Consider the following 90,541-nt stretch of genomic DNA (forward strand, 5'->3'; position numbering starts at 1 on the left):
ATCCCCGTGTGCCTGATACTCATGAGGCATGCGCGCAGTCGTGTGTCGAGCCGGTGAGCTGACCGTCCAAGACGTCCCCATGCCCGTACCGGAGACCGGACAGGTGCTCCTGCGGGTCCTGCGGGCGGGGATCTGCGGGTCTGACCTCCATGCCCGCGTGCACTGCGACGCGACCGCGGACGTGTCCGACGAGGTCGGCTATGACGCGTTCATGCGCTCGGACCAGTCGGTGGTGTTGGGCCACGAGTTCGCCGGCGAGGTGGTGTCCTACGGGCCCGGATGCCGCAAGCGGTGGGCGCCGGGGACGCCGGTGGTGTCGGTGCCGATGATCCGGCACGGCGACGAGGCGCATCTGACCGGGCTGACGGCGTCGGCTCCGGGCGCCTATGCGCAGTTCGTGCTGGTGTCCGAGGACATGACCTTCGAGATTCCCCACGGCCTGTCGGTCGAACACGCGGCCCTCACCGAACCTCTGGCCGTCGCCCATCACGCGGTCCGCCGGGGCGAGGTCGGCCGGCGCGACGTGGCAGTGGTGATCGGCTGCGGACCCATCGGGCTCGCGGTCGTCGCGATGCTCAAGGCGTCGGGCGTGCGCACCGTGATCGCGAGCGATCTGTCCGCGGGGCGCCGGGCCCTGGCCGGGCGCGTCGGCGCCGACATCGTCGTCGATCCGGCCGTGGAGTCACCGTTCGATCGGTGTGCGCGCGAGGGCAGGTACGTCACCGCGGCGCAGGACCTGCTCGGCACCGCGTTCGATGCGATGCACACTCTGCGTCGAATCCCGTTGGCGCCGTGGGACTCCCTGTTCCGAATCGCCGATCGGCTCGGCGCGACGCCGAAGGGGCCGGTGATCTTCGAATGCGTGGGTACTCCGGGCATGATCGAGCACGTCGTGTCGAATGCCCCGTTCCGCTCACGTGTCGTCGTGGTCGGTGTGTGCATGGAACCGGACACGTTCCGCCCGGCGATGGCGCTCAACAAGGAGATCGAGCTGCGGTTCGTGTTCGTCTACGATCCGGCCGAATTCCACGAGACCCTGCAGATGATCGCCGAGGGGAAGGTCGACGTCGGGCCGATGATCACCGCGACCGTCGGGCTCGAGGGGGTGGCGCCCGCGTTCGACGCGCTCGGCGCGGCCGCTCACCACGCGAAGGTGCTGATCGACCCGATGAGTGAGATCGACTCGCTCTGAGGAGGTTTCAGAGGGTGAGGTCGAGCGCGGCGCGGACGATCGAGTCGGTGTCGATGCCGTGGAGGCGGTACACGTCCTCGAGCGAGCCGACCTGACCGAATCGGCTGACGCCGAGTGCCGCGCCCGGCACGTTGTTGACACCCGTCAGGAAGGCGAGCGTGTGCGGGTGCCCGTCGAGGACGGTGACCATCGGCGCCGCGCGGCCGGCCGGGAACACCTGGTCGAGAATCCACGACGGTCCGTCGGCGAGTCCGCGGCGGGCCTGCAGTGCCTCGAAGATCAGTCCGGGACTCGTCACGCACACGACGTCGGCGGCCACACCCTGTTCACCCAGTCGGTCGGCGGCGGCGAGGGTCTCGGTGATCACCGCCCCCATCCCGACCAGTGTGACCTGTGGGGATTCGCTGCGGCGCAACAGGTATCCGCCGGCGACCACCTGGCGTCGACGACGTTCGCGGGCCGCCGCGTCGGTGGGGACCGCGGCGAGTCGCTGATCGACCGGACGGGTGGACAGGCGCAGATACGACGAGGTCCCGTCCGGACGTCCGAGCTTTCCGATGCACGACAACAGCGTCCATTCGACGTCGACCGCGAAGGCGGGTTCGTAGCTGACGCAGCCGGGTTGCTCCAGGCCGATCGATGGCGTCGTGATCGATTGGTGCGCTCCGCCTTCCGCGGCCAGGGTGACGCCGGACGGCGTGCCCACCAGGATCGACTGCCCGCCGGCGTAGATCCCGTACGACCAGGGCTCGAGGGTGCGTTCCACGAACGGGTCGTAGAGCACGCCGATCGGGAACAGCGGTTCGCCCCAACGACTCCAGGTGGCGCCGAGCTCGCCGATCAGGCCCGCCAGATTCGTCTCGGCGATACCGAGTTCCATGTGCTGGCCGGTCGGGCGTTCCCGCCAGTGCATGATCGTCTCCGCGTCGTCGGCGAACCAGTCGCGCCGCTCGTCGGGCGACCACACCCCGACCTTGTTCAACCAGCCGGCCAGGTTGGTCGTCGAGCTGACGTCGGGGCTCACCGTGACGACCCGGGCCGACGCCTCGGGAGCCTCCCGGGACAGGGCCAACAGCGTACGGCCCAGTGCCGCTTGCGTCGTCGACGTTCCCGACGGTGTCTTGCCGGTGTCGACCGGAACGGCGGGCGGTGTGGTGAGCGGAACGGGCTGGCGCCGGAGTCGCTCGGCGACCTGTGCGCACAACCGGGCCTCGTCGGTGCCCTCGTCGAACCGGCCCCACGGGTGCGCCGGATCCAGACCCAGCGATGCCGCCAGCTCGTCGTACTGTTCGACGGTGAGCAGTGAGGAATGGTTCTGCGGGTGGCCTTCGATCGGGAGGCCGTTGCCCTTGATGGTGTAGGCGAGGATGACCGTCGGACGGGTGTCGTCGATCTGAGCGTAGGCGCCCATCAGGGCATCGAGGTCGTGTCCGCCGAGATTGCGGATCGCCTTCAGGAGCGTCTCGTCGTCGACGTCGGCGATCAGCGTCGCGACGGCATTCGCGTCGGGACCCGACCCGGGCAGACGTACACGGACCTCGTCGGCGTCGCATCGCAACAGCCGCTGATACTCCGGATTAGGCATGTCGAGGATGCGTGAGCGCAGCGCCGTCCCACCCGGGGGGTCGAACAGTTCCTCCAGCAGCCGACCGAATTTCACCATGATCACCTGCCAACCGGCGGCGGCGAACATGGCCTCGAGTCGCCCGGCGGCGATGTTGGGGACCACCCGGTCCAGCGACTGGCGGTTGAGGTCGACGATCCAGACGATCTCGCCGAGCTCGGCCACCGAGGGGTCGAGGATCGCCTCCCAGACCGCACCCTCGTCGAGTTCGGCATCACCGACGAGCGAGTACTGCCGGGCGAGCACGGTGGGTGAACGGCGGTCGGCGGCAACCGCATCGGGGCCACCGATCGTCGTGTCGAGATAGCGGCGGGCCACTGCGCCCCAGATCGGTGCGGTCGCACCGATTCCCACCGATCCGGTCGAATAGTCCACCGCATCGGGATCTTTGGTTCGGCTCGGATACGACTGCAGTCCACCGAACTCCCGCAGCGTCGTCAGGTACGACTCGTCGAGCCCGCCGAGCAGATAGTTGATGCCGTGCAGGACCGGTGACGCATGCGGTTTGACCGAGACCCGGTCGCCCGGTCGCAACTGGGAGAACCACAGCGACGTCATGATCGACACCATCGAGGCGCACGACGCCTGGTGGCCACCGACCTTGAGTCCCGACGGATTCGGCCGAACCCGGTTGGCGTGGTGGATCATCGACGTCGCGAGCCACAACACGCGCTGCTCGATCGTGCGGAGCGTGTCGGGTGTCCCGGTCTCGGCTGTGCTGCTACGGAGATCGGTCAGGGTCTCGTCGGTCATGGGTGGGTCCTCTCCGGGATGGGGGTCTCTCCGGGTGCGGTCACCGGCGCCGCGACGAGGCTCGGTCAGCGGTGTCGGAGCAACCGTGCGGCGGCCGCGGCACCGCCACCGGCGGCTCCCAGCACGATGGCGGTACCGGCACCGTACTTCGCCGCCTTGCGTGCTGTCCGGAAGTCGTACATCTCCCATCCGCGGACCTTGGCGACGTCGCGCAGGTCGGTGTCGGGGTTGATGGCGACGGCCTTGCCCACCAGCGACAGCATCGGGACGTCGTTGTGTGAATCCGAGTAAGCGGTACAGCGTTTGAGGTTCAGGCCCTCGCGGATGGCCAGTGCGCGCACCGCGTGGGCCTTGCCGGGCCCGTGCAGGATGTCGCCGACGAGGCGTCCGGTGAACACGCCGTCGACGCTCTCGGCGACCGTGCCCAGCGCACCGGTGAGGCCGAGCCGGCCGGCGATGGTCTGCGCGAGCTCGACGGGTGTCGCGGTGACCAGCCACACCTGCTGGCCGGCGTCGAGATGGCGCTGTGCGAGAGCGCGTGTGCCGGGCCAGATCTTGTCGGCGATGTAGTCGTCGAAGATCTCCTCGCCGAGTTCGACGAGCTCGGAGGTCTGTCGGCCGGCGATGAACGACAGCGCCTTCTCCCGGCCCTCGGCGACGTCGCGGGCGTTCTCCTTGCCGGTGATCCGGAACTTCGCCTGGGTCCACGCGAATTCCATGATGTCGCTGTACGTGAAGTACTTCCGTGCGGCGAGACCGCGGGCGAAGTGCACGATCGACGCGCCTTGGACGAGGGTGTTGTCGACGTCGAAGAAGGCGGCCGCGGTCAGGTCCCGCGGGGTCTCGGTGGGCTCGACGTCGGACGGTTCGCGCAGCCGGAGCGAATCGACGGCGGCCTTCGCGCTCGCCTCGCCGGCGAGGGTCTGGCGGAGCTCGTGCGCGGTCTGGCGGAATCGGCCGGTGGCCGCGCTGGCACGCTGCGAGATCCACGTGGTGACCCGGTTGGACTCGTCGTCGGTGAGGTCGTGGAGTTCGGCGTCCTCGTCGAAGTCGTCGTCGAAATCGATGCGCGCGGCCTGCGACTCCCAGTCGTCACCGGTGTCGAGCGGGGTGGCGGCGAAGCTCTCGTCACCCGGGGCGTCCGGTCCGGTGGGGTCGTGCGCAGGACCATCTGGTGTGTTGTCGGGTTGCTCGTCTTCCGGGCTCGGGGTCTTGCCCACTGCCCACCTCCCACGCTTGGCGCCAGCACTGCCTGCGCGGACCAGCCTAGCCGGACCGCCCCTCGTCGCCGGTGGGTGACCGGGCCGCATCGTCGGCGATAGGCAGCGCTGGGAGAATGGTCGGCATGACCGTCGAACTGCTGACCCGTGAGGGATGCCAGATGTGTGCGACTGCTCGTCGCGATCTGACGCGGATCTGTGGCGAGCTCGGAGTGGAGTTCACCGAGGTCGACGTCGACCGCGCCGCGGCCGACGGCCGCCCCGAGATCCGTGCGGAATTCGGGGACCGGCTGCCGGTGGTGTTGCTCGACGGCGACGAGCACAGCTACTGGGAGGTCGACGAGCCCCGACTACGCGCCGACCTCACCCGTCAGGGCTGAACCGGCCGGTCCGGCGACGATCCGCCATCGCGTAGAAACGATGATGTCTAACACAGCCCGGCGAATCATGAGGGTCCATGTGAAGAGTTTCACAGGGGGTTGTATCCTCGATGGGTCGTGGTGTGTGAAGGGGAGTGGAGGTGAGCGTGGGCGCCGATCGTCAGAAGCCGGGCGACGCCGAGCCTCCCGCGTCCGCACTGCCACCGCCGGCCCCGGAGGTCGCAACGGACATTCCGGCGCCCACAGTGGCCCGGCTGGCCACCTATCTGCACGTCCTGCGCTCGTTCAGTCAGCGCGGCATCCTGGTGGCCTCCAGCGGGGAACTGGCCACCGCGGCCGGCGTGAACCCGGCCATCCTCCGCAAGGACCTCTCCTACGTCGCCGCGAACGGTGTGCGCGGCGTCGGATATGACGTCGGTCGTCTCACCGCACGGATCTCGATGACCTTGCACACGGACAGCATCCACACGGTCGCCCTCGCCGGTGCGGGGCAGCTCGGACGTGCCCTGCTCGCCCACACCGGCTTCGGTCGTGGGTTCCGCGTGGCGGCGATGTTCGACGCCGATCCGGCCCTCGCGGGCACATCGTTCGAGGTCGGCGGGCCGCGGATCGCCCCGCTCACCGAGATCGCGTCGGTCTGCGCCGAGGTCGAGCCCGCGGTGGAGATCGGTGTCGTGGCCACCGCCGACGAGGACGCCCGAAGTGCCTTCGATGCCTTCGTCGGCGCCGGGATCCGGCAGGTGCTCAACGTCACCCCGGTGGCCCTGACGACGGAGGCGGATGTCGTCGTCAGACAAGTTGATCTAGCCTTGGAACTACAGGTGTTGGCGTTCCAGGCATCCCGTGGCACGACACAGGCCCCACGGAACGACCTCAAGATCTCCTCACGCAGCGACGTCGGTGCGCCTCGCGAGGTGAAGGCGGCCGATGGGCGCCGCGGAAACGCAATGGGTGAAGAAACGGTGACAGCGTGAGTGTTCTGTTGTTCGGGGTGTCGCACCGCAGTGCGCCGGTCGAGGTGCTCGAGCGGTTGGCGGTCTCCGACCACGACCGTCCGAAGCTGGTCGACGAGCTGCTCTCGTCACGGGCGATCTCCGAGGCCATGGTCGTGTCGACGTGCAACCGCGTCGAGATCTACGCGGTCGTCGACGCGTTCCACCCGGCTCTCGAGGCGGTCGGCGAGGTCCTCGGCGACCACTCGGGCATGACCGTCAACGACATGACCCGGCACGCCTACGTGCGTTACTCCGAGGCCGCTGTCGAGCACCTCTTCACGGTGGCTGCGGGCCTGGACTCGCTCGTCGTCGGCGAGCAGCAGATCCTCGGCCAGATCCGCAACGCCTACCTGAGCGCGGACGCCAACGACTCGGCCGGACGTGTCCTGCACGAACTGGCCCAGCAGGCGCTGCGGGTGGGCAAGCGGGTGCACACCGAGACCGGCATCGACCGTGCCGGCGCGTCGGTGGTGTCGGTGGCCCTGCATCGCGCCAAGTCGCTGCTGACCGATCCCGCGACCGGGGCGCACCGCCTGCGCACCGCGGTGGTCGTCGGTGCGGGCGCCATGGGTGGTCTCGCGACCGCCCAGCTGGCCCGTGAGGGCGTCACCGAGATGTCCGTGGTGAACCGCACGGTCGAGAATGCGCGCCACCTGGCCGACAACATCGCCGCCAACCACGGCATCACCGTGCACGGCGTGGGCCTCGACCAGTTGCCGGCCGCCATGGCCGCCGCCGACGTCGTGGTGAGCTGTACCGGTTCGGTCGGCTCCGTGGTCAGTGTGGGTGCCGTGCATTCGGCTCTCGCCGAGCGAAACCTCCGCGGGGATACCACGCCGATGGTGATCTGCGACCTCGGGCTGCCACGCAACGTCGATCCGGCCGCGGCCCGCCTGCCCGGTGTGCACGTCGTCGACATCGAGGGTCTGCGCGGCGACTCGGAGACCCAGGCCGCCGAGAACGACACGCTCGCGGCCCGGTCGATCGTCGCCGCCGAGCTCGCCGACTACCTGACCCATCAGCGTCAGGCCGAGGTCACGCCGACCGTCGCAGCGCTCCGTCAGCGCGCCGCCGACGTCGTCGAGGCCGAGATCCTGCGTCTCGAGACCCGGCTCCCGAACCTCGAGAACAATCAGCGCGACGAGGTCGCCAAGACCGTCCGACGCGTCGTCGACAAGCTCCTGCACGCACCGACGGTGCGTGTGAAGCAGCTGGCGTCGACTCCCAACGGTGACCACTACGCGGAGGCGCTGCGCGAATTGTTCGAGCTCAAACCAGGTGCTGCAGAGTCGGTCTCGGCGCCCGATCGGCTGGGGACCACGGACTCGGCCGGCGAGCAGGGTGACCGATGAGCGAAACTCGAACCGCGCCGATCCGGGTCGGTACGCGGGGTTCCCTGCTGGCCACCACCCAGGCCCAGACCATCGCCGACGGGCTGACCGACGCCGGGCACCCGGCCGAGCTGGTGATCATCAAGACCGCCGGTGACGCGTCGGCCGCACCGGTCGCCGAGATCGGCGTCGGGGTCTTCACCACCGCCATCCGCGTCGCACTCCGCAACGACGAGGTCGACGTCGCGGTGCACTCCTACAAGGACCTCCCGACCGCTCCCGAGGACGACCTCACGATCGCGGCCGTCCCGACCCGCGTGGACCCGCGAGATGCGCTGGTCAGCCGGGACGGGCTGGTGCTCGGGGAGCTACCGCCGGGGTCGGTGGTCGGCACCTCGGCGCCCCGCCGGGCGGCACAGCTTAAAGCATTGGGTCTCGGTTTGGAAATCCGCCCCCTAAGAGGCAACCTAGATTCTCGGTTGGGCAAAGTCGCCAGCGGCGAACTCGACGCAGTCGTGGTCGCCCGCGCCGGCCTCGTGCGGATCGGACGGACCGAAGTGGTCTCCGAAGCGCTCGATCCGGTCGTCATGCTGCCGGCTCCGGCGCAGGGTGCTCTCGCTGTGGAGTGCCGCTCAGACGATGCCGAACTGGTGAGAATACTCGCCGAGTTGGACGACCCGTCCACCCGGGCGGCCATCGAGGCCGAACGGTCGGTGCTCGCGGCTCTCGAAGCCGGATGTACCGCACCGGTCGGAGCGATCGCCGAGGTGGTCGAGTCGATCGACGAGGACGGGCGCATCTTCGCCGAACTGTCGCTGCGTGCGGCGGTGGCGGCCGAGGACGGATCCGATGTGATCCGCGCTTCGGTGGTGGGCCCGGTCGATCGGGCCGTCCAACTGGGTAATGATCTCGCCGCCGAACTGCTGGAGCTGGGAGCGGGCGAACTCGTCAACTCTCCCTAGCAGAGAACGAACTGCAGCCCTCCACGCGAGGGCAGGAGAGTGCGAACCCATGAGCCGTACGAAGAAGGCAAATCCCGGACGGATCCTGTTCGTGGGGTCGGGTCCAGGTGATCCCGATCTGCTCACCGTGCGGGCGCGCACCGTGATCATCAATGCGACCACGGCCTACATCGATCCCGATGTGCCGGCTGCCGTGGTGTCGCTGATCGGCAGCGCACACCGCGAAGAACCCGCACCGAACACCCGCCGGTCGGCCAAGAAGGCAGACAAGGCGGACGAGAAAGCCGATACCGACGCCGCCGGCACCGCGTCGTCCGACGGCACCACCGCCGCGGCCGCACCCGAGGCCGGCCAGTCCGACGAGGAGTCGGTGGTTCGTCCGGCGCTGGGCGACCCGACCGAGGTCGCCAAGACCCTCGTGGCCGCCGCTCGCAACGGTGACGACGTGGTCCGCGTCGTCGCCGGCGATCCGCTGACCACCGATTCGGTGCTCGCCGAGGTCAACGCCGTGGCCCGGCACTCGGTCACCTTCGAGGTGCTGCCCGGCCTGCCCGCCGCCTCGGTCGTCCCGAGCTACGCCGGCATGCCGCTGGGTTCGACCCACACCGAGGCCGACGTGCGCGGCGAGGTCGACTGGGCCGCCCTGGCCGCCGCCCCGGGCCCGCTGGTCCTGCACGCCACCTCCGGCCACCTGGCCGAGACGGCGAGCGCGCTGACCGAGCACGGGATGGCGCCGCAGACCCCTGCGGCCATCACCATCAACGGCACCACCTGCGCTCAGCGCACCATCGAGGCCACCCTCGCCACCCTCAACGAGCAGGGCAACGCACTGACCGGACCGCTGGTCGTGACCGTCGGCAAGGTCGTCGGTTCGCGTGGCAAGCTCTCGTGGTGGGAGTCGCGTTCCCTCTACGGCTGGACCGTGTTGGTGCCGCGCACCAAGGATCAGGCCGGTGACATGAGCGACCGCCTCGTCAGCCACGGCGCCATGCCCAAGGAAGTGCCCACGATCGCAGTCGAGCCGCCGCGCAGTCCCGCGCAGATGGAGCGCGCGGTCAAGGGACTCGTCGACGGTCGCTACCAGTGGGTGGTGTTCACCTCCACCAACTCGGTCCGCGCCGTGTGGGAGAAGTTCGCCGAGTTCGGACTCGACGCCCGTGCGTTCTCCGGTGTGAAGATCGCCTGCGTCGGCGAGGCCACCGCGGACAAGGTGCGTTCCTTCGGTATCAACCCCGAACTCGTGCCGTCGGGTGAGCAGAGCTCGCTGGGCCTGCTCGAAGAGTTCCCGCCCTACGACGACGTGTTCGATCCGGTCAACCGAATCCTGTTGCCGCGCGCCGACATCGCCACCGAGACCCTCTCCGAGGGGCTGCGCGACCGCGGCTGGGAGATCGACGACGTGACCGCGTACCGCACCGTGCGCGCCGCACCGCCGCCCGCCGAGACCCGCGAGATGATCAAGACTGGCGGCTTCGACGCGGTCTGCTTCACCTCGAGCTCGACGGTCCGCAACCTCGTCGGCATCGCCGGAAAGCCGCACGCGCGCACCATCGTTGCGTGCATCGGCCCCAAGACCGCCGAGACCGCAACGGAATTCGGTCTGCGCGTGGACGTCCAGCCGGAGAACGCCTCGGTCCTCGAACTGGTCGACGCGCTCGCCGAGCACGCCGCCCGGCTCCGTGCCGAGGGCGCACTGCCCCCGCCGCGCAAGAAGTCCCGTCGATCGCGTTCGTGACCGCCCTGCTCCCTGAGGTGTGAGGAGCGATAGCCGCCGGGCTGAGTGAGCGACGAAGGAGTGAATCGAAGTCGACGAGCCTCGAAGGGCCCGGGAGACGAAGGAGACGACATGCCGCCCGTGATCCGTCCCCGCCGGTTGCGCACCACGCCGGCGATGCGTCGGCTGGTCGCCGAGACCACCCTCGCGCCAAGGCAACTCGTATTGCCGATGTTCGTCGCCGACGGCATCGACGAGCCGAAGCCGATCTCGTCGATGCCCGGCGTCGTGCAGCACACGTTGGACTCGCTGCGCGCCGCCGCGGCGGAGGCGGTCGAGGCCGGCGTCGGCGGTCTGATGCTGTTCGGCGTGCCCCGTCCGGAGGACAAGGACGCGGCCGGCTCGTGTGCCGACGCCGAGGACGGAGTCCTCAACCGGGCACTGCGCGCGCTGACCGACGACCTCGGTGACTCGACGGTCCTCATGGCCGACACCTGCCTCGACGAGTTCACCGACCACGGGCACTGCGGCGTGCTCGACGGCCGTGGACGCGTCGACAACGACGTGACCCTCGACCGCTACGTGTCGATGTCGCTGGCGCAGGCCCGCGCCGGGGCCCAGCTCCTCGGGCCGAGCGGGATGATGGACGGCCAGGTCGCCACCATCCGCGACGCACTCGACGCCGAGGGCTTCACCGACACCGGGATCCTGGCCTATTCCGCCAAGTACGCGTCGGCCTTCTACGGGCCGTTCCGGGAGGCGGTCGGCTCGTCGTTGCAGGGCGACCGACGCACCTATCAGCAGGACGCGGCCAATCGGATCGAGTCGCTGCGGGAGGTGCGCCTCGATCTCGAGGAGGGCGCCGACATGGTGATGGTCAAGCCCGCGATGAGCTATCTCGACATCGTGCTCGATGTCGCCGAGATGAGCGACGTCCCCGTCGCCGCCTATCAGATCAGCGGTGAGTACGCGATGATCACGGCCGCCGCGGAGCGGGGCTGGATCGACCGCGACGCCGCGATCCTGGAGTCGCTGACCTCGATCCGCCGTGCCGGAGCGTCGGTCATCCTGACCTACTGGGCCACCGAGGTCGCGAACCGGCTGTCCTGACCCTTCCGCACGGGACCTCGCCGGACGTGTGCGCGGGCCGGTGACGCGTCCCACTAGGCTGGTGCCATGTCCGCACCGTTCGACCCGATGCGCGCCTCGTCAGAGTCCGACGCGGAGCTGCGCCCGAGGATCCCGGATTCGATCTCGATCGCCGTCGAACTGTGGGCGGTGGTCGTCGTCGGACAGGTCGTCGCGCTGTTCGCGCAGACGGGCACCTTCGTCGACCTCGTCCGTGATCAGGTCCGCGACAACCCGCCGAACGGCGTCTCCGAGGACCAGCTGCAGTTCATGACGTCGTCGGGTTTCGTCATCGGGATCCTCGTCGCGATGTCGGTGTTCCTGACCGCGATCACCGCGCTGGTCGTGTGGTTCACGCGCAAGGGTTACAACTGGGCCCGCATCGTGCTGGGTGCGATGGGTGTCTACATCGTCGTCAACCTGGTCTTCTCCCTGTTCGGCGACACCGACCCGGCGTGGGCGATGGTGCCCCTGGTCATCAGCGGCGTCGCCGCACTCGGCGCGACCGTGCTGTTGATGCGCGCCGACTCCGAGAAGTACTGCCGGCGCATGGCGGAAGAGCGCAAGCCCCGGCCGGTGCCGCCGCCCGCACCGCCGTATCCGTACGGCCAGAACCCCTACGGCCAGAACCCGTACGGCCAGTACCCCTACGGCCAGAACCCGTACGGCCAGAACCCGTCACAGCCGGGGACGCAGCCCGGTGACACACCGTATGGTGACAGTTCACCCGAGGCCGCCGCCCGCGGCGGGTCATCCGAGGCCGGCGGCGCCGGAACACCCGACCTCCGCAAGCCCGAGAGCCCAAACCCCGAGAACACCGACTCCGACAGCGAAGGACCGAAGAAGCAGTGACAAGTCCCGACCCGGCGAAGCGTCCGAAACTCGTCGTCTGGGCCTACCGGTGCTGGGTGGTGTCGGGAGCGCTCCTGGCCCTTCTCGGTGTCCTCGTCGTGGTGCTGTCCGCGGTCGACGACTCCGGGTCGATGGCCTCGGCGATGCTCGGCATACTCGTCCTGCTCGTCGGTGTCGCCTACATCCTGCTCGGCAGCAAGGCGTTCACCGGTGATGCTCGGTGGCGGTCGTCCCTGTCGGCGCTGACGCTCGTCGTCGTTGCCATGCTGCTGTTCCTCAGCGTCGGCCTCGGATCGCCGGTGTTCGCCCTGGCACTGCTGGCCGCCATCATCGGTCTCTTCGGGTCGCTGCTGGCCTACCGGCCGGACTCGGAGACCTGGTACACGGGCAAGGCGCCCGAACCCAAGAAGCAGCGCACACAGCGCAAGAAGAAGCCGTGACCGACGAGGCGCCAGACCCGGTCGACGGAACCGAACCCGGCGAATCCGATCCGGGAACGGATCCGGGTGAGGTCCTGTTCTACGAACCCGGCGGGAGCAGGTGGGTGGTCCTCATCGGTCCCGCGCTCGTCCTCGCGGTCCTCGTCATGGAGATCGTCGGACCTGGACAGGTGCACTGGCCGGTCCTGATCATCTTCCTCGTGATCCTGTTCGGTTTCTCGCTCGTCCAGGTGACCGCGGCGCGACGACACGTCAGCGTCGAACTCACGGAGACGACGCTGCGTCAGGGCGCGGTGACGACCCCGCTCGCCGACATCGAGGAGATCTACCCGCCCAACAACTCGCCGACGCCCGAGGACTGGGAGAGTGCTCCGGCGCTCGGTGAACTCCACGGTGTGCCGCGACGCCGGAAAGGTGTGGGGGTGCGGCTGACCTCCGGGAAACTCGCGCAGGCCTGGGCCCGGGACGTCGAGGTGTTCCGCAGTGAACTCGCGCAGGCCCACGCCGCCGTGCGGATGGGGCTACCGCCCTCTGGCCGGAAAGCGGACGCCGGCGAGCCCGAGTCCGGAAGATCCGAGGAGAAGGATCAGGACACCACCGAGTGACGTCCCTTCCGGCTGTCGCGGTAGGCGCGTCGACGCAGGTCACCCAGCCATGACGGCGCGAACTCGACCCCGTCGGGACGGTGGAGGATCGGATCGAAGTCGATGTCGAGCCCGGTCAGCACGTGGTCGAGTTCGATCCGGGCCAGGGGAACGAATCGCCTGCACCCGGCTTCGAGGATGATCACGACCGGCCGCTTGGTGCGCAGGCACGCGGCGAGATTCTCGACATCCAGACCGGACGGCCCGGTCGGCTCGATGATGCGGGCACGAATCCAGTACAGCTCGCCGTCGTATCGGTAGGGCGTGAGGCTCGAGACGGCGGTCGGGGCCCAGTGCGTGGCCGGGAGCGGGACGGGGAGGCGGCCGGACAGCGGTGCCGGTCCGGCCAGCAACAGGTCCCATGCGCCGGACGCGGCGTGGCCGGTGCCCTTCGCCGGCGTCGGGGCGTCGGCCGGGACGTTCGTCGGGGCCGAGGCGGGGAACCGCACGGCCACGCCGACGATGTCGGGCAGGCCGCCCGGGGTGCCGATTCCCTTCGACAGACGGACCGTGACCGGCCCGGAGCGGAAGGGCAGCGGGTGGTCCCCGGAGACCGACGCCTGGCCCCCGCACAGCAGACCGTCGGGATGGAACACCCGCGCGTGCCGCAGCGCACCGAGCCAGCGGAACGGCGTCGTGATGAGGTCGGGCAGGTCGGTCATGGCACCTCCGTAGATCGGGCGACACCGCCGTCGGCACGGCAGGCCGCGAACGCTCGGGGAGTCCGCGGGCTGCCGCACCGGCGACGGGTCTCTATCCGGTCGGATCGGGATCGACGACGTCCTTGATCTTGCCCATGACACCCTTCTCAGTGCCGAACTTCGGCTTCTGCGGGGTCCCCATGGCGCCATCGTAGGTCGCATAGAGCTTCGGATCCGGCGGCGGGCCGGATTGGCGGTCGCCGAGGGGCTGCGGATCGGCGAGGAACTTGAACTCGTGCTTCCCGTCAGGGGTGGGACCGCTCGCCCAGCCGCCCTTGTCCGAGTCCGCACCGTCCGACTGATGCCACAGCGTGCTCGCGTGCTCGCTGAACTCCTCGTCGAACAGGTCGTCGGGGGCGATGGTGCCCTCGAGGCCGTCCGCCTTGAGTTCCTCGATGGCCTTCAGCCACAGGTTCTGGTGATAGGTGTCGCGGGCCAGGTTGAACCGCAGCATGTCCTTCACGCCCGGGTCGTCGGTCATGTGCCACAGTCGCGCGGTCTGGACGCGACCCTGCGCCTCGGCCGTGACGTTCGCGTGGAAGTCGGCGAGCAGGTTGCCGCTGTGCACGATGTAGCCCGCGTTCCACGGCACGCCGTTGCTGTCGGCGAGGCGCGGGCCGCCACCGGAGAAGACGGCCTGGGTGGGATCGCTGCCGCCGAGGACCGCGGCGACCACAGGATCGCCGAGGGCGTTGGCGGTGGAGTCGGTCACCGGAGCGCCCTCGAGGAGGCGGGCGACCATCGTGGCGATCATCTCCACGTGACCGATCTCCTCGGTCGCGATGTCCATGATCAGGTCTTTGTACTTGCCCTTCATGCGGCAGTTCCAGCCCTGCATGAGGTACTGCATCGTCACGGTCATCTCGCCGAAGGCGCCGCCGAGCAGCTCCTGCAGCTTGCGCGCGTAAACGGGGTCGGGCTTCTCGGGTTTGACGTCGAACTGCATGTAATCGGTGTGGCGGAACATGATTCCCCTGACAGTCGTGTTGGGTGGGCGGCGAGCCAGCGAGAGGCGTCGACGACGACGGGCTTTCTGCGGGCAGTGTTGATCGCAGTGGCCGCGCGAAGCAGCGAACCCCTGTCGGCGACGAGTGTGCTCTGTTCCCAGGACGATTCGCGTCCACGTCCTGGGCCGAGTCGACCCAGCGGCGCAGTGCGAGACCGTCCGGGTCACGTCGCGGCGGGTGTTTTCACAGCGGCGTCGGGAGCAGTGTGCCCGGGTTGTGACAATTCAAACCCGAACATCGAAGAAACCGCGCCCGGCCTGTGCGGGTACAGGCCGGACGCGGTGGGGTCGGATCGATGCAGGGTCGCGCAGGTGGTCGGGTCAGCCGTTCTCGAGCATCGGCGCACGCAGCAGTTCCTCGGGAACGCCGAACGCGTCGACCAGCGAACGTGCGTGCGGGCGCAGTTCCTGACACAGCTCGTTCACGCCGCGCCGGACCGCCTTGGCCCGCTCCACCGAGATGTGCCGGTGCATCATGAACCAGGCCAGGTCGGCTTCGAGCGCGGAGTACACGAACAGGTCGCACACCTTGCCCAACAGTTCTGCAGCAGAACGGGAATCACAGTTCTCGATCGCCTCGACGAACGCTTCGAGCACTACCCGCTCGATGTGCGCGTGCCCGACCTTCAGCAGGTGGTCCTGCGCGTTGTTGAAGACGTCGAAGGCGTCGTTCTCGTCGTCGAGCGCACGTCGCAACCGCTGTGCACACGTGCGCACCAGGTGGTCCTCGCGGTTGCGGAACAACCGGATCTGCGTGCTCCGGTCGGTGAGCGCCGACTTCTCGGTGTCCTCGTCGGAGCTGTCGAGCAGCGTCTGCACCACCTGGCGGACGGCGGTCTTCTCGGCGACCACGTCGCGCGCCATCCCGGCGATGAAACGGACCCATCCGCCCGCCGAAAGGCCCTGCACGTCATCGGAATACGACGACAGCAGTTCCTTGGCGATGAGCTGCATCATGATCGTGTTGTCACCCTCGAAGGTGGTGAACACGTCGATGTCGCCGCGGATGATCGAAAGCTGGTTCTCGTCCAGGTATCCTGCGCCGCCGCAGGCCTCGCGGCTGACGTTGATCGAATGTGAGGCGTGCCAGGTCGCGTAGGCCTTGAGGCCTGCGGCCTGTCCTTCCAACTGGCGTTGCCGGCCGGCGTCGGAATCGTCCGGCGCCACCGACTGGACCTCGTGCAGTTCGGCCACGATCTCGTTCTGGGTGAATGCGATGGCGTACGACTTCGCGATGAGCGGCAACAGCTTTCGCTGGTGGCCCAGGTAGTCCAGAACGGTGATCTCGTCGGTGGCGTCGGGCGCCTCGAACTGCTTGCGGATCAGGCCGTAACGGGTGGCGAGGGTCAATGCCTTGCGGCCCGCGGCACCCGCGGTTGCGGCCACGCTCACGCGCCCACGGATGAGGGTGCCGAGCATCGTGAAGAAGCGACGGTTGGTGTTATCGATCGGCGAGCTGTAGCTGCCGTCCTCGGCCACGTCGGCGTAGCGGTTGAGCAGGTTCTCCGCCGGGACCCGCACGTTGTCGAACATGATGCGGCCGTTGTCGACACCGTCGAGACCGCCCTTGTGGCCGCAGTCGCTGGTGGTGATGCCGGGCAGATCGTTGCCGTCCTCGTCGCGGATCGGCACGACGAAGCAGTGCACGCCCCGTCCCTCGGGCTCCTCGTCGGGACCGCCGGTGATCAACTGGGCGAAGACCGCGGCGAAGCGGGCGTGTTCGGCCGCCCCACCGATGTAGTCCTTGCGCGACGACGGGGTGGGGGAGTGGATGACGAATTCGCGGGTGTCGCGGTCGTAGGTGGCCGTGGTCTCGATGGCCTGCACGTTGGAGCCGTGACCGGTCTCGGTCATCGCGAAGCAGCCCAGGACGTCCATGTTGATGATGCCCGGGACGTACTTGTCGTGGTGGCGCTTGGTGCCCAGGTTCTCCACGGCACCGCCGAACAGCCCCCACTGCACGCCGGCCTTCACCATCAGCGACAGGTCGGCATATCCGAGCATCTCGATGGCGGTGATCGAGGCGCCGATGTCGCCGGTGCCGCCGTGGTCGGACGCGAAGCCGGCCGCAGCAAAGCCCTGCGACGCGAGTTCGCGCATCACCTCGAGGGTGTGGGCACGCGATTCGCCGAGGGTGCGGGAGGAGTCGGGCAGCAGATCGGCTCGGTTGGAGTTCTCGCGGACCGTTTCCCTGGTGGCACGCCAGCGTCCGTCGAGGACGAACCGGAGGTTGTCGACGAGCAACGCCCGTTCGTCGGCCGACAGTTCGTCGTCGGCGGAGACTTCGGCCGGGGCGACCGGATCATCGACGGTTGGTTCCTTGGCGATCGGAGTGGGTCGCGACGGGGTGAGACTCTCAGTGGGAGTTGCCATGGATCCACCGTACGTAGTGCGCAGGGCTCCGTCCCATATTTTGTGGTGCCCGCTACGGGCCCGGTGCGTGCACCAATCCGGTCACGGTGTCGGGCTCGAACCCCATCTTCGGAGGGTGCAGGCGTTTCGATGTGATCAGTACCCTAGATCGCCGTCGCACGTATGGGCCGTCACAACCTCGGGCCCGGTCACACGGTCGCGAGAAAACGGAGGAACGATGTCGGTCTCCACGCCCGATGCATTTGCGACGGGCGCTGGCCCGTCGACCACGGAATGGGGCGGGGCCAACCGCTCCGAACTGAGCCCGCTGCGCTTCCTGGAACGTTCGGCGGCGGTCTTCCCCGACCGCGCGGCGATCCTCTACGGGCAGCGTCGACTCACCTACGCCGAGTTCGCCGACCACGTGCAGCGCCTCGCTCGCGTCCTCGCCACGAAGATCCACTCGGGGGACCGCGTGGCCTACCTGGCCCCCAACATCCCCGAGATGCTGATCGCGCACTACGCGGTGCCGCTCGCCGGGGGCGTCCTCGTCGCACTCAACTCGCGGCTCGCCGGACCCGAGCTGGTCTACATCCTCCAGCACTCCGGGGCCAAGGCCCTCTACTTCGACGCGGAGTTCCGCGACACCGTCTCCGCGATCATCGGTCAGGTGCCCGAGGTCGAGACGGTCGTCGAGATCGCCGACCCCGAGTTCGGTGTGACCCCCGGTCCCGTCGTCGACGCCGGCATCGACGGCCTCGTCTCCTACGACGACCACCTGACCGCCGCCGACGACCTCGATCCGGCGCCGATCGCCTGGACGGTCGACGATGAAAACGCGATCATCTCGATCAACTACACGTCGGGAACCACCGGTAAACCCAAGGGCGTCATGTACACCCACCGGGGTGCCTACCTGAACTCCTTCGGGGAGACCTTCCACAACCAGTTCACCGGGTCGTCGCGCTACCTGTGGACGTTGCCGATGTTCCACTGCAACGGCTGGTGCACGCCGTGGGCGGTGACCCACGCCGGTGCCACCCACGTCTGTCTGCGCGCGGTGCGGGCGGACGCCATCTGGGATGCCATCGACGACCTCGGCGTCACGCACATGTGCGGTGCGCCGACGGTCTGCACCACCATCGTCGGCTCGCCGCGTGCCCACCGTCTGGACCGTCCGCTGCACATCACCACCGCCGGTGCGCCACCGTCGCCGACCGTGATCGGCGCCCTCGAGGCGATCGGCGTGACCGTGGTCCACGTGTACGGCCTCACCGAGGTGTACGGCCCGTACACCATCTGTGAGTACCAAGATTCCTGGAGCGCACTGGAACCCGGCGATCGAGCGGCCAAACTCTCCCGTCAGGGCGTGGGCATGGTGCAGGCCGAGACCGCGCGTGTGGTGGTCGCCGACCAGGTGCCGCTGGTCGACGTCCCCGCCGACGGCGAGACCATGGGTGAGATCGTCCTGCGCGGCAACAACGTGATGGCCGGATACTTCCGCGACGCGGACGAGACCCGAAAGGCCTTCGCGGGCGGCTGGTTCCACACCGGCGACCTCGGCGTGATGCATCCCGACGGGTACATCCAGCTGCGCGACCGCGCCAAGGACATCATCATCTCCGGCGGGGAGAACATCTCGACCATCGAGGTCGAGCAGGCGCTGGTGAGTCACGACGCCGTCGTCGACGTCGCGGTGATCGGTGTACCGGACGAGAAGTGGGGAGAGCGGCCGCGTGCCTACGTCCTGTTGCAGCCGGGTGCGACGCTGACCGGCGAGGAGCTCATCGAGCACGGTCGTCGACTGCTCGCCGGCTACAAGGTGCCGCGCGACATCGTCTTCGCGAACGAACTGCCGCGCACTCCCACCGGCAAGGTCCTGAAGGGCGAGCTACGTGCACAAGCCCGCGCCGAGTGACCCCGCGCCCGTGTGGGCGCTCATGTGGTGATACTTGACCCATGTCAGTTGCCGATGTGGACAGCGCGGGCTTCCGCATGCTCGTCGTCGCCGAGTCGATCCGGCTGTTCAGCGAACACGGCTACGAGTCGACGACGGTCGAGCAGATCGCGTCGGCCGCCGGGATGTCCCGTCGCACCTTCTTCCGGCAGTTCGGGTCCAAGGAGGACGTGATCTTCGCCGACCACGAGTCCCTGCTGGGTCAGGTCGACGACACCCTGGCGGGCTACGACGGCGACCCGTGGTCGGCGGTGTGCGCCGCCGCCGAGGTCGTCTTCAGCCACTTCCGCCGCGACCGCGACCTGGCCGTCCGCCGAGCCCAGGTGGTGCAGGAGGTCCCGGCGCTGCGTGACCGCGAGCTCGTCACCACCTACCGCTACCAGGGCGCCTTCGAGGAGTTCCTGCGTCGTCGTCTGCCCGACGAGCCGCCGGTGCGCATCGTCGCCTACGTCGCGGCGATCACCGGCACGCACAACTACCTGCTCCGGCAGATGATCCGCGGGGACGCCGACGCGACGCTCGACCGTCTGCGGCGTGAGCTCGCCCGGGTCGCGGTGGCACTCGGTGCCGATGTAGACCGGCCTGACCCCCCGTCCGGAGACGACGGGTCGCATCAGGTCACCGTGGTGACCTATCCGGCGGGCACGGCGCCCGACGAAGTGGCTCGTCGCGTGGCCGCTGAACTGCGGAAATCCTGACCCGCTCAGGCAGGCTCGGGACAACGCCGGACGCGTCGAGGACAATTGGTGACGTGAGTCGCATTTCGCTCGTGCCGTGGCGCGTTGACATGGCACTGAGTGCCGTGTTGCACTGGTAACTAATCATCAAATTGGCACCCCGTGCCGTGAGGAGTTGTCATGGGTTTCGGAAATCCCGACTTCGACGTCTTCCAGCTTCCGGAAGAGCACGTCGCCCTGCGTGAGGCCATCCGCGCGCTCTCCGAGAAGGAGATCGAGCCGCACGCGGCCGACGTCGACGAGAACTCGCGTTTCCCACAGGAAGCCCTCGACGCGCTCGTGGCGTCGGGCTTCAACGCCATCCACGTCCCCGACGAGTTCGGCGGCCAGGGCGGCGACTCGATCGCGGCCTGCATCGTCATCGAAGAGGTCGCCCGCGTGTGCGCCTCGTCGTCGCTGATCCCCGCCGTCAACAAGCTCGGCACCATGGGCCTGATCCTCAAGGGCTCGGACGAGCTGAAGCAGCAGGTGCTGCCCGGCATCGCCTCCGGCGAGGCCATGGCCTCGTACGCGCTGAGTGAGCGCGAGGCCGGTTCCGACGCCGCCGGCATGAAGACCCGCGCCCGCAAGGACGGCAACAACTGGGTCATCAACGGCTCCAAGTGCTGGATCACCAACGGCGGCAAGTCCACCTGGTACACCGTCATGGCCGTCACCGACCCCGAGAAGGGTGCCAACGGCATCTCGGCGTTCATGGTCCACAAGGACGATCCCGGCTTCACCGTCGGCCCGCTGGAGAAGAAGCTCGGCATCAAGGGTTCGCCCACCGCCGAGCTCTACTTCGAGGACTGCACCATCCCGCTCGACCGCATCATCGGCGACGAGGGCACCGGCTTCAAGACCGCGCTGCAGACCCTCGACCACACCCGTCCGACCATCGGCGCACAGGCCGTCGGCATCGCGCAGGGTGCGCTCGACAAGGCCATCGAATACGTCAAGGATCGCAAGCAGTTCGGCAAGCCGATCAGCTCGTTCCAGGGTGTCGAGTTCATGATCGCCGACATGGCGATGAAGGTCGAGGCCGCGCGCCTCATGGTCTACACCTCGGCCGCTCGCGCCGAGCGCGACGAGAAGAACCTCGGTTTCATCAGCGCCGCGTCGAAGTGCTTCGCCTCCGACGTCGCCATGGAGGTCACCACCGACGCCGTCCAGCTCTTCGGCGGCGCCGGCTACACCCGCGACTTCCCGGTCGAGCGCATGATGCGCGACGCCAAGATCACCCAGATCTACGAGGGCACCAACCAGATCCAGCGCGTCGTCATGAGCCGCGCGCTGCTGCGCTGATCGCCCACGCCGCTGGTTGAGCCGGTGACGAGCGCAGCGAGGGCTGCGTCGAAACCAACGAGATTCGCCCCGCCGGTTCTGCCGGCGGGGCGAATGTCATCGTGGCGCTCGGCACCGTTGCCACTCGCCGAACTTTGGCCGCAACCACGGCCATTGCTGTGGTGGATCGACACCGTCGGCTACTGGATACCCGCGGTGATCACGCCACCCACTACTCCGCCTCGTCCGGAAGTTCCTCGATCTCAGCGATTTCGAACTGAGTAGAGTCCTCCGCTGCGCCGTGGCCTACATCTCGCGGCACAGCCTTACCCATCGCATTCTCCACGAGGTCGCACAATCGGCGGCGGCGCTCGACGAAATAGTTGTCGAAGTCATCGGCACGCAGCGACTCGGCCGGTATTAAGTGGGCCTCCACCAGCCCATCAAGCCTCACCCCGTCGATCTGCGCCTTCTTTTCAATCTGCGCGAGATAGACCGAGGGCGCCGCGCCGCCAATCGTGCGGTTGGTCACTGCGGAGATCGCTGTCTTGTTCACGATGCTCTCTCGCCGCTCGTCGTCGATCTTGTGGTTCTCACACCACTTCTTCGGGAAGATGTGGTGAACGTCGACTGCCAGGTTCGCGTATTGCACCTTGTCGAGCGCCTTGTCTTCCATCCAGTCGCGGGCCTCGTTGCCGAGCAGTAGAGCGTAGATACCTTTGTACGCTGCGGCATTTCGCGTCCGCAGCGAATGGAGTCGGGACTCAACAAACGTCGCGTCGTTCACGGTGTTGGGCGTCGCAGCACCGGCATCGCCACGAGCCCAGTCCGGCACCTGCTCGAGATCACGCACGAATCGCGTTTCGATTGCCCCTCCGTACAACTCACCGAGAATTCCGCACCAGAACCACCTGACCAACTTCTCGCGGGGACCGAGAAGCTCGGCGTCGTGACCCATCGCGACTCGAATGGCAGCGAGCGGTACCAACTGCTTGGGATACGGCAGGAACTTGGTGTCAAAAACGTGGCGGTCCGCCAGAAAGTCCGACGCCCAGATGAACGCTTCACGGAGCGGACCCACCCACTCCAGATAGTCGTCGAGCGTCAGTTTCAGAACATCTTCGCGCTTCGCTGATATGGCGGGCGGACGCGGGCCCGAGTAGGCGAGATTTCGTTTAAGGGTGGTCAGGAGGGTGACGGCCTGCAGAAAGTCGGTGTTCTCCAAACCGGCGAGCACGGGATACGCAGCGAACTTCGCCTGTGTTTCCTTCCAGTCATCATTGAGGCGAAAGTCCGTGCCGTGCGATTCGTAGTACAAGGGGTCGCCGGCGAACGTTGCTGTCAACAACTCGAACACGTTGAGCGGGAGCCCGCCGACGTTGACCTTCTCGAACACCGTCGCCACCGCACCCTTACTGGTGTTCTTGTCCAGTTCGATCGCCGGGATGTTATAGGTACCCGTCGGTTTGATGACGTCGTTGTTGAACGCCTTCGCGAGGTCGCGGTCGTCCAAGTCGAACAGCCACGACATGGCGTCGCCGAAGATCAGATTCACCGGAAACATACCCGCGGCCCGCTGTTTCTCAGGTGTAGAAACGTCACGAACAACGTCTTTTCCAAAGTTGGTGCGTTCGATCCCGTCACCAGGCAGCGACAGCACTGCTTCGTCGATGCGGTCCTCGCCCTGGACAGCGAGGTGCATGTCGATGAAGTACCGCCGATCCATGCGTTTGCCCCGGCTGTCCATGGTGTGCACGACGCCATCGGTGGTCAGTGCCTGAGTGAGGGAGGTCAGTCGCTGTTGCCCGTCCAGCAACAGCGACTCTGCCTGCGTACCAAGAGGCACGTTGGTTCCCTCAATTAGGCGAGGCTTGAAGCGGATCTGATCGTTTCCCGTGTTGAGCAGCATCACTACTCCCAGGGGGTGACCACGCAGGACGGTAACGAGAAGCTGGCGAATTCGCTCGTCCTCCCACTTGTAACCGCGTTGGAAATCGGGCAGTTGAATCTTCCCCGACTCCGCCCACTTCAGATACTCACTGAGCTCATAGAGCGGTGTTTGGAACCCCATCAGGATGCCTCCTCCTCGTTGAAGTCAGCTGCCGTTGTGCCGATCTCACGGTGCGTGCTCCACTCGCAACCGACGGTAGATCGCCGGAACCAACTCCGACACCAGCTTGTCCCGGATCACCGAATTGTTCAGGATCTGCGCGGACAGATCTGAGTGGGCATCCATGGCCTCGATCACTGCGCCGTTGAACTCGATGTCGATGTCCGGACTGGCCTCGAACTGCGCCTGAGAGTTGTTGCGAGCCTGGGTCTTCAGATTCTCACTCTCTTCCAACTTGTCCCGCAGATGGGTAACGACGCTGCGGACATCAGCGTCGGAATGGTCACCCTCGAACAGGTCGTTGATCGTGGCAATGACTTCGTCGAGCTCGACAAGCTCGGGGTCGTGGACAGAGCCACTACCTCCACCCTCACCGGCCGGCGGAAGCTCTGCGCCCCCTTCGAGCCGGCCGCTGGTTGTGCTCTGCTTGTTCTGTCGTAGGTACTCGAAGTCCACCCCGGACAAGTCGATGGCATGCTGGACGTTCTCGCGCCGGATGACCGGGGCGAGGTAGCGCAGGTAGATGGACAGTTTCTCCAGGTCGGGGTCTTCGTAGTCGAACAATTGGGACAAGAAGTCGTACTGGCGGTTGAAGGTCCCCACATCCTTGCGGAACATGTCCAACCCGTCCAAGGCCGCCGTGTCACCCTTGTTGTTGGCCTCGCGCTCGCGGTCCCGGAATCGGTGTTGGGCAGGTGTCACCCACTTGGTCAACGCGTTATTTCCCTTGTTGGCAACGAAATCCGCAGCGCAACCGTTGACCTCGGCCCACTGATAGATGCCAGTCGCGTCGAGCTTCGCCATGGTGGCGTGCACGATGTTCGGGTCGGTGACATCGGCCAGCGTGGTGGCCTTGAAGTACGGCTCGAACGCGTCGACGACGTCCTCGGCGGCGTTGGCGAAGTCGATCACAAACGTCTGATCTTTGCCGGGGGCGGTGCGGTTGAGACGCGACAGCGTTTGTACCGCCTGCACCCCCGAGAGCCGCTTGTCCACATACATCGCCACCAGCAGCGGCTGATCGAAACCGGTCTGGAACTTGTTGGCCACCAACATGACCTGATACTCATCGGTCGCGAACGCATCCCGGAGGTCGCGTCCCTTCAGCCCCGGGTTCATGGTGGTTTCGGTGACCTTGTCCAGGCCGTGGACGTCATCGGTGATGTCGCCGGAGAACGCCACCAATGCCGCGACATCGGTGTAGCCCTTATTGGCAACATAGCTGTCGAAAGCCAACTTGTAGCGCACCGCCGCCATGCGTGAGCTCGTCACCACCATCGCCTTGGCCTTACCATCGAGCCGCCATCCGACATTGGCCCGGAAGTGTTCGACGATGATCTGCACCTTCTGCGCAATGTTCGTCGGATGCAGCCGCACCCAATTCATCACCGACTTGATGGCATCGCGCTTGTCCACCAGTTGCGAATCCGCACCCGGGTCAGCGTCGACGACGACCGTCCCGCCGGCATCGGTGTCCTCGGTTGAGTAGCTGCGCCCGTTGTGCGACAACCGAAACGCTGTCTTGTACGGGGTGTAGTTGCGCAGCACATCCAGGATGAAACCCTCCTCGATGGCCTGCTGCATCGAGTACAGGTGAAACGGCTCCGGTGGAACATCCGCCGACGGCCGACGCCCGAACAGTTCCAGCGTCTTGGCCTTCGGCGTCGCCGTGAACGCGAAGAACGAGATGTTCGTCGCCACCGCGCGTGCGGTCATCTCTGCAGCCAGTACATCTTCGGTGTCGACGCTCCCGCCGTCCTCGATGTCCTCAAGCTCGGTCGCCGTCAGTACTTTCTTCAATTGCTTCGACGCATCACCGGCCTGTGAGGAGTGCGCCTCATCAGCGATCACCGCGAACGAGCGTCCCTCCAGTCCCTCTCCGGTCCGAATGATGTCCAACGCATACGGGAAGGTCTGGATGGTGACGATGATGATCTTCGTCCCTGACTCCAATGCTTGAGCCAACTTGCCCGACTTCGACCCACTCAACGCATCGATGTGGGCCACCATCCCCGAGGTGTCATCGATTTGCCGGATCGCTTCCTGCAACTGGGAATCGAGCACCGTCCGGTCGGTGATCACCAGCACCGCATCGAACACTGGTCTGTTCGCATCGTCATGCAACACCGACAGCCGATGGGTCAACCAGGAGATCGAGTTCGTCTTACCCGACCCCGCAGAATGCTGAATCAGATACTTGTTGCCCGGACCCTCCGCCTTGGCGGCTGCGATCAACTTGGTGACCGCATCCCACTGGTGGAAGCGAGGAAACAGCATCGTCTCCTTACGCCGCTTCCGATTGGTCGCCGGGTCGATCTTCTCCTCGATGTGCAGATGCATGAACCGCCCGAGGATATCCAGCCAGGTGTTCCGCTCCCAGATCTGCTCCCACAAATACGACGCCGGTGAACCATCCGGGTTGAGCGGATTGCCGGCATGTCCGTCATTGCCTCGGTTGAACGGCAGGAAGACCGTATCGTCACCGGCCAGCTTGGTGGTCATCTGCACCTCGCTGTTGGATACCGCGAAATGCACCACCGTCCGCCGGCCGAACTCCAGCAAGGGCTCGCCCTTCGGCAGCCGATCCTTCTTGTACTGACGTACCGCATCAGTAATGCTCTGCGTGAAGTCGGTCTTCAGCTCGACGGTTGCCACCGGAATCCCGTTCACGAACAACATCAGATCGATCGCATTAGTGTTCCGCGACGAGTAGTGCACCTGCCGCATCACCCGAAGCCGCACCGCGGCATAGCGTTTCGCGGTCGTCTCATTCAATGTCGTGTTCGGCTTGAACTGACACATCAGAAACTTGGCGTTGAGATCTTTGAATCCGCCACGCAACACGTTCAACGTGCCACCACCGGCCTTCAAATCCGCACCCAGCCGTTTGGTCAACGTCGCCAGCACCTTGGACTCGGCATCTGCGCGTGCCTTGCCCGTCAGTTCCGGCTTGACCCGCTTCGCCAACTCCTCAGGTTGGGTGTCGGCCAACCAACCGAACACATCCTCCGGGAACAAGGCCAGCGACTTGTCGTAACCCGCATCGTTCGGCGAGTACAACCAGCCTTGATTGGCCAAGTACTCACAGATCTCATTTTCTAGGGTGACCTCGTGATGCTGCGGCATGTCAAACCATCTCCCGCACATCGATCTTTCCAGTTACGGCGTCGGTGATCAGTGCAGAACGGTACTCGCAAAGTCGGTCGATCACGTTAGTCGCCTGCTCCGACAGCAAACTGATCTGAACATCACGCTCCGTTAGGAAGTCAACGATTGCGCGCTGTTCGTCTACCGGCGGACGCGGGTACTCCATGGCGCCCAGTTTCTCGGCAGTGAAGTGAGGGATGGTGGCCTTGCCACACAGGAGGGAAACGTACCCGGAAGCTGTCGCGGCCTCAAGAACGTATGCAAGAAACTCGGGCAAGTCTCGATAACGCGGCCTCACACGGTTCAAGGACTTCTGGAACCCCCAACCCGGAAGATCCTGATCGAGTACGACGCATCGGCCTATTGAACCGCCTTCGACTACGAGGACATCTCCTCGGCGAAGATTCAACTCAACCACCTCGGCAGGCGAAAACCAACAGAACATCGGATCTTCCATCATGAGGCCGTTAGATGTCAGGTTGCCAGCTTTGAGGTGGGGGAGAAACGCGTCGCCCTGGCGCATCTGTTCACCCTGATACATCTTGCCCAGCACGACGTCGAAGTAGTACTTGACCTTGCCGACGACCCAGTGGGGGGGAACCTCACCTGGCCATGATTCGCCTACTGCCGCAACCGAGGCGTTCATTCCTCGTGTAACCGCGAGGGTGATGGTGGCGATGCGGTCTTCCTGCAAGGTTGCGATCAACTGCTTTTGCTTGGCGATCAACGCATCGATCTTTGCCGTTTCGCGGTCAAGGAAGTCCGCTATCGAAGTTGCGTCGCGAAGGGGCCATGGGATGGCGATTGAAAAGTCAGCCAAACTCTCGCCAGAGAGTTCCGCGAACGTCGTACCCTGGCCAAGTGCAATAAGGTCCTCAGTAGCGACGCTCAGTTGATACGCAACGAATCGGGGATCGACCCTGTCTCCAACAAGCGCTTTGCATCCCTGATTCGTTGCCGCGTCAGTCGACGTAACCGCGACGTAACCAATCGGCGCACGACAGGAAACCAATACAGATCCAGCTGGCAACAGCTCAGCGGAGCACGAAGCGAGTCCCTCAGGAGTGATCTGTCTCGCCGATGTCTCTACCGTAAGGTTACTTGCGCGACTCAAATCAGCTGGCGTAAACCACGGCACTGAACCAGAGTCCCAGTAAGCAGCTTGGTCAGAGCGAGGTGTCGCACCGCCAACGACCCTGAATAGTCGCCGGATGCTTATGCCACTCCAGCCTGCCGGAAGGTCCGCGCCAAGGCGGCGGGCACTCACGCACCCACCTCCTTCAACATCTCTTGGATCTCGCCGACGAGTTGGCGGAGGTCCTTCTGGATGTCTTCGAGGGGGCGAGGCGGGATGTAGCGGTAGAAGTGGCGAGTGAAGGGGATTTCGTAGCCGGTCTTTGTCTTATCGTGATCGATCCAGGCGTCGGGGACGTGTGGGAGGACTTCGCGTTCGAAGTAGTCGTCGATGTCTTCGGTGAGTGGGACGTTCTCGGTGTCGCGGAGGGAGGGGTCGGGTTCGGGGTTGCCGTGGCGGTCGGTGATGACGTCGGCGGCGTCGGAGTGTTCGCCGATCGTGGACCAGATCGCTTTGAGGATGGGGGCTCCGGGTTTGACGAAGCCGTTGTCGTGCAGTGCTTCTTTGAGGTCGGTGGCGAAGGCATCGCGGTTGGTCCATTCCCAATCCGAGAGATACGCGAGCGCCTTCCGGATGGCTTCCTTCTCGTCGGTGCCGAGTTTCGTGATCGCTTTGACCGCGAGGACGGCGTCGATCTTCGCGTCGTCGATACCGAAGCCGAGCTGCAGTGGTCGTTCGACGGTGATGGTCCGATAGCCGAAGTCGTCGTTGGCGAACACCTTCGACAGCGACGCAGTCTCGTCGGAACCCGGGTCGTCAACATGATCGGAGTAGAGTCGGACGATCCGCTGGATGTCGTTCTCGCGCAGGAACTTGCGTTTGGAGCCCAGCGATTTGCGCATCTTGCCGAACATGTCTACGGCGTTGACGAGTTGGACAGTTCCTTGGCGTTCGGCGGGTTTGTTGTTGTCGAGGATCCAGATGTAGGTGGAGATGCCGGTGTTGTAGAACATGTCGGTTGGCAGGGCGATGATCGTGTCGAGCAGGTCGTTTTCGATGATCCACTGGCGGATGTTCGACTCGCCTGATCCGGCGCCGCCGGTGAACAGGGGCGAGCCGTTGAGGACGATCGCCAGGCGGGAGCCGCCGTCGCCCTTCTGGTTGACCGGTTCCATCTTGGAGATCAGGTGCATCAGGAACAGCAGGGACCCGTCGGAGACGCGCGGGAGGCCGGGCCCGAAGCGGCCGGCGAAGCCGCGGACGCGGTGCTCCTCGTCGACGGCGCGCTGTTGGGTTTTCCAGTCCACGCCGAACGGCGGGTTGGACAGCAGGTAGTCGAAGTGGCGGCCGCGGAAGTTGTCGTCGGTGAGGGTGTCGCCCAGGTAGATGTTGTCGACGTCCTGGCCCTTGATGATCATGTCGGATTTACACATGGCGTAGGAGCGGGAGTTGATCTCTTGCCCGAAAAGGACGGGGCGGGCCTTGTGGTTCATCTCCAACAGGTGGTCATACGCGGTGGACAGCATGCCACCGGTGCCTGCGGCGGGGTCGTAGATAGTGCGTACGGTGCCCGGTTTGGTCAGGGCGTCGTCGGCGGTGGCGAACAGCAGGTCGACCATGAGGGCGATCACCTCGCGCGGGGTGAAGTGGTCACCGGCGGCGGCGTTGTTGGATTCGGCGAACTTGCGGATGAGTTCTTCGAAGATCAAGCCCATCTCGTAGCCGCTGACCACCTTGGGGTGCAGGTCGACGCCCGCGAACTCCTTGACGATCAGGTAGAGGCGGTCGGACTTGCTGAGACGTTCGATGAGGTCTTCCATGCCGAAGCCCTCGAACACGTCGCTGATGTTCGGGGAGAAGTGATTGATGTAGTCGGCCAGGTTGTCGGCGATGCCCTCAGCATCCGAGGTCAGCGCCCGGAAGTCCCAGCGGGACGTGTTGTAGAACGGCAGCTTGAACTTGGATTTCAGCACGATATCCGGGTCGACCTTCGACTTCGCCAGCTTCTTGTGCTCAGCCAACACCTCATCCTTGGTCGGCTCGAGGATGCAGTCCAACCTGCGGAGAATGGTGAATGGCAGGATCACGTCGCCGTACTGGTTCGGTTGGAACGGTCCTCGCAGCAGCTCAGCGATCTTCCAGATCAGGTTGGCATTCGTCGTCGCCATCGTCTCCCACGTTCTCTCGTCAACACCGTGCACATCAACCTATCCACCCGTCGGGTAGCGCGCTGATCCCTATCAGATAAACTCCGACATAACTTCCGGGACCCCCGGCCGATGGCCACGAGAGCCGTGTCACACCCACCCGGCATGATGGCCCCATGCCCACCGTGATGGACCGACTGGCGGCAGCGGTCTCCGATGCCAAGGCCGGCTCACCGCTGCAGCGGGTGACCGTCATCGTTCCGAACCACGGATCGGGTCGTGACGTCCTGCATCACCTGGCCCGGACCGGGGCGGTGGCCAACACAGACGTCCTCACGCTCCCGGAAGCCGTGGCCAAGCTGTCCGCACCCGCTCTCGCACCCCGGCAGCCGCTCCCGTACCCGCTGCTCGAAGCCTCGATCCAGCGAGTTCTCGCGGACGCACCGGGGGTCTTCGCCGACGTCGCCGACAAACCCATCACCGCACAAGCTCTCGCGAGCGCAGCCTGGGAACTCACCGGTGTTGCCGAGCCGTCCATGGAATCGCCGACGCCGCTCGTCGCCGACCTGTTGCGCATCCACCGTGCTGCCATCGAAGGCCTCACCAGCACCTATTGCCTACAGCATGAGGCGCACACGACCGCCGCCGAGAGGCTTGACGAGCTCGGGGCGGTGATCGTCCATCAGCCGGCCGCTCACACGCCCGCCGAGCAAGCCCTTCTCCGTGAGCTCCAGCGCCGCGGCGAGACCATCGACGCGGACACCCACGTCTCACCCACCCAGGTCATCCACACCTCCGACGCCGACGACGAGATCCGCGCTGTCGTCCGGTTGGTCCGCAAGCACCTCGCCAGCGGGGTCCCCGGTCACCGCATCGGCATCTTCTACGGCACCGACGACCCCTACCTGCCGCTGCTCCACGAGCACCTCACCGCCGGCCACATCGCGTTCACCGGACCCGAATGCCACACCCTCGTCGACCGACCCACCGGTCGCGCTTTGCTCGGGTTGCTGGCACTCGACCACGACGTCATGCCTCGCCGGGAACTGTTCACCCTCCTCGCCGAAGGCGCACTCCGACGCCCCGAACTCGATGACACGCCGATCTCGCAGCCCCAACTCGAACGCCTCACGCGCGTCGACGAACCTATCGTCGGCGGCGTCGACTGGGAGCGCCTCACCCGCGTCGGTGCGCACGAGAAACACCACGCCAGGGCCGCGGCCGTCCACTCCTTCGTCCGTCGGCTGCAGGCCGACCTGCGCGCTCTCGTCGACGCGCCGGACTGGGCGACCGTCGCCGAACATCTGGACACCCTGCTCGACACCTACTTTCGCACGCCGAAACGCGACACCGCGGCCGCAGACCTCGCCGCGATCCGTGCCGACTGCGCGGGAATCGCTCTGATGGACGGCATCGCACCGCAACCCACCGCGGCTCGGGTGTTCGACACGGTCTCGATCCGGCTGAACGCGCACCGAGGCATGCACGGCACATCGGGTGCAGGAGTGACGGTCGCACCGATCTCCTCGGGCGTCGGTCGCGACCTCGACGTCTGCGTCGTCGTCGGTGCTGCCGAAGGCACCGTTCCCACACCCCGCCGCGACGACCCGCTTCTCCCGCCGGAACTGATCGGCATCACCGCCCGCGATCACATGGAACGCCAACGTCTCGCCTTCGCCGGTGCGGTGAGTGCCGGCCGCGCGGAACGGGTCGTCACCTTCCCGCGCGGCAGCCTGCGCGGCGGCGCCGAGAAGGTGCCGTCCCGCTGGCTGCTGCCGGCGCTGGCCGACCTCGCCGGGTGTGACGTCGACGTTGTCAACTGGCAACGCGCGACCGAGAATTCGCCGCAGATCGTCGCAGTCGACTCCTTCGACGTCGCCGCCCAACGCGCCGACGAGCGCATCGGCGCCTCCGCGGCCTCCGACACCGAGTGGCGTCTCCGCGAACTTGCCGCCGTCCCCGCGGACAATCGTCGCGGCGCGCTCGACGATCCGATCATCAACCGTGGCATGCACATGCGCAGCGACCGCCTCAACGGCCGCTTCACCCGGTTCAACGGCAACCTGTCGTCGGTCAGCGAACTCATCACCACCTTCGATCAGCCGGTGTCGCCGACCGGCCTCGAACTGTGGGTGCAGAGCCCCTATCAGTACTTCCTCGAACACATCCTGCGCCTGCGTGCCCTCGACGACCCCGACGAGATCGCCCAGATCGACGCATTGACGCGGGGGACCCTGATCCACACCATCCTCGAGCGGTACGTCCGCGAGACGATGGACGGCGCGCAGCTCGACCTCGCCCGCCTACGGATCGTCGCCGCAGAAGTTCTCGACGAGGCGCAGGCCAACAGTCCGGGCTGGCTCGAACAGCTGTGGGCCAAGGACCGCGGCACCATCATGCGCGACCTGGACGAATGGTTCACCCACGACCACGCCGACGCCGCCGACGGCTGGCAGCCGACGCACGCAGAGGCGGACTTCGGTCTCGACGCGCACGGCAGTCACGAGGTCTCGCTGGAACTGGGCGAAAACAGGATTCGCTTCCGCGGGCAGATCGACCGCATCGACCGCCACCACGGTGGACGCATCCGCGTCACCGACTACAAGACCGGCAAGGCCGACAAATACAAGGACCTCGCTGAGAGCACACCCACCAACTCGGGTCTGCAATTCCAGCTCCCCGTCTACGGACTGTTCGCCCGCACCTTCGGCGCCGACGTCGAAGCCCGGTACTGGTTCATCACCAGCAAAGGCAAGTTCGCCTCGGTCGGCTACCCCGTCACCGACGACGTCGTCGCCACCCTCATCGACGACATGACGCTCGTGCACAAGTCGATCCGGGCCGGCTACTTCCCGCCCAAGATCGAAGACACCCACTGGGACTTGCCCGTCATCGACCTCCTCGGACGGGCCGGGCTGCGACGCGCCTGGGCCGCACTGGAACACGTCGACGAACTGTCCGACTACGTGCAGAAGTACGGAGGCTGAGATGACCGCAGCACAACTCGCCGACCAGGCCGCGCGCGATCGCATCACCACCGATACCGGCGCCACCCTGTTCGTCGAAGCCGGCGCCGGCAGCGGCAAGACCCATTCGCTGGTCGGCCGCATCTGTCACCTCGTGCTGCACGACGGCATCGAACTCGATGCCATCGCCGCCATCACCTTCACCGAGAAAGCCGCGGCCGAACTCCGTGAACGCGTGCGTGTCGAGCTCGCCACACACGACACCGACCGTGCGCGAGCCGCTCTCGAACAGATCGACACCGCAGCCATCGGCACGCTGCACGCGTTCGCAGCGCGCATCATCGGCGAGCATCCCCTCGAAGCCGGAGTGCCACCACGCATCGCGGTCGTCGACGCCATGGGCTCCCAGCTGTCCTTCGAACGCCGCTGGCGCCGCATGCGCACCCGACTGTTCACCGACGACGCCCCACCCATGCTGGTCGACGCCATGGGCATCGTGATGGCCGCCGGCGCATCACTCGACCAGATGCGCACACTCGCCGATGCGCTGGACCGCAACTGGGATCGCCTCACCCTCGACGACAACCCCCAGGGCATCGCACCCGCCGACATCGACCGCATCCTGTGGGAGACCGACGCCATCATCGACAAGCTCGACGATTGTCTCGATCCGGAGGACAAACTCGCGGTCAAACTCGAGGAACTCCGCGAATGGCGGATCCTGGTTGCCGCCGAGCGTGATTCCTTCGGATGGGTCCCGATGGTGGACCTGTGCCCGAAGCTCGGCAACGTGGGTCGGGGGTCCGCGTGGCGCGGTGGTGTGGCGCAGTGCAAAGAGATCAAAGCCGCCGCCAAGGCGCTGCGCGAGGAGATCTGCTCCGACGTGGTCGGCACCTACGTCGACGGCGCGGTGCGCGTGGTGGTCCGCCACCTGTCGGAGATCGTCCTCGACGAGGCGCGCGACCGGCAGCGCAGCGGACAGCTCGAATTCCACGACCTGCTCGTCCTGGCCCGCGACGTACTCGGGAAGCCGGAGGTCGCCGCGGCCGCCCATCAGCGCTACCAGCGCGTCCTCCTCGACGAGTTCCAGGACACCGATCCGCTGCAACTCACGCTGGCACAACGCATCGTCGCCGGCCGAGACGAAGCGGGTCGGCTCTTCACCGTCGGCGACCCGAAACAATCCATCTACCGTTTCCGCCGCGCCGACATCGCGGCATACATGTCCGCGCGGGATCGCACTCCGCCGGCCGACGTCGTACAGCTGACCACCAACTTCCGGTCCACGCGACCCGTCCTCGACTGGGTCAACGCCGTTTTCGGCCGGCTCATCGTCGCCGAGCATCACGTGCAGCCCGAGTACACGCCGCTCGACCCGGCCCCGGGCCGACCCCGCTGGGACCTCTCCTGGGGGCCGAAGCCGTTCGTCTTCCCCGACACCGAGGAACCCGTCGACGACGAGGACGCGCTTTCGCCCGCCGAAGCCCTCCGCGCACGCGAGTCGCGCGACGTCGCGAGGATCATCGCCACCGCTGTCGAGAACGGCTGGCGCAAGGAGACATTCGACGGCGATGCGTACCAGCATGTCCCATTGCGCTGGAAGGACATCTGCATCCTCATCCCGTCGCGGGCGGTACTGCCGTTCCTGGAGAAGAGCCTTGACGCCGCGGGCATCGAGTTCCGTTCGGAGGCATCGAGTCTGGTGTACTCGACGCAAGAGGTGCACGACCTCCTCGTCACCTGTCGCGCACTTGCGAACACCGCCGACGAGGCCGCCCTCGTCGCCGCCCTGCGTACCCCGCTGTTCGGCTGCGGCGACGACGACCTGCTCCGCTGGAAGGCCGCCGACGGCCGATGGAGCATCTACGCCGATGCGCCCACCGAGGAACTGGTCGGATCGCCGGTGGCGGCCGCATGTGCATACCTGAAGGCTCTGTCTTCGGAACTGGGGGACCTGAACCCGGGCGCACTGCTGAGCCGCCTGGCCATCGATCGTCGGGTGTTCGAGGTGTCCATGGACTCGCCCCGTCACCGCGACGTCTGGCGGCGGCTCCGCTTCGTCATCGACCAGGCCCGCGCCTGGTACGCCGAAGATCGTGGGTCGCTGCGCGACTACATCGACTGGGCCGCCACCCAGGCCGACGAGAACGCGCGTGTCGCCGAGACCGTACTCCCCGAGATCGGTGTCGACGCCGTGCGCATCATGACCATCCACGCCGCCAAGGGATTGCAGTTCCCGATGGTCGTCGTCGCCGGCATGAGCGGCGGATTCCGCACACAGCCCGAGCCGCTGCTTTGGGACGAAGACGAGAAGCTGCAGGCATGTGCGTCGAAGAACGTGACCTCGAAAGGTTACGCGGCAGCAGCAAAGACCGAGAAGGCGCACGGCGAGGCGGAGAAGAAGCGCCTGCTGTACGTCGCCTGCACGCGCGCCGAGAGTCACCTCGCGGTCTCCGGATACGTCGGGAAGAACGCATCCTGGGGAGCCGCGCTCGCACCCGCGCTGGAGGGCCTGCCCAACGACGTTCCGGAGCTCGTCGAACCGGTCAGGCGCGACGACGAAGCGATCGCCCAGCACGAACGACAGGCCTGGATCGACTGGTCGGCAGAGACCGCCGCGATCGAGGCCGCCTCGACGATCCGCGTCTCCTACTCGGCGACGCGGATCGTCCACGGCATAGATGACGCCGAAACAGTTGTGCTGCAGGGGTACCGGGATTCTGGACGGCTGACAGCGCCGGTAGCCGAACAGATTCCGGTCGGCACCGCGAGCCCCGACAGCGGCGCGACGCTGGGTACCGCCCTGCACGCGCTCCTCGAACAGGTCACCCTGGGTACCGCCGTCGACGACGGATTCGACGAGACCGCTCGGCGCGCGGCCGCACTCGCCGGCGTCGTCGACGTGGATCATTTCGTGGCGCTGGCTCGGTCGGCGTTGCAGTCGGCACCTGTTCAGCGGGCTGCCGTCCGCGAGCACTGGCAGGAAATGCAGCTCGCCGGTTCCGGGCCCGACGGAGTCACCGTGGTCGAGGGCATCGCGGACCTGGTGTATCGCGACGACGACGGTTCGTTGGTCATCGTCGACTACAAGACCGACGTCGGGGTTTCCGCCGACACCCTCGAGGCGTACTGGGCGCAACTCGCGATCTACGCCGATCTGCTGCGAAATGCGACTGGGGAGACAGTGTCTCGGTTGCAACTGGTGTTCTGCCGGCCGGGACAAGCGGCGGTCGTGGAACGTGCTCTGCGCCCGGCGGAACGATGAAGATTTATATGTCGCCAGTCCACGGCTGCCGGGTCTCCCACGTATGGGGCTCCGCAGACCTCACCGTCGTCGGGTCGACCAGGTAGATACGCCCGTCCTGCCCGACGAGCTCGTGGTGGATCGCGTCGCCCCAGGCTGCAGAGTGGGGTCCCGGCCCTCGCGGCGCATACCGCCCGATGACGACCCGACCGGGCTCGCCCGTGCGTGAGTAAGGTCGGTAGACCCCGTCGGGGATCGGCGCGATGCGGGCTCGAACCACCACATCGTCGTCGAATTCGGCAGGCAACGGCTGGTAACCATCGTCGTCATCGGTCCACTCGTACTCGCACGCACCGCAGCGATATTCGAACGTCACCGGGTCGGATCTATCGCACCCGGCCAGGAGGGTTCCTGGTCCCGGTGGTCCCGCAGGGAAGCCCCGGATCACCTGGTAGGTGCGCATCGCCGAACAGCGAGGGCACAACGGACGGAAACCGAACATGAGGCCGTCGGAGCTCGGCGCGAGTGGGCGATGAAGCAGGTCGTGGCAGGTGCGGCACACGACGATCGAGCCGTAACCGAAGAACTCCAACTCCTGGATATCGACGAGCACGTGATTCTCGAGGACCGGTGCCTCGTCCGCCCACTCCCCGCAGCATGCACACCGGGAGTACGGTTCGACAGGTTCAGACCGAGCGACACATCCCCGTTCGTCCAACTCGCGCCACGGTGTCGGAGACTCCTCCTCCGCCGAAATCGCCGCGATCAACCGTTCGCCCGTCGCCGTGTCGAGGGTTGCCGGGGCGCTCGGTAGGGGAGTGCCGAGCCGGCGTTCGACAGCAGTCAGCGAGAGTTCGAACGGTCCCAGATACTGGTCGTACGAGTCCGGACCCGTGGAGTCGTGGTGGGTTTCCTCCACCACGACGACGGCCGACGCCGGGCTGTCCGCCGTCACGATGACAAACAGATCTCCCGCGGCCCAGCGCGCGGGAAACGTGAACCCGAGATCGTCGAGGCCCAGATCGTCGTCGGGGTTGTAGTAGAAATCGACGGCCTGCCGCCACGGCGCCACGCCGACGAGGTGGACGCGTCGCTCTTCGGATTGTCCTCGGACGGGCATCAGCCGAGGTTCTTGCGCGCGTACTCCCACACGGCGTGATCCAGCGCGGTGGCGCTGACATCACGCATCGTCGCGACTGTGGCTAGAAGTTCACGGGCTTCCTCAGTCCGCACGGGTCGCGCCAGCGCCCTCTCCACGAAGCGGACAATCCACGTGTCTGCCTTGACATCAGCCTCACCGAGTAACATCCCGAAGTATGACCACGTCACCGATCCGCAGCCCTTGACTGATAGGTAAGCGTTCTTCTGCTCTTTCGAATTGGTGAAGTCACTCGCGTGACGAAGTCCAACGGCAGTGAGTGCTTTCGCGGCGTCGATGACGATCTCGCCCTTGAGGCGCCCGCTCGCTTGCGCCGCGTTGTTAACCGTATTCACGAAATCTGCGGGATCAGCGTCGGCGAGCGCCTCCAAGTCGTCGATCTTCCCGGTGCGTCCATCTCGTTCACGCCACCGCTTGACGACTCCACGCACGCCGGTCTCCGGACCCCCATATCGTGCCCGGATCGAGAACACCGCGTCGATCAAGGCGGCCTCAATCTCTCCTGGCCACCCACCAGGCCACTCTTGAAAGTCCTCGCTCACCGCAGCGTCGATGTATGCGTCCAGCGTAGGTACGTCATTCACGCCGTCCTCCTGGTGCTCATGTCGTATCGATGACGGTCAGGCGCTCTCCCGCGCAACAGGTTGGGAATCAATCGCTTACAGATGAAACCCACGTCTTAGTGGCAACCCGGAAGCCGAGACGAGAGGTGAAGTCCGGGAAGGCCTCGGTTACGCGCCTGTACATCGAACGCGGCGGTTTGGTGCCGAATGCCATGTCGGATAGATAGCCAAAGAGAATCATCTCGAAGGCGGCTGCTTCCACGAAGTCGACGTCTTGGGTGTAGCCGACTACAGCGTCAGCACCCGTCGTCCTGCAGAACTTCTTCAGAGAGTCTTCGGAGCTCTCCAGCGCGCCGCATGAGGACAGGAATATCACGCGGTCCCGGCATCGGTCCTCCAGTTTCAGCCCCAAGGTATCGAGGCCGAGTGGGTCCCCGCTGATGTCCAACATCTCGGGTTTTCCATGGAAGCCCAGATAGAGGAAGCGGTAGGCGTCCAGTGCCCTGCTGTCCCAGTTGTCAAGGTGACGCCAAAGCTCTGCGTGTGTGTTCACGTTGCGGTGGCGGAGCGTCAGGTATCCCAAGCGGTCGAGCATCTCCAGAGCAGGCTCGATCGTCATCCTGTCGGTGGGGTCAGCTGCGTTCCAGTCACCTTCGAGACAGAAGACCCCGTGAGGCATATTGTTGGCCATTGCACCCCTGTCGGACCGTAGATCGTGATCGCCCTAGCGTTACCCAGAAGACGGTCAAAGAAACGCTTGGTGTCAGAACGTCGGTGATTGCTCCACGCCGCCCTCGCGACCGCCACCTAGCTCATCCATTCGACGGGCCACTGAGCAGCAACCGCTTTGGACAACGGACAAGAAGTTCTTGATGGCGTTCCCGGTGTCCGCTGATTCGTGTCTGCCGGGCGTGTGGATGTTCTAGGAGCCGAGTGCCGACGAGAGACTTCCGAAGTCGAGACCCGGTGCGGGCGGTGTGTACGAGGGCTTGTTGGGTGCCAGGTACGGCTTACCGGTGGACTTGCCGCGGACCATCACGAGGTTACGATCGTCAAAGCCGTTGCAGCCCCACCAGGCTGAGTAATTCCCTGCCGGCACGTCCGCCACGGTGTAGACGACTGTGCTGCGTGGTGCGACCTTCGCGTACGGCGTACTGAAGTCGGTAAAGCCGTTGAGGCGTCCGCCGCAACTGGTCACCTCGTCTAGGTGATTTGTAATCCGGAAGACGACTGTGTTGTCGGCTGGAGAGGTGATGGTCGCCGTGGGTAGTGGTTTTGCGGCCGAGGCTGGGGCCACAGCCACGGCGAGCGCAGCTCCGAGTGCGGCCAGTCCGAGCCCCGCGCGTATCTTTCGCATTGCATACCGTCCTTGACTGATCAAAAGTGATGTTGTGGATCGAGTTTGCGCGTCGCCTACTTGGTTCGTCGGCGAGAGGCGCAGAGTTCAACTGGTCGGACTAAAGTCGACGGTCAACGCCTTTGTCTGAATTCTGTGCCTGACTATTCCGAGTTGTTCGTCACCCCCGGACTCTTCGTGATCCGCGTCGAAGGTGTGCAATTGCAAGAGCTCTGCGGAGATCTCGAGCGCGGCCTACTCAGAGATTCTGGCTGATGAGAAGAAGGAAACCGCGACCGCGTTATGGCGCGGGCGGTGGCCCACTTCGCCTCGATCGGTGTCACCACGGTGCGGGTGGTTCACCCGCCGACCGCGTACCCAACCTGGCGGGTCAGTACAACTACCCCGGCACCAGCTCGATCTCAGCGGGTCCGATGAAGAATCGGGTTCGCGCTCGTCCGCGCGCTCTCGGCCGAGCTTCGCGGGCCGGCCGACCTGCTCGCGAATCCCCTTGTCGGACCACAGTTGGCCAGCGCGATCAGTAGTGCGTCCATCCTTGCGGTGTCGTCGGAAGAGGCCGGGACCGGTCTGCGGCCGCGCACGGTGAAGGGTACTCGATGCCCTGCACGACGATCCTGCTCGCGACTGGCGTTTGGCCGACATGGCCGAGATCGTCGGGTCGAGTCTCCGGAGACTGCGGGAGGGGTTCGCCGAGCATGTCGGCACCACGCCCACCCAGGCACTCCGCGACATCCGTCTGAGTCGGGCACGAGCCGACCTGCTCTCGCGGATGACGCCAGCACTGTCGCCGAAGTCGCTGCATGTTGGGGCTTTCCAGCGAGAGCCGGTTCGCTACCACCTAGCGGACGAGGTATGGGATCGGGCCCTCGGAGCATCGGCGCCGGTGAGCTGCCACGCCTCCCGGTGAGAATCTCGTTCCCGCGGAGACTGGGCACCCTCGTCGACGGATCCCCGAGGCGTATCGAAGTCAGGCGTGACCCGCCCACTCACTGGTTCTGTGTCAGAACGGCGGTGGGTTGTTGGTGTCCCATTCGGCTTGTTGCCGACGATGGGTGTCGGTGCGGTGTGCGCGCTCGTCGGTGAGTCGTTGCCGCGCCGGATGGTCGGGTGGCTGGGTTTTCAACGACGCGAACAGGTCTCGCCCGGTGTACGGGTTGCCCAGGTAGGTGTGGCCGGTGGGGGCTTCGAACCACACGGAGAGGTACTCGTCCTGGGAGTCGCGCCACCTGCCAAAGGTTTTGATGCGGTGGTGGAACCGGCACAACGGTTTGAGGTTGTGTTGGAGGGTCTTTCCGCCGCGATCGGGGTGGCGGTGGTCGTATGGATGGGTGTGGTCGAGGTCGACGGTCCACACCGGTTGGTTGCAGCCGGGGAAGGTGCAACACAATTCGCCGGCGCGGATCAGTGCCTGCAGCTTCTTGCTCGGCAGGTACGTGCTGGCGGCTGCCGCGGCCCGGGCGTCGGCGTCGGCTGGGTCTGTGCGCACCCCGGTGGTGATGAAGGTGTGAACCGCGTCGGCGAAGAGTCGGCGCATGGTGTGGGCGTCGATCAGCCCGTAGCCGTCGAGCATGCCGGGATCGTTGTCGAGACCGATCAGCGTCGTCAGGTTGCCCACGATGTGATAGGTCGGTCGTGGTGCGCGGCAGGTGGCGCAGGTGCATGTGCAGTCGCCGGTCGGCTCCGATGCTGCGACAGCGCCGCCGGGTTCGGTTGCGGCGGTGTCGGTCACGTCCGGTACAGCAACGGGGGTGGGCTCGGGTTCGGGTGTTGCCGCGTCGGCGGGTTCGGCGGGTTCAGGGGTGTCGAGGTTCTGCTCGGCTGGTGGGGGTGTGCAGTCGGTGCACCGGCAGTCGAGGGTTTGCGTGCCGTGGGCGAGGGCGATGAGGGCGTCGGCGCGGCGCTGGGCCAGGGTGCGCGGATCAGTGACGTGCACACCTTTGGCCATGGCCGTCAGTTGGGCATTGAGGGCGGCGGCGTCGGTGTGGGGGAAATGTCCGGTGATGCGCGACTGGCCGGGTTGGTGGCGGTCGGGCCGGATGTTGATTCCGCGGTCTCGTTCGGCCTGGTCGTTGCGGCGCTTGACCGCATCAGGCGCATGCCTGTGCACAATCTGGTCGACCAGTGCGGTGAACCGGGTGGTGGACATGGGGTCGCGGGCGAGGATCGCCTCGGCCAATGCGGCGTCCACGATCGGCATGGTGGCCTCGTCGACGAAGTCGGTGCGTTTGAGTGCGATCATGAACCGGCGCAGATCGATTCGTCCGCAGGCCAGTGTGGTGCCGGTCAGGGGGAGTCGGTACCGCATGGCGTCGCCGGTGCGGATGAGGTCGCGGGCTTCCGCAGCGGTGATGGTCAGCGCGGCACCGAGTTCGGCGGTGGCTTGTTCGAACCCGTTGGGCCCGAATTGTTCATACGGGTCCGCACCGGAAACTACCTGGGCTGTCTTGTCGAGGAGGTCGTCGACAGATCGTGCTTGTCCGGAGTGGATCTCACTGCGGCGCAGTAGGTACTCTTCTTCGCGTTGTTCGTGCAGCAGGCTGGCGGCGATCAGTGTGCGGCAGGTGTTGGCGGCGTTCATCGATGCCGAGTACGCAGCCGTGCTGACCAGAGCTTCGGCCGAGAGTCCGTCCAGGGGTTCGAACACGTCGAACTCCGCGTCGGGGAGATCCCCGCCGGGGTCGATGGTGCCGAACTCGAATGCCATGACAACACCATACGAAAGGGGTCTGACAAGACCTGTCGGCACGACTCCGGCGGATCGTCAGGAGCGAGAACTACTTTCGGTAGTAGACGTGGGTCAGCGGTGTCGGATGGCGCGTCGCGCGATCTCGATGGCCGTCGGGCTCAGCGTCACCCCTCGGAGTCCCCGTTCCGGGGGCGAGACGGCTTCGAAGAACTCGTAGATTCCGTTGTCGAGGTGGTAGAGGTCGTACTTCTGGATCGGGCGCCCGTCCGTGCCCTGCCAGCGATACACGGTGAGCAGCGCGCCGATCGTCTCGAGTGGCATGTGGTCGCCGGGTTCGGAGGCGGCGGCGAAGAAGAGCATCAGCAGACTGGCGTCCTCGGTGAACCGATCCATCTTCTGGTTCAGCAGCCGGTCGGCGAGATGGTCGGCCAGCGACTGCGGATCGTCGGCGAGGCTCGTCCCCAACCGTGTCGGCAGGAGACGGCCTTTGTGCTTGCGTAACAACCCCATCCGAAGCAGGGACTCACGAAAATGCAGCACTGGCGCGCTCTGGACTTCTCGATTCTTGGCACCGATGAAGTACTTCATCGTCGGCAACACCTTCGACGCCGCGATCACGTCGGCCGGTTTCAGGTAACCAGCCGACGTGAGTGGAAAGCCCTCATCGCGCGCGCGGCGCAGGAACCACAGGTAGGGGAGCAGGTCGGCTTCGAGCTGGTCGTCCGTCGCAATCGTCGACGAGGCTGCCAACCGCGCTGCGCTCGTCGTCAGCTCTCCGGACCCGTCGAGAGGTTGGATCTGGTACAGCAGGATGCCGAGCCGTGCATCGATTCCGGAATCGGCAAGCGAGTGAATGGGGTCGCTGAGTGCGGCGTTCACCTCGTCGATGTCGAAATGTGCGGGATCGTCCACGACCTCGGCGAGCGACTCCGCGTCGGTGATGCCGCCGCAGTCCTCCGGCGGCGCAGCGCGCCGACCGTCGACGCACCGGGCCCACGGCGAGTCCTCCGACGCTTCGTGGATGCTCTCGAGCTTCAACGTCAGTTCCCAGCTGTCGCCGTAGTCATAGACGTAGCGCAGGACGTCGCCTGGTTCGTGGAGCGTCTCGTCGAGCCGGACCTCGGCGACGGGGGTGCCCACCTCCTCGCCTTCCTGAGCGTCGAACGGGCAGAGGAAGAATTCACTCCTGCGGTCGAATGGGCTGCCGCCGCCCAGCGCGAAACGATAGAGGTGGTAGTCCAGCCAACCGAACGCCGCTTGAATGATCCGGTGCACGTCCTCGAGAGAAACATCCGACCGGACGTCGAGGCGGCGCCAGATGGGAGGTCGCGCGTCGTCGAGATCTACGCGGATCCGGAACACCACTGTCTCGGCGAGCGGCTCCTTGCGGTGACGAATCGACGCTGGCCGCGCGAACCTGTCCGCGGCAGCCCTGCCGAGCTGATCCTGCAGAGTGAGGAGTTCGTTCGGTTGGAGGCCCGCAAGCATCGACTCGAACTGGCGACGCAGTTCTTCGGCATCGAGCGGTTCATGGCTAGGATCTCGCACGCTGCCCAGCGTAGAGCAGCTCCATCTCCGCGGGGTCCGCTTCCCTCCCGCTAACCGGATCTGATGAGCGGGAGGGAAACGGCCGGGCGGGAGGGAAGCCGCCCCGCGGGGAAGTGATTACGCGTACGCCGGCCGGAACACCAGCCTCGCGCCCTGGGCCCGGGCGGCGTCGCGGAAGTTCTTCATGGCGCGTTCCATGTGAAAGCCATTGGTGACGATGAGCGCGCCGGTCCCGCCCATCCGTTTCAGCATCGCCACCGTGTTCTGGGCATTCTGCACGGTCGAGGTCGACGCGACCTCGTTGACCATCTGCCACGGCGGGATTCCGCGTCGGATCAGTCCGATGTTCATGAACTGGGCCTCGGCGATGGGTAGCCAGTGGGTGTCACCGCCGGAGGCGATGATCCGGTTGAACGGATGCTTCTTCGCGAGATTCGCTGCGACGTTCAATCGCTGGGTCATGATCTGGGGTGTCTGCCCGAACTGGCCGAACTTCGCGCCCAGGACGACGATGTAGCGGGTCGGCGGACTCTCCCACAGGAACACGCTGTTCGGGGTGCCGAGTTCAGAACTGCCGAAGTCGACGCTGCCGAAATCCAAACTGGTGGCGGCTGATTCGATCTTCGCGGTGCCTTGGTCCCCGGTGGTGGTGACGGCAACACCGGCCGTCGCAACCGCCGCCGTCACGGCGATCGCGGACATTGTTCTTCTCAGACGCATGCCCTTGGAGTGTACGGACGGGTACGGTCGTGCAGGTGTCAGAACGGTAACACCTGCATCACCAGTCACACACGTAACAGGTCAAGTAGCCGCCGAACAACCTCTCGACCGCCGGGTCACGTGAGCGCGATGTACTTCACCGAGAGATACTCGTCGATGCCCTCGCTGCCGCCCTCGCGGCCGATGCCCGACTGTTTGATCCCACCGAACGGTGCTGCCGCGTCAGAGATCACGCCACGGTTCACCCCGACCATGCCCGAGTCGAGGCGGCTCGCGACGCGCATGCAGCGTTCCAGGTCGCGACTGTAGAAGTACGACGCCAGGCCGTACTCGGTGGAGTTGGCGGCGGCGATCGCGTCGTTCTCGTCGTCGAAGGTGCTGATCACCGCGACCGGGCCGAAGATCTCCTCGCGGGTCACCGGGGCGTACGGGTCGACGTTGTCGAGAACCGTTGCCGGATAGAAGAAACCGCGACCGTCGGGACGTTCCCCGCCCAGCCGTACGCGGGCGCCGTCGTTCACGGCCTGCTCGACGGCGGCCGCGACCTTGTCCCGCTGGTCGGCGTTGACGAGCGGTCCGAGTGTCACGCCCTCCTTGTAGCCGGGGCCCATCGTGACGTCCGACATCTTCTCCACGAGTTTCGAGGTGAACTCCTCGGCCACACCGGATTGCACGAGGAAACGGTTGGCCGCGGTGCAGGCTTCGCCGCCGTTGCGCATCTTGGCCGCGAACGCACCCTCGACCGCGGCGTCGACATCGGCGTCGTCGAACACCAGGAACGGTGCGTTGCCGCCGAGTTCCATCGAGGTGCGCTGCACCCGTTCGGCGGCCTGCCCGAGCAGATTGCGGCCCACCGGCGTCGAGCCGGTGAAGCTGATCTTGCGAATCCGGTCGTCGGTGATCAGAGCGGTGGACACCTCGCCGCTCGAACTCGTCGGAAGGACCGACAGCACGCCGGGCGGCAGTCCCGCCTCGGCGAAGGCCTCGGCCAGGGCCAGCATCGTCAGCGGCGTCTCCCGCGGGGGTTTGACGATCATGACGTTGCCGGCAGCCAGCGCCGGACCGATCTTGCGCGTGCCCATCGCGAGCGGGAAGTTCCACGGCGTGATCGCCAGACACGGCCCGACCGGCTGATGCGCGACGAGGATGCGTCCGTTACCGGCCGGGGCCTGCGTGAACCGGCCGCCTATCCGGACCGCCTCCTCGGCGAACCAGCGCAGGAACTCGTTGCCGTACTTCGTCTCCGCGCGGCTGTCGGGGAGGGCGCGGCCGAGTTCCAGGGTCATCAGCATCGCGATGTCGTCGGCCCGGTCGGTGAGCAACTCGAAGGTGCGTCGCAGGATCTCGCCCCGCTCGCGGGCGGGGGTCGCGGCCCAGTCCTCGGCCGCCGCGACTGCGTGATCGAGGGCGGAGCGGGCATCCTCGACGCCGGCGTCGGCCACCGATGTCAGCGACTCCTCGGTGGCCGGGTCGTACACCTCGAAGGTGGCGCCGTCGGCGGCCGGCGTCGAGCGGCCGTTGATCCACAGGCCGGTCGGCACCCCGTCGAGGATCGCCTGGGGGTCGAGTACATCCCTCTCACTGACATCGTTGGAGCTCATGCGGTCTCACATCCTCGTCCGTTCGGGTTGCAATCTGGCGTTCGCGCGCCGATTTTCACGCTACCGGCCGCGCGGTGGTTGCCGACCGCCTTCGCGCGGACGCACGATGGCTGGGTGGACCCACGAAACAGGCGCCGGTGGTTCGGCACCGCGATCCGCGGCCTCGGACTACTCGCGGTGACAGCGACCCTGGCGACCGGATGCTCGGGCGACGACGCCGCGGGCACGACCGGTCCGACGTCGACGCCCGCCGCGACACAAACAGGCGATCCCGGCGGCACTCGGTACGTCAACCTCGGCGACAGTTTCGGAGCGGGCACCGGTGTCCGGCCGCTGGTGGAGGATTCGCCGATCTACTGCCAGCGCTCGGCGAAGAACTTCGCGCACATCGTTGCCGCCGAGGAGGGTCTCGACCTGACCGACGTCAGCTGCGCCGGCGCCGAGACCGCCGATTTCCGGACGGCCCAGTTCGAGGGCGTGCCGCCGCAGCTCGACGCCCTACACGCGGACTCCGACATCGTCACGGTGATGATCGGCGGCAACGACAAGGCGACCTACGGGCGGGCGATCGACCTCTGCAGCAAGGCGGCGGACACGAACCCGCTCGGTGCGCCCTGCACCGATCGGTACGGGCAGTCCCTCATCGAGCCGATCGCCGAGGACATCTACCCGGCGCTTCGTGCGGCGCTGCGCGACGTGAAGGCCAAGGCCCCGGAGGCGAAGGTCTACCTCGTCGGCTATCCGTGGTTGATGCCGCCGACCGTCGGCTGCTACCCGGAGATGAAGCTCGCCGTCGGCGACGTCCCGATGATGCGCGACCTCCAGACCTCGCTCAACGACTACGGTCGACGCGCCGCCGAGGACGAGGGCGTCCGGTTCGTCGACATGCTGCCGACGTCCGTGGGGCACGACGCCTGTGCCGGGAGCCAACGATGGATCGAGCCGATGACGACCCGCGGGCCGGGAGCGGTCCATCCGAACGAGCGGGGCCAGGAGGCGATCGCCGAACAGGTCCGCAAGGCGCTCGCGAACTGATGAAAACGAACCCGTGTGACGCTCCTGCGTGACCCGGAGCACCCTCTCACCAGCGGCGATTTGGGTCACTCGGTGCCATTTGGAACACTGTAGGCCGTGACCCCTTCCGCTGATGGCCCCATCGTCGAGCATGCAGACACTTCCGCCGCGCTGTTCGCCCGCGCTGCCGAGGTCATCCCGGGCGGCGTCAACTCTCCGGTCCGCGCCTTCTCCGCGGTCGGCGGGACCCCGCGCTTCATCGCGAGCGCCCAAGGGTGCCGCCTGACCGACGCCGACGGCGCGACCTACGTCGACCTCGTCAGCTCGTGGGGTCCGATGATCCTCGGTCACGCCCATCCCGCCGTCGTCGAGGCCGTACAGCGCGCAGCCTCCGGTGGCCTGTCGTTCGGTGCGCCCACCGAGGGCGAGATCGAACTGGCCGAGGAGATCATCGGCCGCGTCGACCCCGTGCAGCGGGTGCGACTGGTGAACTCGGGCACCGAGGCCACCATGTCGGCGATCCGGCTCGCACGCGGATTCACCGGCCGCTCCAAGATCATCAAGTTCGCCGGCTGCTACCACGGCCACGTCGACGCGTTGCTCGCCGCCGCCGGTTCGGGTGTGGCAACGCTGGGCCTGCCGACCAGCCCGGGTGTCACCGGTGCGTCGGCACACGACACCCTCGTGCTCCCGTACAACGACCTCAAGGCCGTCGCGAAGGCCTTCGAGGAGTTCGGCGACGACATCGCCGCGGTCATCACCGAGGCCGCCGCCGGCAACATGGGTGCGGTCGCGCCGGTCGACGGCTTCAACGCCGGCCTGCGCGAACTCACCAGCCGCCACGGCGCCCTGCTGATCATGGACGAGGTGATGACCGGCTTCCGCGTGAGCCCGAGCGGCTGGTACGGCCTCGAAGGCGTCGCGGGCGACCTCTACACCTTCGGCAAGGTGATGAGCGGTGGCCTGCCCGCGGCGGCGTTCGGCGGTCGCGCCGACGTCATGGAACGCCTCGCGCCGACCGGCCCGGTCTATCAGGCGGGCACCCTGTCGGGTAATCCGGTCGCGGTGGCCGCCGGCCTCGCGACCCTGCGTCACGCCGACCACGAGGTCTACAACAAGCTCGACGCCAACGCCGACCGTCTCGCCGGGCTGCTCACCGAGGCGCTCACCGCAGCCGGTGTGGGCCATCGCGTGCAGAAGGCGGGCAACCTGCTGAGTGTGTTCTTCACTACCGCCCCGGAGATCCCGATCTTCGACTACGCGAGCGTGAATGCCACGCAGACCTGGCGATTCGCCCCGTTCTTCCACGCTCTGCTCGAACGAGGGGTGTACGCACCGCCGAGTGCCTTCGAGGCGTGGTTTGTGTCCGCCGCACTCGACGAGGATGCTTTCTCGCAGATCGCCGACGCGCTGCCCGCGGCAGCGCAGGCAGCCGCTACCGCAGCCACCCCGGGGGACAACGCCTGATGCACACGATCGTCCACATGATGCGCCACGGAGAGGTCGACAACCCGGAGGGCATCCTCTACGGCCGCCTCCCCGGATTCCGGCTCTCCGGCGCCGGCCGCTCACAGGCGCAGACAGTCGCCGACACGCTCGCCGACCACGACGTCAAGGCCGTCTTCGCCTCGCCGCTGCAGCGCGCGCAGGAGACCGCGACCCCCATCGCCTCGGCCCACGGCCTGTCCATCCAGACCAACGACGACCTCATCGAGGCCGACAACGTCTTCGAGGGACTCAAGGTCTCCGTCGGCGACGGCGCGCTGAGCAAGCCGAGGCACTGGCCCAAGCTGCGTGACCCGTTCACCCCGTCGTGGGGCGAGCCGTACATCCAGCTCGCGCACCGCATGCTGGCGGCGGCCAACCGAGCCCGCGACGCCGCACGCGGCCACGAAGCGGTGTGCGTCAGCCACCAGTTGCCCGTGTACACGCTGCGTCGTTTCCTCGAAGGCCAGCGCCTGTGGCACGACCCGCGCCGCCGGCAGTGCTCGCTGGCCTCGCTGACCAGCCTCATCTACGACGACGACGCCCTCGTCGACATCATCTACTCCGAGCCGGCCGGTGCCTCCGACCCGCTGGCCACCGGGGCGTGAAACAAAGGTAGAGAAGTAGTGCGCAAGTTCCTTCTGCCGGCAGTGCTGTCGGCCCTGATCCTGCTGATCAGCGGCTGCAGCACGGGTGACGACGCGGTCGCGCAGGGGAACACCTTCCAGTTCGTCTCGCCCGGCGGACAGACGGTCATCACCTACGAACCCGCCGATCGCAAACCGATCGCCGGCCTCGAGGGTGAGGATCTGGTCAGCGGTCAGCCGCTGGCGCTGTCCGACGCACGGTTCGCCGACAAGGTCGTGGTGATCAACGTCTGGGGTTCGTGGTGCGGACCCTGCCGCGGAGAGGCCGACGACCTCGAACGTGTCTACGAGGACAATCGTGACGACGGCGTCGAATTCCTGGGCATCAACCTGCGCGACGACCGCGACTCCGCGAAGGACTTCGTGATCGACCGGAAGGTCGGGTTCCCGTCGATCTACGACTTCCCGGGCCTGTCGCTGGCGGCACTGACCACCCCGACCTCGGTGGTCCCGACGACGATCGTCCTCGACCGACAGCATCGGCCCGCCGCGGTCTTCCTCAAGGCCGTCTCCGACAAGGAACTCGACGCGGTCGTCAAGCGAGTCGCCGCGGAACCGGCGGGTTCGGCCTGATGACGTCCTCGACCGTTCTCGCCTCGTCCATCGGCGACACCTTCGCCGACACGGTGACCAGCGGACCGCTCCTGCTTGCACTCGCGGCATGTCTGCTGGCCGGACTCGTCTCCTTCGCCTCGCCGTGCGTGGTGCCGCTCGTCCCCGGCTATCTGTCGTATCTCGCGGGACTGGTCGGCGCCGAGGCCCCGGCGGTGAAGGTGGGGGAGGGCTCCAAGAACGGGCGTTCGAGGGTCGCGCTGGCCGCCGGTCTGTTCGTACTCGGCTTCACCGTCGTCTTCGTCGCGGCCACCGCGACCGTCCTCGGCGTGACCAGTACTTTCGTCCTGAATCGTGAACTGCTGCAACGCATCGGCGGGGTGGTCACCATCGCCATGGGCCTCGTGTTCATCGGCCTCATCCCGGCTCTCCAGCGTGAGGTCCGGTTCGAGCCGGTACGGGTCTCCAACATCGTCGGCGCACCTCTGCTCGGCGCGGTCTTCGCGCTCGGCTGGACGCCGTGCCTCGGCCCGACCCTGGCTTCGGTGATCGCGACGGTCAGCGGTACCGAGGGCGCGACCGCGGCCAAGGGCGTGACCCTGATCGTCGCCTACTGCCTGGGCCTCGGCCTGCCGTTCGTCGTGCTGGCGTTCTCCTCGGCGTGGGCACTGCGCAGCCTCGGCTGGCTGCGCCGCAATGCCCGAACCATCCAGGTCGTCGGCGGCGTCCTGCTCATCGCCGTGGGCGTCGCCCTGCTCACCGGCTGGTGGGACCAGTTCATCGTCTGGGTTCAGGTCCGCTTCGTCACCGACACCCAACTACCGATCTGAGCGTGTTGCAGCCATGACCGACGTCACCGACCGTACCCAGGTGGACACCCCCGAAACCGGCGCGCCGAAGCCGCACTGGACCAAGCGCCGGGTGCTCTGGCCGCTGCGCAATCTGTGGCGGTCGCTGACGTCGATGCGCACCGCGCTGCTGCTGTTGTTCCTGCTCGCCCTGGCCGCCATCCCCGGCGCGCTCCTCCCGCAGCGCGACCTGAACGAGCAGAAGACGCTCGAGTACATCGCCGAACGCGGCACGCTCGGCACCTGGATGGACCGGCTGCAACTGTTCGACGTCTTCTCCAGCGCCTGGTTCACCGCGATCTACGTGCTGCTGTTCGTCTCGCTCGTCGGCTGCCTGACGCCGCGCATGATCGAGCACTTCCACAGCCTGCGCGCCAAACCCGTCGGCACGCCGCGCAACCTGTCACGGTTGCCCCGGCACGTCACGCACACCGTCGACGGCACGCCGGACGAGATCGCCGATCGCATCAACGGCCGGCTCCGCGGCTGGCGGCGCGAGGTCGTCGTCCGCGAACCGAGCAAGGCCTATCCCGAGGGGTGCGTGGAGGTGTCCGCGGAGAAGGGCTACCTCCGCGAGTTCGGCAACCTCGTCTTCCACTTCGCGCTGCTGGCGCTCCTGGTGTCGATCGCGGCCGGCAAGATGTTCGGGTACGAGGGCACGCGAATCCTCGTCGCCGACGGCGAGCAGGGCATGTGCAACACCTCGACCGCCGTCTACGACTCCTTCCGCGCCGGCAATCTGGTCGACGGCACCGACCTGTCGCCGTTCTGCTTCCGCGTCGACGACTTCTCGGCGACCTTCCTGCCCAGCGGACAGCCCGACATGTACGACGCGACGATCCGCTATGCCGAGGGCACCAAGGTCGGTTCCCCGGACACCTGGACCAGCACCTCGGTCCGCGTCAACGAGCCGCTGCGCGTCGCCGGTGACCGGGTCTACGTGCTGGGCAACGGCTTCGCCCCGACGTTCAGCGTGACCTTCCCCAACGGGGAGAAGCGCACCCAGACCGTCCCGTTCGTCCCCGACCAGCTGCAGACGATGCTGTCCTCCGGTGCGGTGCGCTTCGACACCCCGGCCGGGTTGTACCCCGACGCCGACGAACGTCGGAAGAACCAGATCGCGCTCGAAGGCCTGTTCGCACCGAGTGCGCTCTACCACGGGACCCTGCTGACGTCGCTGTCCCCGGAGCCCGACGATCCGGCCGTCGCGATCCGCATCTACAAGGGTGACACCGGCCTCGACACCGGCAAGCCGCAGAACGTCTACTCGCTCGATCAGGACCTGGTCGAACAGGGCCGGCTCCAGCGGCAGGCGCAGGTGAACCTGAGTGTCGGCCAGAGCCACACCATCGCCGACGGAACCACCGTCACCTTCGACGGTTACCAGCGGTGGGTGTCGGTGCAGGTGTCCCATGATCCGGCGCAGCTCTGGGTGCTGGTCAGCGCGATCGTGATGCTCGGCGGGTTGCTGGTGTCGCTGCTCATCCGGCGACGCCGGATCTGGGCGCGGCTGGTCCCGGCGCCGATCAGCACCGGTCCGGGCGGCGCCGACCCCGCCGCCGTTGATCCTCCCGACGGGAAACGACGTACTGTAGTAGAGATTGCCGGGCTGGCCCGTACGGACCAGGCCGGCTGGGGCGATGGTTTCGAGGACCAGGCGACGGCCCTCGTCGCCGACGAGGCGGACGCTTCCACCTCGCGGCGCACGACCCGGCGGCTCTAGGCCACCGGCGAAAGGAACTCTCATGAACAACGGCACCGGTCCGGTGGACGAGACTCTGGCTCGCTATTCCGATCTGCTGTTCGGCACCGCGATCACCGTGTACGTGGTGGCGGCCTTCCTGTTCTTCGGCGCGCTGGCGGCCGTTCGCGGCCGCAAGCTCGAGGAGCGGGAGCTCGTCGCCGCCGGTGCCGGCTCCGCTGCGTCGGGTTCGGCCGGCGCCGGCGACGTCCGGGTGCCGGGTCGTGTCGCCGCTCCGCAGAAGCGGACGTTCGGGGACAAGCTCGGCAACATGGGTCTGCCGGTCGTGTATGTCGGCCTGATCGCCCACATCGCGTCGCTCGTGCTGCGCGCCATGGCGACCGACCGCGTGCCGTGGGGCAACATGTACGAGTTCGTCTCGATGACCTGCGCCGCGGGCGTCGTCGCCGCACTGATCATCCTGCGCAAGCCCGAACACCGGGCTTTGCTGTCGTTCGTTCTGCTCCCGATCGTCCTGCTGATGTTCATCGCCGGTCGCTGGCTGTACACCCAGGCCGCCCCGGTCGTGCCGGCCCTCAAGTCGTACTGGCTGGCCGTCCACGTGTCGATCATCTCGGTGTCCTCGGGCATCCTCATGGTCTCCGGTGTCGCAAGCATCCTGTACCTGATGAAGATGCGCTGGGCGTCGAATCCGGCCGACGACGTCGCGTCCCCGGCCCGGTCCGGATGGGGTGGCGCGCTGCGACGCATCGTCGACCACATCCCGGCCGCAGAGAACCTGGACCGGCTCGCCTACAAGACCGTCGTCGTCGGCTTCCCGCTCTTCGGTCTCGGCGTGATCTGCGGTGCCATCTGGGCCGAGGCCGCCTGGGGCCGGTTCTGGGGCTGGGACCCCAAGGAGACGGTGTCGTTCATCGCGTGGGTGATCTACGCGGCCTACCTGCACGCCCGCGCGACCGCGGGCTGGCGCAACACCGCCGCGGCCTGGATCAACGTCGCCGGCTTCGTGGCGATGCTGTTCAACCTGTTCATCATCAATCTGGTCGTGTCGGGCCTGCACTCCTACGCCGGGCTCTGAACCCTTCGAGACTTGCGTGTCGGGCCTGTACTCCTAGGTAGAGGGGGGTCGACGCGGCGCCTCGCTTCGCTCGGTGCCGGCTCAGCCGGCGGGGGTGGTGTCGGCGGTCTGGGCCTGCTCGTCACTCCCCGGTCCCTCCAACTGCTTCGCGAGAGCCTGCGCCTTCACCAGCTTGAGCAGGTCGATGAGCGCGTCGATCGTCTCTGGGCACAGTGACCCGAGATCGATACCGGCCAGGTGGCTGCCGGTGACCTCGAGCATCTCGACATAGTTCTGCTGCTGTTTGACGCGCTCGAGATCCTCGTCGGGGTTGGAGAGGAAATAGGTGACGCTCACGTCGAAAGCGCGGGAGATGGCCTCGACGGTGCGGAACGACGGCGTACGTGCCTTGCCGGTGCGGAGCTGCGAGATGTACGCGTCCGACAGTGAGTAACCCAACCGGTTCGCCTTCTCGGCGATCTTCTTGCCGGTGTAGCGGACCCCGTTCTCGTCACGGCTGTGCTCGAACAGGTAACCGATCTTGTCGGCGAAGCTCAGGTCGTCATCGGTCGACGCCCCTTGCGGAGATCGTCCGGGGTTCAACGGCGCCTTCTCTCGGATCATCCATCGTGGAGTCGATGATGAGAGGGACATTACCCTACCCTCGGGTATGTTCTGGTGAGACCCTGAATCGCGTCTCAGGATTTCGTATACGAACTTTGGCAGACGACACGTGTCAGAGTTCGTCGGCCTCGCCGCCATTGGTTCCGCGCGTGCGATTATCCAGGTCACGGAGGAAATCGGGGTCGTCGTCGGGGCCGACCGGCCCGCGGGTGCGACGGCGGTGACCGCCGGAAGGGGAGGCCGTGCCGCCGTCGGATTGCGGTCCGAACGCCCGCCACATAAGGAAACCGATGGCGAGCAAACCGAGAACGGCGAACAGATATGTCATGGCAACCTCCCGTCACCAGCGTACGTCAGTTCGCGCGGCGGCCGGTGAGGGTCGCTCGTTGGGTTGACCACCGGGTGGGCAGGGACTGTGGCGCCGCCCGGACTAGTGGGTGCGACGATTGAGGAGCGCCACCACGTCCTCTTCGCGGAACCGTCGGTGGCCGCCCGGGGTGCGGATGGAGCCGAGGATGCCCGAGCTGGCCCAGCGGGCGACTGTTTTGGGATTGACGTTGAACATCGCGGCCACCTGACCCGGGGTCAGGGTGTGCTGGCTGGCGAGTCCCGGGGTGATGTAGGTGGACGCGGTTGTTTCGATGCTGGTCACGTTTCCCCCTGAAACGATGGTGCCCTGTCGGTGCGCCGCGGTTTGGCGAATCGGCCCGGCACTTGATGGACGCGTACTCCATGAATACACGCAAATCGCCCAGGTACTCGAACCGTCAGTGGCAGGTAAAGAGCGGGCAAAGGCCCACGACCTGCAGGTCATCAGAGGGCGACAAGTATCCTGTGGGGGTGAGTGAAGCGCAAGACCCTGCCCCCGATACCCCTCAGCCAAGCGGTCGCCCCGCCACCCTGGCGCTTGCCCTGTTCGGCTACACCGTCGCGCGCATGTTGCTCGTCGTCGTGATCGCGGCCGTCATCTTCTTCGGCGGAAAGCTCGTGGGCGTCGATGTGCCGTTTCTCGTCGCCGCTGTCTTCGGTGTGCTGATCGCGCTCCCGCTGGGCATGTACCTGTTCAAGTCGCTCCGCCTGAAGGTCAACAGCGAGATCTCGGCGATCGAGGCCGATCGTCGGGCACGCCACGACGACCTCCAGTCGCGGCTGCGCGGGGACAAGTGAGGTCGCCGGCCAACGGGACGCTCGCGTGAGGCCGACGCGGGTCGTCGACCATCGGGAAGACCGCGCCTGGGCGCAGAACGCGGTGCGGCTCATCGAGGCCGACGCCCGCCGAAGTGCCGACACGCACCTGCTGCGGGTCCCACTGCCGGCGTGGTCGAGATGGTCCGGACCCGACGGTGAGGCGGGCGTCGACCTGTACCTGAAGGACGAGTCGACGCATCCGACCGGATCGCTCAAGCACCGCCTGGCGCGGTCGCTGTTCCTCTACGCGATCTGCAACGGCTGGGTCACCGAGGGCACGCCCGTGATCGAGGCGTCGTCGGGCTCGACGGCGGTGAGCGAGGCCTACTTCGCCGAGCTGATCGGTGTCCCGTTCATCGCGGTGATGACCTCGAACACGTCGCCGGCGAAGACTGCGCTGATCGAACGTCACGGCGGCCGTTGCCATTTCGTCGAACATCCGGGCGCGGTGTACACCGAGGCATTGCGTCTCGAAGCCGAACTCGGCGGTCACTTCATCGACCAGTTCACGATGGCCGAACGTGCCACGGACTGGCGTGGCAACAACAACATCGCCGAGTCGATCTTCGCGCAGATGGCGGCAGAGGATCACCCGATCCCGACCTGGATCGTCGTGGGCGCCGGCACCGGTGGGACGTCGGCGACGCTCGGTCGCTACATGCGGTACCGGCGGCACGACACTTGGCTCGCCGTCGTCGATCCCGAGAACTCGGTGTTCCTGCCCGCGTACGAGACCGGCGACGGAACGCTGACCGGTGAGGTTGGTTCGCGGATCGAGGGGATCGGTCGACCCCGCGTCGAGCCGTCGTTCATCTCCCAGGTGATCGACCGGATGATCGGCGTCCCCGACGAGGCGTCCATCGCCACCACGCATCGGGTCTCGGACCTGCTGGGACGCCGCGTCGGCGGGTCCACCGGCACCAACATGTGGGGTGCGTTCTCGCTGGTCGCGGAGATGGTCGGCGAACGCCGGGCGGGCAGCATCGTGACACTGCTGTGCGATCCGGGTGACCGCTACGTCAACACCTACTTCGACGAGAACTGGCTCGCCGCACAGTCTTTCGATCTGAACCCGGCGAACGCGATCCTCGACGAGTTCTTCGCGACCGGTCGCTGGACGGCCTGATCCTAAGGCCGTACTAACCCGGTGGGCTACCATCCGGGGGTGCCGACCGAAACCGTGCGTCCACTCGTCGAGGCCGTCGACCTGGTGCGTGAGTACCAGATGGGTGAGGAACGTGTCCGCGCCCTCGACGGACTGAATCTGAACATCGACGGAGGGCAGTTCGCGTCCATCGTCGGCCCCTCCGGCGCGGGCAAGTCCACGCTGCTGCACATCCTCGGCGCTCTCGACACGCCGACATCGGGCCGGATCTCCATCGACGGAGTCGATCTCGGCTCACTCGACGACGCCGCCGCGTCGGCCTTCCGGCGTCATCGCGTCGGATTCGTCTTCCAGTTCTTCAATCTCGTCCCGACCATGTCGGCGTGGGAGAACGTCGCGCTGCCACGACTGCTCGACAACCAGTCGCTGCGCAAGGCGAAGCCGCGCGCCGTCGAACTCCTCGAGCAGGTCGGACTCGGCGACCGGGTCGACCATCGGCCGTCGGAGTTGTCGGGCGGACAGATGCAGCGCGTCGCCATCGCGCGGTCGCTGATCATGGACCCGACGATCCTGCTCGCCGACGAACCCACCGGAAACCTCGACTCCAAGACCGGGGAATCGGTGCTGCAGTTGCTCGCCGACGTCGCGCACGCCGCGCCGGACCGGCTGGTGGTCATGGTGACCCATGACCCGAAGGCAGCCGCGTTCGCCGACACCACGATCACGGTGCGCGACGGAAAGATCGCGGAGTGAGCGACACCCCGCCGGTTGGGCAGCCACGGCGTGTCGAAGCCCTTCTCGCGGGCTTCACCCGTATCCGTTTGCTCAACATTCGGGAGATCCGCACCCACCGGCTGCGGTTGTTCACCTCGCTCGCGGTGGTGATCGTCTCGTCGGCCCTGCTCGTCGCGGTCCTGGGGACCTTCGGTTCGACGTCGGAGTCGGTGCGCGCGTTCAACAATGCGATCTCCGGTTCGGCCGATCTCGAGGTCGCGGCGATCGCCGACAGCGGCGTCGACCAGTCGCTGGCCGGTCAGATCCGCCGCGAGGTCGACGGTGCGAAGGCCGTCGTCCCGATGATCCGCGGGTCGGTTGTGGTCGATGATTCGTCGATCCCGCTCATCGGCTCGGATCAGCGGGTGACCTCGCTGTCGGGGAGTCTGCGTTCCGCCGTCCGACAGGAGAACTCCGGGACGATCGACTTCGACCGGCTGCGATCCGGGGTGTTCGTCGGACCGGGACTCGGTCTCGAGGTCGGTCAGAAGCTGACCGTCAACGGCGTCGACGTCGAGGTCCTGGAAGTGGTCGACAACGAGGAGGCGGCCGGACTCAACAACGGCCGCTTCATGTTCGCCTACCTCGACCTCGCGCAGCGACTCGTCGGTCTGGAGGGTCGGCTCGATTCGATCCTCATCGTCACCGAGCCGGGGATCGACGTCGGGTCGGTGCGATCGCAGGTCGAGGAGATCGTCGGCGGCCGTGCGGTGGTGGTCGATCCGGACTTCCGCGCCAAGCAGGCCGAGGTCGCGAGTTCGGTGACGCGCGACGCGACTCTGCTGGTCTCGCTGGTCTCGCTGGTGATCGCCGCGTTCCTGGTCTTCAACACGATGAACATGGCGGTGGCGTCGCGGCGCGGTTCGCTGGCGATGATCCGGGCATTGGGCGCCAAGCGATCCCACCTGGTCGGCGACATGCTGGGCGAGGCCGCTCTGATGGGTCTGGTCGGCGGCGTCGTCGGTGTCCCGTTCGGAATCCTCGCCGGTCGCGCCGTGATCGCGAGTTTGCCGGATCCGCCGCCCGACACCGTGGGCACGGTCATCAACTATCACCTGCCGCCGTATGCGCCGGTGGTCGCGGTCCTCGCGTGTGTGATCGCCTGTGTCGCAGCCACATCGCTGGCCGCGCGGTCGGTGTTCGCGGTGTCACCGGTGGAGGCGATGGCACCCGTCGAGGTGTCCGACGCCTCGAAGCGTCGCGGGCCGGTGGTCGTGATCGCCGCGATCCTGGGTGTTGCGGGGGTGATCGCGTCCTGGGTCATTGTGGCGACTGTGCCCGGCCGGCCCGCGATTCTCGCCGGCGTCGTATTTCTCGTCGGCGCACTGCTCGTGTGCTTCGCGCTGTCGAATCCGTTGACGTGGCTCGTGGTTCGAGTCGCACGCTGGTTCCGCGGGCCGGGGCAGCTGGCCTCGGTGAACACCGAACGAGCGCCGCGTCGTGCATGGGCGACGCTGATGACGGTCGCGGTGGCGATCGCGGTGGGTATGGGAACCTCCGGCGCGCTGGACAACCTCGTGTCGTCGATGTCGAAATCGCTGGACGGCCTGGGAGATCCGGACTTCTATGTCTCGTCCTCGTCAGCGGCCAGCCTGCCGCTCGGGCCGATCCTGCCGCCGTCGATCCGCGGCGAGGTCGCGAAGGTGCCGGGCGTGACCGAGGTCGTCGGCGGCCAGTGGGCGGCGGTCAACATCGGCGAGAGCCGCGCGAACGTGCAGGGGCTGGAGCCCGGGTCGCGAGCGCCGTTCATGCGGAAGGCGACGCCGGAGGCGGTGTCGCAGGTGCTCGCCGGTGACGGCATCCTGTTGTCGAATGTGCTTGCGCGCGTGCTCGATGTCGGTACCGGTGACACCGTGACGCTGGCGACGCCGACCGGGCCGCATGACGTCGTCGTCCGCGACACCGTCGACTACGTGTCCGTGGACTCCGGGGTGGCCGCCCTGTCGCAGCGGCAGCTGGGGGAGTGGTTCGGTCGCGAAGGCGACACGTATCTGCAGGTGATCACCGCACCCGACGCCGATCCGGAGCAGGTGCAGAAGTCCCTCGAGGCGCTCGTCGCCGATGTGCCGACGACCGGTAACAAACCGATCAGCGTCTACACCGGTGCCGAGGCGCTCGCCGCGACCCAGGCGACGGTCCAGCAGGCGGGTTCGTTCACGGTGGCCATTCAGTGGATCGTGGCCGGTGCCGCGGCCATCGCGTTGCTGAACACGCTGCTGCTGTCGGTGATCGAGCGTCGTCGTGAACTCGGGGTGCTGCGCGCGATGGGTGCATCCCGGAAGTTCATCTCACGCATGGTGCTCGCCGAGGCCGCCGCGGTCGCGGTGGTGGGTGCCCTGGTCGGCGTGATCCTCGGTGCGATGATGCACCTGCTGAGCGACCGAATCCTCAGCGTGACGACATCGTTGACCGTGATCTACTCGCCGCGTCCGTCGGCCGCGTTGTTCGTCGGGATCGCGGTGGCGTTGTGCCTGGTTGGTGCGTTCCTGCCGGCAGTGCGTGCGGCACGGATGAACATCAGCGAGTCGATTCTGAACGAGTAGCGGCGGTACCCTCCCGATTTCTCGAGGCAGTTTGATCCGGCCGGCGGATCAAACTGCCTCAATGTTTTTTTGGGGGGGCGATACCCATGTTGTGTCAACAATTCTTGACGGATGGCGGATGTCAACATAACCTGACACCATGCACGACGACCAGAAGACCGAGACGCCGGACCGCGCTCAGGGCGCTGACCTCGCGGGAGATGCCGCGAGCAGCGACCCGGCGAAGGGCCTGGCGGCGGTTCGGGCGCTGCGCACGCTGGCCGACCGGCTCGAAGAAGTGCAGGTCGCCAATGCTCGCGCCGACGGCTGGAGCTGGCAGTCGATCGCAGAAGTACTGCAGATCAGCCGGCAGGCCGTGCATCAGAAGCACTCACAACGTGAGGTCCGCCAGAGCGGACCTGAAGGAGAGAACAATGTTCGAACGAATCACTCGTGACGACAAGATGCTGCTGGCCTTCGCCACGCAGGAGGCCGCCGACCTCGGACATCGGCGGCTGGGCAACGACCATCTGATCCTGGGCATGCTCTGCAATGCCCGGAGTCCGCTGTTCACCATCCTGGCCGATCAGGGACTCACCCTGGCATCGGCGCGGGAGGTGGTGCGCAAGTATCACGACGAGCACGCCGATGTGGCCGACGCAACGGACACCGACGACGAGTCGGCCCGTCAACGGTATGAGGAAGACCGAGAAGCCCTGCGCAGTATCGGGATCGACCTCGACAAGGTGCGTGAGGCGGTCCGCGGACGCTTCGGCGAGGACCTGTCCGACGGCTGGGGTGACCGCCCCGGACGCAGCGTCGGCCGCAAGGGACGTCCCGACGGAGGTCGTGGACGAGGCCGTGGACACGGCCGCCGGCACGGACACGGACATGGTCATGGTCCGCACCGTGCTCGAGGACCCCGCCCCGATTGCGGCCCAGAAGGTTTCGGCCCAGAAGGTTTCGGCCCAGAAGGTTTCGGCCCAGAAGGTTTCGGCCCGGGTTTCGGACCCGAGGGTCCGGGTGGATTCGGACCCGGCGGCTTCGGTCCGGGTCCGTTCGGGCCGGGCGGACCGTTCGCCGGTGACGAGGGCCCCTGGGAGCCCGGTCGTGGACGCCGCGGACCGCGCGGACGGGGTAGCCGCCCGCGGTTCGCGTCGGAAACCCGATCGGTGTTCTCCCGGGCGGTCGAGATCGCCCGCGAACGCGGCGACCGCCACCTCCGCGGCGAGTACCTGCTGCTCGGCATCATCGACACCGCCGACGACGCGTCGCGGACGCTGATCCAATCGGCCACCACCGCAGACGAACTCAAGGCCGCCGTGTGGGCGAGCCTGCCCGAGGTCGACGCCGAGGTCTGACCGCCCGGTCACCTGCGGTCGGAACGCCGGTTCCGACCGCAGGCAACCGTCGTCTCAGGGCTTCTCGATTGGCGGCCCGGCGGCCTTCCACGCCTGGAAGCCGCCCTCCACGTCGGTCGCGCCGGAGAGGCCGATTCGTTGAAGCGACGCCGCGGACAGACTGGACGCCAAGCCGAAGTTGCAGAGGACGATGACCTGCTGGTCGTTGTCCGGAACCGGAGGAAGCTCGGCGGCCTCCTCTTCGGTGAACAGCGGGCGGTGCGTCGGATCGAGGAACACCTCGACGGCGTTGCGCGGCACGCGGTAGGCGCCGGGGATCACGCCGTCGGCCTCCTGCTCTTCCGAGGTTCGGGTGTCGATGAAGATAACACCCTCGCGGAGTTTCTCCGCAGCCTCTTCCGGTGTGAGGCGGTCGAGGTCCTCCTGTGCGCGGTAGATGAGTTCCAGAGTGCGGCTGGTCGGCTGACTGGACATGGTTGTCTCTCCTGGTTTCAGCGATGAAGCGCGATGATCGATGTGACGGAGTTCAGCGGCTGGGGTCCACCGGCCCGCCTGAAGCGGTGAACCGGTCCGCCGCGAGGTAGCGCTCGCGGAGTCCGCTGTCGAGAAGGTGCGCGGACACCACGTCCACGAAGCTGTCGGGCCCGCACACATAGGCCTCCGTACGACGCAGCTCCGCTCCGATCCCCAGCGCATCAATCGCGTCGATTGCGGCTCGTCCTCCGCGGACCGATCGGACGAGATCGGCGGTGACGACCGGATGATAGGTGAACTCATCGAACTCGTCTGCGAGGCGGATGAATTCGTCGTGGAAGGCGAGGTCGGCAAGTGTACGTCCGGTGTGCACGAGGTCGACGGGTAACCGGTCGCGTCCGAGTAGCGTCTCGACGATCATCGGTCGTATGGGCCCGATACCCGCTCCACCACCGACGAACACCTTCCGGCGATGGGACGTGCGGACGGTGAACGTGCCGTACGGACCACGGATTCGGAGTGGGTCACCCGGGGCGAGTGAGGGCAGCGCGTCACTGAACGCTCCATCCGGCACACGCCTGATCAACAGGTCCAGGGCCGCGGCGGCGCCGGTAGAGGCGACCGAGTACGACCGCCAGCCGGTGTGATTCGGAACCTCGACCTGGATGAACTGCCCCGCAACCGGATTCCAGTTCACCGGCGGCTGGAGCCGAAGCAACGTGAGATCGGGCGTCAGTACACGCACTTCGGCGACCGCGACGATGGTGTCCACCTGGTCGGTGCCGGCGAACTCGGTCTCGGTGATCCCGGTCTCGCTGATGTCGACGGTCGCCACCGCAGAGCGGAGATACGACGAACAGAGCAGGACCTGGCCCTCGTCCCGCGAACGACTGTCGAGTGTGGTCAACGTCGCAGGATCCTGCTCCACCCGCCCGGAAACGACAGGGACGGCACAGGTCCCACACCCGCCGTGATTGCACCCGAACGGTACGTAGCGTCCGGCGCGCAGAATGGCGTCGAGTAACCGCTCTTCAGGATTGACCGAAATGTCCACTCCGAAGGGATCGATGGTGACGGTACCGGCCGTCAGGGCCTCGGTCATGCCGCGAGCGGGTCCTGGACGGTGATCTTCAGATCGCGGATGTGGTCGATGGTCCACAACCGGTCCTCACGCAGGTGTGGTTGCGCGACGAGTGTCTTGCCATCGGGCCGGATGAACCCGAGGTCGAGGATGACGTCGGCGAGATCCCAACCGTGATAGCGACCCCAGAACGTCCCGAAGGACGCATAAGACACCGGGTTCCACGAGAAGTTGACCTCGCAACCGTCGCAGCAGACGGCGAACTTCTGGCCTCCCCACTCGACGATCCGGAACTCGGGGTCCTCGAAACGGGGAACGATGCACGGCAACTGGCACACCTGGCAGAACGGCGGCACAGCCGGGAGTTCCTGCAGCAGAAGGTGACCGCCGGCCGGATCGGACAGCGCGGCGAAGGCCTCCCAGAGCGGCTTGTACACCTGCGACCACCCCGGGTAGTTCGCCTCGAACCAGGCGAAGTCGGATTCGTCCAGCGGATCGATGCGGAAGAAATTGAGCGGCCACAATGCGGCCAGTCCGGTGGCGACGGCATGATGCTGCGAGTCGAGCCCGCGGGCGACGTCGGTGAGCCGTGCGGGTTCCTTGAGGCCGAACGGACCGAACCTCCTGGAGAAGGAGCCGATGAAGTCGTCGACCACCCACTCCTCCCATGCATCCCGATACGCCCACGGTCGTTGCCGCACAAAGTATTCCGATGCGACTCCCACGAGAGTGTCACCGCCCTGGTGCTGGTGCCAGAATGCGCGGTCGAGTGATCCCTGGACGAGTGGGATGTTCTCGGGGATCTCGGCGACTGCGCGCAGCGTGCCGTGCCCGTTTGCCATGTGCCGGACCTCGTCGGATTGGATCGAGAGGTACGCAGACGCGTACGCGTCGTCGCCGTTCGCCGCGGCGACCTGCGGGATGGCCACAGTCAACGGATTGGTGTAGGCCGTCTCCAGTACGACATTGAGTGCGATGACTGCATCGATGGGGTCGTTGACCGAGTTCGGGGCGAACGCGGCGCGCGCCACCGATCCGACCGGATGGCGTGACAGCGCCCGCGACCCGTACTGGAGGCCGTGCGGATCGGGAACAGTCGACGTGTAGTGCCGGCGAAGTGCACCGACCAGTTGGAGATGCCGGGCCTCGTCGAGGGCTTGTGCCGAGTACCCCTGCTGCAGTTCGGGGTTGTTGATCGACGAGATCAACAACCCGGCGCCTTTCATCGCCTGGTACTCGGCCTCCGCGGTCACCGGCAGGACGAGTTTGAGTCCCTCGACCCACCGTGGCTCGATGTTCTCGCTGGTACGAAGCTGTGTCGCCTTGTCCAGCGCGTGGTGGACGCGGTTGTCCTTCTCGACCTCCATGCGCGCATAGTCGCGCATGAGCAGCTTGAACGGGTCGCGACCCCGTTCGGGAATGGTGTACTTCGTAGGAAACACCGCCGCCGGTGGTGCGGTCTGCGAAGTCCAGGTGTAGTCCTTGGTCAGATCGTGGATGCGTGTGGACGGAGCGGTCATCGAATGCGATCTCCTGATTCGGTGTCGACGGGATCGACGGTGTCGTCGGCTCGGAGGATGAGGAAGCCCGTACCCGGCGTGGTCCCGCGCTGGGGTGTGATCTCGCCGAAGTAGCTCGCGACCACGATGAGGACGTCTTCGACCTCGATCGGTCGCGCGAGCCGTGTTGAGAGATCGGTGAGATCGATGACGATCTCATCGGCCGCATCGGCTTTCAGGTACACGCCGCGGTCGGTGATGTTGACCGACGGTTGCGTCAGTTGCAGTTGCTCGACGATGGCGGCTGTCTCGTCACCGGCGATCAGACTGATCCCGACGCCTCGTTGGGCAGGTTTCGGTACGGTGCGAGCACTCATCGATGTCCTCCTGAAGCGGGAAGGGTCCATGCGATCGTGATCGCGCCGTCGGATTCGGCGATCACGTTCTGCCAGGCGCGTTCTGGGTCGACGCCGCCACCCGGTGCGTCGACGAGCAGGACCGTCAGGGCGTCGACGGCGGCCCGCGCGCGCTCGGTCCATTCACTGATCCACCTGCGCAGCAGATCTCGGTTCGCCGGTCCGTGTGTGGGGTCGGCGCCGAGGTGGTCCGTGAGTTCGCGGGTCCAGGTGGCCGCCCTCCTGGTGTCAGCGGTCCATGCGTTCACGATCAGTGGAGTGAATGGGTCGTTGTTCCGTTCCGCCACCGGCAGTAGGTATTCCGATCGGAGGAACTGTCCGACGAGTGGCTCGAGGACCAGGTTGACGGCGACCACCGCCTCGACCCAGTCCTCTGTGGCGAGGAGTAGCTCGACGGTCTCGCGCAGCGGTCGCCAGTGCTCGGTGTTGAGCCACAGATCGTGGACGTCGGCGAAGATATCGGGTGCGCCGGCGTTCTCGACCTCCACACGCAGTGCTGCTGCGTGTTCGACGTGCCGGAGCTTGTCGGCGGACTCGAAGACGAGGGGGAGGGTGATGGTGTCCGACAGGGCGAGTCGCTGCGCGCGGCTGAGGACACGGAAATACGCCCGGTCGACGAACGGTAGGACGATGAGGTCGCGACCGATCCCGTCGTTCAGCCAATCCGGGGCGATCCGGTCGACGGCGTTCTCGGCTCGCAGGCGTGCGGTCTCGGCGACGAGGGTGCTCTCGACCCGGTGCACATCGACGACCCAGTCGACGTAGATGACGCGGTTGGGGTCGCGGAATCCGGACCAGTCACTGGATTTCACCGTCGTGGAGTCTGGACTGAGTGGAGCGCTCCCATCGGGGAACATCAGCGGCCAGCCCTGGACGGCGTCGGTGTCGTCGGGGCCGATCTGCTGATCGACGGTCAGCTCTTCGTATGCGGTCAGATCTGGGGCAGCCATGAATCGTCCTCGGGATGACTGGGAAGGGTGGGCTCGATGCCCATCAGAGAACCCGACGATCTCGGCGGCGGATAGTTTTAAATCAGAACTGTTCTAGTACTGGATTCGAACTGCACGCGACGTACCGTTCCCGTCATGTCCGCTGCTCCTGAGTACTGTCCGGTGTCGATCGGCGTCAATCTCCTGGCCGATCGCTGGAGTCTTCTCATCGTCCGTGAGGTGATGGTCGGTTCTCACAACTTCAACACGATCCTGCGCGGCCTACCAGGCCTGTCGCGTAGCGTTCTCGCCTCACGTCTGCGTCAACTGCAGCGCCTCGGGGTCATCGCGCAGGTTCAGTCGCCCACCGGACTGTCCCACGAGTACCGGCTGACCGAGGCCGGGGAGGATCTCTTGCCAGTGATCGAGGCCATCGGCGGATGGACGGTCAAATGGTGGTTCCCCGAACCACGACCGGATCAGGTAGACAACGCGATGCTGCTGTGGCGTATGCGTTCCGGGGTGCGCCCACGTCATCTCCCCGAGGGTCGCACGACCATTCGTTTCGATTTCACCGACGGCAATGTCCGCCGTGGCTGGCTGGTCCTCACCGGCACTGAGGCGTCGGTGTGCCTGCACGACCCGGGGTACGACGTGACGGTCACGGTGACGGGAAGCGGCACCACTTGGCATGAGGTCTGGTACGGCCATCGCACGCTCGACGACGCGCTGACCACGGGTGCGATCACGCTCGACGGGGTGAGATCGGTGACCCGAGCGTTCCCGAAGTGGTTCGCGCTGAGCATGTTCGCGTCAACGGTCGCGGAGAATGCCGAGAAGCGCGAACTCCCTTCGGCGTGAAGAGAATCAGGTCAGCGCCAACGCCACCGCGGTGACGACGGCCCAGCCGAGCATCGCCTTGCCGGTGGTCCCGATCGACGGGATGAGTCCCGGGCCCTGCGCGCCGGTGCGGACCGGCGTGTACGCCTGCCACAGCAGCGGGAACGTCAGCAGTCCGACTAACGCCCACGGGGTCGCGAAGGCCAGCGCCGCGCTCATCACGAGCGGGGTCAGCAGCAGTACGGCGAACAGGATTCGGGTGCGGGCGTCGCCGAGTCGGACGGCGAGGGTGATCTTGCCGCTCTCGGTGTCGGTGGGGATGTCGCGCAGGTTGTTGACGACCAGCACGCTGCTGGAGACCGCGCCGACGCCCACCGCGCAGGCCAGGCCGACGAGGTCGACCCGGTCCGACGTCACGAACTGCGTTCCGAGGACCGCGACCAGGCCGAAGAACACGAACACCGCGACCTCGCCCCAACCGGCGTAACCGTAGGGGCGTTTGCCGCCGGTGTAGAACCAGGCACCCGCGATGCAGACTGCGCCCACCACGACCAGCCACCAGGCCGTCGCGATCGCCAGGACGAGACCGCACACCGCGCCGATGCCGAAGCAGATGAACGCCGCCGCCTTCACCGAACCCGGTGACGCCAGCCCCGAGCCGACGAGGCGCAACGGACCGACACGGTCGTCGTCGGTGCCGCGCACGCCGTCGGAGTAGTCGTTCGCGAAATTGACGCCGATGATGAACGCCACCGCCACGACCAGCGCGAGTACGGCCTTCCACCACGAGATCCCGCCCCACCCCGAGGTCCCGTGCAGCGCCGCTCCGACACCGGCCACCACCGGGGCCACGGCATTGGGGAGAGTCCGGGGGCGTGCGCCCTGAATCCACTGCGATGCGGTTGCCACGGATCGATCCTGCCACGACACCGGAAGTCCGCCGCCAGGTGTCGCGGATCGTTGCGCCGTCCGCCACGACACGCGACATCTGCATTCGGCCGCATACGGCCGGAACCGCATCCACCTGTGGATACGTCTGAAAAAGGTGCATACTCCACCGAAACTGCGGGCAGTCGCCCTCGAACACGACGGTGTCGTCACCGCTGCCGAAGCACGTGAGCACGGATTGGATCGCTCGGCGGTGTACCGCCGGGTGGCCATCGGCGACTGGGTGCGTGTGGGGCCTCGGCTGTATCGGCTCGCGGACCATCCCGTCACCGATCGGACCACCACACGGATCGCGACGCTCTCGGTCGGTCCGTCGGCGATCCTGTCGGGATCGGTGGCGGCCTGGTGGCACGGCATCGTCGACGACCGGCCCGAGACGATCACCGTCACCGCTCCTCGCGGACGGCACGGTCCACCGGTGAAGGGGGTACGGATTCTCAACCGGTCCCTCGCTGATGCGGATGTCCTCATCCGCGGCGACCTGCGGGTCACGGGGATCGCGCTGTCGGCACTCGAAGGGGGCGTCGAACTCGGTGCCGAGGTCATCGACTCGGTCCTGCAGCAGCGTCGGACCACCGGCTGGACCGTTCTCAACTCCACCTGGGCCGACCTGACGGAACGGGCCGACTACGTCGCGTCGTCGATCCGTCAGGCGCTGAACGTCGCGGCCTGACTGCAGATGTCGCGAATCGTGTTGCAGCCCGCCACCATACGCGACACCTACCGCGAGAAACGACGCCGCAGCGCGCGCCGGTCAGGTTTGCCCGGTCCGCGCAGCGGCAGCTCGTCGACCTCGATGACCTCCCGCGGCGCCGCGTACCGGCCGAGTCGCTCGGCGACCGACCCGCGAATCCGGTTGACGTCGACCGGATCTCCGCGTCGTGCAACGACCACCGCGACGACCTTCTCGCCGAGACGGTCGTCGGGGAGTCCGACGACCACGCATTCGGCGACCGTCGGGTCCTCGGCGATCACCGCCTCGACGACCTGCGGCACCACGGTGAGTCCGCCGGTGAGGATCGCCTCGTCGGCGCGCCCGACGATCGACAGGACACCGTCGTCGAGGCGTCCGAGGTCATCGGTGCGGAACCAGCCGGCCTCGGCGAAAGCGGGATGATCCGGCAGGTTGCGGTACCCGTGCGCCACCGTCGGACCACCGAGGACGACGCGCCCTACACCGTCCGGCGACGGCTCATCGATGCGGATCACCACGCCGTCGAGCGGAACGCCGTCGTAGACGCAACCACCGGCGGTCTCGCTCATCCCGTAGGTGCGGACGATGGGGAGTCCCGCGTCGACGGCGCGGCGCAACAGGGGAGCGGGGGTCGCCGCACCGCCGACGAGCAACCCGTCGGCGGAGCGGAGCGCGGCGGTGGCACGCGGCGAGTCGAGGACCTTGATCAGCTGCGTCGGCACGAGTGACGTGTAGCGGCGCGGCCCGTCGAGCCGGTCCAGAGCATCGGCGAAACCCTCGGCGTCGAAGCCCGCGGCCAGATCGAGCACGGTGGGTGTGAATCCGGAGGCGAAGGCGCGCAACAGGACCTGCAGTCCCGCGATGTGATGCGGGGCGAGGGCGAGGAGCCAGTTGCCCGGGCCGCCGAGGCGATCGGCGGTCGCCCGCGCCGATGCAGACAGCGTCGCCGGAGTGTGTTGTGCACCCTTGGGGACACCGGTCGAACCCGAGGTGGAGACCACCAGCGAGACCTCGTCGGCGATCGGCTCACCCACGGCGAGGGCGGCCCGGAGAAGCGCTGTCTCCCGGGCGTCGTCGGAGGTGGGCACGATCGCGGTCGAACCGTCGAGCACGGCGAGCAGGTCATCGCGCCGGGCGACGACCTCTGGTCGGGCGGGGAGTCGAAGGGCACGAAGTGTTTTCCGGGCCGCTCCCGGTTTCGGATCCGAGTTGTCCGGGCTGGGGGCGTCGAACGGCCAGCCGCATGACTCCAGGCGACGGCGCACGCGAGCGATGTCGTCCTCGTGTGCCAGTTCGTGGGTGACCTTGGTGATCGCGACCGCGGTGTCGATCCTGGAGATCGGCTCGGGCGGCGGCGACTGCCGGATCAGCCGCGACGACACCTCCTGCACCTCGTCCTCGCTGAGCTGGCGACGCAGGAGGGCGACGAGTGGGATGTAGTCGCCCTGCGGCACCCCGTCGGGATATCCGGCACGCAGCCATTCGATGATGCGGTAGAGCAACGGTGGATGATCCACACTCCTCACCCCCTCTCCTGCCCGGGACGCGGATGCGCCTCTCGATGCGATCACGCGTGCTGCACCACAGCACGCGTGATTGTAGGTCTCGGCGCAGACGCCGGCACTTCTCGTCTGCCGACGGTCACCCGGTCAGGGCCGGCTGGACACGAGCGGCCAGCCGACGGTGGCGAGACGGCCCGCGACCTGGTCGACCTCCTCAGGCGTGGGTGGTTCGCTGATGACCCGCTCGATGGCCGCGGCGATCTGCTCCTCGGTCACCGGCTCCCGGGGTCCGTACTCCTTGACGAGTTGGACCGCCACGGCGGTGACCTCCTCGTCGGTCAGCACACGCGTGAGAAGCGCCATCAGAGGCGGGAAGTCGGTGCGCGAGACACCTTGGGGATAGCCCTTGCGAATCCAGTTGATCACGGATTCGAAGAGGGGGATTTCAGTGGTCATGGTTGATCGCGTCTCCGGCTCTTGCACGTCTGTGGCCACGGTTTACCCAGGTGGGCGTCACTTGTAACCAAATGGGAAGAGCTTGATGCCCGTATGGAAGTAGATGGTCTGGCGGGTGATCCAGAGCAGCGCGGTGATGATGACGAGCGCGACGACGGCGAAGATCACATAGCTGAGCACACGCATCGCTGGGCTGCCCGTGACGACCGACCCGTCGACGACGTCGTCGGAACCCTGCTCATGCAATCGCAGGCCGACCGCGAACAAGGCGGGCAGCCCGGCGCCGAAGAGCAGGCCGATGAACAGCACCTTGCCGATCGCCTCGACGATGTCCATCTCAGCTGGATCCTTTCGTGTGCGCGCGTGGTGGTCGGTGGAGCCGGTCGTCAGGCGGACCGAGCGGGGGTGTCGGGGGTCGTCCCGGGATCGGTCGGCAGATCGGCGGGCAGCACCGATCCGGTGGTCTCGTCCCAGTCGTCGTTGACGTTGCCGGCGTCGACCTTGTTCTGCTGGGCGCGCCAGTACATGTAGGCGGACCCGGCGACAAGCAGACCGAAGATCGCGACCGCTCCCGCCACATCGCCGAGTAGGTGAGCGATGTAGAACGACGCCGCGCCGACGAGTCCGGCAGCAGGCAGGGTGGTGAGCCATGCGACAGCCATCCGGCCGGCGACAGCCCAGCGGACCTGCGCGCCGCGCTTGCCGATGCCGGAGCCGAGGATCGAACCGGTGGCGACCTGCGTGGTGGACAGCGCCATCCCGGCCGCGCTGGAGGTCAGGATGATCGCGGCCGACGAGGCCTCGGCGGCCATGCCCTGCGGGGAGCTGATCTCCACCAGGCCTTTTCCGAGGGTGCGGATGATGCGCCAGCCACCGAGGTAGGTTCCGATCGCGATGGCGGCGGCGCAACTCGCCACGACCCAGAGCGGCAGGCCGTGACTCACGGTCGAGGCGTCGAGGTGTCCGGTGACGATCAGGGCCATCGCGATCACACCCATGGTCTTCTGGGCGTCTCCGGTGCCGTGCGCGAGGGAGACCAGTGAGGCGCTGGCGATCTGGCCGTACCGGAAGCCCTGTTCCTTGCGGCTCTCGGCGAGATGACGCGTGATGGTGAAGACGAGCCAGGTCCCGCACGCGGCGACGACACAGGCGATCACCGGGGCGAGCAGAGCGGGCACGATGATCTTGCCGAACACACCGTGCCAGTTCACGCCGGACAGGCCGATGGCCGCGATCCCGGAACCGATGAGCCCGCCGAACAGAGCGTGCGAGGAACTCGACGGGAGGCCGAAGAGCCAGGTGAAGAGGTTCCAGAGGATGCCGCCGATGAGTCCGGCGAAGATGATCAACAGCGCGGTCGCGGGAGTGAGGCCGGCGACGACCTCGCCGGCGTCGGCTCCGGAGGTCTGCTGGATGTTCAGGACGTCTTTGGTGATGGTGGCGGCGACCTCGACCGAGAGGAACGCGCCGACGAGATTGAGGATCGCGGAGAGTCCGACGGCGACTTTCGGTTTCAGTGCGCCGGTGGCGATCGAGGTTGCCATGGCGTTGCCGGTGTCATGGAAGCCGTTGGTGAAATCGAAGCCGAGGGCCGTGATCACCAACAGCACCAGGATCAGCATTTCGCCGCTCATGCTTTTCATGATGAGGGCTCGGCTTCGAATTTCCTAAACGTTCCGGCACTGTTCGGTCGGGATTCACCGTGTCGTCGGCGTGTCGGCTACGTCATCGCAGTTCCGCGCAGGTGTGACGCGTATCGCTTTCGGTTGCGAACGAACGCTCGGCGACCATGGTCGAACCGGCGGTCGCTGTGGAAGAATCCGACGCCATGACATCGATGAAGCTGGGCATGCCGATCAACTACGCAGGCGACTTCCGGGAGACCATCAACAATCTCGCCGACTTCGAGGCCGCAGGCGTGGAACGGATCGCGGTCCCGGAGGCCTACAGCTTCGACGCGGTCTCCCAGCTCGGCTTCATCGCCGCGAAGACCGAGAAGATGGAACTGCAGACCGCGATCCTGCCGATGTACTCGCGGACCCCGACCAATCTCGCGATGACCGCGGCCGGTCTGGACTACATCAGCGGCGGCCGTGCGGTGCTCGGCATCGGTGCCTCCGGACCGCAGGTCATCGAGGGCTTCCACGGCGTGAAGTACGACTACCCGCTGGGCCGGGCCCGTGAGCACGCCGAGATCTGCCGCATGGTGTGGCGTCGCGAGAAGCTCAACTACCAGGGCAAGCACTACACTCTGCCGCTCGACGAGGCGCACGGCGGTTCCGGTCTCGGCAAGTCGCTCAAGATCATCAACCACCCGGTCCGCGACAACATCCCGCTCCTGCTGGCCGCCATCGGCCCCAAGAACATCGAGCTGGCCGCGGAGATGTTCGACGAGCTGCAGCCGATCCTGTTCCACCCGGAGCACATCGACGCCGCGTTCGGCGAGTCCCTCGCCGCCGGCAAGGCCAAGCGTGACCCGTCGCTGGGTGACCTGGGTATCGTCGTACAGGCCACCGCCCGGATCTCCGACGACCCGGAGCAGATCAGCAACTCGAAGGAGCTCGTCCGCCATCATGCCGCGCTCTACATCGGCGGCATGGGTGCCCGCGGCAAGAACTTCTACAACCAGCTGGCCATCCGGTACGGCTATGCCGACGAGGCGAAGCTCATCCAGGACCTCTATCTCGACGGCAAGAAGGTCGAGGCTGCGGCGGCCGTTCCCGACGAGCTCGTGAGCGGCATGTCGCTCATCGGTTCCAAGGCCGAGGTCGCCGAGCGCGTGGCCGCGTTCCGTGAGGCGGGAGTCACCTGCATCCTCGCCTCACCCACCGCGCCGACCCACTCCGAGCGGGTCGCCGAGGTCGCGGCGCTGCGCGACATCTTCAACGGCTGATCCTCGCGCGCCGAACCGGGCGCGCATTTCTGTTCGACGCCGATCTGGCGCGAAGAGAGTGGGCGCCCGGATTCCGCGGCGAATGCGGAACGTCGGTATTCTGCGCCGGCCGTCGAAGCGCTCTCGATTCGAGGGCCGGCTCCGGCGGCCGTCGAAGTGTCCGTGGCGCGAGGTCTTTCGTGTGGACGACAGATGCCTGCCCGATTTTCGCAACAGTTCGCGACGCATACGAGACAGTGAATTGAGCGAAATGGCCAAATCCATTTCCTGCTGTTCCGTGATTGTCTACGGATGAATTCGGCGTTATTCAACCGGTCGCCGATTCGATACGGATGCCCCCGAGTTGTGAGGCGTCAAGCCGTCCCATAGGCTCTTGGGTATCCGCGCGGCGCAGAACGGCATTCGTCCAGGACGCACTGGTGTGACCGTTGTCATTCCGGTGGTCGTAAGCTCGGACAATGCCACCGGAGAACGAAATCGGCGATGACGTCCCGGGTCGGGCGGTCGCTGGAGAAGACGGTGCCGACGGAACCGGAGAGCCGGTGTGGTTACGGCCGGTTCTGGCGTACAGGTGACAGCAGTCGGACGTGACGAGGACGGCGCATGGTGAGTGGTGAGGCAGGGCGTTGAACTTCACCGTGTTGAATTTCGGCATGTTGAATCCGTTGGCGATGAATTGTGTCGCGACGCCGCTGTTTCCCGGAATCACGCCCATTCGCTCCACGTCTTTCTCGCGATTCGGGTACTTCTTCGAGGAGTCCCGATTTGCTGATTTGTTTTCGTGCATTCATCGAGACGGGATCTCGGTGATGGCGCCGCTTCGCAGGCCGGGGGGATCAGACGGTCGGCACGCGCCATGAGTTCCGGGTCCCACGGACCTGGTGAGCGCCGGACGGGCCGACGATGAGCGCCCCGAACCCGCCGCCGGTGGCCCCGACTGTCGGAATCGCGCGACGATTCCGGCTCAGTGCTGCGCAACAAGCGCTGTGGTTCGCCCAACAGGCGGCCATGGACGTGCCGATCAACGTCGCGCAGTACGTGGAGATCGACGGACCCATCGACATCGACCTCTTCCTGCGCGTCACCGGGGACGTGGTGCGTCGCGCCCAGTTCCTCCAGGTGAGGTTCGAGGACACCGACGACGGGTTGGTGGGTGTGTACGACCCGTCGTTGCACTACTGGGCCGACGTGATCGATCTCCGGGACCGTCCCGACCCGCGTGCCGCCGCCGAGGCGATCATGCGCGAGGACTGTGCGCGACCACTGGACCCTCGGGTGGATCGCACCGCTCGCGGCTGCCTGTTCCGTCTCGCCGAGCAGAAGTTCATCGTGTACAACCGCGGTCATCACCTGCTCACGGATGGCATGGGCGGCAAGGACCGCATGGTCGAGGCCATCGCCGCCTACCATGCCGCGGTCACCGGCGGCACACCTCCGCCCGCGAAGCCGGTGGACCTCGATCTGCCCGCGCGTGCCGACGACGAGTACCGCGCATCGCGTCGCTTCGACACCGACCGCGCCTACTGGCGTCAGTCCATGGCAGGAGTGGGGATCCCCGCGACGCTCGCGCATCGACGCGGCCGGCCCGAGGCACTCTCGCGACGAATCGCGACGCCGCTGGACACGGAGACGATGGATCTTCTCCGCCGCGCGGCCGAGGCGAACTCGACGATCCTGCCGAATGTCATCGTCGCCGCGTTCTCGGCCTACCTGTGCCGGGCAGCCGCCGAGGGCGACGAGGTGATCTTCCAGTTCCCGGTCGCCGCCCGCACCATCGCGGCGCTCCGGTCGACACCGCTGCCGGTGGCCAACATCGTTCCCCTCCGTACCGGGGTCGCGGGGCATGGGTCGGTCGCCGAAGCGTTGTCCGGCAGCCAGGCGGCGCTCCTCGGTGCACTGCGGCATCAGCGTTATCGTGGCGAGGACATCTGGGCCGACGTCGCCGCCGACGAGACCAGCGGCAGGGTCCGGCGGGCCGCGGCGCAGGAGCGGTCGGGCCCGATGCTCAACCTGATGCTCTTCCAGCGCGAATTCCCCTGTGGGGAGGCGCACGGCACCTTCAACATCCTGACCGTCGGCCCCGCGGAGGACCTGGCCGTCAACATCGTGCCGGTCGCCGGTGAGGACCGGGACTCGGTGCTCATGATCGGCGTCGAGGCCAACCCCAACCGCTACGACGAGGCCGAGGTGGCCGAGCATCATCGGCAGTTCGTCGCCATGCTGCGCACCTTCGCCGACGCCCTGCTGCAGGCACCCGACACCCGCATCGACGATCTCCCGCTGGCGAACCCGATGACGGTGGTCCGCGGCGCGATCCCCGAACCCGGGCCGGCGACCGTCCCGGAGGCGCTCGCGACCGCGGCCGCGCGTCACGCGCATTCGCCGGTGTTCGACGAGCCGCGTACCCGTCCACTCACCTTCAGACAATTGCACTTGCGCGCAACGGATCTCGCTGCCCGCCTCCGAACTGTCGGCGTGGTTCCGGGATCCACGGTGGCCCTTGCGTTGCCGCCGGGCGTCGACCGGCTGACCGCGTGGTGGGCGGTCGGGGTGAGCGGTGCCGCGGTCCTCCTGCTCGATCCGCTCGCCCCGCCGGCGGCCATCGCGTCGTTGCCGGAGGCCACTCGTCCCGAGGTCGTCATCGCCGCGCGGTCCGAGGATGCCCCGGCATCCGAGTCCGCGCCGCGCGTGCTGACCCTCGCCGAACTCGGTGGGCTCGAGGCTTCCGGGGGGCCGGCCCGCAGGCCCGCGCCGAATGACATCGCCGCACATCTCGCGATCACCGGAGCGACTTCTGAGCTCACCACCCTCGCGGTGCCCCAACGTGCGCTGGCCGCCCTGATCGCGACCGGCGTGTTCGACGCCGCCGCAACCGATCTCGAACACGGTCGGCTGTTCTTCGGCGCCCCCTCGGCGTCGTCGGCGGCCCACCTCGAGATCATCGCGGCAGCCGCGCACGGTCTGCGGCTCGTCGTGCCCGGCGCGGACGCCGCGCCCGCCACGCACGTGATCGCGACACCGGGAGATGTTCCGCGCCTGAGCGTGCAGGGACCGGTGACCTCGCTCGTGGTGGCGGGGGAGGACATCGCACCGGCCGCCCTGGTGCGCCTGGCCTTCGGCCGCGAGGTATCGGCGCCGTATTGTCCGCGCGGTGCATTCGGCCCGGTGACGGTCAACCGCCGGATCGCCCCCGATGCCGCCGTCGACCACCGTCTGCCCAGTGGGACACCGCGTCCCGGTGCCGGACTCGCCGTCCTGGACCCGTCGCTGCGTCCGGTTCCGGCCGGGGTGACGGGTGATGTCTACGTGACCGGCCCGCAGGTGGCCACGGTCATCGCCGGAGATCCGGTGCACACCGCATTCACCTTCGTGGCGTGCCCCTGGGAGCGGGGAGCACGCATGCTCCACACCGGCGACCGCGGTCACTTCGATCCGGGCACCGGCGCGTTGGTGATCGACCATCACGAATACGACGTGGTGACCCTCGACGGGGTGCGCATCGACCTCGCCGCGCTCGACCGGGCGGCCGGGCAGGTCGCCGGCGTCGGGTACGCGGTCTCGGTGGTGGCGGCGGGCGGCCTCGATGTGGGCGTCGTGTGCGACTCCGACGAGGTCGACCGGCAACGCGTTCGGGCCGCGGTCCGGCGACGCGTCGACGACGAGGTGCCGGCATCGACCCGGCCCCGTCGTGTGGTCGTCCTCGACGAGTTGCCCACCGACGTCACCGGCAACCTCGACCGGCGTGCGGCAGCCGAATCGATCACGGCCGCACCCGAGGCGCAGGCGGCGTATCGTCCGCCGTCGACGGCGGACGAGGTGGCGGTGGCCGAAGCGGTGACCGAGGTACTCGGCGTGCCGCGTCCGTCGATGGACGACGAACTCGTCCGATTGGGCGCCACCTCACTGGGATTCATGCAGCTCGCCACCCACCTCGGCAGCGCCCTGCGCGTGGTGGTCAACATGCGCGACCTCGCCTCGGTGACGACACTTGCCGAGCTCGCCGCGGTCATCGAGGCCGCTGTCCCGAGGCGGACGACGTCCACCGACGGCGTCGTCGCCTATCGGCCGACCCGTGCCCAGCAGGAGATCTGGCTGCTCAACCGCGCCGACCCTCATGCGACGGTGTACCACCTGCCCGTGCGGCTCACGCTCGCCGAACAGATCTCCGCCGACGCCGCACGGATGGCGCTGATCGACGTGGCCACCCGGCACGAGGCCCTACGGACCGTGTACCCGGAGGTCGACGGGGAGCCCGTCGCGCAGGTTCGCGACCAGGACGAATCGGCTGCTGCCGCACCGGTCACCAGCGCGACCCTGGACGCCCCCGGCGTCGACCACGCGGTCTCGGCGCCGTTCGACCTGCGGACCGAGGTTCCCTGGCGAGCGGTGCTCGACGAGACCGGCGGAGCCGTCGAACTGGTTCTCGTCGCCCACCACATCGCCGTCGACGAGTGGTCGCTGCACATCGTGCTGGAGGATTTCGCCCACGCGGTGCGTGCGCGTGCCGCCGGCGCAGGACCCGTCTGGGAGACCGAGGCCGTCTCGTTCAGTGCGGTCCTGGATGCGCGGGCCGCCGGTTCGACGACCGCGTCAACGCCTGCGGCGGAGGTCTTCTGGACCCGGTTCCGGCGGGATGCACCGGATCGGCTCGCCTTACCCGAACCCGCGGCGAGCACTGCGGCGGGGTCCGGGCTCACCGCCGGACCGGCGGTCCACACGTGCCGGCGGATCGGGCGCGCGGTCGCCGATGCCGCGGCCGCGCGAGCGCGAGAGTGCGGCACCACCGTCAACACGCTTCTGTGCGTGGCCCTCTCGGCAACCCTCGGCGAGTTCACCGACTCCGACGACATCGTGATGTCGATGCCGGTGTCCGGGCGGTTCACCAGCGAGGAACTCCGCCCGGTCGGCATGTTCGTCGAGACGGTGCCGGTACGGGTGACCGGTGCCCGCGAGACCTCGGTCGCCGATGCGCTCGCGGCCGTCGGGGGAGACCTCGGCACCGCCGTCGCGCTGGCCGACGCCGCGCCGACCGGACTGTCCGACGTCATCTTCGCGTATCACGCGACCGCGCCCGATCTCATCGCATCGGCGGTGTTCACCGACGGCGCGACGCTGCGTACCCGCGACGCCCGAACCGCGTTGGAGTTCACCGTGATCGACGACGGGGACGGGCTGTCCGTCACGCTGACGATCGCCGAGAACCGCGTGGACGTACCGGCGGCCGCGCGACTTCTCGACAGGTTCGTGGAGGCCGTCGCGGCCCTGGGCGCCGCGGCGCCGGATCAGACCGTCGCCGAGTGTCTGTCGCCTGGCCCGGTCACCGAGCCGGGCAGCAACCGGACCACCGGCGTCGCTCCCGTCGGCATCGATCCCATTCGGGCGCTCCTGCGCCACGCCGACACACACCCCGAGGCGACCGCGGTCATCGTCGGCGACGAGACGCTCGACTACCGCGGTCTCGTCGACCGGGCGCGTGCCCTCGCGACGCGCCTCGAGTCGTTCGGCGTGCGGCCCGGCGATCGCGTCGCGCTGCTCATGGATCGTCGCGCCGACACCGTGGTGGCGATCGTCGCGACCCTGCTGGCCGACGCGGTCTACGTCCCGATCGACCCCGACCACCCGCAGGCGCGGATCGACCTGATCCTGGCCGGGACCGCCCCGGCCGCGGTCATCGACAGCCGCCTCGAGGTGACGGAAGGTCTGGGTCGTCAACGCGCGCAGCCGATGCCGGGTGCCGCCTATGTCATCCACACCTCCGGCTCCACCGGCCTGCCGAAAGCCGTGGTGGTGACCCGGCGGAACGTGGCCGCACTGCTGGGGGCAGGACTCGATCTCGTCGAGGCCTCCCCACGGGACGTCTGGGCCTGGGTGCACTCCTACGCGTTCGACTTCTCGGTCTGGGAGATCCTCGGTGCGCTCGCCTCCGGCGGCAGCGTCGTCGTGGTGGACCGTGCGACCGTGCGGGATCCCCGAGCTCTCGCCGAGACGATCGAACGGCACGGGATCACCATCCTCTCGCAGACCCCGACCGCGTTCAGCGGAATCGTCGACCTGGCGACAACTCCCGCCCCGCCGGAACTGCCGTCACTGCGGGCCGTCGTTTTCGGTGGCGAGACCCTCGCACCGAAGACGTTGCGCGCGTGGGCCGCCGAACATCCAGGTACCCGACTGGTCAACATGTACGGCATCACCGAGACGACCGTCGTCCTCACCGCCGCCGACGTCGACCTCGACGACGAGCGCAGCATCATCGGCACGCCGTTCGACGGCGTCGGATGGATGGTCCTCGATCGGTGCCTGCGACCGGTGCCGACCGGCGCGGCCGGCGAGCTGTATCTCGTCGGCGAGCAGGTCGCGCTCGGCTACCTCAACGCTCTCGGCCTGACCGCAACACGGTTCGTCGCAGATCCGTCGGGGACCGGCCGGCGGATGTACCGGACCGGCGACCGGGTCCGTGAGGTGGGGCCGGGCCGACTCGCCTACCTCGGCCGCAATGACGACCAGGTCCAGATCCGTGGCCACCGTGTGGAACTCGGCGAGATCGTCTCCACCCTCCGTGCGATGCCCGGCATCGGCGATGCGCGCGTCCTGGTACGGCCGGGCCGTCGTGCAGGCGACGAACAGTTGCTGGCCTTCGTGACCGAGGACGGCCTCGCCGACTTCGACGTCCTCGACGACCTCGACGAGGCGTCGATCCTGGCCGGCTGCGCCACCCGATTGCCGGGGCACGCCGTGCCGTCCCGGGTCGCGATCGTCGACGGCTGGCCGATGACCCGGACCGGAAAGATCGACCGCGACAAGCTCTTCGCGGTCATCAGCGACACCGCTCCGCCGGTCGGACGGGCACTCGGCCCGATCGAGGAGACGGTGGCGTCGGCGATCCGCGCGGTCGTCGGCGAGGACGCGGGTCACCTCGGCGCCGACACGAACTTCTTCGCCGCCGGCGGTACGTCGCTCTCGGCGGCACGCCTGGCCGCCACGCTCGCCGGGATGGGGTACCGCGTCGAGGTGGCCGACATCTTCGAGTACCCCACCGTCGCGGAGCTCGCTGCCCGGCTCGCCACACCGGGGACGTCGACCGCCCCGCCGCGGGTGTCCCTGTTGTCGGACGACCGCGCGATCCCTGGAGATCTCCCGCTCACGCCCGAGCAGATGGACGTGTGGTTGCGATGGCGGACCGAACCGGAGTTCACCGGCTACCTCCTGCCACTGGCGTTGCCGATCGACGCGACACCCGGGGACCTACGTCGTGCGCTGGCCGCGATCGTGACCCGGCACGACGCACTGTGCACCGGATTCCCGATGCGCGGCGGGGTCCCGGTGCAACATCGGTGGGACGACGCCGACGTCCTCGACCACCTCGAACGGCAACTCGGTCCCGATGCCCCGGAAGTGTCCGCGTGGGACGCCTCGGTGTCGGACTTTTCTGGGCCGGACATCTCTGGGCCGGACATCGCCGGCCCGGATGCGACCACCGTCCTCGCGTCGATGGCCACGCCCATCGACCTCGCCTCCGCGCTTCCCTGGCGGGTCCGGATCGTCCGGATCGACGGGGCCACCTGGCTTCTCGGCGTGATCCACCACATCGCCGCCGATGGTGAGTCCTTCGCGATCCTCGCCGGCGAACTCGACACCGCACTCGCCGGTGCGACACTGCCGACGAGCGGAACGGACTATCGGCGGTACTCCGTCTGGCGGGACGAGACGCTCGAGTCGAGGCGGGCAGAGCTCACCGCGTTCTGGCGGGACGCGTTCGCCCGGCCGGTGGAACAGCTCCGGCTCCCCGAGGTGAACCTGCAGGCGGAAACCGTTGCGCCGGCGGCGGAGACGATCGTGCACCGCGCTCACGCGCGTCTCGACGCGACCGTCACCGCGTCGCTCGACGCGCTGACCGTCGCCCGGGCGTCGACCCCGTTCATCGCGGCCCACACGGTCCTCGCCGCGGTACTGGCCAGGCAGTCGGGCGCGCGGATGGTGACCATCGGCACCGCACTGTCGGGTCGTCTGGACCCGGGTCTCGTCGGTGTGCCGGGGCTGTTCGCCCGTGCGGTGCCGCTGCACACGCCCATCGACCCGGAACTCACCTTCGTCGAACTCCTGTCGCGGGTGACGACGGTGGATCTCGGTGCCTTCGCCCATGCCGATCTGCCGCTCACCGAGATCTCCGAGATCGCCGACCCCGGTCGTGCCGGCGCCGGAACCCCGTTGTTCGAGGTGTCGTTCGGCGCGGTGCCGGACGCGATCGTGGAGTGGGTGGAGGCCGAGTTCCCGACCGGGTCGGCCGACAGTGCCGCCGCCGGGGTTCTGGGGATCCCGCTCTTCGGCATCGACGTCTCGATGTACCGGCACGGCGGTGCTCTGCACCTGACGATGTCCTGCACCGATTCGGTCGCGACCGCGGGCCGCCTGGAGGCCCTGTGCGAGCTGGTCGTCGAGACGTTGCGACGCGGCGTGCTCGCGCCCGACGAGCCGGTCGTGTCGCTGATGAGCGCGGAGGGTGAGGATGCGACGCGCCCGGAGTTCGAGCCGGAGACCTTCGACGCGCTGCTCACGTCGTACGGCGCCGCGTCCCCGTCCGACATCGCGATCGTCGATTCGCGACATCGCATACCGGGATTCGGGGCCGAGATCACCGAGGCCGACTTCGACCGGCTGTCCGCACATCTGGCGCGGCTACTGGTCGAACAGGGGGTCGGCGCGGGCGACGTGGTAATCGAATTGCTTCCGAGGTCGGCGTTCGGCATGGTCGCGACTGCCGCGATCGCCCGCGCGGGAGCGGCGTTCGTCAACATCGACCCCGCCGACCCGGTCGAGCGTCGGAACCTGATCCTCGGTCGGTGCCATCCGGCGGTGGTGCTCACCCTCTCCGGGATCGACACCACCGGGATCGACACCGCGGTCGTCGCGCTCGACGACCTGTTCGCCGAGCTGCCCGCGGTGGTGCCGCCCTTCGCCGACACGGAACGCATGCGGGCGGTGACACCGGACGACGTCGCCTACGTGACCTTCACCTCCGGAACGACGGGTGTGCCGAAAGGCGTCGCCGTCACCCATCGCGGTCTGGCCGGGTGGGCTCGCGACACCGTCTCACGGCTGCGTCTGAGCGCTGCTGACCGCGTAATGCACACGTACGCAACGGGTTTCGATGCCCACCTGATGGGTGTCCTGCCGCCGCGGGTCGCCGGTGCGACGGTGGTCATGTGCCCGCCCGATGTCATCGCGGCGGACGAACTCGCCGACCTGGTCCAGGACGCCGGTGTGACCGTCCTGCTCACCACCCCGTCGGTGCTGGCGACCCTGCGCCCCGGCGGCCTACCGCACGTCCGGCACGTCGCGGTCGGCGGTGAACCGCTCGGGGCCGGTCTGATCCGTGAGTGGACCCGCGGCGGCACCCTCAGCAACGAATACGGCCCGACCGAGGCGACGGTCGCGGTGAGCAGTGCGCGGTACACCGACCCCGCCCTCGGCGTCGTGCACATCGGACGGCCACTCGACGGCGTGACCATGCACGTCCTTGACCCCATGCTGCGTCCGGTCCCGGACCACACTGTCGGAGAGCTCTACCTCTCCGGGAACTGCCTGGCACGTGGGTATCTCGACGATCCGCGGACGACCGCGGCCGCGTTCGTCGCCGGTCGGTCCGGCACACGCATGTACCGGACCGGAGATCTGGTCCATCGCCGCGGCGACGGGACCTTCGTGATCCACGGCCGCACCGACGACCAGGTCAAGATCCGTGGAGTCCGTCTCGAACCCGCAGAGATCGATGCGGCCCTGTCCCGACTGCCCGGTGTCGCGACATCGGTGACCGCGGCCCGCGCCACCGCAGCCGGCGAGAAGATCCTGGTCTCCTGGGTCGTCGGCGAGCCCGATGCCGTCCTGCGCACCGACGACCTCGCATCTCGGCTCGCGCATGTGTTGCCGCGCACCATGATTCCCGGTTCTTTCATCGAGGTCGAGGAATTGCCGATCGGCCGCAACGGTAAGATCGACGTCGCATCCCTGCCCGCACCGGACTTCGGTACCGCCGGTGCGGTCACCGCTCGCCGCGCATTGTCGGGGGAGACCGAACTGCTCATCGCATCGGTCTGGGCGGAGGTCATCGACCGCCCCGCCGACAGCTTCGACGCGGACTCGGATTTCTTCGCCGACGGCGGCACCTCGCTGTCGGCGACACAGGTCACCTCGAGGCTGTCCACCTCCACCGGCGTCGATGTCGCCGCACGCCTGCTGTTCGAGACGCGGACGATCGGCGAGCTGGCCCGCAGCGTCGACGCCCTGGTCTCACAGTCGTCCGAAACCGTCGCCGCACTGTTGCCGACGCCGGCGCGGCTCCCCGTACCCGATCCCTTGCCGCTGGCTTATCCGCAGCGCCGCATGTGGATTCACCACCACTTCGATCCGACCTCGACCGCCTACCACGTACCGGTGGTGATGCGGATCCGTGGTCGCGTCGATGTCGCCCGCCTGCGCAAGGCCGTCGACGAGGTGGTGGGCGCCCACGCGGTGCTCCGCACCGTCTACCCGGACTCGCCGACCGGACCGGTACAGCGCCAGATCGAACACCGCAGCCCGGTGCTGGCGCACCGCCTCGTCGAGGTCGGTGACGATGACATCGGCACCGTGCTTCGCCAGCAGGTGACGGAATACCTGCGTGCGCCATTCGATCTCGAGAACGAGCCCGGCTTTCGTGCGACGGTCTTCGAGGCGGACACGTCCGAGGACACCACGGCCGACGCCCCCGAGCTGTACCTCGCGGCCGTCCTCCACCACATCGCCATCGACGGCTGGTCGATCCGCGTGCTGCTCGCCGATCTGATGCGGGCATACGACGGTGAGCGACTGGCGGTGGCCGCCTACGAGGCCTTCACCTACGCCGACTTCACCCAGTGGCAGATGGCGCGACTCGGTGACCCGTCCGATCGGGAGAGTCTCTACGCGCGTCAGATCCGCTACTGGACAGCGACTCTCGCCGACGTTCCGGAACCGCTTCGGTTGCCCGGCCACCGCGAGCCCGATGCCGCAGCCGGCACCGGTCGGATCACCGCGTCGGTGCCGGCACTCGCGATCCATCAGACCGCGAGGACGTTGTCGGCCACGGTCTTCCAGGTTGCGCACGCAGCTCTCTCGGCGACCCTCGGTCAGCTGACCGGCAACTGGGACGTGTTGATCGGTGTCCCGGTCCACGGACGATCGGCCCCCGAATGGGAGCCGGTGGTGGGCATGTTCGTCAACACCGTCGCGCTCCGCACCCGACTCCGGCCGGACACGCCGGTCGCAGACGCCGTCGAGCAGGTCCGCGACGTCGCGCTGGCCGCGCTGGCGCACAGCGACGTCCCCTATGAGGACGTCGTGCGGGCGGTCCGGCCCGCGGCCCGGAACGGCGATGATCCGCTGATCTCGGTGCTGCTCGTCAGTCAGGACGTCGTCCCCGAGGCGTCCGGTGAGATCGCCCTGGGCGGCGCGGTGGCCTCCCTGATCACCGAGGCCACCTCCACGGTCGATGCGAAGTACGACATCGAGGTGGTCCTCGCGGAGAGCGACGGCGAACTACAGGTCACGCTGGTGCATTCCGGGCAGATCCCGGACGGTGTGGCACACGCGTTGCTCGACGAGTACACGGCGGTGTTGCGCGGTGTGGGCGAGGTCGGGAAACCGTTCCCGCTCGTCGCGGTGACTGCCGAGCCCGACGGGGTCGCGGTGGCCGCACCCGACCACGGAATCGTTGAATCCGGCGACCGCACAGTCGAACTCGATGACCCCGCGCCCGGTACCGCCGATCTCGTCTCGCGAGTCGGAACGATCATGGCCGAGCTGCTCGAGGTCCCGGAGGCCTCGGTCGCGGAGTCCGCCGACTTCTTCGCTCTCGGCGGTACCTCGCTGTCGGCCACCAGGGTGACCTCCGCGTTGGGGCGTCACCTCGGCATCCGCGTGCCCACCCGTCTGCTGTTCGAACATCCGACACCCGCCGCGCTCGCCGCCGCGGTGTCCGCGCTGGCCGACGCCGATCCGCACCAGCCCGTCGATGCGGCCGCGGAGACCTTCGACCCCTCGGACGCGCTGTCGGAGGAGATCCCGTTGGCGCCGACGCAGCGCCGTATGTGGGTCGGGGCCCAGATGCTCGGGCAGGTCCCGATCTACTCGGTACCGGTCGTGGTCGGGGTCCCGGCCGGGGTGACGAGCGCGGACGTCACAGCTGCACTGGACGCACTCGTCGACCGGCACACGGCACTGCGGACCCGCTACCTGGCCACGCCCGACGGGCCGCGGCAGCGGGTCGTCGACGGATGGCGGCCGCCGGTACGGCATCTGGATGCCTCCGCGCTCACCGGCACCGCCATCGCCGACGAGTTCTCCGCACCCTTCGATCTCGCCGGGGATCCGCCGGTGCGGGTGTGGCTGCTGTCGGAGGGCAGCGTCGGAGACGCCGAAACCACCAGCGTCGGAGACGCCAGAACCCCCGGCGTCGGAGACGCGCCGCTCGCGGTGGTGCTCGTCGCCCACCACATCGCGATGGACGGCGAATCCGCGGCCATCGTCGAACGCGAACTCACCGCACTCCTGACCGGGGAGGCCCTCGACCGGCAGCCGGCGGGCTTCGACGTTCTCGCGCGCCGGATGGTCGCCGAGGAACGGAACTCACGCGCCGAACTGATGCATTACTGGCGGGAGGCCCTCGACGGATACAGCGGGGAACTCGACCTCGCCGAGCACCGTCCGCCCATCCGTGACCTGCGCACCTCGGTGATCGAGTTCGCGGTCGACGACGCTCTCGCCCAATCCATCTCGTCGACGGCCCGCCGCGCACAGGCGAGCGACTTCCATCTCCTGCACGCCGCGACCGCGCTCGCGCTCGCGGCCCAGACCGGTGTCGACGACATCGCGGTGGCGACACCGGCCTCCATGCGCCGTGACGGGGACAGCGCCGGAACGGTGGGCATGCTGATCTCGACGGTTGTCCTCCGGACGCGGCTGACCGCCGGGATGACGGTCGGCGGGTTCATCGAAAGCGTTCGCGACGCCGACCTCGCCGCGCTGGACCATGCGGCCATCGCCTTCGACGATGTCGTCGCACTCGTCGATCCACCGCGAGTTCCCGGGCGCCACCCCCTCGTGCAGGTGGCCTTCTCGGTGGTCGAGTCCACCGGCGTCGGCCCGGGCCCCGGCGGTTCGCCGCCGGCAACCGGTACGCCGCCCGATCCCCGTGCGGATGCGCCACGCACCGCGATGGATTCGCACAGCGAGTTCGACGTGCACATCGTCGCCGTCCGTTCCGGCAACAGCTGGCGGCTGCAACTTCATCACGCACGGGATCTCCTCGACGAGAGCGTGATCCGCGGGTTCGGCGAGCGTCTGGTGGCCGCCGTCGCCGCGGTGACCGGTGATCCGGCGCGTCGTCTCGCCGCGATCGAACCCCTCACCGCGGCGGAACGCGAATTCGTCAGCCGCCGTGCACGTGTCCCCGCGCCCACCGGGACCGAACCACTGCTCGCCGACCTGTTCGCCGAAGCGGTTGCCTTGCACGGTGATCGTCCGGCGATCGCCGACGGCACGCGCACCCTCACCCATCTCGAGTTCGACGCGTGGGTGTCGGAGACGGCGCGGGCCCTCCGCGCACGCGGCCTCGGGGCGGGCGACGCGGTCGCGGTGGTCGTCCCGCGCTCCATCGAATCGGTGGTCGCCATCTGGGCGGTGAGCCGCATCGGCGGGGTCTGCGTCCCCGTCGACGTCACCTATCCCGCGGCCCGGATCGACCACGTGGTCGCCGGGGCGCACGCGACGGCGATCGGTCGCGAAGACATCCCCGAACAACCGACGGGACCGGTTGCCTCGGAACCGATCACACGCGTCTCGCCGGACTCGCTGGCCTACGTCATCACGACGTCGGGCACCACCGGCACCCCGAATGTCGTCGGCGTCACCCATCGGGGCGTGCATCGCGTGGCCGCGCTCGGAGACGTGCAGTCCGGCGACCGGGTGGGGATGGCGATCAGCCCGGGCTTCGACGCGACGTTCCACGACATGCTGCTGCCACTGGCCTCGGGCGCGACGCTGGTGGTCGTTCCCCCCGAGGTCGTCGGTGGACGCGAACTCGCCGAGTTCCTCGACCGCACCCGGGTCAGCGTGTTCACCGCGACGCCGTCGGTGATGCGAACGATGCGACCGGAATCGATCACGGCGTTGCGGCTGGTCTACATCGGCGGCGAGGCACTGCCGGCCGATCTCGCGGCGGCATGGTCGGAGCGGGCGCAGGTTCTGAACATCTACGGCCCGACCGAGACGACGGTGACGGTGTCCACCAGTGCCTACCGTCCGGGCGAGCCGGTGCGGCTGGGGCACCCGCGCCCCGGGATCGGCGCCGAGGTCCTCGACACCCGGCTCCGACACGTGCCGCCCGGCGTGGTGGGCGAGCTCTACGTGAGCGGAACCGGCGTCGCCCGTGGTTATCTCGGGGACCGAGCGCTGACCGCCGCGACCTTCGTCGCCGGGAACGACGGGCGTCGCCGCTACCGGACCGGCGACCTCGTGCGGTGGGATCGCGAGACCGGCGAACTGATCTACGTCGGTCGCGCCGACCGTCAGATGAAGATCCGGGGCCAGCGCGTCGAGCCCGCCGAGATCGACGCCGTCCTGGTGGGAGCCGGGGCCCGGCGCTCGGTCACAGTGCTGCGGCCCGGTCCGGCCGGTCCGGCCCTGGTGTCCTATGTGGTCTCGTCGGTGCCCGCCGACCGGCTCGCCGACACCTGCCGCGCGCTCCTGCCGCGGCACATGGTGCCCAGCCGGATCGTCGGGATGGCCGAGCTGCCCCTGAGTGGTGCGGGCAAGCTCGATCAGCGGCGTCTGCCCGAGCCGGTGTGGTCGGAATCGACCCGGGAACCCGAGACGCACACGGAGTCGACGGTCCGCGACGCGTTCCGGGCGGTGCTGGACGAGCACGGCGTCGGCATGGACGACGACTTCTTCGGGATGGGCGGCAATTCCCTCGCCCTGGTGCAACTGCGCGACGAACTGACCCGCCGCACCGGAATCTCCGTCGACGTCGCGGACCTGTTCACGCACCGCACGCCGGCCGAGGTCGCCCGCGTCGTCGACGCCGTCTCCTCGGGCGGGGGCACCGGGGTCGACCAGCGCGTGGTGCCGCTCTCGCGGGTGGGAGCCCCCGCGCCCGACGCCCCCGAACCCGATACCCCGGGGTCCGACGGCCCGCTCGTGTGGTGTGTGCACACCGCCACGGGGATCGTCGAACCGTTCCGCGCCTTCGGCGCAGCGCTGGACCGGGCCGTCGCGTACGGCCTGCAACTCCCCGAACTGGTCGTCGCCGACCGCGCCATGCCCGCGACCCTGCCGGAGATCGCGGCCTTGCACGTCGCCGCCGTCCGCAGCCGTCAGCCGGCCGGCCCGTACCACCTGGTCGGCTGGTCACTGGGAGGGGTCATCGCACACGAGATGGCCCGCCAGCTGGTGGCGGCCGGGGAGCAGGTCGCCGTCCTGATGGTCCTCGACTCCCGGACCCCCGACGACCTGCAGGGCGTCACCGACGACGAACTGCTCGGCGCGGACCACCCACTCCGCGCCGCGGCCGAACGACACGACCCGCAGGCAGTTCGGCGGTTCGAGGACCGGTCACGCACGCTGGCGGCCGCGCTGCGGTCCTACGAATTGGGTCCGGTGCCCGTCGGTAAGGTCATCTACGTTGCCGCCGAGGACAATCCGGACATCCAGAGCTGGGGACGGGCGGTCCGGCACGATGCCGGGACCGCGGTGCCGGAGGTGGACGTGATGCCCGCCGGTGTGACACATGCGCAACTGGGCGACCCCGACGTGATGCGTCGGCTGGCCAGGAGAATCGAGGAGGAATGGTGACCGGATCCGACCGGGACGCGACGTCGACGGGGCTGTCGATCCTGTTCGTCTGCACGGGCAACATCTGCCGCTCGCCGATCGGCGAACGCGTGCTGACCGGTCTGGCCGACCGCATGCGGGCCGACGGCACGGAACTCGCCGTGACCGCGAGCAGTGCCGGCACCGGCGCACTCAACGGTCAGCCGATCCACCCGCATTCGGCCGCGGTTCTCACCGAACACGGTTACGACGCCTCGGGTTTCGAGTCCCGATACCTGCGCCCGCCGATGCTGACGCAGGCCGACCTCGTGTTGTGCATGAGCCGCGACCACCGCGCGGCGGCCCAGCAGATGGCGCCCGCGCGCTGGAAGCGGGTGTTCACCCTCACCGAGTTCGCCGCGCTGTCGGAGACCGGCACCACGGACGAGAACGGCACACTCGCAGCAATCATGGCGGGACGGGGGCGCGTCGATCCCAACTCCTCGCTCCTCGACATCGTCGACCCGATGGGCCGTCCGCGTGAGGACTTCGATCGTGTCTTCGCCGAGATCGAGCCGAAGGTCGAGACCGTCGCCGGATGGCTGGCGGCACAACAGGTCACCGAGACGACAGGGGAGAGCCGATGATCCGCCGCATCGCCGGAAACCGGGCGGTCCAGATCGTCGCCGTGATCGTGGTGCTCGCCGGCGCGCTCGTCGCCTGGCTCGCGTACTCGGCGCTGAAGGTCAAGGGCGATCTGGAGTCGGTCCGAACCGACGCCTCCCGGGCCCGGAGCCTGATGCTCGACGGCGATCAGGCCGGAGCCTCGCAGGCCGCCGCGGCTGCTGCCGACAGTGCGCAGGCCGCGTCCGATCGGTCCCACGGCATCATCTGGTCGGCGGCGGCCGCGATCCCGGGGATCGGGTCTCCCCTCGAGTCGGTGCAACAGATGAGCGACGCCGTCGAGGCGCTCTCCGCCGACGTCCTCCTCCCGGCCGCGGACCTCGCCGGCGTGTTGAACCCGGATCGGCTCCGGACGGGGAACACCGTCAACCTGAAGCTGCTGCGGGAGGCACAGCCGGAACTCAGCAAGGTCGCCGCCCGCTCGACCGAGGTGGCCGGCCAGGTGGCGGCGATCGACCCGAGCTGGCTCGGCGTGGTCGCCGACGCGAGAACCCAACTCGCCGAACAGGTCGACGCAGCCGAGTCCACCCTCGTCGCCACCGACATCGCCGCGAAGCTCATCCCGCCGATGCTGGGTTCGTCGGGGCCGCGCAACTACTTCCTGGCCTTCCAGACGCCGTCGGAAGCCCGCGGAACCGGCGGCCTGGTCGGCGGTTTCGGCCTGCTCAACGCGACCGGGGGGCGCGTGACGGTTCCGGAGCTGGGGGCCAACTCGGAGTTCCGCGACCCGGCGACGCCGAAGATCAACCTGGGGCCGGAGTACGACTCGGTCTATTCGTATTACAAGCCCTACACCGACTTCCGCAACGGAAACCTCAGCGCGCACTTCCCCGACGCCGCGAAGATCTGGCTGGCCAACTGGCGCGCCCAGACCGGCCAGCAGCTCGACGGCGCCATCGCACTCGACCCGATCGCGCTGAAATACGTGCTCGAGGTCGTCGGAGCGGTGACACTGCCCGGTGGGGAGAAGATCACCGCCGACAACGTCGTGCCCATCACGCTGTCGACCTCGTATCAGCGGTTCGCCGATGACAACGAGGCGCGAAAGGCGTACCTACAGTCCATCTCCGAGGCCGTCGTCAAGAAGCTGATCACCTCGGGCGGCAGCACGCGCGGCCTGCTCGAGGCGCTCGGACGCGGCGTCCACGAACGCCGGATCATGGTCTACAGCACCACGCCCGCCGAACAGGAGATCCTCGAGACGACCAAACTCGGTCACCAGATCTCCGACACCGACGCGCCATACCTGCAGGTTGCCGTCGGCAATGCGTCGGGCAGCAAGCTCGACTACTACCTGCGTCGCGAGATCGACTACACCTCAGGCGATTGCAGCGGAGACACCCGAGAGAGCACGATCACCGTCACCCTGACCAACACCCTCGACCAGACCGGGCTCACCGATTACGTCGCCGGTGGCCTCGGCACGGAACTGGCGGTGCAGAAGGGCACCAACCTCGCCAACGTGGAGTTCCTCGCCACCAAGGGCGCGGTCCTCAAGGAGATGACTCTCGGCGACGCCGGTGCCTTCTACGTCGAACAGACCCTGCACGGCCGGCCGTACTACTCGACCCGGGTCGGCGTCGCACCGGGACAGAGCACCACGATCACGTTGAAGATCGACGAGCCGACCTCGGCGGCGGGCGAGGCCGTCGTCCCGGTACAGCCGCTGGTCGACGACCCGACCGTCACGGTCGACGTGCCCGCGTGCGGGTCGCGGAAGTGACCGTGCCCGCGTGCGGGACCCCCGCTCCCTGAGGTGCGAGCGAAGCGAGCCACGAAGGGCGGCGACGTCGTCTCACCAGGCCTTCGTGGCTCGTCGCGTGCGCTCCTCGCACCGCAGGCCGCGGGTG

65 protein-coding genes and 2 pseudogenes are annotated in these 90,541 nt (G+C 67.4%); 35 read left to right on the forward strand and 32 right to left on the reverse strand.

From position 1 onward, the window contains the following. Positions 1 to 28: 28 nt before the first annotated feature. Entirely contained in the window at positions 29 to 1,192 is a 1,164-nt protein-coding gene (locus tag NWF34_RS07385; protein ID WP_258324552.1) for a zinc-binding dehydrogenase, read from the forward strand. Between the two features lie 7 nt (positions 1,193 to 1,199). Here the strand turns inward: NWF34_RS07385 and NWF34_RS07390 are convergent, their stop codons facing one another. Together NWF34_RS07390 and NWF34_RS07395 are read right to left on the reverse strand one after the other, a co-directional pair. After that, positions 1,200 to 3,569 carry a pyruvate dehydrogenase gene (locus tag NWF34_RS07390; protein WP_258324553.1) on the reverse strand — a complete coding sequence of 790 codons (2,370 nt, stop codon included), beginning with the start codon at positions 3,567 to 3,569 and terminating at the stop codon, positions 1,200 to 1,202. Positions 3,570 to 3,634: 65 nt separating this feature from the next. Beyond that, on the reverse strand, positions 3,635 to 4,789 hold the full coding sequence (locus NWF34_RS07395; protein ID WP_258324554.1) for an HAD family phosphatase: 1,155 nt from the start codon (positions 4,787 to 4,789) through the stop codon (positions 3,635 to 3,637). 125 nt (positions 4,790 to 4,914) lie between these two features. On the opposite strand from NWF34_RS07395, the gene NWF34_RS07400 reads away from it, so the two are divergent. The 9 genes from NWF34_RS07400 to NWF34_RS07440 all read left to right on the forward strand — a co-directional run bounded on the left by NWF34_RS07400 (position 4,915) and on the right by NWF34_RS07440 (position 13,196). Continuing rightward, positions 4,915 to 5,169: a glutaredoxin family protein gene (locus NWF34_RS07400; RefSeq protein ID WP_006437557.1), complete on the forward strand. Its 255-nt coding sequence runs from the start codon at positions 4,915 to 4,917 to the stop codon at positions 5,167 to 5,169. A 146-nt stretch (positions 5,170 to 5,315) separates the two neighbouring features. Further along, a complete protein-coding gene (locus tag NWF34_RS07405) occupies positions 5,316 to 6,143 on the forward strand; it encodes a redox-sensing transcriptional repressor Rex (RefSeq protein ID WP_006437558.1) in 828 nt (275 codons plus the stop codon). Further along, positions 6,140 to 7,516, forward strand: coding sequence for a glutamyl-tRNA reductase (locus tag NWF34_RS07410; RefSeq protein ID WP_006437559.1), 1,377 nt, complete (start codon positions 6,140 to 6,142; stop codon positions 7,514 to 7,516). The genes NWF34_RS07405 and NWF34_RS07410 overlap by 4 nt, the downstream gene beginning before the upstream one ends. Further along, positions 7,513 to 8,457 (forward strand): hydroxymethylbilane synthase, encoded by a 945-nt coding sequence (gene hemC, locus NWF34_RS07415; RefSeq protein ID WP_006437560.1) that lies wholly within the window; start codon positions 7,513 to 7,515, stop codon positions 8,455 to 8,457. The genes NWF34_RS07410 and hemC overlap by 4 nt, the downstream gene beginning before the upstream one ends. Before the next feature lie 49 nt (positions 8,458 to 8,506). Continuing rightward, on the forward strand, positions 8,507 to 10,192 hold the full coding sequence (locus tag NWF34_RS07420; protein ID WP_006437561.1) for a bifunctional uroporphyrinogen-III C-methyltransferase/uroporphyrinogen-III synthase: 1,686 nt from the start codon (positions 8,507 to 8,509) through the stop codon (positions 10,190 to 10,192). Positions 10,193 to 10,303: 111 nt separating this feature from the next. Further along, complete coding sequence (gene hemB / locus NWF34_RS07425; RefSeq protein ID WP_006437562.1) at positions 10,304 to 11,281, forward strand: porphobilinogen synthase; 978 nt, start codon at positions 10,304 to 10,306, stop codon at positions 11,279 to 11,281. Between the two features lie 66 nt (positions 11,282 to 11,347). Beyond that, entirely contained in the window at positions 11,348 to 12,151 is an 804-nt protein-coding gene (locus NWF34_RS07430) for a hypothetical protein (protein ID WP_024500049.1), read from the forward strand. Next, complete coding sequence (locus NWF34_RS07435) at positions 12,148 to 12,591, forward strand: hypothetical protein (RefSeq protein WP_006437564.1); 444 nt, start codon at positions 12,148 to 12,150, stop codon at positions 12,589 to 12,591. The genes NWF34_RS07430 and NWF34_RS07435 overlap by 4 nt, the downstream gene beginning before the upstream one ends. Further along, entirely contained in the window at positions 12,588 to 13,196 is a 609-nt protein-coding gene (locus tag NWF34_RS07440; protein WP_024500048.1) for a hypothetical protein, read from the forward strand. The genes NWF34_RS07435 and NWF34_RS07440 overlap by 4 nt, the downstream gene beginning before the upstream one ends. Here the strand turns inward: NWF34_RS07440 and NWF34_RS07445 are convergent. The 3 genes from NWF34_RS07445 to NWF34_RS07455 form a co-directional block, all read right to left on the reverse strand. Next, a complete protein-coding gene (locus NWF34_RS07445) occupies positions 13,178 to 13,897 on the reverse strand; it encodes a hypothetical protein (protein ID WP_006437566.1) in 720 nt (239 codons plus the stop codon). The two genes, NWF34_RS07440 and NWF34_RS07445, sit on opposite strands and share 19 nt — an antisense overlap. Before the next feature lie 91 nt (positions 13,898 to 13,988). Next, positions 13,989 to 14,903 (reverse strand): manganese catalase family protein, encoded by a 915-nt coding sequence (locus NWF34_RS07450; RefSeq protein ID WP_258324555.1) that lies wholly within the window; start codon positions 14,901 to 14,903, stop codon positions 13,989 to 13,991. A gap of 360 nt (positions 14,904 to 15,263) precedes the next feature. After that, on the reverse strand, positions 15,264 to 17,315 hold the full coding sequence (locus NWF34_RS07455; protein ID WP_006437568.1) for an acyl-CoA dehydrogenase: 2,052 nt from the start codon (positions 17,313 to 17,315) through the stop codon (positions 15,264 to 15,266). Between the two features lie 217 nt (positions 17,316 to 17,532). On the opposite strand from NWF34_RS07455, the gene NWF34_RS07460 reads away from it, so the two are divergent. From NWF34_RS07460 to NWF34_RS07470, 3 genes are all read left to right on the forward strand, one after another. Beyond that, positions 17,533 to 19,212, forward strand: a complete 1,680-nt coding sequence (locus NWF34_RS07460; RefSeq protein WP_258324556.1) for an AMP-binding protein — start codon at positions 17,533 to 17,535, stop codon at positions 19,210 to 19,212. 41 nt (positions 19,213 to 19,253) lie between these two features. Next, the gene (locus tag NWF34_RS07465) at positions 19,254 to 19,949 is read left to right on the forward strand and encodes a TetR family transcriptional regulator (protein WP_258324557.1); all 696 of its coding nucleotides are present in this window, start codon (positions 19,254 to 19,256) and stop codon (positions 19,947 to 19,949) included. Positions 19,950 to 20,108: 159 nt separating this feature from the next. Beyond that, positions 20,109 to 21,272 carry an acyl-CoA dehydrogenase gene (locus NWF34_RS07470; RefSeq protein ID WP_258324558.1) on the forward strand — a complete coding sequence of 388 codons (1,164 nt, stop codon included), beginning with the start codon at positions 20,109 to 20,111 and terminating at the stop codon, positions 21,270 to 21,272. A gap of 211 nt (positions 21,273 to 21,483) precedes the next feature. Here NWF34_RS07470 and NWF34_RS07475 read toward each other — a convergent pair whose 3' ends face one another. From NWF34_RS07475 to NWF34_RS07490, 4 genes are read right to left on the reverse strand one after another with little or no spacing between them, the layout of a single operon-like run. Next, positions 21,484 to 23,322 (reverse strand): DUF262 domain-containing protein, encoded by a 1,839-nt coding sequence (locus tag NWF34_RS07475; protein ID WP_258324559.1) that lies wholly within the window; start codon positions 23,320 to 23,322, stop codon positions 21,484 to 21,486. Between the two features lie 45 nt (positions 23,323 to 23,367). Then, on the reverse strand, positions 23,368 to 26,487 hold the full coding sequence (locus NWF34_RS07480; RefSeq protein WP_258324560.1) for a type I restriction endonuclease subunit R: 3,120 nt from the start codon (positions 26,485 to 26,487) through the stop codon (positions 23,368 to 23,370). A 1-nt stretch (position 26,488) separates the two neighbouring features. Beyond that, positions 26,489 to 27,775 carry a restriction endonuclease subunit S gene (locus NWF34_RS07485; RefSeq protein WP_258324561.1) on the reverse strand — a complete coding sequence of 429 codons (1,287 nt, stop codon included), beginning with the start codon at positions 27,773 to 27,775 and terminating at the stop codon, positions 26,489 to 26,491. Further along, positions 27,772 to 29,751 (reverse strand): class I SAM-dependent DNA methyltransferase, encoded by a 1,980-nt coding sequence (locus NWF34_RS07490; protein WP_258324562.1) that lies wholly within the window; start codon positions 29,749 to 29,751, stop codon positions 27,772 to 27,774. Before NWF34_RS07490 ends, NWF34_RS07485 begins: the two co-directional genes overlap by 4 nt. Positions 29,752 to 29,906: 155 nt before the next feature. Here NWF34_RS07490 and NWF34_RS07495 point away from each other — a divergent pair, with 155 nt between their 5' ends. Both NWF34_RS07495 and NWF34_RS07500 read left to right on the forward strand, forming a co-directional pair. Continuing rightward, positions 29,907 to 32,717, forward strand: coding sequence for a PD-(D/E)XK nuclease family protein (locus tag NWF34_RS07495; protein WP_258324563.1), 2,811 nt, complete (start codon positions 29,907 to 29,909; stop codon positions 32,715 to 32,717). Between the two features lies 1 nt (position 32,718). Next, positions 32,719 to 35,961, forward strand: coding sequence for an exodeoxyribonuclease V subunit beta (locus tag NWF34_RS07500; RefSeq protein WP_258324564.1), 3,243 nt, complete (start codon positions 32,719 to 32,721; stop codon positions 35,959 to 35,961). A 4-nt stretch (positions 35,962 to 35,965) separates the two neighbouring features. Here the strand turns inward: NWF34_RS07500 and NWF34_RS07505 are convergent, their stop codons facing one another. The 4 genes from NWF34_RS07505 to NWF34_RS07520 all read right to left on the reverse strand — a co-directional run bounded on the left by NWF34_RS07505 (position 35,966) and on the right by NWF34_RS07520 (position 38,860). Then, the gene (locus NWF34_RS07505) at positions 35,966 to 37,060 is read right to left on the reverse strand and encodes a hypothetical protein (RefSeq protein WP_258324565.1); all 1,095 of its coding nucleotides are present in this window, start codon (positions 37,058 to 37,060) and stop codon (positions 35,966 to 35,968) included. Then, positions 37,060 to 37,683: a hypothetical protein gene (locus NWF34_RS07510; protein ID WP_258324566.1), complete on the reverse strand. Its 624-nt coding sequence runs from the start codon at positions 37,681 to 37,683 to the stop codon at positions 37,060 to 37,062. Before NWF34_RS07510 ends, NWF34_RS07505 begins: the two co-directional genes overlap by 1 nt. Positions 37,684 to 37,750: 67 nt before the next feature. Beyond that, positions 37,751 to 38,353 (reverse strand): DUF6642 family protein, encoded by a 603-nt coding sequence (locus NWF34_RS07515; RefSeq protein WP_258324567.1) that lies wholly within the window; start codon positions 38,351 to 38,353, stop codon positions 37,751 to 37,753. 231 nt (positions 38,354 to 38,584) lie between these two features. Then, on the reverse strand, positions 38,585 to 38,860 hold the full coding sequence (locus tag NWF34_RS07520; RefSeq protein WP_258324568.1) for a hypothetical protein: 276 nt from the start codon (positions 38,858 to 38,860) through the stop codon (positions 38,585 to 38,587). Between the two features lie 585 nt (positions 38,861 to 39,445). On the opposite strand from NWF34_RS07520, the pseudogene NWF34_RS07525 reads away from it, so the two are divergent. Then, positions 39,446 to 39,861: pseudogene (locus tag NWF34_RS07525) on the forward strand (helix-turn-helix transcriptional regulator); the annotation flags it as partial. 158 nt (positions 39,862 to 40,019) lie between these two features. Here NWF34_RS07525 and NWF34_RS07530 read toward each other — a convergent pair. The 4 genes from NWF34_RS07530 to NWF34_RS07545 form a co-directional block, all read right to left on the reverse strand. Next, the gene (locus NWF34_RS07530; protein WP_258324569.1) at positions 40,020 to 41,723 is read right to left on the reverse strand and encodes an HNH endonuclease signature motif containing protein; all 1,704 of its coding nucleotides are present in this window, start codon (positions 41,721 to 41,723) and stop codon (positions 40,020 to 40,022) included. Between the two features lie 93 nt (positions 41,724 to 41,816). Next, positions 41,817 to 43,253 carry a plasmid pRiA4b ORF-3 family protein gene (locus NWF34_RS07535; protein ID WP_258324570.1) on the reverse strand — a complete coding sequence of 479 codons (1,437 nt, stop codon included), beginning with the start codon at positions 43,251 to 43,253 and terminating at the stop codon, positions 41,817 to 41,819. Positions 43,254 to 43,370: 117 nt separating this feature from the next. Continuing rightward, positions 43,371 to 43,955 (reverse strand): YdcF family protein, encoded by a 585-nt coding sequence (locus tag NWF34_RS07540; protein ID WP_375295631.1) that lies wholly within the window; start codon positions 43,953 to 43,955, stop codon positions 43,371 to 43,373. 134 nt (positions 43,956 to 44,089) lie between these two features. Next, the gene (locus NWF34_RS07545) at positions 44,090 to 45,574 is read right to left on the reverse strand and encodes an NAD-dependent succinate-semialdehyde dehydrogenase (RefSeq protein ID WP_258324573.1); all 1,485 of its coding nucleotides are present in this window, start codon (positions 45,572 to 45,574) and stop codon (positions 44,090 to 44,092) included. A 114-nt stretch (positions 45,575 to 45,688) separates the two neighbouring features. Here NWF34_RS07545 and NWF34_RS07550 point away from each other — a divergent pair, with 114 nt between their 5' ends. The 7 genes from NWF34_RS07550 (at position 45,689) to ccsB (ending at position 52,900) form a co-directional block, all read left to right on the forward strand. Then, a complete protein-coding gene (locus NWF34_RS07550) occupies positions 45,689 to 46,609 on the forward strand; it encodes an SGNH/GDSL hydrolase family protein (RefSeq protein WP_258324574.1) in 921 nt (306 codons plus the stop codon). A 96-nt stretch (positions 46,610 to 46,705) separates the two neighbouring features. Further along, positions 46,706 to 48,055 (forward strand): glutamate-1-semialdehyde 2,1-aminomutase, encoded by a 1,350-nt coding sequence (gene hemL / locus NWF34_RS07555; RefSeq protein WP_024498682.1) that lies wholly within the window; start codon positions 46,706 to 46,708, stop codon positions 48,053 to 48,055. Continuing rightward, complete coding sequence (locus tag NWF34_RS07560; protein ID WP_024498681.1) at positions 48,055 to 48,681, forward strand: histidine phosphatase family protein; 627 nt, start codon at positions 48,055 to 48,057, stop codon at positions 48,679 to 48,681. The genes hemL and NWF34_RS07560 overlap by 1 nt, the downstream gene beginning before the upstream one ends. Positions 48,682 to 48,699: 18 nt before the next feature. After that, on the forward strand, positions 48,700 to 49,293 hold the full coding sequence (locus NWF34_RS07565; protein ID WP_258324575.1) for a TlpA disulfide reductase family protein: 594 nt from the start codon (positions 48,700 to 48,702) through the stop codon (positions 49,291 to 49,293). Then, positions 49,293 to 50,102: a cytochrome c biogenesis CcdA family protein gene (locus NWF34_RS07570; protein ID WP_258324576.1), complete on the forward strand. Its 810-nt coding sequence runs from the start codon at positions 49,293 to 49,295 to the stop codon at positions 50,100 to 50,102. Before NWF34_RS07565 ends, NWF34_RS07570 begins: the two co-directional genes overlap by 1 nt. A gap of 13 nt (positions 50,103 to 50,115) precedes the next feature. Beyond that, a complete protein-coding gene (locus tag NWF34_RS07575; RefSeq protein WP_258324577.1) occupies positions 50,116 to 51,843 on the forward strand; it encodes a cytochrome c biogenesis protein ResB in 1,728 nt (575 codons plus the stop codon). Positions 51,844 to 51,865: 22 nt separating this feature from the next. Continuing rightward, positions 51,866 to 52,900, forward strand: coding sequence for a c-type cytochrome biogenesis protein CcsB (gene ccsB / locus NWF34_RS07580; RefSeq protein ID WP_024498677.1), 1,035 nt, complete (start codon positions 51,866 to 51,868; stop codon positions 52,898 to 52,900). Between the two features lie 81 nt (positions 52,901 to 52,981). Here the strand turns inward: ccsB and NWF34_RS07585 are convergent, their stop codons facing one another. From NWF34_RS07585 to NWF34_RS07595, 3 genes are all read right to left on the reverse strand, one after another. Next, positions 52,982 to 53,482 carry a helix-turn-helix domain-containing protein gene (locus tag NWF34_RS07585; protein ID WP_258324609.1) on the reverse strand — a complete coding sequence of 167 codons (501 nt, stop codon included), beginning with the start codon at positions 53,480 to 53,482 and terminating at the stop codon, positions 52,982 to 52,984. A 133-nt stretch (positions 53,483 to 53,615) separates the two neighbouring features. Then, the gene (locus NWF34_RS07590; protein ID WP_006435232.1) at positions 53,616 to 53,831 is read right to left on the reverse strand and encodes a hypothetical protein; all 216 of its coding nucleotides are present in this window, start codon (positions 53,829 to 53,831) and stop codon (positions 53,616 to 53,618) included. Positions 53,832 to 53,933: 102 nt separating this feature from the next. Further along, a complete protein-coding gene (locus tag NWF34_RS07595) occupies positions 53,934 to 54,155 on the reverse strand; it encodes a BldC family transcriptional regulator (protein ID WP_006435233.1) in 222 nt (73 codons plus the stop codon). Positions 54,156 to 54,343: 188 nt separating this feature from the next. On the opposite strand from NWF34_RS07595, the gene NWF34_RS07600 reads away from it, so the two are divergent. The 6 genes from NWF34_RS07600 (at position 54,344) to NWF34_RS07625 (ending at position 60,453) form a co-directional block, all read left to right on the forward strand. Next, a complete protein-coding gene (locus tag NWF34_RS07600; protein WP_258324578.1) occupies positions 54,344 to 54,670 on the forward strand; it encodes a DUF4229 domain-containing protein in 327 nt (108 codons plus the stop codon). Between the two features lie 25 nt (positions 54,671 to 54,695). Next, on the forward strand, positions 54,696 to 55,817 hold the full coding sequence (locus NWF34_RS07605) for a PLP-dependent cysteine synthase family protein (protein ID WP_258324579.1): 1,122 nt from the start codon (positions 54,696 to 54,698) through the stop codon (positions 55,815 to 55,817). 39 nt (positions 55,818 to 55,856) lie between these two features. Then, a complete protein-coding gene (locus tag NWF34_RS07610; RefSeq protein WP_258324580.1) occupies positions 55,857 to 56,549 on the forward strand; it encodes an ABC transporter ATP-binding protein in 693 nt (230 codons plus the stop codon). Beyond that, positions 56,546 to 59,113, forward strand: coding sequence for an FtsX-like permease family protein (locus NWF34_RS07615; RefSeq protein ID WP_258324581.1), 2,568 nt, complete (start codon positions 56,546 to 56,548; stop codon positions 59,111 to 59,113). Before NWF34_RS07610 ends, NWF34_RS07615 begins: the two co-directional genes overlap by 4 nt. Before the next feature lie 139 nt (positions 59,114 to 59,252). Next, positions 59,253 to 59,549: a helix-turn-helix domain-containing protein gene (locus tag NWF34_RS07620; protein WP_258324582.1), complete on the forward strand. Its 297-nt coding sequence runs from the start codon at positions 59,253 to 59,255 to the stop codon at positions 59,547 to 59,549. Continuing rightward, on the forward strand, positions 59,527 to 60,453 hold the full coding sequence (locus NWF34_RS07625) for a Clp protease N-terminal domain-containing protein (protein ID WP_258324583.1): 927 nt from the start codon (positions 59,527 to 59,529) through the stop codon (positions 60,451 to 60,453). Before NWF34_RS07620 ends, NWF34_RS07625 begins: the two co-directional genes overlap by 23 nt. A gap of 54 nt (positions 60,454 to 60,507) precedes the next feature. Here NWF34_RS07625 and NWF34_RS07630 read toward each other — a convergent pair whose 3' ends face one another. Genes NWF34_RS07630 through NWF34_RS07650 form a run of 5 tightly spaced genes read right to left on the reverse strand, consistent with a single transcriptional unit; the run spans position 60,508 to position 64,873 of the window. After that, positions 60,508 to 60,927, reverse strand: coding sequence for a rhodanese-like domain-containing protein (locus NWF34_RS07630; protein ID WP_258324584.1), 420 nt, complete (start codon positions 60,925 to 60,927; stop codon positions 60,508 to 60,510). A gap of 52 nt (positions 60,928 to 60,979) precedes the next feature. Next, positions 60,980 to 62,029 carry a 2Fe-2S iron-sulfur cluster-binding protein gene (locus NWF34_RS07635; protein ID WP_258324585.1) on the reverse strand — a complete coding sequence of 350 codons (1,050 nt, stop codon included), beginning with the start codon at positions 62,027 to 62,029 and terminating at the stop codon, positions 60,980 to 60,982. Continuing rightward, positions 62,026 to 63,528: a methane monooxygenase gene (locus tag NWF34_RS07640; protein WP_258324586.1), complete on the reverse strand. Its 1,503-nt coding sequence runs from the start codon at positions 63,526 to 63,528 to the stop codon at positions 62,026 to 62,028. The genes NWF34_RS07635 and NWF34_RS07640 overlap by 4 nt, the downstream gene beginning before the upstream one ends. Further along, positions 63,525 to 63,884: an MmoB/DmpM family protein gene (locus NWF34_RS07645; protein WP_258324587.1), complete on the reverse strand. Its 360-nt coding sequence runs from the start codon at positions 63,882 to 63,884 to the stop codon at positions 63,525 to 63,527. Before NWF34_RS07645 ends, NWF34_RS07640 begins: the two co-directional genes overlap by 4 nt. Continuing rightward, the gene (locus NWF34_RS07650) at positions 63,881 to 64,873 is read right to left on the reverse strand and encodes a hypothetical protein (protein ID WP_258324588.1); all 993 of its coding nucleotides are present in this window, start codon (positions 64,871 to 64,873) and stop codon (positions 63,881 to 63,883) included. Before NWF34_RS07650 ends, NWF34_RS07645 begins: the two co-directional genes overlap by 4 nt. Before the next feature lie 135 nt (positions 64,874 to 65,008). Here NWF34_RS07650 and NWF34_RS07655 point away from each other — a divergent pair, with 135 nt between their 5' ends. Continuing rightward, positions 65,009 to 65,713 (forward strand): helix-turn-helix domain-containing protein, encoded by a 705-nt coding sequence (locus NWF34_RS07655; RefSeq protein WP_258324589.1) that lies wholly within the window; start codon positions 65,009 to 65,011, stop codon positions 65,711 to 65,713. Between the two features lie 6 nt (positions 65,714 to 65,719). On the opposite strand, the gene NWF34_RS07660 is transcribed toward NWF34_RS07655, so the two are convergent. Beyond that, entirely contained in the window at positions 65,720 to 66,601 is an 882-nt protein-coding gene (locus NWF34_RS07660; RefSeq protein ID WP_258324590.1) for a 1,4-dihydroxy-2-naphthoate polyprenyltransferase, read from the reverse strand. Positions 66,602 to 66,737: 136 nt separating this feature from the next. Between NWF34_RS07660 and NWF34_RS07665 the strand changes: the two genes are divergently transcribed. Continuing rightward, positions 66,738 to 67,313: a type IV toxin-antitoxin system AbiEi family antitoxin domain-containing protein gene (locus NWF34_RS07665; protein ID WP_258324591.1), complete on the forward strand. Its 576-nt coding sequence runs from the start codon at positions 66,738 to 66,740 to the stop codon at positions 67,311 to 67,313. A gap of 47 nt (positions 67,314 to 67,360) precedes the next feature. Here NWF34_RS07665 and menE read toward each other — a convergent pair whose 3' ends face one another. From menE to NWF34_RS07690, 5 genes and pseudogenes are all read right to left on the reverse strand, one after another. Beyond that, entirely contained in the window at positions 67,361 to 68,455 is a 1,095-nt protein-coding gene (menE, locus tag NWF34_RS07670) for an o-succinylbenzoate--CoA ligase (RefSeq protein WP_258324610.1), read from the reverse strand. A gap of 117 nt (positions 68,456 to 68,572) precedes the next feature. Next, positions 68,573 to 68,905: pseudogene (locus NWF34_RS07675) on the reverse strand (DUF3349 domain-containing protein); the annotation flags it as partial. Between the two features lie 78 nt (positions 68,906 to 68,983). Then, positions 68,984 to 69,292, reverse strand: coding sequence for a DUF3349 domain-containing protein (locus tag NWF34_RS07680; protein ID WP_258324592.1), 309 nt, complete (start codon positions 69,290 to 69,292; stop codon positions 68,984 to 68,986). 57 nt (positions 69,293 to 69,349) lie between these two features. Next, on the reverse strand, positions 69,350 to 69,628 hold the full coding sequence (locus NWF34_RS07685; RefSeq protein WP_258324593.1) for a hypothetical protein: 279 nt from the start codon (positions 69,626 to 69,628) through the stop codon (positions 69,350 to 69,352). Positions 69,629 to 69,678: 50 nt separating this feature from the next. Next, on the reverse strand, positions 69,679 to 70,926 hold the full coding sequence (locus tag NWF34_RS07690) for an inorganic phosphate transporter (RefSeq protein WP_258324594.1): 1,248 nt from the start codon (positions 70,924 to 70,926) through the stop codon (positions 69,679 to 69,681). Positions 70,927 to 71,120: 194 nt separating this feature from the next. On the opposite strand from NWF34_RS07690, the gene NWF34_RS07695 reads away from it, so the two are divergent. Further along, positions 71,121 to 72,185 (forward strand): LLM class F420-dependent oxidoreductase, encoded by a 1,065-nt coding sequence (locus NWF34_RS07695; RefSeq protein ID WP_258324595.1) that lies wholly within the window; start codon positions 71,121 to 71,123, stop codon positions 72,183 to 72,185. 307 nt (positions 72,186 to 72,492) lie between these two features. Here the strand turns inward: NWF34_RS07695 and NWF34_RS07700 are convergent, their stop codons facing one another. Next, complete coding sequence (locus NWF34_RS07700; protein ID WP_258324596.1) at positions 72,493 to 72,972, reverse strand: hypothetical protein; 480 nt, start codon at positions 72,970 to 72,972, stop codon at positions 72,493 to 72,495. A 116-nt stretch (positions 72,973 to 73,088) separates the two neighbouring features. Between NWF34_RS07700 and NWF34_RS07705 the strand changes: the two genes are divergently transcribed. From NWF34_RS07705 to NWF34_RS07715, 3 genes are read left to right on the forward strand one after another with little or no spacing between them, the layout of a single operon-like run. Further along, the gene (locus tag NWF34_RS07705; RefSeq protein WP_258324597.1) at positions 73,089 to 88,049 is read left to right on the forward strand and encodes a non-ribosomal peptide synthetase; all 14,961 of its coding nucleotides are present in this window, start codon (positions 73,089 to 73,091) and stop codon (positions 88,047 to 88,049) included. Then, positions 88,043 to 88,654 carry a low molecular weight protein-tyrosine-phosphatase gene (locus tag NWF34_RS07710; protein WP_258324598.1) on the forward strand — a complete coding sequence of 204 codons (612 nt, stop codon included), beginning with the start codon at positions 88,043 to 88,045 and terminating at the stop codon, positions 88,652 to 88,654. The genes NWF34_RS07705 and NWF34_RS07710 overlap by 7 nt, the downstream gene beginning before the upstream one ends. Further along, positions 88,651 to 90,414, forward strand: coding sequence for a DUF4012 domain-containing protein (locus NWF34_RS07715; protein WP_258324599.1), 1,764 nt, complete (start codon positions 88,651 to 88,653; stop codon positions 90,412 to 90,414). The genes NWF34_RS07710 and NWF34_RS07715 overlap by 4 nt, the downstream gene beginning before the upstream one ends. Positions 90,415 to 90,541 lie beyond the last annotated feature (127 nt).

Source organism: Gordonia sp. GONU, assembly GCF_024733855.1.
In the GTDB taxonomy this organism is placed as follows: domain Bacteria; phylum Actinomycetota; class Actinomycetes; order Mycobacteriales; family Mycobacteriaceae; genus Gordonia; species Gordonia amicalis.

Bases quoted from the DNA above. Each gene is read 5' to 3' on its own strand.
- NWF34_RS07515 (WP_258324567.1), bottom strand. From the start codon at position 38,353: ATGGCCAACAATATGCCTCACGGGGTCTTCTGTCTCGAAGGTGACTGG.
- NWF34_RS07690 (WP_258324594.1), bottom strand. From the start codon at position 70,926: ATGAGCGGCGAAATGCTGATCCTGGTGCTGTTGGTGATCACGGCCCTC.
- NWF34_RS07460 (WP_258324556.1), top strand. From the start codon at position 17,533: ATGTCGGTCTCCACGCCCGATGCATTTGCGACGGGCGCTGGCCCGTCG.
- NWF34_RS07705 (WP_258324597.1), top strand. From the start codon at position 73,089: ATGAGCGCCCCGAACCCGCCGCCGGTGGCCCCGACTGTCGGAATCGCG.
- NWF34_RS07545 (WP_258324573.1), bottom strand. From the start codon at position 45,574: ATGAGCTCCAACGATGTCAGTGAGAGGGATGTACTCGACCCCCAGGCG.
- NWF34_RS07570 (WP_258324576.1), top strand. From the start codon at position 49,293: ATGACGTCCTCGACCGTTCTCGCCTCGTCCATCGGCGACACCTTCGCC.
- NWF34_RS07680 (WP_258324592.1), bottom strand. From the start codon at position 69,292: ATGACCACTGAAATCCCCCTCTTCGAATCCGTGATCAACTGGATTCGC.
- NWF34_RS07685 (WP_258324593.1), bottom strand. From the start codon at position 69,628: ATGGACATCGTCGAGGCGATCGGCAAGGTGCTGTTCATCGGCCTGCTC.
- NWF34_RS07575 (WP_258324577.1), top strand. From the start codon at position 50,116: ATGACCGACGTCACCGACCGTACCCAGGTGGACACCCCCGAAACCGGC.
- NWF34_RS07620 (WP_258324582.1), top strand. From the start codon at position 59,253: ATGCACGACGACCAGAAGACCGAGACGCCGGACCGCGCTCAGGGCGCT.
- ccsB (WP_024498677.1), top strand. From the start codon at position 51,866: ATGAACAACGGCACCGGTCCGGTGGACGAGACTCTGGCTCGCTATTCC.
- NWF34_RS07630 (WP_258324584.1), bottom strand. From the start codon at position 60,927: ATGTCCAGTCAGCCGACCAGCCGCACTCTGGAACTCATCTACCGCGCA.
- NWF34_RS07540 (WP_375295631.1), bottom strand. From the start codon at position 43,955: ATGTCCGCGATCGCCGTGACGGCGGCGGTTGCGACGGCCGGTGTTGCC.
- NWF34_RS07700 (WP_258324596.1), bottom strand. From the start codon at position 72,972: ATGCACGAAAACAAATCAGCAAATCGGGACTCCTCGAAGAAGTACCCG.
- NWF34_RS07560 (WP_024498681.1), top strand. From the start codon at position 48,055: ATGCACACGATCGTCCACATGATGCGCCACGGAGAGGTCGACAACCCG.
- NWF34_RS07420 (WP_006437561.1), top strand. From the start codon at position 8,507: ATGAGCCGTACGAAGAAGGCAAATCCCGGACGGATCCTGTTCGTGGGG.
- NWF34_RS07495 (WP_258324563.1), top strand. From the start codon at position 29,907: ATGCCCACCGTGATGGACCGACTGGCGGCAGCGGTCTCCGATGCCAAG.
- NWF34_RS07650 (WP_258324588.1), bottom strand. From the start codon at position 64,873: ATGGCTGCCCCAGATCTGACCGCATACGAAGAGCTGACCGTCGATCAG.
- NWF34_RS07490 (WP_258324562.1), bottom strand. From the start codon at position 29,751: ATGGCGACGACGAATGCCAACCTGATCTGGAAGATCGCTGAGCTGCTG.
- NWF34_RS07385 (WP_258324552.1), top strand. From the start codon at position 29: ATGCGCGCAGTCGTGTGTCGAGCCGGTGAGCTGACCGTCCAAGACGTC.
- NWF34_RS07445 (WP_006437566.1), bottom strand. From the start codon at position 13,897: ATGACCGACCTGCCCGACCTCATCACGACGCCGTTCCGCTGGCTCGGT.
- NWF34_RS07590 (WP_006435232.1), bottom strand. From the start codon at position 53,831: ATGACATATCTGTTCGCCGTTCTCGGTTTGCTCGCCATCGGTTTCCTT.
- NWF34_RS07530 (WP_258324569.1), bottom strand. From the start codon at position 41,723: ATGGCATTCGAGTTCGGCACCATCGACCCCGGCGGGGATCTCCCCGAC.
- NWF34_RS07625 (WP_258324583.1), top strand. From the start codon at position 59,527: ATGTTCGAACGAATCACTCGTGACGACAAGATGCTGCTGGCCTTCGCC.
- NWF34_RS07715 (WP_258324599.1), top strand. From the start codon at position 88,651: ATGATCCGCCGCATCGCCGGAAACCGGGCGGTCCAGATCGTCGCCGTG.
- NWF34_RS07400 (WP_006437557.1), top strand. From the start codon at position 4,915: ATGACCGTCGAACTGCTGACCCGTGAGGGATGCCAGATGTGTGCGACT.
- NWF34_RS07465 (WP_258324557.1), top strand. From the start codon at position 19,254: ATGTCAGTTGCCGATGTGGACAGCGCGGGCTTCCGCATGCTCGTCGTC.
- NWF34_RS07455 (WP_006437568.1), bottom strand. From the start codon at position 17,315: ATGGCAACTCCCACTGAGAGTCTCACCCCGTCGCGACCCACTCCGATC.
- NWF34_RS07710 (WP_258324598.1), top strand. From the start codon at position 88,043: ATGGTGACCGGATCCGACCGGGACGCGACGTCGACGGGGCTGTCGATC.
- NWF34_RS07430 (WP_024500049.1), top strand. From the start codon at position 11,348: ATGTCCGCACCGTTCGACCCGATGCGCGCCTCGTCAGAGTCCGACGCG.
- NWF34_RS07450 (WP_258324555.1), bottom strand. From the start codon at position 14,903: ATGTTCCGCCACACCGATTACATGCAGTTCGACGTCAAACCCGAGAAG.
- NWF34_RS07640 (WP_258324586.1), bottom strand. From the start codon at position 63,528: ATGACCGCTCCGTCCACACGCATCCACGATCTGACCAAGGACTACACC.
- NWF34_RS07695 (WP_258324595.1), top strand. From the start codon at position 71,121: ATGACATCGATGAAGCTGGGCATGCCGATCAACTACGCAGGCGACTTC.
- NWF34_RS07505 (WP_258324565.1), bottom strand. From the start codon at position 37,060: ATGCCCGTCCGAGGACAATCCGAAGAGCGACGCGTCCACCTCGTCGGC.
- NWF34_RS07475 (WP_258324559.1), bottom strand. From the start codon at position 23,322: ATGGGGTTCCAAACACCGCTCTATGAGCTCAGTGAGTATCTGAAGTGG.
- NWF34_RS07635 (WP_258324585.1), bottom strand. From the start codon at position 62,029: ATGACCGAGGCCCTGACGGCCGGTACCGTCACCATCGATCCCTTCGGA.
- hemB (WP_006437562.1), top strand. From the start codon at position 10,304: ATGCCGCCCGTGATCCGTCCCCGCCGGTTGCGCACCACGCCGGCGATG.
- NWF34_RS07655 (WP_258324589.1), top strand. From the start codon at position 65,009: ATGTCCGCTGCTCCTGAGTACTGTCCGGTGTCGATCGGCGTCAATCTC.
- NWF34_RS07645 (WP_258324587.1), bottom strand. From the start codon at position 63,884: ATGAGTGCTCGCACCGTACCGAAACCTGCCCAACGAGGCGTCGGGATC.
- NWF34_RS07390 (WP_258324553.1), bottom strand. From the start codon at position 3,569: ATGACCGACGAGACCCTGACCGATCTCCGTAGCAGCACAGCCGAGACC.
- hemC (WP_006437560.1), top strand. From the start codon at position 7,513: ATGAGCGAAACTCGAACCGCGCCGATCCGGGTCGGTACGCGGGGTTCC.
- NWF34_RS07500 (WP_258324564.1), top strand. From the start codon at position 32,719: ATGACCGCAGCACAACTCGCCGACCAGGCCGCGCGCGATCGCATCACC.
- NWF34_RS07470 (WP_258324558.1), top strand. From the start codon at position 20,109: ATGGGTTTCGGAAATCCCGACTTCGACGTCTTCCAGCTTCCGGAAGAG.
- NWF34_RS07480 (WP_258324560.1), bottom strand. From the start codon at position 26,487: ATGCCGCAGCATCACGAGGTCACCCTAGAAAATGAGATCTGTGAGTAC.